General features: G+C 66.3%; 107 protein-coding genes and 2 pseudogenes. 27 read left to right on the forward strand and 82 right to left on the reverse strand.

The window, feature by feature from the left end:
- Positions 1-394: 394 nt before the first annotated feature.
- From tyrS to CXQ91_RS02835, 4 genes are all read right to left on the reverse strand, one after another.
- Positions 395-1,714, reverse strand: a complete 1,320-nt coding sequence (gene tyrS, locus CXQ91_RS02820; protein ID WP_104172423.1) for a tyrosine--tRNA ligase — start codon at positions 1,712-1,714, stop codon at positions 395-397.
- Positions 1,715-1,883: 169 nt separating this feature from the next.
- Positions 1,884-4,112, reverse strand: a complete 2,229-nt coding sequence (locus tag CXQ91_RS02825) for an AAA family ATPase (RefSeq protein ID WP_104172424.1) — start codon at positions 4,110-4,112, stop codon at positions 1,884-1,886.
- A gap of 146 nt (positions 4,113-4,258) precedes the next feature.
- Entirely contained in the window at positions 4,259-4,816 is a 558-nt protein-coding gene (locus CXQ91_RS02830; protein ID WP_104172425.1) for an adenine phosphoribosyltransferase, read from the reverse strand.
- Between the two features lie 83 nt (positions 4,817-4,899).
- A complete protein-coding gene (locus CXQ91_RS02835; RefSeq protein WP_104172426.1) occupies positions 4,900-5,553 on the reverse strand; it encodes a DNA-3-methyladenine glycosylase in 654 nt (217 codons plus the stop codon).
- 94 nt (positions 5,554-5,647) lie between these two features.
- Here CXQ91_RS02835 and CXQ91_RS02840 point away from each other — a divergent pair, with 94 nt between their 5' ends.
- Both CXQ91_RS02840 and CXQ91_RS02845 read left to right on the forward strand, forming a co-directional pair.
- Positions 5,648-7,168, forward strand: a complete 1,521-nt coding sequence (locus tag CXQ91_RS02840; protein WP_104172427.1) for an AlkA N-terminal domain-containing protein — start codon at positions 5,648-5,650, stop codon at positions 7,166-7,168.
- Between the two features lie 59 nt (positions 7,169-7,227).
- Positions 7,228-7,722, forward strand: a complete 495-nt coding sequence (locus CXQ91_RS02845) for a methylated-DNA--[protein]-cysteine S-methyltransferase (RefSeq protein WP_104172428.1) — start codon at positions 7,228-7,230, stop codon at positions 7,720-7,722.
- Positions 7,723-7,744: 22 nt separating this feature from the next.
- On the opposite strand, the gene CXQ91_RS02850 is transcribed toward CXQ91_RS02845, so the two are convergent.
- The 10 genes and pseudogenes from CXQ91_RS02850 to argC form a co-directional block, all read right to left on the reverse strand.
- Positions 7,745-8,482, reverse strand: coding sequence for a maleylpyruvate isomerase family mycothiol-dependent enzyme (locus CXQ91_RS02850; protein ID WP_104172429.1), 738 nt, complete (start codon positions 8,480-8,482; stop codon positions 7,745-7,747).
- A gap of 30 nt (positions 8,483-8,512) precedes the next feature.
- Positions 8,513-9,053, reverse strand: a pseudogene (locus CXQ91_RS02855) (pyridoxal 5'-phosphate synthase).
- A gap of 148 nt (positions 9,054-9,201) precedes the next feature.
- On the reverse strand, positions 9,202-10,629 hold the full coding sequence (gene argH / locus CXQ91_RS02860; RefSeq protein ID WP_104172430.1) for an argininosuccinate lyase: 1,428 nt from the start codon (positions 10,627-10,629) through the stop codon (positions 9,202-9,204).
- Positions 10,630-10,634: 5 nt separating this feature from the next.
- Complete coding sequence (locus CXQ91_RS02865; RefSeq protein WP_104172431.1) at positions 10,635-11,840, reverse strand: argininosuccinate synthase; 1,206 nt, start codon at positions 11,838-11,840, stop codon at positions 10,635-10,637.
- 118 nt (positions 11,841-11,958) lie between these two features.
- Positions 11,959-12,492 carry an arginine repressor gene (locus tag CXQ91_RS02870; RefSeq protein WP_104172432.1) on the reverse strand — a complete coding sequence of 178 codons (534 nt, stop codon included), beginning with the start codon at positions 12,490-12,492 and terminating at the stop codon, positions 11,959-11,961.
- Entirely contained in the window at positions 12,492-13,487 is a 996-nt protein-coding gene (argF, locus tag CXQ91_RS02875) for an ornithine carbamoyltransferase (protein ID WP_104172433.1), read from the reverse strand. Before argF ends, CXQ91_RS02870 begins: the two co-directional genes overlap by 1 nt.
- Entirely contained in the window at positions 13,484-14,752 is a 1,269-nt protein-coding gene (locus CXQ91_RS02880) for an acetylornithine transaminase (RefSeq protein ID WP_104172434.1), read from the reverse strand. The genes argF and CXQ91_RS02880 overlap by 4 nt, the downstream gene beginning before the upstream one ends.
- The gene (gene argB, locus CXQ91_RS02885) at positions 14,749-15,708 is read right to left on the reverse strand and encodes an acetylglutamate kinase (protein WP_104172435.1); all 960 of its coding nucleotides are present in this window, start codon (positions 15,706-15,708) and stop codon (positions 14,749-14,751) included. Before argB ends, CXQ91_RS02880 begins: the two co-directional genes overlap by 4 nt.
- 29 nt (positions 15,709-15,737) lie before the next feature.
- A complete protein-coding gene (gene argJ / locus CXQ91_RS02890) occupies positions 15,738-16,904 on the reverse strand; it encodes a bifunctional glutamate N-acetyltransferase/amino-acid acetyltransferase ArgJ (RefSeq protein ID WP_104172436.1) in 1,167 nt (388 codons plus the stop codon).
- Positions 16,901-17,932 (reverse strand): N-acetyl-gamma-glutamyl-phosphate reductase, encoded by a 1,032-nt coding sequence (argC, locus tag CXQ91_RS02895; protein WP_104172437.1) that lies wholly within the window; start codon positions 17,930-17,932, stop codon positions 16,901-16,903. The genes argJ and argC overlap by 4 nt, the downstream gene beginning before the upstream one ends.
- A 167-nt stretch (positions 17,933-18,099) precedes the next feature.
- Here argC and CXQ91_RS02900 point away from each other — a divergent pair, with 167 nt between their 5' ends.
- From CXQ91_RS02900 to CXQ91_RS02915, 4 genes are all read left to right on the forward strand, one after another.
- The gene (locus CXQ91_RS02900) at positions 18,100-19,188 is read left to right on the forward strand and encodes an acyl-CoA desaturase (RefSeq protein WP_104172438.1); all 1,089 of its coding nucleotides are present in this window, start codon (positions 18,100-18,102) and stop codon (positions 19,186-19,188) included.
- Positions 19,189-19,335: 147 nt separating this feature from the next.
- Positions 19,336-20,301, forward strand: a complete 966-nt coding sequence (locus CXQ91_RS02905) for a quinone oxidoreductase (protein WP_104172439.1) — start codon at positions 19,336-19,338, stop codon at positions 20,299-20,301.
- A 114-nt stretch (positions 20,302-20,415) separates the two neighbouring features.
- Entirely contained in the window at positions 20,416-24,393 is a 3,978-nt protein-coding gene (locus CXQ91_RS02910; protein WP_374953612.1) for a Pls/PosA family non-ribosomal peptide synthetase, read from the forward strand.
- A 55-nt stretch (positions 24,394-24,448) separates the two neighbouring features.
- On the forward strand, positions 24,449-25,816 hold the full coding sequence (locus CXQ91_RS02915; RefSeq protein ID WP_104172440.1) for a M1 family metallopeptidase: 1,368 nt from the start codon (positions 24,449-24,451) through the stop codon (positions 25,814-25,816).
- Positions 25,817-25,847: 31 nt separating this feature from the next.
- Here the strand turns inward: CXQ91_RS02915 and CXQ91_RS02920 are convergent, their stop codons facing one another.
- From CXQ91_RS02920 to pheS, 3 genes are read right to left on the reverse strand one after another with little or no spacing between them, the layout of a single operon-like run.
- A complete protein-coding gene (locus tag CXQ91_RS02920) occupies positions 25,848-26,528 on the reverse strand; it encodes a 4'-phosphopantetheinyl transferase superfamily protein (RefSeq protein ID WP_104172441.1) in 681 nt (226 codons plus the stop codon).
- Between the two features lie 47 nt (positions 26,529-26,575).
- Positions 26,576-29,119, reverse strand: coding sequence for a phenylalanine--tRNA ligase subunit beta (gene pheT, locus CXQ91_RS02925; protein WP_104172442.1), 2,544 nt, complete (start codon positions 29,117-29,119; stop codon positions 26,576-26,578).
- A 2-nt stretch (positions 29,120-29,121) separates the two neighbouring features.
- Positions 29,122-30,183, reverse strand: a complete 1,062-nt coding sequence (gene pheS, locus CXQ91_RS02930) for a phenylalanine--tRNA ligase subunit alpha (RefSeq protein WP_104172443.1) — start codon at positions 30,181-30,183, stop codon at positions 29,122-29,124.
- 294 nt (positions 30,184-30,477) lie between these two features.
- Between pheS and CXQ91_RS02935 the strand changes: the two genes are divergently transcribed.
- Entirely contained in the window at positions 30,478-30,954 is a 477-nt protein-coding gene (locus CXQ91_RS02935; protein ID WP_104172825.1) for a DUF4157 domain-containing protein, read from the forward strand.
- A 1-nt stretch (position 30,955) separates the two neighbouring features.
- A complete protein-coding gene (locus tag CXQ91_RS02940; protein WP_104172444.1) occupies positions 30,956-31,600 on the forward strand; it encodes an SIMPL domain-containing protein in 645 nt (214 codons plus the stop codon).
- Positions 31,601-31,634: 34 nt separating this feature from the next.
- Here the strand turns inward: CXQ91_RS02940 and pcp are convergent, their stop codons facing one another.
- Positions 31,635-32,285, reverse strand: coding sequence for a pyroglutamyl-peptidase I (pcp, locus tag CXQ91_RS02945; RefSeq protein WP_104172445.1), 651 nt, complete (start codon positions 32,283-32,285; stop codon positions 31,635-31,637).
- Positions 32,286-32,364: 79 nt separating this feature from the next.
- Between pcp and CXQ91_RS02950 the strand changes: the two genes are divergently transcribed.
- Positions 32,365-33,534 (forward strand): Rv2578c family radical SAM protein, encoded by a 1,170-nt coding sequence (locus tag CXQ91_RS02950; protein ID WP_104172826.1) that lies wholly within the window; start codon positions 32,365-32,367, stop codon positions 33,532-33,534.
- Positions 33,535-33,589: 55 nt separating this feature from the next.
- Here the strand turns inward: CXQ91_RS02950 and CXQ91_RS02955 are convergent.
- From CXQ91_RS02955 to CXQ91_RS02965, 3 genes and pseudogenes are all read right to left on the reverse strand, one after another.
- Positions 33,590-33,730: pseudogene (locus tag CXQ91_RS02955) on the reverse strand (MetQ/NlpA family ABC transporter substrate-binding protein); the annotation flags it as partial.
- Positions 33,676-34,149 (reverse strand): ATP-binding cassette domain-containing protein, encoded by a 474-nt coding sequence (locus CXQ91_RS02960; protein ID WP_104172446.1) that lies wholly within the window; start codon positions 34,147-34,149, stop codon positions 33,676-33,678. The gene CXQ91_RS02960 and the pseudogene CXQ91_RS02955, both read right to left, overlap by 55 nt.
- Positions 34,150-34,307: 158 nt before the next feature.
- Positions 34,308-34,760: a (deoxy)nucleoside triphosphate pyrophosphohydrolase gene (locus CXQ91_RS02965; protein ID WP_104172447.1), complete on the reverse strand. Its 453-nt coding sequence runs from the start codon at positions 34,758-34,760 to the stop codon at positions 34,308-34,310.
- A 211-nt stretch (positions 34,761-34,971) separates the two neighbouring features.
- On the opposite strand from CXQ91_RS02965, the gene CXQ91_RS02970 reads away from it, so the two are divergent.
- Positions 34,972-36,183, forward strand: coding sequence for an MFS transporter (locus CXQ91_RS02970; protein WP_104172448.1), 1,212 nt, complete (start codon positions 34,972-34,974; stop codon positions 36,181-36,183).
- 61 nt (positions 36,184-36,244) lie between these two features.
- Here CXQ91_RS02970 and CXQ91_RS02975 read toward each other — a convergent pair whose 3' ends face one another.
- On the reverse strand, positions 36,245-37,162 hold the full coding sequence (locus tag CXQ91_RS02975; RefSeq protein ID WP_104172449.1) for a cation diffusion facilitator family transporter: 918 nt from the start codon (positions 37,160-37,162) through the stop codon (positions 36,245-36,247).
- Between the two features lie 234 nt (positions 37,163-37,396).
- Between CXQ91_RS02975 and CXQ91_RS02980 the strand changes: the two genes are divergently transcribed.
- Positions 37,397-37,666 (forward strand): GlsB/YeaQ/YmgE family stress response membrane protein, encoded by a 270-nt coding sequence (locus CXQ91_RS02980; protein ID WP_104172450.1) that lies wholly within the window; start codon positions 37,397-37,399, stop codon positions 37,664-37,666.
- A 110-nt stretch (positions 37,667-37,776) separates the two neighbouring features.
- Here the strand turns inward: CXQ91_RS02980 and CXQ91_RS02985 are convergent, their stop codons facing one another.
- The 4 genes from CXQ91_RS02985 to infC all read right to left on the reverse strand — a co-directional run bounded on the left by CXQ91_RS02985 (position 37,777) and on the right by infC (position 40,723).
- Positions 37,777-38,673, reverse strand: a complete 897-nt coding sequence (locus CXQ91_RS02985; RefSeq protein ID WP_104172451.1) for an RNA methyltransferase — start codon at positions 38,671-38,673, stop codon at positions 37,777-37,779.
- Between the two features lie 45 nt (positions 38,674-38,718).
- The gene (gene rplT / locus CXQ91_RS02990) at positions 38,719-39,234 is read right to left on the reverse strand and encodes a 50S ribosomal protein L20 (RefSeq protein ID WP_258073807.1); all 516 of its coding nucleotides are present in this window, start codon (positions 39,232-39,234) and stop codon (positions 38,719-38,721) included.
- 119 nt (positions 39,235-39,353) lie between these two features.
- Positions 39,354-39,548, reverse strand: coding sequence for a 50S ribosomal protein L35 (gene rpmI, locus CXQ91_RS02995; protein ID WP_009358635.1), 195 nt, complete (start codon positions 39,546-39,548; stop codon positions 39,354-39,356).
- Positions 39,549-39,661: 113 nt separating this feature from the next.
- Entirely contained in the window at positions 39,662-40,723 is a 1,062-nt protein-coding gene (gene infC / locus CXQ91_RS03000; protein ID WP_374953613.1) for a translation initiation factor IF-3, read from the reverse strand.
- A 387-nt stretch (positions 40,724-41,110) separates the two neighbouring features.
- Between infC and CXQ91_RS03005 the strand changes: the two genes are divergently transcribed.
- Entirely contained in the window at positions 41,111-41,509 is a 399-nt protein-coding gene (locus CXQ91_RS03005) for a DUF1844 domain-containing protein (protein WP_104172453.1), read from the forward strand.
- A gap of 80 nt (positions 41,510-41,589) precedes the next feature.
- Here the strand turns inward: CXQ91_RS03005 and CXQ91_RS03010 are convergent, their stop codons facing one another.
- The 8 genes from CXQ91_RS03010 to CXQ91_RS03040 all read right to left on the reverse strand — a co-directional run bounded on the left by CXQ91_RS03010 (position 41,590) and on the right by CXQ91_RS03040 (position 48,103).
- On the reverse strand, positions 41,590-42,888 hold the full coding sequence (locus CXQ91_RS03010) for an MFS transporter (protein ID WP_104172454.1): 1,299 nt from the start codon (positions 42,886-42,888) through the stop codon (positions 41,590-41,592).
- 58 nt (positions 42,889-42,946) lie between these two features.
- On the reverse strand, positions 42,947-43,930 hold the full coding sequence (locus CXQ91_RS03015; protein ID WP_104172455.1) for an SseB family protein: 984 nt from the start codon (positions 43,928-43,930) through the stop codon (positions 42,947-42,949).
- A 13-nt stretch (positions 43,931-43,943) separates the two neighbouring features.
- Positions 43,944-44,690: a bifunctional 1-(5-phosphoribosyl)-5-((5-phosphoribosylamino)methylideneamino)imidazole-4-carboxamide isomerase/phosphoribosylanthranilate isomerase PriA gene (gene priA, locus CXQ91_RS03020; protein WP_104172456.1), complete on the reverse strand. Its 747-nt coding sequence runs from the start codon at positions 44,688-44,690 to the stop codon at positions 43,944-43,946.
- Between the two features lie 54 nt (positions 44,691-44,744).
- The gene (locus tag CXQ91_RS24685; RefSeq protein ID WP_181038755.1) at positions 44,745-44,903 is read right to left on the reverse strand and encodes a hypothetical protein; all 159 of its coding nucleotides are present in this window, start codon (positions 44,901-44,903) and stop codon (positions 44,745-44,747) included.
- Positions 44,904-45,677: an imidazole glycerol phosphate synthase subunit HisH gene (gene hisH / locus CXQ91_RS03025; RefSeq protein ID WP_104172457.1), complete on the reverse strand. Its 774-nt coding sequence runs from the start codon at positions 45,675-45,677 to the stop codon at positions 44,904-44,906. It abuts the gene before it with no gap.
- Positions 45,674-46,300 carry an imidazoleglycerol-phosphate dehydratase HisB gene (hisB, locus tag CXQ91_RS03030; RefSeq protein WP_104172458.1) on the reverse strand — a complete coding sequence of 209 codons (627 nt, stop codon included), beginning with the start codon at positions 46,298-46,300 and terminating at the stop codon, positions 45,674-45,676. The genes hisH and hisB overlap by 4 nt, the downstream gene beginning before the upstream one ends.
- Before the next feature lie 89 nt (positions 46,301-46,389).
- Positions 46,390-47,508 (reverse strand): histidinol-phosphate transaminase, encoded by a 1,119-nt coding sequence (locus tag CXQ91_RS03035; protein ID WP_104172459.1) that lies wholly within the window; start codon positions 47,506-47,508, stop codon positions 46,390-46,392.
- Between the two features lie 142 nt (positions 47,509-47,650).
- Positions 47,651-48,103 carry a LysM peptidoglycan-binding domain-containing protein gene (locus CXQ91_RS03040; protein WP_374953614.1) on the reverse strand — a complete coding sequence of 151 codons (453 nt, stop codon included), beginning with the start codon at positions 48,101-48,103 and terminating at the stop codon, positions 47,651-47,653.
- 341 nt (positions 48,104-48,444) lie between these two features.
- On the opposite strand from CXQ91_RS03040, the gene lexA reads away from it, so the two are divergent.
- Entirely contained in the window at positions 48,445-49,194 is a 750-nt protein-coding gene (gene lexA / locus CXQ91_RS03045) for a transcriptional repressor LexA (RefSeq protein ID WP_104172827.1), read from the forward strand.
- 33 nt (positions 49,195-49,227) lie between these two features.
- On the opposite strand, the gene CXQ91_RS03050 is transcribed toward lexA, so the two are convergent.
- Both CXQ91_RS03050 and hflX read right to left on the reverse strand, forming a co-directional pair.
- Entirely contained in the window at positions 49,228-51,285 is a 2,058-nt protein-coding gene (locus CXQ91_RS03050) for an ATP-dependent DNA helicase (RefSeq protein WP_104172461.1), read from the reverse strand.
- Positions 51,278-52,846, reverse strand: a complete 1,569-nt coding sequence (gene hflX / locus CXQ91_RS03055; protein ID WP_104172462.1) for a GTPase HflX — start codon at positions 52,844-52,846, stop codon at positions 51,278-51,280. The genes CXQ91_RS03050 and hflX overlap by 8 nt, the downstream gene beginning before the upstream one ends.
- A 529-nt stretch (positions 52,847-53,375) precedes the next feature.
- Here hflX and CXQ91_RS03060 point away from each other — a divergent pair.
- Entirely contained in the window at positions 53,376-53,990 is a 615-nt protein-coding gene (locus CXQ91_RS03060) for a class I SAM-dependent methyltransferase (protein WP_104172463.1), read from the forward strand.
- Here CXQ91_RS03060 and dapF read toward each other — a convergent pair.
- The 6 genes from dapF to CXQ91_RS03090 all read right to left on the reverse strand — a co-directional run bounded on the left by dapF (position 53,971) and on the right by CXQ91_RS03090 (position 59,678).
- On the reverse strand, positions 53,971-54,915 hold the full coding sequence (gene dapF / locus CXQ91_RS03065) for a diaminopimelate epimerase (RefSeq protein ID WP_104172464.1): 945 nt from the start codon (positions 54,913-54,915) through the stop codon (positions 53,971-53,973). The two genes, CXQ91_RS03060 and dapF, sit on opposite strands and share 20 nt — an antisense overlap.
- A gap of 77 nt (positions 54,916-54,992) precedes the next feature.
- Positions 54,993-55,955 (reverse strand): tRNA (adenosine(37)-N6)-dimethylallyltransferase MiaA, encoded by a 963-nt coding sequence (gene miaA, locus CXQ91_RS03070; protein WP_104172465.1) that lies wholly within the window; start codon positions 55,953-55,955, stop codon positions 54,993-54,995.
- A gap of 3 nt (positions 55,956-55,958) precedes the next feature.
- Complete coding sequence (gene miaB, locus CXQ91_RS03075) at positions 55,959-57,527, reverse strand: tRNA (N6-isopentenyl adenosine(37)-C2)-methylthiotransferase MiaB (RefSeq protein ID WP_104172466.1); 1,569 nt, start codon at positions 57,525-57,527, stop codon at positions 55,959-55,961.
- 17 nt (positions 57,528-57,544) lie between these two features.
- Positions 57,545-58,084 carry a regulatory protein RecX gene (locus CXQ91_RS03080; protein WP_374953615.1) on the reverse strand — a complete coding sequence of 180 codons (540 nt, stop codon included), beginning with the start codon at positions 58,082-58,084 and terminating at the stop codon, positions 57,545-57,547.
- Between the two features lie 103 nt (positions 58,085-58,187).
- A complete protein-coding gene (gene recA, locus CXQ91_RS03085; RefSeq protein WP_104172467.1) occupies positions 58,188-59,243 on the reverse strand; it encodes a recombinase RecA in 1,056 nt (351 codons plus the stop codon).
- Between the two features lie 210 nt (positions 59,244-59,453).
- A complete protein-coding gene (locus tag CXQ91_RS03090) occupies positions 59,454-59,678 on the reverse strand; it encodes a DUF3046 domain-containing protein (RefSeq protein WP_104172468.1) in 225 nt (74 codons plus the stop codon).
- A 41-nt stretch (positions 59,679-59,719) separates the two neighbouring features.
- Here CXQ91_RS03090 and CXQ91_RS03095 point away from each other — a divergent pair, with 41 nt between their 5' ends.
- On the forward strand, positions 59,720-60,241 hold the full coding sequence (locus CXQ91_RS03095; RefSeq protein WP_104172469.1) for a MarR family winged helix-turn-helix transcriptional regulator: 522 nt from the start codon (positions 59,720-59,722) through the stop codon (positions 60,239-60,241).
- 84 nt (positions 60,242-60,325) lie between these two features.
- On the opposite strand, the gene CXQ91_RS03100 is transcribed toward CXQ91_RS03095, so the two are convergent.
- The 7 genes from CXQ91_RS03100 to CXQ91_RS03130 all read right to left on the reverse strand — a co-directional run bounded on the left by CXQ91_RS03100 (position 60,326) and on the right by CXQ91_RS03130 (position 68,268).
- A complete protein-coding gene (locus CXQ91_RS03100; protein ID WP_078026444.1) occupies positions 60,326-60,778 on the reverse strand; it encodes a helix-turn-helix domain-containing protein in 453 nt (150 codons plus the stop codon).
- Between the two features lie 140 nt (positions 60,779-60,918).
- Positions 60,919-61,413 carry a CinA family protein gene (locus CXQ91_RS03105; RefSeq protein WP_104172470.1) on the reverse strand — a complete coding sequence of 165 codons (495 nt, stop codon included), beginning with the start codon at positions 61,411-61,413 and terminating at the stop codon, positions 60,919-60,921.
- Complete coding sequence (gene pgsA, locus CXQ91_RS03110; RefSeq protein WP_104172471.1) at positions 61,410-62,051, reverse strand: CDP-diacylglycerol--glycerol-3-phosphate 3-phosphatidyltransferase; 642 nt, start codon at positions 62,049-62,051, stop codon at positions 61,410-61,412. Before pgsA ends, CXQ91_RS03105 begins: the two co-directional genes overlap by 4 nt.
- 9 nt (positions 62,052-62,060) lie before the next feature.
- The gene (locus CXQ91_RS03115) at positions 62,061-65,009 is read right to left on the reverse strand and encodes a DNA translocase FtsK (RefSeq protein WP_104172472.1); all 2,949 of its coding nucleotides are present in this window, start codon (positions 65,007-65,009) and stop codon (positions 62,061-62,063) included.
- 198 nt (positions 65,010-65,207) lie between these two features.
- A complete protein-coding gene (locus tag CXQ91_RS03120) occupies positions 65,208-66,899 on the reverse strand; it encodes a ribonuclease J (RefSeq protein ID WP_104172473.1) in 1,692 nt (563 codons plus the stop codon).
- 41 nt (positions 66,900-66,940) lie between these two features.
- The gene (dapA, locus tag CXQ91_RS03125; protein WP_104172474.1) at positions 66,941-67,849 is read right to left on the reverse strand and encodes a 4-hydroxy-tetrahydrodipicolinate synthase; all 909 of its coding nucleotides are present in this window, start codon (positions 67,847-67,849) and stop codon (positions 66,941-66,943) included.
- Between the two features lie 86 nt (positions 67,850-67,935).
- A complete protein-coding gene (locus CXQ91_RS03130; RefSeq protein ID WP_104172475.1) occupies positions 67,936-68,268 on the reverse strand; it encodes a hypothetical protein in 333 nt (110 codons plus the stop codon).
- Positions 68,269-68,335: 67 nt separating this feature from the next.
- Here CXQ91_RS03130 and CXQ91_RS03135 point away from each other — a divergent pair, with 67 nt between their 5' ends.
- Positions 68,336-69,571, forward strand: a complete 1,236-nt coding sequence (locus tag CXQ91_RS03135; RefSeq protein WP_104172476.1) for a heparan-alpha-glucosaminide N-acetyltransferase domain-containing protein — start codon at positions 68,336-68,338, stop codon at positions 69,569-69,571.
- Here CXQ91_RS03135 and CXQ91_RS03140 read toward each other — a convergent pair.
- The 9 genes from CXQ91_RS03140 to CXQ91_RS03180 all read right to left on the reverse strand — a co-directional run bounded on the left by CXQ91_RS03140 (position 69,568) and on the right by CXQ91_RS03180 (position 77,421).
- Positions 69,568-70,050, reverse strand: a complete 483-nt coding sequence (locus CXQ91_RS03140) for a hypothetical protein (RefSeq protein ID WP_104172477.1) — start codon at positions 70,048-70,050, stop codon at positions 69,568-69,570. The genes CXQ91_RS03135 and CXQ91_RS03140 overlap by 4 nt on opposite strands.
- Before the next feature lie 5 nt (positions 70,051-70,055).
- Positions 70,056-70,814, reverse strand: coding sequence for a 4-hydroxy-tetrahydrodipicolinate reductase (gene dapB, locus CXQ91_RS03145; RefSeq protein ID WP_104172478.1), 759 nt, complete (start codon positions 70,812-70,814; stop codon positions 70,056-70,058).
- A gap of 72 nt (positions 70,815-70,886) precedes the next feature.
- Positions 70,887-71,390 carry a molybdenum cofactor biosynthesis protein MoaE gene (locus CXQ91_RS03150; protein ID WP_258073808.1) on the reverse strand — a complete coding sequence of 168 codons (504 nt, stop codon included), beginning with the start codon at positions 71,388-71,390 and terminating at the stop codon, positions 70,887-70,889.
- The gene (locus CXQ91_RS03155; RefSeq protein ID WP_104172479.1) at positions 71,380-71,904 is read right to left on the reverse strand and encodes a MogA/MoaB family molybdenum cofactor biosynthesis protein; all 525 of its coding nucleotides are present in this window, start codon (positions 71,902-71,904) and stop codon (positions 71,380-71,382) included. Before CXQ91_RS03155 ends, CXQ91_RS03150 begins: the two co-directional genes overlap by 11 nt.
- Positions 71,901-72,395, reverse strand: a complete 495-nt coding sequence (moaC, locus tag CXQ91_RS03160) for a cyclic pyranopterin monophosphate synthase MoaC (RefSeq protein WP_104172480.1) — start codon at positions 72,393-72,395, stop codon at positions 71,901-71,903. The genes CXQ91_RS03155 and moaC overlap by 4 nt, the downstream gene beginning before the upstream one ends.
- Positions 72,383-73,660 carry a gephyrin-like molybdotransferase Glp gene (gene glp, locus CXQ91_RS03165; protein WP_104172481.1) on the reverse strand — a complete coding sequence of 426 codons (1,278 nt, stop codon included), beginning with the start codon at positions 73,658-73,660 and terminating at the stop codon, positions 72,383-72,385. The genes moaC and glp overlap by 13 nt, the downstream gene beginning before the upstream one ends.
- A gap of 90 nt (positions 73,661-73,750) precedes the next feature.
- A complete protein-coding gene (locus CXQ91_RS03170; protein ID WP_258073832.1) occupies positions 73,751-75,262 on the reverse strand; it encodes a molybdopterin-dependent oxidoreductase in 1,512 nt (503 codons plus the stop codon).
- A 157-nt stretch (positions 75,263-75,419) separates the two neighbouring features.
- Positions 75,420-76,691, reverse strand: a complete 1,272-nt coding sequence (locus tag CXQ91_RS03175; protein ID WP_104172482.1) for a cell wall metabolism sensor histidine kinase WalK — start codon at positions 76,689-76,691, stop codon at positions 75,420-75,422.
- Positions 76,678-77,421: a response regulator transcription factor gene (locus CXQ91_RS03180; protein WP_104172483.1), complete on the reverse strand. Its 744-nt coding sequence runs from the start codon at positions 77,419-77,421 to the stop codon at positions 76,678-76,680. The genes CXQ91_RS03175 and CXQ91_RS03180 overlap by 14 nt, the downstream gene beginning before the upstream one ends.
- Positions 77,422-77,552: 131 nt before the next feature.
- Here CXQ91_RS03180 and moaA point away from each other — a divergent pair, with 131 nt between their 5' ends.
- Entirely contained in the window at positions 77,553-78,689 is a 1,137-nt protein-coding gene (moaA, locus tag CXQ91_RS03185) for a GTP 3',8-cyclase MoaA (RefSeq protein WP_181038756.1), read from the forward strand.
- A gap of 4 nt (positions 78,690-78,693) precedes the next feature.
- A complete protein-coding gene (locus tag CXQ91_RS03190) occupies positions 78,694-78,960 on the forward strand; it encodes a MoaD/ThiS family protein (RefSeq protein ID WP_104172485.1) in 267 nt (88 codons plus the stop codon).
- Positions 78,961-78,999: 39 nt separating this feature from the next.
- Here CXQ91_RS03190 and CXQ91_RS03195 read toward each other — a convergent pair whose 3' ends face one another.
- Positions 79,000-80,130 carry a helix-turn-helix transcriptional regulator gene (locus CXQ91_RS03195; protein ID WP_104172831.1) on the reverse strand — a complete coding sequence of 377 codons (1,131 nt, stop codon included), beginning with the start codon at positions 80,128-80,130 and terminating at the stop codon, positions 79,000-79,002.
- A gap of 161 nt (positions 80,131-80,291) precedes the next feature.
- Between CXQ91_RS03195 and CXQ91_RS03200 the strand changes: the two genes are divergently transcribed.
- Positions 80,292-80,573 (forward strand): hypothetical protein, encoded by a 282-nt coding sequence (locus CXQ91_RS03200; RefSeq protein ID WP_104172832.1) that lies wholly within the window; start codon positions 80,292-80,294, stop codon positions 80,571-80,573.
- 677 nt (positions 80,574-81,250) lie between these two features.
- Here CXQ91_RS03200 and CXQ91_RS03205 read toward each other — a convergent pair.
- The 7 genes from CXQ91_RS03205 to CXQ91_RS03235 all read right to left on the reverse strand — a co-directional run bounded on the left by CXQ91_RS03205 (position 81,251) and on the right by CXQ91_RS03235 (position 89,457).
- The gene (locus CXQ91_RS03205) at positions 81,251-81,709 is read right to left on the reverse strand and encodes a DUF1579 family protein (protein ID WP_104172486.1); all 459 of its coding nucleotides are present in this window, start codon (positions 81,707-81,709) and stop codon (positions 81,251-81,253) included.
- 115 nt (positions 81,710-81,824) lie between these two features.
- Positions 81,825-83,168 (reverse strand): pitrilysin family protein, encoded by a 1,344-nt coding sequence (locus tag CXQ91_RS03210; protein WP_104172487.1) that lies wholly within the window; start codon positions 83,166-83,168, stop codon positions 81,825-81,827.
- Positions 83,169-83,358: 190 nt separating this feature from the next.
- Positions 83,359-85,611 carry a polyribonucleotide nucleotidyltransferase gene (locus CXQ91_RS03215; RefSeq protein WP_104172488.1) on the reverse strand — a complete coding sequence of 751 codons (2,253 nt, stop codon included), beginning with the start codon at positions 85,609-85,611 and terminating at the stop codon, positions 83,359-83,361.
- 246 nt (positions 85,612-85,857) lie between these two features.
- Positions 85,858-86,127: a 30S ribosomal protein S15 gene (gene rpsO / locus CXQ91_RS03220; RefSeq protein ID WP_104172489.1), complete on the reverse strand. Its 270-nt coding sequence runs from the start codon at positions 86,125-86,127 to the stop codon at positions 85,858-85,860.
- 221 nt (positions 86,128-86,348) lie between these two features.
- Positions 86,349-87,593, reverse strand: a complete 1,245-nt coding sequence (gene kynU / locus CXQ91_RS03225) for a kynureninase (RefSeq protein ID WP_104172490.1) — start codon at positions 87,591-87,593, stop codon at positions 86,349-86,351.
- Complete coding sequence (kynA, locus tag CXQ91_RS03230) at positions 87,590-88,444, reverse strand: tryptophan 2,3-dioxygenase (RefSeq protein WP_104172491.1); 855 nt, start codon at positions 88,442-88,444, stop codon at positions 87,590-87,592. The genes kynU and kynA overlap by 4 nt, the downstream gene beginning before the upstream one ends.
- 29 nt (positions 88,445-88,473) lie before the next feature.
- Positions 88,474-89,457, reverse strand: a complete 984-nt coding sequence (locus tag CXQ91_RS03235; protein ID WP_104172492.1) for a bifunctional riboflavin kinase/FAD synthetase — start codon at positions 89,455-89,457, stop codon at positions 88,474-88,476.
- 233 nt (positions 89,458-89,690) lie between these two features.
- Between CXQ91_RS03235 and CXQ91_RS03240 the strand changes: the two genes are divergently transcribed.
- A complete protein-coding gene (locus CXQ91_RS03240) occupies positions 89,691-90,533 on the forward strand; it encodes a DUF937 domain-containing protein (RefSeq protein ID WP_104172493.1) in 843 nt (280 codons plus the stop codon).
- 11 nt (positions 90,534-90,544) lie between these two features.
- Here the strand turns inward: CXQ91_RS03240 and CXQ91_RS03245 are convergent, their stop codons facing one another.
- Positions 90,545-91,150, reverse strand: coding sequence for an adenylate kinase (locus CXQ91_RS03245; RefSeq protein WP_104172494.1), 606 nt, complete (start codon positions 91,148-91,150; stop codon positions 90,545-90,547).
- Between the two features lie 260 nt (positions 91,151-91,410).
- Here CXQ91_RS03245 and CXQ91_RS03250 point away from each other — a divergent pair, with 260 nt between their 5' ends.
- Entirely contained in the window at positions 91,411-91,836 is a 426-nt protein-coding gene (locus CXQ91_RS03250) for a GNAT family N-acetyltransferase (protein WP_104172495.1), read from the forward strand.
- A 21-nt stretch (positions 91,837-91,857) separates the two neighbouring features.
- Here the strand turns inward: CXQ91_RS03250 and CXQ91_RS03255 are convergent, their stop codons facing one another.
- The 4 genes from CXQ91_RS03255 to truB all read right to left on the reverse strand — a co-directional run bounded on the left by CXQ91_RS03255 (position 91,858) and on the right by truB (position 95,369).
- A complete protein-coding gene (locus tag CXQ91_RS03255; RefSeq protein WP_104172496.1) occupies positions 91,858-93,531 on the reverse strand; it encodes an HNH endonuclease signature motif containing protein in 1,674 nt (557 codons plus the stop codon).
- Positions 93,532-93,619: 88 nt separating this feature from the next.
- Complete coding sequence (locus CXQ91_RS03260; RefSeq protein WP_104172833.1) at positions 93,620-94,078, reverse strand: hypothetical protein; 459 nt, start codon at positions 94,076-94,078, stop codon at positions 93,620-93,622.
- A gap of 15 nt (positions 94,079-94,093) precedes the next feature.
- Entirely contained in the window at positions 94,094-94,447 is a 354-nt protein-coding gene (locus CXQ91_RS03265; RefSeq protein ID WP_104172497.1) for a hypothetical protein, read from the reverse strand.
- 1 nt (position 94,448) lies between these two features.
- On the reverse strand, positions 94,449-95,369 hold the full coding sequence (gene truB / locus CXQ91_RS03270) for a tRNA pseudouridine(55) synthase TruB (RefSeq protein ID WP_104172498.1): 921 nt from the start codon (positions 95,367-95,369) through the stop codon (positions 94,449-94,451).
- Between the two features lie 68 nt (positions 95,370-95,437).
- Here truB and CXQ91_RS03275 point away from each other — a divergent pair, with 68 nt between their 5' ends.
- Both CXQ91_RS03275 and CXQ91_RS03280 read left to right on the forward strand, forming a co-directional pair.
- Positions 95,438-96,592, forward strand: a complete 1,155-nt coding sequence (locus CXQ91_RS03275; RefSeq protein ID WP_181038757.1) for a pyridoxal phosphate-dependent aminotransferase — start codon at positions 95,438-95,440, stop codon at positions 96,590-96,592.
- A gap of 140 nt (positions 96,593-96,732) precedes the next feature.
- Entirely contained in the window at positions 96,733-96,942 is a 210-nt protein-coding gene (locus CXQ91_RS03280) for a hypothetical protein (protein WP_104172500.1), read from the forward strand.
- A gap of 22 nt (positions 96,943-96,964) precedes the next feature.
- Here the strand turns inward: CXQ91_RS03280 and trxA are convergent, their stop codons facing one another.
- Both trxA and CXQ91_RS03290 read right to left on the reverse strand, forming a co-directional pair.
- Positions 96,965-97,438 (reverse strand): thioredoxin, encoded by a 474-nt coding sequence (gene trxA, locus CXQ91_RS03285; protein ID WP_374953616.1) that lies wholly within the window; start codon positions 97,436-97,438, stop codon positions 96,965-96,967.
- A gap of 86 nt (positions 97,439-97,524) precedes the next feature.
- Positions 97,525-98,010 carry a nucleoside deaminase gene (locus tag CXQ91_RS03290; protein ID WP_104172502.1) on the reverse strand — a complete coding sequence of 162 codons (486 nt, stop codon included), beginning with the start codon at positions 98,008-98,010 and terminating at the stop codon, positions 97,525-97,527.
- Between the two features lie 185 nt (positions 98,011-98,195).
- On the opposite strand from CXQ91_RS03290, the gene CXQ91_RS03295 reads away from it, so the two are divergent.
- Positions 98,196-99,308 (forward strand): ScyD/ScyE family protein, encoded by a 1,113-nt coding sequence (locus CXQ91_RS03295; protein ID WP_104172503.1) that lies wholly within the window; start codon positions 98,196-98,198, stop codon positions 99,306-99,308.
- A 93-nt stretch (positions 99,309-99,401) separates the two neighbouring features.
- On the opposite strand, the gene rbfA is transcribed toward CXQ91_RS03295, so the two are convergent.
- The 5 genes from rbfA to rimP form a co-directional block, all read right to left on the reverse strand.
- Positions 99,402-99,911: a 30S ribosome-binding factor RbfA gene (gene rbfA, locus CXQ91_RS03300; RefSeq protein WP_104172504.1), complete on the reverse strand. Its 510-nt coding sequence runs from the start codon at positions 99,909-99,911 to the stop codon at positions 99,402-99,404.
- Between the two features lie 244 nt (positions 99,912-100,155).
- A complete protein-coding gene (gene infB, locus CXQ91_RS03305; protein ID WP_104172505.1) occupies positions 100,156-103,053 on the reverse strand; it encodes a translation initiation factor IF-2 in 2,898 nt (965 codons plus the stop codon).
- A 152-nt stretch (positions 103,054-103,205) separates the two neighbouring features.
- Entirely contained in the window at positions 103,206-103,673 is a 468-nt protein-coding gene (locus CXQ91_RS03310) for a YlxR family protein (RefSeq protein WP_308471378.1), read from the reverse strand.
- Between the two features lie 88 nt (positions 103,674-103,761).
- Positions 103,762-104,742: a transcription termination factor NusA gene (nusA, locus tag CXQ91_RS03315; protein ID WP_104172507.1), complete on the reverse strand. Its 981-nt coding sequence runs from the start codon at positions 104,740-104,742 to the stop codon at positions 103,762-103,764.
- Positions 104,742-105,359, reverse strand: a complete 618-nt coding sequence (gene rimP, locus CXQ91_RS03320) for a ribosome maturation factor RimP (protein ID WP_104172508.1) — start codon at positions 105,357-105,359, stop codon at positions 104,742-104,744. The genes nusA and rimP overlap by 1 nt, the downstream gene beginning before the upstream one ends.
- Before the next feature lie 87 nt (positions 105,360-105,446).
- On the opposite strand from rimP, the gene CXQ91_RS03325 reads away from it, so the two are divergent.
- The 3 genes from CXQ91_RS03325 (at position 105,447) to CXQ91_RS03335 (ending at position 108,553) form a co-directional block, all read left to right on the forward strand.
- Entirely contained in the window at positions 105,447-106,613 is a 1,167-nt protein-coding gene (locus tag CXQ91_RS03325) for a ferritin-like domain-containing protein (RefSeq protein ID WP_104172509.1), read from the forward strand.
- Positions 106,614-106,694: 81 nt separating this feature from the next.
- Entirely contained in the window at positions 106,695-107,423 is a 729-nt protein-coding gene (locus CXQ91_RS03330) for a VIT1/CCC1 transporter family protein (RefSeq protein WP_104172510.1), read from the forward strand.
- Positions 107,424-107,464: 41 nt separating this feature from the next.
- Positions 107,465-108,553, forward strand: a complete 1,089-nt coding sequence (locus tag CXQ91_RS03335; RefSeq protein WP_104172511.1) for an aminoglycoside phosphotransferase family protein — start codon at positions 107,465-107,467, stop codon at positions 108,551-108,553.
- Here the strand turns inward: CXQ91_RS03335 and CXQ91_RS03340 are convergent.
- The 4 genes from CXQ91_RS03340 to CXQ91_RS03355 form a co-directional block, all read right to left on the reverse strand.
- Positions 108,550-109,962, reverse strand: a complete 1,413-nt coding sequence (locus CXQ91_RS03340; protein WP_104172512.1) for a pyridoxal-dependent decarboxylase — start codon at positions 109,960-109,962, stop codon at positions 108,550-108,552. The two genes, CXQ91_RS03335 and CXQ91_RS03340, sit on opposite strands and share 4 nt — an antisense overlap.
- 85 nt (positions 109,963-110,047) lie before the next feature.
- Entirely contained in the window at positions 110,048-110,842 is a 795-nt protein-coding gene (locus tag CXQ91_RS03345) for a TSUP family transporter (protein WP_104172513.1), read from the reverse strand.
- A gap of 18 nt (positions 110,843-110,860) precedes the next feature.
- Positions 110,861-112,672: a proline--tRNA ligase gene (locus tag CXQ91_RS03350; RefSeq protein ID WP_104172514.1), complete on the reverse strand. Its 1,812-nt coding sequence runs from the start codon at positions 112,670-112,672 to the stop codon at positions 110,861-110,863.
- 442 nt (positions 112,673-113,114) lie between these two features.
- The gene (locus CXQ91_RS03355; protein ID WP_104172515.1) at positions 113,115-113,702 is read right to left on the reverse strand and encodes a hypothetical protein; all 588 of its coding nucleotides are present in this window, start codon (positions 113,700-113,702) and stop codon (positions 113,115-113,117) included.
- Positions 113,703-113,770 lie beyond the last annotated feature (68 nt).

The following is a 113,770-nucleotide window of genomic DNA, read 5'->3' on the forward strand; positions in this document are numbered from 1 at the left end:
CAAATCCAACCAATCCATATAAATAAATTGGTATCAACAAACTTGGCACACTATTGAGTTCTCAAACAACAGACACATTCGAATACTTCTCAAACAAATATTTGAATTCCGATGAATTCTTTGTTAGTATTTCTTCGCTGCGATGTTTCTAGCTTATTTCATTCATTTCCACTTTGCAAATCCGGATATTCTCCAGAAATTCACTTGATGGAATGAATCCGCCCAGCAAAACGTGAAGCAATTTTCCATCTCTGCGCCTTGCGCATGAAGAATTGCTTCTCATTTGTAGGGGGTCTGTCACCACTCAGCGGCGGCGACTCAGAAAACAATACACGCTCCTCCCCGGCCGTGCAAATCGGCCGGGAAGGAGCGTGCGGTTGGCTCCTGGAGACTGCTAGTTCGAGGACAGTGCTACTTCCACGGTCGCCAGATTCTTCTTCCCCCGGCGCAGCAGCAGGTAGCGCCCGTGCAGGAGTTCGGTTCCTGGAATGACCGCGTCGGGATCGGTCACCTTGGTGTTGTTTACATAGGCGCCGCCCTCACCCACGGTCCGGCGGGCGGCCGACTTGCTGTCCGAGAGCCCGGAGGCCACGAGCAGGTCAACGATGCCGAGGCCGTCGGCGTTAATGCGGGCCAAAGGCAGTTCAGCGGTTGCGGCCGCAAGGGTGCGCTCGTCCAGAGCCGCGAGGTCCCCGCCACCGAACAGTGCCGCCGAGGCGGCGATGACCTTCTCAGTTGCTTCCTCGCCATGGACAAGCGAGGTCACTTCGAACGCAAGCCTCCGCTGGCCCTCCCGTGCAAAGGGACGCTCGGCAATGGAAACTTCCAAGGCTTCGATTTCGGCGCGGGTCAGGAAAGTGAAGACCTTCAGCCTCGCCGCAACGTCGGCATCGGCCGTGTTAAGCCAGAACTGGTAAAAGGCGTACGGGCTGCACATCTCCGGATCGAGCCAGATGGCGTTGCCTTCGCTCTTGCCGAACTTGGTGCCGTCCGAATTGGTGATGAGCGGCGTACCGAGTGCGTGCACGTGCTTGCCTTCAACCTTGCGGATGAGTTCGGTGCCGCTGGTCAGGTTGCCCCACTGGTCCGATCCCCCAGTCTCCAGGACGCAACCGTAGTCCCGGAAGAGCTGCAGGTAATCCATACCCTGGAGGATCTGGTAGCTGAACTCGGTGTAGCTGATGCCTTCATCCGAGCTGAGGCGAGAGGCAACGGCGTCCTTGCGGAGCATGGTGCCGACACGGAAGTGCTTTCCGATTTCGCGAAGGAAGTCGATCGCGCTCAGCGGGGCGGTCCAGTCCAGGTTGTTGACCATCCTGGCGGCGTTTTCGCCTTCGAAGCTCAGGAAGCGGCGGACCTGTGCCTGGAGGTAACCGACCCACTCAGAGACAGTGTCTTTGGTGTTCAAGGTGCGTTCCGCCGTCGGCCGCGGGTCACCGATCAGTCCTGTCGACCCGCCAACGAGGCCCAGGGGTTTATGCCCGGCCAGCTGGAGCCTGCGCATCAGGAGCAACTGCACGAGGTTGCCCAGGTGCAGGCTGGGTGCTGTGGGGTCGAACCCGCAGTAATAGGTGATCGGGTCCCCCGCGAGCAGCTTCTCCAGTTCCACTTCATCAGTGGAAACGTGGACTAGGCCGCGCCAGTTGAGCTCTTGCCAGATGTTGGCAAAGCCCGGGTCGTTCTGCTGGGACTCGAGATCATTTAGTTGGGACACGTGATCTAAGTTAGCAGGATTGGCTGGTCCCCAGCGCAGCGTGACAAGTCCGGCCAGCGCAGCGTGACAAGTCCGGCCAGCGCAGCGTGACAAGTCCGGCCAGCGCAGCGTGACGGTGCCGCCGGGACGGCAGGAGGCCGGTAGGGTCCGGTCCTCCCGCCATCGGGGATTAGCGTTCGATGCCTGCCGGCACCGGGGCGGCTGCGATCAGCCGCAGCCGCTGCGTTGGCCGGGTCATGGCAACGTAAAGGTCGCCTACCCGTCCGTGCTCGTGGTTGAGCATCATGGCCGGCTCCAGCACCACAACGCCGTCGAACTCCAGGCCCTTGGCTTCCCTCGGGCTGATGACGACAATGTCCTGCTCGTAGCTGCCGGCACCGGTACCGACGCGCCGGCCGTAGGCGGCGCGCAGCGCCGACGTGGCCTGCGGCAGCAGTTCGCCGTCGGCAATCACGGCGAGCAAGCCGCCGTCGAGCGCGTCCAGCTCGTCCGGGAGGACCTCCACGAGCCGGCTGACCACAGAACCGTCATCCACACGGTCAATGATCGGCGACCAGCGGCCTTCGCGGACGGCCTTGGGGGCCGAAACAACCAGCCCTGCAGCGGTGGCCATCCTGGCCGCTGCTTCAGCGATCTGTGACGGCGTGCGGTAGTTGACCGTCAGTTCCTCGAGCTGCCAGCGGTCGCCGAACATCGGTTCCAGCGCGCCCTGCCAGGAATTGGCACCCGCTACGGAACTGGTCTGGGCGATGTCGCCGACGATCGTGAACGACTTCAACGGGCAGCGCCGGACCAGCAGGCGCCACTGCATCGGCGACAGTTCCTGGGCCTCGTCAACCACAATGTGCCCGAAGGCCCAGGTGCGGTCGCTGGTTGCCCGCTCCGCCGCAGTGAGCCGCGCTTCGCGCTCCTGGTTCTGGTCGACGAGTTCCTCGGCCGTCATCAGCACGTCCACGCCGGCGGTCTCCATGTTCACCAGCGTCTGCTTCGCGTTGGCGATGTCCCGTGCGCGGTCGTGCTCCTGCTGAGCCAGTCCGCGGCCGGCCGCGGGATCAAGCTCGCCGAGCAGCTCGGCGGCTTCATCCAGCAACGGCACGTCCGCTTCGGTCCACGGGCTGTCGACGGGACGGCTGAGCAGAGCACGCTCAGCGTCGGTGAGGTCAGGGGTGCAGGCTTCCAGGATGGCCGGCTTGCTGAACAGCTCGGAGATGAGCTTTTCCGGTGTCATCGGCATCCAGCAGAGATTCAGTGCGATCCGGACATCGCGCGCCGTGCGGACGTCCTCGGCCAGATACGAGCGGTCCGCGTTGTTGCCGATGCTGCCGGCCTCAACGAGCTCGGTCATCTGTTCGGTCAGCTCGCGGAGCAGGATCTTCACGAACGTCAGGCGCGCCTCGTTGTGCGGCTTGTGGGTGGCGCGGGCCTTTTCCCGTGCCCGGCGCACCTGGCGCGGGGTCAGGACCAGCTTGCGGCCGTCCACTTCAAGGATCCGGTTCTCGGCCGGAATGCGCTGCCGGTTGGACACCGCGTTGGCCACCACCTCGGCCATGGACAGCCGTCCCTTGACCGCTGCGACGTCCGATTCCTGTTCCGGTACGGCATTGATGCCCGGCATCAGCCGGCCGACGCTCGCCATAACGACGCCCGTCTCGCCGAGGGACGGCAGGACGCGCTCGATGTACTTCATGAACGACGACGACGGGCCCACGAGGAGCACGCCGGCAGTCTTGAGCCGGTCGCGGTGGGTATAAAGCAGGTACGCGGCCCGGTGCAGTGCGACGGCGGTCTTGCCCGTTCCGGGGCCACCCTGGACGACGACGGCTCCGGAGATGGAGGAGCGGATGATCCTGTCCTGTTCGGACTGGATGGTGCCCACGATGTCCGACATGCGTCCGGTGCGCTTGGAGTTCAGGGCCGCCAGCAGCGCACCCTCCCCCTGCAGCGATTCATTGTCGGCCAGCATGCCGGCGTCAAGGACGTCATCTTCAATGGCCTTGACCTCACGGCCCTGCAGGATCAGGTGGCGGCGACGGCGTACGCCCTGGCGGTCGAAGGCCGTGGCCTGGTAGAAGTGCCCGGCCTCGGGCGCGCGCCAGTCAACCATGAGCCGCTGGAGGTCGTCCGTGGTGAGGCCGATACGGCCGATGTACTGGGCCTCCCCCGAGTCCAGGTCGAGGCGGCCGAATACCAGCCGGTCGTCCACGGCATCGAGCTGCGCCAGGCGGTCCTCATAGAGGGCCGCGAAGGCGTCCCGTTCGGAAACATTCTGCATGGTTCCCACGGCTCCGGCACGGCGGACCTGGGCGAGTTGAGTGCGCTTTTCCGCGCGCAGTTCATCCAAGCGGGCATACAGTCCAGCAACATAGTCCCGTTCATGGGCCAAATCAGCGTCGAGCATCGAGACTTTCCCCTATCGCAAAAGACGGACCGTCCATTCTACAACCATTTTGATGGACGCGCCTGAAACATTTCAGTTTCGCCGTTTTCCGGCGCCAAACTCCGCGCGGCCGGACTCCCCGCGGCACTGGTCCCGGCGGGACCACGTCAGATCCTGATGAGCGAGCGGACACGGTGGCCGGTAAGTGCCGAACGCCCGCGCAGCTCGCCGAGCTCCATGACCACGCCCACCCCGGCAACGTGGATTCCGCAGCGTTCGAACAGCCTCGTGGCGGCACCGAGCGTGCCGCCGGTGGCCAGGACGTCGTCGAGAATCAGTACACGGCTTCCGGCCGGCAGGTCGGTGGTGTGCAGTTCAAGGGTTGCGGTGCCGTACTCCAGCGCGTAGTCCTCCGCGACCACCTTGCGAGGGAGTTTGCCGGCTTTCCGGACCGTGATGACGCCCGTGTTGGTGGCGTAAGCGGCAGCGGCTGCCAACAGGAAGCCGCGGGCCTCAACTCCGGCGACGGCGTCGAACTGTCCTTTGAACGGTTCAACCAGTGCGTCCACAACAGCGTGCAGCGCCGCACCGTTGGCAAAGACGGGCGTCAGGTCCCTGAACACGATTCCCGGCTTGGGGTAGTCCGGTACCGTGGCGCACAGGCTGTTGATCAGCTGGTCCACGGGAACGGTTCTTCTGGCTTGGCCCGGCTCGCTTTGATTCACGCATCCACCCTATGCCGGTCGCGGCCATTCTTCACGGTCCGCCCCGTGTGGCAGCGGCGCGTAAACCCGTGTAGCAGCGGCGCCTAAACCGGACGGGCTTTCGCGGCCTTGTAGCGCGAGACCGTGGGATCACCGGTCAGCCAGTACCGCCACGGATAGGCGTGGCTGCCGCCCGCACCTGAAACCCCGACGCGCGGCCCCGTGCTGATGTCGCGTGCCCGTGACACCGGCAGCTCCAACCTGAACGGTTCGCTGAGGGCGTCCCGGCCGCTGTCCGTCGTCGTCAGTCCCAGCGCCGTGGCCAGCCGGGCAGGCCCGCTGGCCAGGTCCTTGGGGGATTTCGACGCCGGACGCCTGGCGCGGGCAAGTTCCTCGCCGCCCACTATTTCCCCGCCGCGGAGCAGGAGCGCAGAGGCAACGCCCGGCGGTCCGCAGACAATGTTGGCGCAGTAGTGCATCCCGTAAGTGAAGTAGACGTACAGGTGCCCGGCCGGTCCGAACATGGGCTTGTTGCGTCCAGTGGGTCCGCGGAAGGTGTGCGATCCGGGGTCCGGGTGCTGCGAGTCGTGCGGACCGAGGTAGGCCTCCACCTCGGTGATCCGCACCGAGACCGAACCTTCGGGACTGGCGTAGCTGAGCACGGCGCCGAGCAGCTGTGGCGCCACATGCCGGGCGTCCCCGGACAGCAGCTGACGCACGGAGTGTTCGTGTCCGGCTCGTGGCGGGCTGCTGCTCATGCATCGACTTTAACAAAGACCGCCTCAACCAAGCCGCCACGGCCGTGTCCGATTTCCGCTAGCACAGGGTGCGGCGAGCTGACAGGATGGAGCCATGGACTTCTGGCAGCGCTACCGGGCAATCGATGCCCGCGACACCCGCTTCGACGGGCAGTTCTACACGGCTGTCCGGACCACTGGCATCTACTGCCGTCCGTCGTGCCCGGCCAGGACGCCGAAGGCGGAGAACGTCACGTTCTACGAAACCTCCGCTGCCGCCCACGACGCGGGGTACCGGGCCTGCAAGCGCTGCCTTCCGGAAGCTGTTCCGGGCACGCCCGCGTGGAACATCCGTTCCGACATTGCGGGCCGGGCCATGCGGCTCATCAACGACGGCGTGATCAACCGCGACGGCGTGGAGGGGCTGGCCTCGCGGCTCGGATATTCCTCACGGCAGCTCAACCGGATCCTGAGCCACGAGCTGGGCGCCGGTCCGTTGTCGCTGGCACGGGCCAGCAGGGCGCAGACCGCCCGGACTCTTCTGGTGTCCACCCGGATGAAGCTTGCCGACGTTGCCTTCGCGGCCGGGTTCAGCAGCGTCCGCCAGTTCAACGAAACCATCGGCGAGGTCTTCGCCATGACTCCGACGGCGCTGCGGGGAACCGCCCGCCACCACCGGGCACCGGCCGCCACCACGGCATTGACGCTCAGCCTGCCTTACCGTGAACCGTTCGATCCGGGCATCTTCGACTTCCTCGCGGTCCGGTCCATCCCCGGGATCGAGACCGGCACCGCAACCTCCTACGCAAGGACCCTGCGGCTCCCCCACGCCGATGCCCGCTTCAGCGTTGAGTACGACGACGGCGCCCCGGGGCGGCCCCTGATCCTCACCATCGGGGCGGTGGACCTGCGGGATCTGCCATCATTGCTGAGCCGGGTCCGGCGGCTCCTGGACCTCGATGCCGACCCGGTGGCCATCGACAGCGCGCTGGCAGCCGATCCGCGGCTGGCGCCGGCGGTAAAGGCCCTGCCCGGCATGCGGATGCCCGGGGCCGTGGATCCGCAGGAGCTGCTGATCCGCGCCATGATCGGACAGCAGATCACCGTCGCGGCTGCCCGGACCGCACTGACCCAGCTGTCCGCCTGCGGAAGCGAGAGCCTGGTGCCCGCGGACGGCCTGCACAGGCTGTTCCCCACGGCCGCCCAGATCGCCGACCCCGGCTTCGGCCTGCTGCGTGGTCCGCAGCGGCGGATCGATTCCGTCCGTACCGCCGCTGCCGCGATGGCCTCCGGCAGCCTGGAATTCGGCTACGGCGACGACCTCGCCGGGTTGCAGGCCAAGCTCCTCCCGCTCCCCGGGGTGGGACCGTGGACCGTGGGATACGTTGCCATGCGGGTGATCGGTGCCCCGGATGTGTTCCTGGCCAACGACGCCGCGGTGAAAAACGGGATCCTTGCGCTCGACGCTGCAACACAGGAGGACCACCGGCTGCCCGGCGAACACAGCCCGGACTTCACCGAAGTACGCCCCTGGCGTTCGTATGCCACCATGCACCTCTGGCGCGCCGCGGCCCTGCGCACCAAGCCCAAACCCAAGCTCCCGGCACCCACGCTGTCTGCCGTTCCGGCAGGTTGACCAAAAGACATGACCCAAAAAATCGTGACCCAAGAAGACTTAACCCAGAAAGTGAAGCCATGAAAGCCCAACTGCTGACCATGTCCACCCCGGACGGCCCGTTCACCATCATTGCCCGCGACGGTGCCGTGCTGGCGTCCGGCTGGACCGCGGAACCGGCGGAGCTGACCGGCCAGATCCATCCTGAACTGCTGCCGGATGAGTTCGTTCCGGTTCTTGAGCTGGGCGAAATTTCTGACGCCGTGGATGCTTTCTACGCCGGCGATCCGGAGCCCGCCATGCGGGTGCCGGTGCTGCAGAAGTCCGGGCCGTTCCGCAGCCATGCCTGGGACGTGCTCCGGACAGTCAGCCCCGGACGGCCGGTGACGTATACCGAATACGCTGAACTGTCCGGGAACCCGAAGGCTGTCCGGGCCGCGGCCAGTGCGTGTGCCTTCAACGCTGCAGCCCTGTTCGTGCCGTGCCACCGCGTGGTGCGGACGGACGGCACCCTGGGCGGATTCAGGTGGGGGCTCACGGTCAAGGAGAGCCTGCTGGGACGGGAAAAACGCTGACGCCAGCGGCGTGCGCTGCCGGCTATTTGGTGATCGGAACGCCCGAGGGCCAGGGTAGGAGCTCCGGGAGGTCAACTCCGTCGGCAGCAGCAGACGCGCGCAGGCTCCCCAGCGAAGGTTCGCGTCCCGCCAGCCAGGCGGCGATGTCAGTCAGCATTCCGTTGATGACAGTGGACCGGTTTCCCGTGCCAATGCTCACCGGCGGCAGGCCCAGTGGCTGGAGGACGAACTTCTGCCCCTCCGGCACGCGGGCTGCCAGGAATCCGAACAGCTGTTCGCAGAACGTGCGGCTCCAGGTTTCCGGACCGAGTCCGGTGTTGAGGTCCGAGGTGTGGATCACGAGTTCCCGCCACAGTGCGGAACCGCCGTCCAGCACCACTCCGCCGCGGTAGGAAATCGGCGCCTGCCAGCCGGCAGCATCCAAAGAATCGAAGGCCCGCAGGGCCCGTTCCAGCGCAGAGTCCAGATCGGCACGGTGTTGCGCCAGGGTGTGCCCGGCAGCCATCTCGATGGCCTTCGTGCGGCCGTCATAGCCGCCGTCGTAGAGATCAACCGTCTCCCCGCGGCCGGCGAATTCGAGTTGCCGGGCCATGGCGTTGGAGATCCCGGCGACGTGCGCCAGGACGTGCCCGCGCGTCCAGCCGGGCAACGTGGACGGTGCCGGGACGTCGGCTTCGGTGAGTTTGCCGGCCTGGGAGGCAACGACGTCGGCAGCTTTGTGGAGTTCGGTGAGCAGTGCGTCCGGTGTGATTGCGGTCATACCGCAATCGTAGCGGACAGTTAATCCGACTTAACGCAGCCCGTTCTCCCGGCCCGGACCATAGCGGTGGCGCACGTGGCGGCGGTCGTGGCGGGCCTGCCAGAACTCAATCTCCAGTGGCTGGATGGCGTAGAGCTGCCAGTCCGGGTTCCTGCTGCCGTCCGCCGCGGGCCGGGCGTCCCAGTCCGCCGCCGAAGCCTCCGCGGAAAGCTCCACGACGCGGCCGGCCACACGGACCTGCCTGCCTTGCAGCGACCAGTTGAAATTCAGCGCAGCCTTCGGGTTCGCTGCGAGTTCCCGCCCCTTGCGTGAGGTGCGGGACGTCGCGATGTGCCAGCCGTCGTCGTCGATGTCCTTCAGGATCAGCATCCGGGACGACGGTTGCGCCCCGGCCACCCACGGTGGCCAGGCTGCACGCGTGGGGTTGCGGCTCCCCCGCGGCCAGCGCTTCCGCGAGCCACCGCCGGAACAGTTCGGCCGGGTCCGCTGGGGCCGACGCCGCGTCAAAATCCGGAAGATCCTCCGGGAAGTCCGGCAGGGCACGGAGGTACTGGCGGAAGGATTCGCTCATGGCGCAATGGTAGCGGGGAGCTTTCGGTCGTTAACGCGCAACGCTCTCTCACTTTTCGCAGGAAAATCGGCAACGCTCTCTCACTTTCTTGAGGAAAGTGAGAGAGCGTTGGCCAAGAAGCTGCAGGAAGTGAGAGAGCGTGCGGCTGTTAGCCGGCGTACTCCCGCACGCCGGCAAGCTCTGCTTCCAGCGCGAGCAGTTGGCGTTCGACGGCGGCCGGCGCCGTTCCGCCCTGGGAGTTGCGGCTGTTGAGCGAACCTTCGGTGGACAGGACCGTGCGGACCTCCGGCGTCAGGTGCTCCGAGATCGCGGCGAATTCCTCATCCGTGAGGTCCCACAGCTCAACATCCCGGCTTTCGGCCTGCTTGACCGCGGCTCCGGAGAGCTCGTGCGCCTCGCGGAACGGAACACCCTGGCGGACCAGCCATTCGGCAATGTCCGTGGCCAGCGCAAAGCCCTGGGGTGCCAGCGACTCCATCCGTTCGGTGTTGAACTTCAACGTCGCGATCATGCCGGAGACTGCCGGGAGCAGGACTTCCAGCGTGTCGGCGGCGTCGAAAACCGGCTCCTTGTCCTCCTGCAGGTCGCGGTTGTACGCGAGCGGCAGGCCCTTGAGCGTGGCCAGCAGCCCGGTCAGGTTGCCGATCAGCCGGCCGGCCTTCCCGCGCGCCAGTTCAGCCACATCCGGGTTCTTCTTCTGCGGCATGATCGAGGAACCGGTGGAGTAGGAATCGTGCAGGGTGACGAAGGAGAATTCCTTCGTGGCCCACAGGATGACTTCCTCCGAGACCCGCGACAGGTCCACGCCGATCATGGCGGTGACCCAGGCGAACTCGGCGAAGACGTCGCGGGAAGCGGTGCCGTCGATCGAGTTGTGCGTTGCCGAGAAGAAGCCCAGGTCCGCGGCCACGGCCTCAGGGTCCAGGCCAAGCGAGGAGCCCGCGAGGGCCCCCGAGCCGTAGGGCGAAACGCCTGCGCGTTTGTCCCAGTCCTGGAGCCGCTGCACATCGCGCAGCAGTGCCCAGGCGTGGGCCAGCAGGTGGTGGCTGAGCAGGACCGGCTGGGCGTGCTGGAGGTGGGTCCGGCCGGGCATGGCCACACCCTGGTGCGCCTTGGCCTGGCCCACCAGTGCCTCGATCGTTGCCAGCACGCCGCGGGCAATGATCCGGGCGTGGTCGCGCAGGAACATCCGGCCGAGCGTGGCCACCTGGTCGTTCCGCGACCGCCCGGCGCGGAGCTTGCCGCCCAGCTGGGTGCCGGCGCGCTCGATGAGCCCGCGTTCCAGCGAGCCGTGGACGTCCTCATCGGACTCCGCTGGCAGGTAGGCGCCGGAGGCAACGTCGTCGTCCAGCTGCGTCAGGGCAGCGAGCATGCCTTCGAGCTCGGCATCGTCCAGCAGCCCGGCCTTGTGCAGCACGCGGGCGTGCGCCTTGGATCCGGCGATGTCATAGCGGGCCAGCCGCCAGTCAAAGTGCGTGGACTTGCTCAGTGCCGCCAGGGCGTCTGCGGGGCCGCCGGCAAAGCGGCCACCCCACAGGGCGCCCGTGTTGGTAGCTTCTGACTTCTGTTCAGCCACAGGGGCTACTTTCCTGCGACGCGGATGTCGCGGCCGGAGGCCACCTTGGCGGACATGCCCCACAGCTCGATGAAGCCGCGCGCCATGGACTGGTCGAACGTATCGCCGGTGTCGTAGGTGGCGAGGTCGAAGTCGTAGAGCGAGGTGTCGGAGCGGCGGCCGTTGACTACTGCCTGGCCACCGTGCAGGGTCATGCGGATGTCGCCGGAGACGTACTTCTGGGTGTCCTCGATGAAGGCGTCCAGGGAGCGCTTGAGCGGGGAGAACCACTGGCCGTCGTACACCAGTTCGGACCAGCGCTGGCCGACAGTCGCCTTGAAGCGGGCCTGCTCGCGCTCAACGGTGATGTCCTCGAGGTGCTTGTGCGCGGTGATCAGCGCCATGGCGCCCGGAGCTTCGTAGATCTCGCGGGACTTGATGCCGACGAGGCGGTCCTCGACAACGTCGATGCGGCCCACGCCCTGGGCGCCGGCGCGGCGGTTGAGTTCCTTGATGGCCTGCAGCGGGGTGACCTTGACGCCGTCGATCGCTACCGGAACACCGGCTTCGAAGGAGATGGTGACCTCATCCGGGGCCGGCGGGAATTCCGGGGTGGCGGTGTAGTCGTAGATGTCCTTGGTGGGGGCGTTCCAGATGTCCTCGAGGTAGCCGGTTTCGACGGCGCGGCCCCAGACGTTCTGGTCGATCGAGTACGGGTTCTTCTTGGTGGTCTCGATCGGCAGTCCCTTTTCCTCGGCGAAGGCGATGGCCTTGTCGCGGGTCAGGGCGAGGTCGCGGACCGGGGCGATGCACTTCAGGTCCGGGCCGAGGGTCTGGATGCCGACCTCGAAGCGGACCTGGTCGTTGCCCTTGCCGGTGCAGCCGTGGGCCACGGTGGTGGCGCCGAATTCGCGGGCGGCCTTGACCAGGTGCTTGACGATCACCGGGCGGGAAATCGCGGAGACCAGCGGGTAGTGGCCCTGGTAGAGGGCGTTGGCCTTCAGCGTGGGCATGCAGTATTCGTTGGCGAACTCATCGCTGGCGTCGGCCACGTAGGCTTCGACGGCGCCGCAGCCCAGCGCGCGCTGGCGGATGGTCTCCAGCGACTCGCCGCCCTGTCCGACGTCGACCGCCACGGCGATGACCTCGGCGCCGGTGGCTTCGCCGATCCAGCCGATGGCTACGGAAGTATCCAGGCCACCGGAGTAGGCCAGAACAATACGCTCAGTCACGGAAATGCTCCTTAGTTGTTTGGTGATGCTTGATGTCTGATGAAAGTTGTTGGTGAAGCTATCTGCTAAGAGCCTGTCACATCGCTGTGGCGGGCCCAATCCCGCGGCGTTCCGCCGGCTATTGGCTGCCGGCTTCCTCGGCGAACTGCAGGAAGCGGGCGGCCACCTCCGCGCCGCCCATCGGGTCCCGCGTGACCAGCAGCACGGTGTCATCCCCGGCGATGCTCCCCAGGATGGAGGGCATGACCGAATGGTCGATTGCCAGGGCGAGGAAGTTCGCCGCTCCCGGCGGGGTCCTGAGCACCACGATGTTCGCCGAAGCTTCGGCCGTGACGAGCAGTTCGCCGCACAGCCGGGCAAGGCGGGCGTCCAGGATCTCCTGCGTGACGCCGGACTTGGCCGCACGCTCCCCGCCCTCCCCCGGAACGGCGTAGACGAGCACGCCGTCCTTGCCGCGGACCCGGACTGCGCCGAGCTCCACGAGGTCGCGGGACAGCGTGGCCTGGGTGACCTGGACGCCGTCGTCCGCCAGCAGCGCGGCCAGCTCCGCCTGAGAGCGGACCGACTCGCCGGTCAGGATCGCGGTAATCCGCGCCAGCCTGGCCGTTTTGGTGGCCGGACTCGGGCCCTGCGCCGCCGGGGGGACGGACATTATCCGCGTCCCCCGACCGGTGCCAGCCCGTCAACAACGGCCAGACCCGACCGGTGCATGAGCCAGGCCATCAGTGCCTTCTGGGCGTGCAGGCGATTTTCCGCCTCGTCCCAGACGATCGACTGCGGGCCGTCAATGACTCCCGCGGAGATCTCGTAGCCCCGGTACGCCGGCAGGCAGTGAAGCACGACGGCGTCCGGCGCCGCCAGCTGCATCGCCGCTTCATCCACGGAGTATTCGCGGAACAGCTGTAGCCGGGCTTCCTTTTCGGCCTCCTGGCCCATGGACACCCAGGTGTCGGTGGCGACGACGTCGGCACCCTTGAGCGCCTCCGCGGCGTCCGTGGTGATCAGGACCGAGCCGCCCGTTTCCGCTGCCCGCTCTTCCGCCGCAGCCACGATGTCGGCGGACGGCAGGTAGCCGTCCGGACCGGCGATGCGCACGTGCATCCCGGCTGTCACGCCGGCCAGCAGGTAGGAGTTCGCCATGTTGTTGGCGGAGTCGCCAAGGTAGCTCATGGTGAGGCCCGTGAGCTCGCCCTTGTGCTCCTTGACGGCAAGCAGGTCCGCCAGCAGCTGGCAGGGGTGGTAGTCGTCGCATAGGGCGTTGATGACCGGGACCTTGGAATTTTCGGCCATGGCCACGAGCCCGGCGTGTGCGCCGGTCCGCCAGACGATGGTGGAGACCATGCGCTCCAGGACCTTGGCCGTGTCCTCCACCGATTCCTTGTGGCCGATCTGCGCCTCCCCCGGGTTGATGATCAGGGCGTTTCCGCCCATGTCCGCCACGCCGGTGGCGAAGGAGACCCGGGTCCGGGTGGAGGTTTTGTCGAAGATGACGGCGACGGTTTTCCGTCCGCTGCCTTCAGCGGCGAATGGCTGGACGCTGTAGGGCGCGGCCTTCATGCGCACGGCGAGGTCCAGGACCTCGGCCTGCTCGGCCGGGGTGAGGTCGGTGTCCTTGAGGAAGTGACGGGTGGTTGCGGAGCTGGTCACTGGGCATCCTTTGCGGTCTGGAGGAGCATGGGCAGTGCCTGGACGAAGCTGTCGGCCTGTTCGGCGGTCAGGATCAGCGGCGGGGCGAGGCGGATGGTGCGCGGACCGGGGCTGTTGACGATGAAACTGGCCTCCAATCCGGCGGTGACCACGGCGGGCGCGACGTCCGCGTCCAGGTCAAAGCCGATCAGCAGGCCTTCGCCGCGCACTTCCGTGACGCCGTCCACCTCGGCCAGCTTCGCGCGGAGGCGTTCCCCCACACTGCGGACGTTGTCCAGGACGCGCTGGCTCTCAATCGCGTGCAGCGTGGCCAGCGCGGCGGCTGTAGCCACCGGGTTCCCGCCGAAAGTGGTGCCGTGCTGGCCGGCCGTCAGGAGTGCGGACGTCTCAGGACCGAAGGTGACCAGCGCCCCGATGGGGAAGCCGCCGCCCAGGCCCTTGGCGAGGGTCACGGCGTCGGGCACGATCCCGGCATCTTCACTGGCTAGCCATTTGCCGGTGCGGCCGATGCCGGTCTGGACTTCGTCGAGGATCAGCAGTGCGCCTGCCTTCGTGGTGGCTTCGCGCGCGGCCTGCAGGTAGCCGGCGGGCAGCGGCCGGACACCGGCTTCGCCCTGGATCGGTTCGAGGAAAACAGCCGCTGTCGTTTCATCGATGGCTTCCACGAGGGCGTCGATGTCCCCGAACGGGATGTGCACCACACCGCCGGGCAGCGGTTCAAACGGCGCCCGGTACGCTTCCTTGGCGGTAAGCGCCAGGGCACCCATGGTCCTGCCGTGGAAGGCGCCCTCCAGCGCGATGATCTTGGTCCGTGTTTTCTCGCTTCCATCCGCGCCTGCGCCGGAGTTGCGGCGCGCCAGCTTGAACGCCGCCTCGACGGCTTCGGTTCCGGAGTTCGCGAAGAACACCTTGGAACCGGCCGGTGCCTTGCTCAGTTCGAGCAGCTTTTCGGCCAGCGCGATCTGCGTGGGGCTGGTGAAGAAGTTGGAGACGTGGCCCAGGGTGGCCAGCTGGCTGGAAATCACCGACGTCACGAACGGGTGGGCGTGGCCCATGGCGTTCACGGCGATGCCGCCCAGCAGGTCCAGATACTCCTTGCCGTCCGCGTCCCAGACCAGGCATCCTGCGCCGCGGACCAGGACACGCTGCGGCGTGCCGAAGACGCCCATGAGTGAGGCGGAGTAACGGGTCAGCCACTCGGCTCCGGTGGTGTGGCCACGGGTCTCCACCAGTTCGACCACCGGGGACTTTTCAATCTGGCTCATGCGTTCGTTTCCTCGTCCGGGACCACCTGCGTGCCAATGCCCGCAGCAGTGAATGTTTCCAGCAGCATGGAGTGCGGCAGGCGCCCGTCCACAATGTGCGCGCGCTCCACTCCTTCGTCGACCGCCTTCAGGCAGGCGGCCATTTTGGGGATCATGCCCGACTCAAGCCGCGGCAGCATCTCCCGCAGCTCCGACGCCGTCAGGGACGAGATGAGCGATGACCTGTCCGGCCAGTTCGCGTAAAGGCCCTCGACGTCGGTGAGAATGACCAGTTTGGAGGCGCCCAGGGCAGAGGCGACGGCGGCTGCCGCGGTGTCCGCGTTGACGTTGAGGACCTGCCCGGTGGTCTGGAACCGCCGGGTACCTTCCTCACTGCTGCCCTCGTCAATGATTTCCGGGGCAACAGTCGAAATCACCGGGATCCGGCCGGCCGCGAGGATATCAACGATGCCTTCCGGGTTGACGCCGACGACCTCGCCGACGAGGCCCAGGTCCACTTCTTCGCCGTCCACGACGGTTCCCGTGCGGACGGCGCGCAGCAGGCCGCCGTCCTCTCCGGACATGCCGACGGCGTAGGGGCCATGGGAATTGATGAGGCCCACGAGTTCGCGGCCCACCTGGCCGGTCAGCACCATGCGGACCACGTCCATGGCTTCGGGGGTGGTGACGCGCAGGCCGCCTTTGAATTCGGACTCTATGCCCAGGCGGCTGAGCATGGCGTTGATCTGCGGACCGCCGCCGTGCACCACGACGGGGTGGATTCCCACATGGTGCAGGAACACCACGTCCTCAGCAAATGCACGGCGGAGCTCCTCGTTGACCATGGCGTTGCCGCCGTACTTGATCACCATGGTGGAACCGGCGAATCGCTGGATCCACGGAAGGGCCTCAATCAGCGTGCCGGCTTTGTCCTGGGCATCGCTCATGGACGTGGTCTCGCGTGTCTGGGTGTTCATGCTGTCTCCCCGGAAGGTGGGTGCGCCACCTAGCTTGAGTAGGCGCTGTTTTCGTGGACGTAGTCGTGCGTGAGGTCGTTGGTCCAGATCGTGGCCTCGGCCTCTCCGGCCTGCAGGTCGATCTCCACGAGAACCTCGCGGGGCTCGAGGTCCACGAGGCTGCGGTCCTCGCCGATGCTTCCGTTCCGGCAGATCTGCACGCCGTTCATGGAAACGTTCAGCTGGTCCGGTTCGAATGCGGCATCGGTGGTGCCAACGGCGGAGAGCACGCGCCCCCAGTTGGGGTCCTTGCCGAAAATGGCGGCCTTGAACAGGTTGGAACGGGCCACGGCGCGGCTGACGATCTCGGCGTCCTTTTCGCTGGCGGCGTTGAAAGTGCGGATCGCGATGTCGTGGCTGGCGCCCTCGGCGTCGCCGATCAGCTTGCGGGCCAGCTCGGCGCAGACCTGCGTCAGTCCGGCACCGAAGTCCCTGGCGGCGGGCACGGCACCCGAGGCGCCGGATGCCAGCAGCACCACGGTGTCGTTGGTGGACATGCAGCCGTCCGAGTCCGCCCGGTCAAAGGTGACCCGGGTGGCGTCGCGGAGCACGACGTCGAGCATTTCAGGCTGGACGTCCGCGTCGGTGGTGATGACCACCAGCATGGTGGCCAGCCCAGGAGCAAGCATGCCGGCGCCCTTTGCCATGCCGCCAATGGTGTACTCGTTGCCTTCGGTGTCCTTGCCGGTGAAGACGGCCTCCTTGGACACGGAATCCGTGGTCATGATCGCCGTGGCAGCAGCAGTGCCGCCGTCGGCGCTGAGGGCCGACTTCGCCGCACTGATGGCCGGGATGATCTTGTCCATGGGCAGCTGCTCGCCGATGAGGCCGGTGGAGCAGACAAAAATATCCGTGGCCGAGACGCCCAGCACTTCGGCGGTCTTTTCCGCAGTGGCGTGGGTGTTCTGGAAGCCCTGCGGACCGGTGCAGGCGTTGGCGCCGCCCGAGTTGAGGATGACGGCGTCGACGCGGCCGTCCTTGACCACCTGGCGCGACCAGTGCACAGGGGCCGCGGCGACGCGGTTCGACGTGAACACCGCCGCTGCCGCCTTCGAGGGGCCGTCGTTGACGACGAGGGCAAGGTCCGGGTTCCCGGACGTCTTCAGTCCGGCTTTGACGCCGGCGGCCCGGAATCCCTTGGATGCGGTAACAGTCACGGGGCAACTCCCTGCAGGTTGAGGCCGGCGGTTTCCGCCAGGCCAAGGGCGATATTCATGGACTGCACGGCGCCGCCGGCGGTCCCCTTGGTCAGGTTGTCGATGGCGCACGTGACGATGACGCGGCCGGTGTGGGCGTCGAAGGCGAGCTGCATCACGGCGTGGTTGGAGCCCTGGACGGCCTTGGTGGCGGGCCACTGCCCTTCGGGGAGCAGGTGCACGAACGGCTCGTCGTCGTACGCCTCTTCCCAGGCGCTGCGCAGCTCTGCTGCCGTGACGCCGGGCTTCACCTTTGCCGTTGCGGTGGTGAGGATGCCCCGGCTCATCGGGGCAAGGGTGGGCGTGAAGGATACCGTCACAGCCTCACCCGCGGCATTGCCCAGCCCCTGTTCTATCTCGGGGGTGTGGCGGTGGCCGCCGCCCACGCCGTAGGGGCTCATGGACCCCATTACCTCGGAGCCGATGAGGTTGACCTTCGCGGCTTTCCCGGCACCCGAGGTGCCCGAGGCAGCGACAATCACGACGTCGTCGGGCTGGAGGAGGCTGCCGGCGAACCCGGGGGTCAGGGCCAGCAGGGCCGACGTCGGGTAGCAGCCCGGTACGGCGATCCGCTTGGCTCCTTTGAGCCTTTCCCGCTGGCCCGGAAGTTCGGGCAGCCCGTAAGGCCACGTCCCGGCGTGCGCGGAACCGTAGAACTTTTCCCAGGCGGCGGGGTCTTCCAGCCGGTGGTCGGCGCCGGCGTCGATCACTACCGTGCCCTCGGGCAACTGCGCCGCGATCTCGGCGGAGGCCCCGTGCGGCAGTGCCAGGAACACCACATCATGGCCAGAGAGGTTCTCCACGGTGGTGTCCTCAAGGATGCGGCTGGCCAAACCATGGAGATGCGGCTGCAATTCGCCTAGTCTGGAACCGGCGTTGCTGTGCGCTGTGATGGCGCCGATGGTGACGTCAGGGTGTCCGGCCAGGAGCCGAAGCACCTCGCCGCCGGCGTAACCGCTCGCACCGGAAACGGCAACAGAAATAGTCATGGGAACGACTATACAGCAAGACTATGCATAGAGGCCGATATTTATGCATCAACTCCCACCTGCCCTCATTATGAGTGTGAGCGTATGCTTGGAGAAGGGTGATCCTGACCGTGCGGTCCGAATGTCGGCTGCAGCGTTGCCCGTAACAGTTACGAGGCCCCGAGTCCATGACCCCCACAACTACTTCGGAGCGCCCCCAGACGCGCGTCCGGCAGCCCAATGCGGTTGTCCTGAGCTACTCAGAACTCCTCAAGAGCGTCAAGGCAGCGGGCCTGCTCGAACGACGCGTCGGCTTCTACGTCACGGTGTTCTCCATCCTGGCGCTCCTGATGACCGCCACCTGGTTCGGTTTCGCGCTCATCGGTGACAGCTGGTTCCAGCTCCTGATCGCCGCCGCCCTGGGCATCCTGTGCACGCAGCTGAGCTTCCTGGCCCACGAGGCCGGGCACCGCCAGATCTTCGCCTCCCGCCGTGCCAACGACTGGGCCGCAAGGCTGCTCGCCACGTCCGTGGCCGGAATGAGCTATTCCTGGTGGGAGCAGAAGCACGGCGCGCACCACAACCACCCGAACGTCATTTCCAAGGACCCCGACATCGCGCCCGGGCCCATCGCTTTCCACACCGAAGCGGTTGTCGCCCGGCAGGGACGGTTCGCCTTCCTCACCCGCAAGCAGGGCTGGTTCTTCTTCCCGCTCCTGTTCCTGGTGGGCCTCGGCCTGCAGATCGATTCGGTCAAGTTCATCTTCCGCCGCGCCAAGGTCACGCACCGCTGGGTTGAAATCCCGATCCTCCTGGCACGCCTGAGCCTTCTGCCGGTCCTCACCTTCACTTTCCTGCCGTGGGGCATGGCCCTGGCGTTCATCGGCGTCCAGCTCGCCGTCTTCGGCTTCTACATGGGCGCTTCCTTCGCCCCGAACCACAAGGGCATGCCGGTCCTGCCCGCGGACAGCCGCGTGGACTTCTTCAGCCGCCAGGTCCTGACGTCCCGGAACATCTCCGGCGGCCGTTTCATGGACATCCTGCTGGGCGGCCTGAACCGCCAGGCCGAGCACCACCTGTTCCCGGACATGGCCCGCCCGCAGCTGGACAAGGCCGCCAAGATCGTCCGCGAGTACTGCGCCAAGCACCAGGTTCCCTACACGGAGACCACCCTGCTGCAGTCCTACGGCATCATTGTCCGTTACCTCAATGACGTGGGCCTCTCCGCGGGCCGCCACTTCGAATGCCCCATGGCTACCGTCACCCGCCGCTACTAGGCACACGCCGCTTAGGCGCACACCCGCATTCCACGTTTGACCCGAAGTGACGGCCGGTTACCGGCCGTCACTTCGTCGTTGGCAGCGGTGTCCCTAGGATGGATCCAGTATCCGGGCCTGGAAATCCCAGCCCAGGGAAGGAGACACATGATGCATGCAATCGTCGCCCGCCAGGCGGGCGGTCCGGATGTTCTGGAGCTGGCAGAGGTGGCTCGGCCGGTGCCCGGTCCCGGCCAGCTCCTGGTCAAAGTCGCCGCCACCGGGGTGAACTTCATTGATACCTACAAGCGCAGCGGCACGTACAAAGTGTCCTATCCGTTCACTCCGGGGTCCGAGGCAGCCGGCACGGTGGAGGAGCTGGGCGAGGGCGTTACTGTGTTCTCGGTCGGAGACCGGGTGGCCACTGCTGAAGGCACCAACTGCTATGCCGGCTACATCCTCATCAACGAGGACAAGGCACTGCCTGTCCCCCGCGGCGTAGACGACTTCACCGCGGCCGCCCTTCCGCTCCAGGGCATCACCGCGCACTACCTGATCAATTCCTCTTTCCGCGTCGAGCCGGGCCACACAATACTGCTGCACGCCGGAGCCGGCGGCGTCGGGCTGCTCATGATCCAGCTGCTCAAGGCGAAGGGCGCCCGCGTTATCACCACCGTCTCCACCGACGACAAGGGGAAGCTGGCCCGCGAAGCCGGCGCCGACCATGTGCTGCGCTACGAAGGCTTCGCCGCCCGGGTCCGGGAACTTACCGACGGAACCGGCGCGGACGCGGTGTACGACGGCGTCGGGAGGGACACGTTCGACGGTTCCCTCGCTGCCCTGCGTGTCCGCGGCACGCTTGTTCTCTTCGGAGCCGCATCCGGACCGGTTCCGCCGTTCGATCCGCAGCGGCTTAACGCCGGCGGCTCCCTGTACCTGACCCGGCCGACCATAAACCACTTCCTGCGCAACGCCCAGGAACGCCGCTGGCGCTCCGATGAGATCTTCGCGGAGGCCGCGAACGGCAGCCTCAAGGTCCGGATCGGCGGCCGCTACGACCTGGCGAAGGCAGGTCAGGCCCACGACGACCTGGAACAGCGCCGCACCACCGGCAAGGTCATCCTGGTTCCCTGACCCGATACAGGAGGGCCGGTAAAAGGCGACCCCGGTAAACGCGGCGCAAACACCCTGCGAACCCCCGGCGAACTGCGACACCTTCTGTTCATCTTGTGCGGAAAGAATCACCCCGTGACTGAACAACCGCAAGCTCCCGGCTCCGCGCCGGAGACCGGCACCGATGCGCGTCCGGCCGTCCGGAGCCTGTACCGGCCGCAACTGCCGGGCGCCGCCGCCGCGCCGCCCGAGCGGACGCTGATCGAGATCCTCCAGGAGACGGCCAGGAAGTATCCGGAGGCCTCGGCCCTGGACGACGGACACCGGCGGCTGAGCTATGCACAGCTGATGGTCGAGGTCCGGGCAACGGCGCGTGAGCTGCACCAGGCGGGCCTCGGAGCCGGCGACAAGATCGGCGTCCGGATCCCGTCCGGCACCAACAAGCTGTACGTCTCCATCCTGGCGGTCCTGCTGATCGGGGCCGCGTACGTCCCGGTGGATGCTGATGACCCCGACGAACGTGCCAAGCTCGTGTTCGGTGAAGCCCGTGTGGCCGCCATCCTCAGGGCCAACGGCGAGATCGTCACAGGGGGCAAGCGCCCGCAGCCGTTCCCGGATCCCCGGATGCCGAAGCCCGACGACGACTCCTGGGTGATCTTTACCTCCGGCTCCACCGGCACGCCAAAGGGAGTCGCCGTGCAGCACCGGTCCTCGGCCGCATTCGTCGATGCCGAAGCCCGGATCTTCCTGCGGGACGAACCCATTGGCCCCCAGGACCGCGTCCTGGCCGGACTGTCCGTGGCGTTCGACGCTTCCTGCGAAGAGATGTGGCTGGCCTGGCGCTACGGTGCATGCCTCGTCCCCGCTCCGCGGTCGCTGGTCCGCACCGGAATGGACCTAGGTCCGTGGCTGATCAGCCACGGGATAACAGTGGTGTCCACGGTGCCCACCCTCGCCGCACTGTGGCCGGCCGAAGCGCTGGAAAACGTGCGCCTGTTGATTTTCGGCGGCGAGGCCTGTCCGCCGGAGCTCGCGGAGCGGCTCGCCGTGGACGGCCGGGAAGTGTGGAACACCTACGGACCGACCGAAGCAACCGTAGTGGCGTGCGCGGCACCGCTGGGCCTGCCCGGTCCCGTCCGGATCGGCCTGCCGCTGGACGGCTGGGACCTTGCCGTGGTTGATGCGGGCGGTGTTCCGGTGGCGGAGGGCGGAGTGGGCGAGCTCATCATCGGCGGCGTGGGGCTGGCCCGGTACCTCGACCCCGCCAAGGATGCCGAAAAGTACGCGCCAATGCTATCCCTTGGCTGGGCCCGGGCCTACCGGTCCGGAGACCTGGTCCGCTACGAAGCGGAGGGCCTGGTCTTTATGGGGCGCGCCGACGAGCAGGTGAAGCTCGGTGGCCGGCGGATTGAACTCGGCGAGATCGACGCGGCGCTGCAGGCACTGCCGGGTGTTGCCGGCGCGGCGGCGGCAGTGCGCACGACGGCGGCCGGAAACCAGATCCTGGTGGGCTACCTTGCCCCTGCGGGCACCGCGGACATCGACCTCGCCGCCGCCCGTGGCCTGCTGGGGGCCAGCCTTCCGGCAGCGCTCATCCCACTTCTGACGGTGGTTGAATCTCTGCCCACGAAGACAAGCGGAAAAGTTGACCGCCACTCCCTGCCCTGGCCGTTGGCCGGAGCAGGGGCCGCCGACGCGGACAATGCCCCGCTGAACCTGCCGGACGACGCCAGCTGGATCGTGGAGCAGTGGGGCCGCGTCCTGGGGACACCGGCGTCCAACCTGGATGCGGACTTCTTCGCCCACGGCGGCGGATCCCTCGCAGCAGCGCAGCTGGTCTCGGCGCTGCGGGTCCGTTACCCCACCATCACCGTGGCCGACATCTACGCCACCCCCAGGGTGGGCGCACTGATCGACGCCGCCCGGCAATCCCTGCCTGAAGGAGTGGCGGGTCCGGCGCCCGAGCGGGAAGTCCGCCCCACGGCATTGAAGTCGCAGATTTTCCAGACGCTGATGGGCGTTCCCCTGCACATCCTGGTGGGGATGCGCTGGCTCACCTACGTCATGGCAGCCAACAACCTGCTGGCAGCCTTTGCCGGCTTCTCGGCGGCTCCTGTCATCTCGTGGTGGTGGGTGGCTGCCTCCTGGCTGGTGTTCGTGAGCCCGGCCGGCCGGATGGGCATTTCTGTCCTGGCTGCCAGGACCCTGCTCCGGAAGGTGGTCCCCGGGACCTACCCCCGGTCCGGCAAGGTGCACCTGCGGCTGTGGCTGGCGGAGCAGATCCAGGATCTGTCCGGCGCCATCAGCCTCGCAAGCGCTCCCTGGGTTCCCTATTATGCGAAGGCCCTTGGCGCGAAGATCGGCAACGACGTCCAGCTGCATTCCCTTCCGCCGGTCACCGGAATGCTGTCGCTGGGGCGCGGCTGCAACATCGAACCCGAAGTGGATCTGTCCGGGTGGTGGATCGACGGCGATTCCGTCCACATCGGCCGGGTGCATGTCGGGGCGGGCGCAGCAGTGGGGGCGCGCAGCACGCTCATGCCGGGCGCAAGCATCGGCGCCGGCGGCCAGGTGGAGCCGGGTTCCGCCGTGCTCGGCAAGGTCAAGGCCGGGCAACTCGTGGCCGGTTCCCCCGCCGAGCGGATCGGCAAGGCCAAACACTCATGGCCGGAGACACCGCCCGCCCATCCGCTGATCGGCAGGCTCTGGTTCGGTGCATTTGCCGCAGCCTCCGCCGTTCTGGCCACTATCCCCTACATGTCCGCTTTCGCAGGGGCGTTCGTGGTGTTCCTGTTCATCCGCGGCAGCGAATCCCTCTCGGCTGCGGTGCCCCAGGTCCTGGCCTCACTGCCGCTGGCGGCGCTGGTGTGGTTCATCACCAATCTCCTGCTGATCCTCGCCACGACCCGCCTGCTGGGCGTGGGTCTCACGGAAGGCTACTTCCGGGTGCGGAGCCGGATCGGCTGGCAGGTCTGGGCTACGGAACGGGTGCTGGACCTGGCCCGCGATGTCCTGTTCCCCATTTACGCCAGCCTCTTCACCCCGGTCTGGCTGCGGTTGCTCGGAGCCAAGGTGGGCAAGAACGTGGAGGCGTCCACTGTCCTGCTGCTCCCCAAGATGACAACCGTGGGCGAGGGTGCGTTCCTTGCGGACGACACCATGGTGGCGTCCTACGAGCTTGGCGGCGGATGGATGCGGATTGCCCCCGCAAAGATCGGCAAGCGCTCCTTCCTCGGCAACTCCGGGATGACCGGTGCGGGACGCAGCGTCCCCAAGAATTCGCTGGTCGCCGTCCTCTCGGCCACCCCGGCCAAGGCCAAGTCGGGCACCTCCTGGCTCGGCAGTCCGCCCGTGCGGCTGCGGCGCACGGCCATCGCCACAGACAACACCCTGACGTTCCAGCCGCCACTGCGGCTGAAACTGGCGCGCGCCCTGTGGGAGCTTTGCCGGTTCATCCCGGTGATCCTCACGGTGGCCCTGGCGGCCGGCGTGATGCTCGCGTTCGACTGGCTCGCCGCGGTGTCCGGCTACGGTATCGCGGCCCTGCTGGGCGGCCTCGTGCTCCTTGCAGCAGGTGCCGTTGCAGCGGCCAGTGCCGTCGCCGCGAAATGGCTGCTGGTGGGCAGGATCAGGGCCGGCGAGCACGCCCTGTGGAGTTCCTTCATCTGGCGGAACGAGGTTGTGGATACCTTCATCGAAATGGTCAGCGCGCCATGGTTCGCCCGCTCGGCTTCGGGAACGCCGGCCCTTGTCTGGTGGCTGCGTGGCCTGGGCGCGACGATCGGCCGCGGCACGTGGTGCGAGAGTTACTGGCTGCCCGAGGCGGATCTTGTGACGCTGGGCGAGAGTTCAACGGTCAACCGGGGCTGTGTGGTCCAGACCCACCTTTTCCACGACCGCATCATGAGCATCGACACTGTTACCCTCGAAGACGGAGCCACGATGGGACCACATGGCGTCATCCTTCCGCGGGCACGCATCGCGAGGGGCGGCACCGTGGGGCCGGCATCCCTGGTCATGCGCGGGGAAACCGTTCCCGCCGCGACGTACTGGATGGGCAATCCGGTCAGCCCGTGGGCAGGCCCGGCAGTCCCGGCTCCGCGGCTCAAGTAGCTCCAGCACGGCATGTCCCCGGATCCGCAACGTTCGCAGTACGAAGGCCCGCTCTATGAGTTTTGCAGCAACATCCAGCCCCGACGGCGTGCGGCGGCCGGACGAACCGTCAGGCTCCCCGGATACCTACGTCCCGGGGCACGGCACGAACGCCTACCGGGTCACCAGGTACGAACTGGACCTGGACTACAAACTGGCCAGCAACAGGTTGAACGGCCGGGCAGTCCTGCACGCGGAGGCGGACCGGGCGGCGTCGGCCATTGTCCTGGACCTCGCGGGAATGCGCGCCGTCAAAATTTCACTCAACGGCAAAAAGGTGCGGAAATTCAGCCAGCGCGCTGAGCAGCTGGTGGTGGTCCCTGACGCCGCCCTTCTCCCGGGAGACCGCTTCATCCTGGACATCCGGTACGAGGGAAATCCCGGTCCCCGGCGCGGCCTGTGGGGCGAAGTGGGATGGGAGGAACTTACCGACGGAGTACTGGTGGCAGGCCAGCCCAACGGCGCCGCCTCCTGGTTTCCCTGCAACGACCACCCGCAGCACAAAGCCAGCTACAGGATCGCAGTGACCACGGACGTCAATTACCGTGCCGTGTGCAACGGACTGCTGATCTCCCGCAGGACAGGGTCCAGCCGTGAGACGTGGACCTACGAACAGGCCGAGCCGATGTCGACCTACCTCGCCACTGTCCAGATCGGCCGCTACGATGTCCTCACCCTGGACACGACACCCGTTGCCGGCAGCGTCCCGCAACACGTCGCGGTGCCCGCGGCCCTGGCAGATTCCGCGCGCCGCGGCCTGGCCCGCCAGCCGGAGATGATGCGGACGTTCGTCAACAGCTTCGGCCCCTACCCCTTCCAGGAGTACACCGTGGTGGTGGCCGAGGACGAGCTCGAAATACCCCTCGAATCCCAGACGCTATCCATCTTTGGCCCCAACCACCTGGACACCGGCTGGGAATCGCAGCGGCTGATCGCCCACGAGCTGTCCCACCAGTGGTTCGGCAATTCCCTGACCGTCGGGGCCTGGAGCGACATCTGGCTGCATGAAGGATTCGCCTGCTACGCGGAGTGGATCTGGTCAGAGGCGGCCGGCGTCATGAGCGCCTCGGAGCGCGCCGCTTCCGCCTGGCGGAAGCTCGACGCCGGGCGCCAGGACATCGTGGTTGGCGACCCCGGCCCTGAGCTGATGTTCGATGACCGCGTGTACAAGCGCGGCGCCCTCGCACTGCACGCACTGCGGATCCGGTGCGGCGACCTCGCCTTTTTTGCGCTGCTGCACGACTGGGCCGCGAACAACCGCCACGGATCCGTTTCCACCGCCGGATTCATCCAGACCGCGGACCGTGTGGCGGGCATCGATTCGGAAGCCCTGCTCCATCCCTGGCTGTTCGAGGAGACACTGCCGCCCCTTCCGGCCCGTTAGCACGCCCGGCTACTTCGGCCGGACCCTGAAATCACCCGACGGCGACGGCGGCCACCAGGTCCACCGGCAGTCCGGAGACAGCGGGGGCCAGGTCCCTGACGCCGGGGCGGTCAAGCACGTCAACCGTCTCCGGCGCCCGGCTGAGGCCCTCCCCGGTCATCTTCAGGAAGGCCTCCTTCCGCGCCCACAGCCGGGCGCGTCCGCGCAGGAGGTCATCCCCGTGCAGGGATGCCACAGCCTGGCGTTCCGCCGTCGTCAGCGCCACGGCGTCGAACCCGTCAAAATCCAGCCGCTGCGGATCTTCGACGTCGACCCCCAGCCGTTGCAACGGACCGGGGTCTGTCATGGCCGCCAGCAGGGTCCAGCCTGCTGCCCGCGACAGGCTCAGCAGCAGGGGTGCGGGCGCTCCATCCAGCATGTAGCCGGGCCTGCCGTGGGTGATGCCCGGACCGCTGCCGCACTGCGGGCAACTGTAACGGGCGGTCAGGTCCTGCGCGCGCACGCCAAGCAGTTCCGCCGCGAGCAGGCGCTGGGCCATCCTTGCGGCCAGGAAATCCTGCCGTGGCACGGCCATCATGGTGCGGGCGCGCTCCAGCTCCGGCGGGTCCAGGAACTGCCGGGCATCGCGTTCCAGCTCCGCTGCCGCCCGTGCTGAATCCTGCCCGGGTACGCGAAAGGGCGGGCAAGCACGCACAATAAGTTGTGATGCCATGGCCCCGCCCTTCCGGTCTTAGCCCTGAGCGCTTGGCGCTGACCCGCTTAGCGCTGAACGGCCCCGAAGCGCTGGGCGGCCATGGCAACGGCGCTCTCACGGGCGGCAGACGCCTCGTCCGCCGTCAGCGTCCGGTCCGGGGCACGGAAGCGGAGGCCGAAGGCCAGCGACTTCCTGCCGTCCTCGATGCCCTTTCCTGCGTAAACGTCAAACAGTGCCACGTCTTCCAGCAGCTCGCCGGCGCCTTCACGGAGGGCGGCCAGGACGTCGTCGGCCGGGATCTCCTTGGGAACCACCAGGGCAACGTCCTGGGTGGCCACCGGGAAACCGGAGATGTGCTTCGCGACGATGACGTCGGCTGCCGCGTCGAAGAGGGCGTCGGCGTTGAACTCGAGCGCCACCGAACGTGCCGGCATGTCGTGCGCGGCCAGCAGCTTGGGGTGCAGTTCGCCGGCGTAGCCGACAACTTCGCCCGAACGCAGGGCCAGCTGGGCTGCGCGACCCGGGTGGTAGGCCTGGTGGTGGCCCTGGCTGACGACGATTTCGACGCCGAGGACGTCTCCGGCTAGGCGGGCTATGTCCACGGCGTCTGCCCAGTCCCAGGCACGCGGCGTGTGGGCTGCGGCAGCGGGCGAGTCATGGCCCGTCAGGACCGCTGCGATGTGCAGCGGCTGGTCCGGAACGCCGTCGTACAGGGCATCCAGCACCTCATCTGAGGGCTTGACGCCGAGCGGCGGGATGGACGGCGTACCCACGGAATCACCCGGCAGGAACACCAGGCCGGCCTCAAAGACGGCCAGGTCGCGGAAGCCGCGCGAGTGGTTGCGCTTGGCCACCTCGATCAGGCCGGGAAGGACGGACGTCCGCAGGTAGCCCTGTTCCTCGCTGATCGGGTTGGCCAGCTTGACGGCCTTGCGGGCGGTTCCCTGCTCGGCCACGCCAAAGGTGTCGTTCGCGGCCTTGGACACGAACGGGTAGGCCAGGACCTCGGTGAGCCCCGCATCGGCCAGTGCCTGGACCAGACGGCGGCGCTGCTGCTGCACGCGGGTCAGGCCGCGTCCCGGGGGTGCCACGGGGAGCGTCGCCGGAATCTGGTCGTAGCCGACCAGCCGGGCGATTTCCTCGGAGAGGTCTTCCTTGGTTTCAAGGTCGTTCCGCCAGCTCGGGGCAGTGACTGTCCAGCCGGCGTCGTTCTTCACCACGGCAGCGCCGAGGTCCTCGAGGGAGGTGACGATCTGCTCTTCGGTGAAATCAATGCCGATCCGCGCTGCGGCAAACGCCGCGGGCAGTTCGATGGCCACGGCGTCAGGTGCAGTGCCGACATCGGTGCCGGAATCGTCGGCAGTGCCGCCGGCCAGCTCGACCAGGAGGTCAACCACGCGCTGCGCGGCAATGCCGGCAACCTGCCAGTCAACGCCGCGTTCGAAACGCTTGGACGCTTCGGAGGGCAGCTTGTGCCGCCTGCGGGACCGGCCGATCGACACCTCGTCGAAGTGTGCCGCCTCAACCAGGACGTTCGTGGTGGAATCAGACACTTCGGTGGCGGCGCCGCCCATGACGCCGGCGATGCCGATCGCCCCGGAGCCGTCAGTGATGAGGAGGTCCTCGACGTCGAGCGTGCGCTCCTTGTCGTCCAGGGTGGTGATCTTCTCCCCTGCGACGGCGCGCCGCACCACGATGTCGCCGGACAGTTTGTCCAGGTCGTAGCAGTGCGTGGGCTGGCCGAGTTCCAGCATGACGTAGTTCGAGATGTCCACGGGGAGGGAGATGGAGCGGATCCCGGCAAGTCGCAGGCGTGAAACCATCCACAGCGGCGTCGGTTTGGTCGCGTCCACGCCGCGGACGGTGCGGGCCACGAAGCGGTCGCAGCCGGGGTTGCCGTAGATGGGGGCGTCGTCGTTGAGTTTGACACCATAGCCGCCGGCCAGCTCAGCCGGAGCCTGCACCTTTGCCGCCGGGTCCGTGAAGGACGTTCCGGTGGCGTGGGCGTATTCGCGGGCAACGCCGCGGATGGAGAACGCGTAGCCGCGGTCCGGCGTCACGTTGATCTCGGCGGCCTGGTCGTAGAGGCCAAGCAGTTCCATGGCGTCCGTGCCGAGTTCCGGGTCCAGCCCGATCCGGGACAGCACCAGGATGCCGTCGTGGTCCTCGCCGATGCCCAGTTCGCGGACGGAGGCGATCATGCCGGCGGACAGGTGGCCGTAGGTCTTCCGGGCGGAGATGTGGAAGTCGCCGGGCAGCACGGCGCCGGGAAGGGTGACTACGACTTTGTCGCCCTCCACGAAGTTGTGGGCTCCGCAGATGATGCCCTGGACACCGGACGGGTCGATGCCCTTGCCGGTGAGGGTCTGCTCCTGGCCCTCGGGGACCACGCGGACCTGGCACCAGTTGATGGTCTTGCCGTTGGTCTGCGGTTCCTTGACCAGGCTCAGGACCTGGCCCACCACGACGGGACCGCTGAGCGCGTCCGTGGGGCGGTGCACCGCTTCTTCTTCAAAACCGACCTTGACCAGTTCGGCCATCACGTCTTCGGCCGTTGCTCCGGCCGGTACCTGCGCGAACTCACGCAGCCAGGAAAGTGGGATACGCACTGTTAGATCTCCATCCCGAAGTGCTCGCTGAAACGTACATCGCCTTCGATCATGTCGCGCATGTCGCCCACCTCGTTGCGGAACATAAGGGTGCGCTCGATGCCCATGCCGAAGGCAAAACCTGAATAGACGTCCGGATCGATGCCGGCAGCCCGAAGGACGTTGGGGTTGACCATGCCGCAGCCGCCCCATTCGATCCAGCGGGGACCGCCCTTGGCGCCCGGGTGCCAGATATCCAGCTCCGCGGACGGCTCGGTGAACGGGAAGTAGTTGGGGCGCAGGCGGATCTGGGCCTCGTCACCGAACATCTGCCGGGCGAAGTGCTCCAGCGTTCCGCGAAGGTCCGCCATGCTGAGCTTCTTGTCGATGGCCAGGCCCTCGAACTGGTGGAACACCGGCGTGTGCGTGGCGTCCAGTTCGTCGGTGCGGAACACCTTGCCCGGGCACAGCACATAGATCGGCACTTCGCGTTCCAGCATGGAACGGACCTGCACCGGGGAAGTGTGCGTGCGCATCAGGAGGTGGGCCTCCGGGGGCTCCACAAAGAACGTGTCCTGCATTTCGCGGGCCGGGTGGTCCGGCTTGAAGTTCAGGGCGTCAAAGTTGAACCACTCGGATTCCACCTCGGGACCTTCGGCGATTTCCCAGCCCATCCCGACGAAGATGTCCGCCACACGGTCCTGCAGCGTGGACAGCGGGTGGCGCGCACCGGCACGGCGGCGACGCGGGGCGGCAGTGACGTCCACGGTCTCCTCGACGAGGATCCGTGCGTCATTTTCGGCTTCCAGCTCGGCGGTGCGGTCCGCGAGCGCCTTGTTGACGCGTCCGCGGGAGGCACCCATGAGTTTTCCGGCGGCGGCCTTCTGGTCCTTCGCCAGGCCGCCGATTTCACGGTTGGCGAGGCTCAGCGGCGACTTCTCGCCGGTGTGCGCGAGCCTCACGGCCTTGAGCTCATCAAGGGAGGAGGCAGCAGCAATGGCGGCGACGGCGTGGTCTACAGCGGCAGTAATGGCAGCTTCATCCAGAGGGTTCGGGATGGCAGCGCCCGGCAAAGTTTCAGTCATCTACTGTTCTTAGCTACGAGTCGGGTATCGCCAGCGACCTGTCCAGCTGCATTCGGGTCCACCGGCAGCGTGTCCGTCACTGACTTGTCTTTCCGCGCGGCCGATTTCCGCGGACGCGTGAAGTGACAAAGGGCAGGGCTCGCCGGAATTCGTCCGGCGGGCACTCTCCCCCAGTCTAGTTGAAGGCGCCCGGCTGAACGTGCCACAGCGCTCAACGTGACAGCCTCTGCAGTGAGGCTGCAGGAGGAACGGCGGGCAGGAGCAGGCATCACCGGCTGCCGCTACCATGGCCTCATGACCTCCGGACAGCGGCTGCGGCAGATCGCCAACGCGCTGAATGCATCTACGCTTCTGGGCCTGCTGCTGGCCCGGTGTGCCCGCACGGCTGTCCGCACCGGACCGCGCGGCCTGCTGATCGCCACCGGCTACCGGTGGCGCCTCCCCTTTGCCCAGGCGTTCACCGTGGGGAACGTGGTGCTGTTCCGTGCCGACGCGCCGGAGGCCCTGTCCAATCGGGCGCTGTTGCGGCATGAGGAACGGCACAGCAGCCAATATGCCTGGTGCTGCGGCTTGCCGTTCCTGCCGCTGTACTTCATCGCAGCCGGCTGGTCGCAGCTGCGGACGGGAAACCCCGGCTCCGCGAACATCTTTGAACGCCTCGCAGGACTGGAGGCCGGCGGATACGTGGATATGCGCATCCGTAAACCGGGCAAGCGCCGTAAGGACAAACGCCGTGCGGGCAACTCAGCCGCCGATGGAATTGAGGCATGACATGACCAAAATCGCGAGGACAGTAGCGGTGACGGGCTCGGGGACGGCTGAGGCCGTGCCGGACCTCCTGACTGTGTCCGTCGGCGTCGAGTGCCGCCGGGAGGACGTTGGCGCCGCGTATGCGGCAGCCGGAAGGGCCTCGGCCGGGATATCGGCAGTCCTGCGCGAGCACGGTGTGGACGACCGGGACATCAGCACCTCCGGCCTCAACGTCCGCGCGGACGTCGTCTGGAAGGAAGGCGAGGGCCAGACCGTGGCGGGGTACGTGGCCTCAAGCGTCCTGTCCGTCCGGCTGCGCGACGTTGCCGGCTCCTCGGAGGTTATCGCCGGGGCGGTGGGCGCCGGCGGCAACGACGTCAGGCTGAACGGGCTGGACCTCGGCTTCGCGGACCCTGCCGCCGTCACCGCACAGGCACGGGAGGCCGCCTGGCAGGACGCCCTTGCCACGGCCAGTCAGTTCGCGTCGCTGGCGGGGGCTGAACTTGGTCCGGTGGTCTCCGTCACCCAGCAGCCCGGCGCCCCGGGACCGATTCCGGTGGCGAAAATGCAGCGCGCCATGGCCACGGATTCCGTGGGGATCGAGGCCGGGCAGTCGAGCGTGTCGGCAACGGTGGGCGTCGTCTGGGAGCTTCGCGAACGCAGCTAGCGCCGCCGGCCGGCGAGCGCCGCGACGCGAGAGGTTAGTGGACTGTACCCGCGGACAGCTTGACGTCCGACGTCGTAGCCAGGGCAGTACGGACGACGACGGCGAGCGCCTCCGCCATCACGGGTGCGGGCAGCGACGGGGTACCGCTACCCTGGGGCACCTGCCGGGTCTCATACGGGACATGAATGAAGCCGCCCCGCGTTGCCGGGGCGCCTATTCCGGTGCTCAGTGAGTGCATCAGGGCGTAGAAGATGTGGTTGCAGACGTAGGTGCCGGCGGTCTGGGAAACCTCGGCCGGGATCCCGGCGGTTCGAAGCGCCTCGAGCGCCGCCTTCACTGGCAGTGAGCTGAAATAGGCGGCCGGGCCACCGGCGACCACTTCCTCGTCCACAGGGCGGTTTCCGGCGTTGTCCGGGATGCGGGCGTCGTCGCAGTTGATGGCGACCCGCTCCAGGGAGATCCGCGGCCGCCCGCCGGCCTGGCCGACGCAGATCACAAGCTCCGGGTTGTGGCGCCGCAGCGCGTCCTCCAGCACTGCGATGGACTGCCCGAACACACACGGCAGTTCCACGGCAGCGACGGCGTGGCCCTCCCCCTGCAGGATTCCGGACGCCGCCTCCGCGGCGGTCCAGGACGGGTTGGTGGTTTCGCCGCCGAACGGTTCGAACCCGGTCAGGAGAATCATGGCCCCAGCGTAGCAACAGCGGCTCCACACGGGTGTCGGGGCCTTGACTTCTATTCGAACATACCTTCGAATGGTAACCATGAGATGGGACGCACAAGCACTCCGGCCGGCGACTGCAGGCAACACCGCAGGCAACGCATCAGCAGCCGCCCCAGCCGTTGACGCGTTGCTGCCGCTGGCCGGACTTGTGCGTTCCGTCTCAACCCCCGAATTCGCCGGGGTCACTTTCCACGAGGTCACCGCCAAATCGGTGCTCAACAAAGTGGCGGCCGGTTCCCGCATGCCCTTCGAATGGACCGTCAATCCCTATCGCGGCTGCAGCCATGCCTGCGTCTATTGTTTTGCCCGTAAAAGCCACACCTACCTGGACTTTGATGCCGGCCTGGATTTTGACAGCCAGGTGGTGGTCAAGATCAACGCTGCCGAAGTCCTGCGGAAGGAACTTGCAAAGCCTTCCTGGGGCCATCACCACGTGGCCCTGGGCACGAACACGGATCCGTACCAGCGCGCCGAGGGCCGGTATCAGCTGATGCCGGGCATTATCAGCGCGCTTGCCGATTCAGGAACGCCGCTGTCCATCCTCACCAAGGGGACCCTGCTGGCCAGGGACATCCCGCTGCTGAAGCACGCCGCTGCGCAGGTGCCGGTCGGGATAGGGATTTCGCTGGCCATGACTGACGAACAGTTGGCCGAGGCAGTCGAGCCCGGCACTCCGGGACCCAGGGCGCGGCTCAAGCTGGTCTCGAGGCTACGCGAAGCCGGCTTGCCGTGCGGCGTCATGGCCATGCCTATCCTGCCCTGGCTCTCCGACAGCGACGAAGCACTGGACTCGCTCTTTGGCTCACTCGCCGCGGCAGGTGCTACGGGTGTTACGGCCGGAGCCCTGTACCTGAAGCCGGGGACGCGCGAATGGTTTATGCAATGGATCGCTGCCCGCCACCCCGAACTGGCAGGCCGTTACCGCCGGCTGTACGGCACAGGGTCCTACGCGTCCAAGGAGTACCGCGAATGGCTCGCGGGGCGGATCCGCTATTTCAAGGCCCGGCATGGCTTTTCCGGTTCGCACGGCTTCAGCCACCGCGATCTGGCCCAGGACCCCAGGGAAGAGGAAGCACAGTATCCTGCTGGCAGCATGCCCGAAGCGGGAACCGGCCCGGGGAGGACAACGGGCCTCCGGGGCACCGCAGCAAACACCGGCAGGGGCGGTCATGCCTCCAGTGAGGATTCCGCCCGGCCCACGCTGTTCTGACCCTCTTGAACAGCCTCTGCCCGCGCGGGTCGTCCTTCATTTCAGCCTTGACGGCCAGGACGTTGTAGTAGGCACTGTCCTTGCCCTCCACGAGCAGCTGCTTGTCGGCGCTCAGCCCGGCCGGCAGGGCGAATGCCAGCGTTACAATCGCGGCGTCCTTGTCATTGAGCGCCTGCGGCAGGCTGGCGTTCTCGATCTCGGTGAACTCGAGGTTCTTCGGGTTCGCCTTGACATCCTTGAGCGGATCTCCAAAGCCTGTGACCGCCGTGCGGCGCGCCCCACTCCGGTAATTTCGAGGGACAGCTCGACGTTGGCCTGCACAGTCCGGCTGCTGAGCAGGTTGAGGTGCTGGAAGATCATGCCGATGTTGTGCCGCGCGCTGCGCAGCCCGGAGCCGGTCAGGGACGTGACGTCGCGGCCGTCCACTGTGACAGATCCGGAATCGGGGCGCTCCAGCGAATTGACGGTCCGGATCAGGGTGCACTTGCCGGCACCGCTCTGGCCGACGACGCCGAAAATCTCACCGCGGCCGACGGTCAGCGAAACGTCGTCAAGCGCCCGGACCGCTGTCTCCCCTGAGCCATAGCTCTTCGACACCCGGTCTACGGAAATCATGGAGCTCCCTGTGGTGGCTCAAATCCTCGCGGAACGATTTTCCGTAAAAGCGGGTGCGGACATCGTCCGCACCCAACTTAAGAATTCTGCCAAGAAGCCACTGAAGGCGGCCAATCCGAATTCATCCCGCTGAAACGGGGTTCAGCACTCGGATAATTTCACGATTCCAGTGGAACCCGCTCTGAGCCGGCAACGGCGGCCAGCAGGGCCCGGACAATCGGGAAGTCCGCCGGTATCCAGGGCAGGGTGAGAGCTTCCTCACTTTCCGCCAGGCTGATCCAGCGCAGTTCGTCGTGGTCTTCCAGCGGGCGGGGTTCGCCGTCCGCAATCTCGGCAAACCAGACCCGCATGGAGGCCCTGGCATTGAGCGGCCAGCCGGCGGCGGATTCCGCCAGCAATTCAGTGCCCAGCCGGACGCCGATGCCCAGTTCTTCGCGGAGTTCGCGGTGCAGGGCGTCTTCCGCGGATTCGAGCGGCTCCACCTTCCCGCCCGGGAACTCCCACATTCCGGCGAACTGGGGCGGCGACGTCCGGCGCGCCACCAGGAGCCGGGCAGGGGCACTCAGCGAATCCACAACCGCTCCGCCGACAACATTGATGAGTCCAGTCACCGCAACAGTCTATGGGGGACAATGGTTGAGGCCGATTCCACCGCCGTCCCCGAAAATGGCCGCCACGCCGGAATACGGACCACTCCCCCATCGTTGCAGTAATCAGATTTATTCAGTCGCGTCTCAGCCGCTACTTATGCTTCCCGCACCGCGGGAACGGTGACCGCCTGAAGCAGACCCGCCAGAACCGGAACTTTCGAAGAGCAGGCCAATGACCTCCACGCCCACCCTCAGCCCCGCCAAGCCAAAGGCAGGAGCCCAACACCTTGCCCTGGCCATCGTGTCCCTTGCGATGGGCGGATTCGGCATCGGCGTCACGGAATTCACCATGATGGGACTGCTCAAGGAGGTGGAGCAGGGCCTGAACATCGGCACCCCGGAAGCCGGCCACCTCATCTCTGCCTACGCCCTCGGCGTTGTCATCGGGGCGCCCCTCCTTGCAGCTGTCGGCGCCAAGCTTCCCCGCAAGCACCTCGCGCTGGGTCTCATGCTGTTCTTCAGCCTGGCCAACCTCACGTCGTACATCGCTCCGGATTACGGCACCATGCTGCTGTCCCGGTTCGCGGCCGGCCTGCCGCACGGAGCGTTCTTCGGTGTGGCGGCCGTGATCGCTGCGTCGCTGGTCGCGCCGACGAAGCGCGGTTGGGCGATCTCCATGGTCATGGCCGGGCTGACGATCTCGAACGTCATCGGCGTTCCGTTCGCCACGTGGCTGGGCCAGGCCTTTGGCTGGCGCCTGCTTTTTGTCCTGGTGGGCGTCATCGGGCTGGTCACGCTTGGCATGCTCTGGAAGTTTGTCCCGTTCCAGGCAGCGCACCCTGACGCCAGCATCCGTCGGGAACTTGGCGCCCTGAAGCGGCTGCAGGTCTGGCTCGCCATCCTCATCGGTATCGTGGGATTCGGCGGCTTCTTCGCCACCTACACGTACATTGCGCACACCATGACCTCCGTGGCGGACATCCCGGCCGCCTGGCTGCCGCTGGTCGTCGCGCTGTACGGCCTGGGCATGGTGGCGGGAAACATCGTTGGCGGCCGCATCGCGGACAAGTCAGTGATGGGCACAATCTATTGGGTCCTGCCTGGCATCGCGGTCGCGCTGGTCATCTATGCGGTGGCGGTCCACTGGCCGTGGTCCGCCTTTGTGATCGTGTTTGTGGTGGGTGGGGCAGGCTCCCTCCTGGTCCCGGCACTGCAGACCCGGCTGCTGGACGCCTCCCCCGATGCCCCGTCCCTGGCATCCTCGCTCAACCACGCGGCCCTGAACGTGGCGAACGCCCTCGGCGCCTTCCTGGGCGGCCTGGTCATTGCGTGGGGCTGGGGCTATGTTGCGCCTGCACTCGTGGGGGCGGTCCTGGCCATCCTCGGCCTCGGCGTTGCCCTCCTCAGCGGCCTGCTGGAACACAAAAGGCCGCTGGTCTCCTAGCCTGCCCTAACAGGTTCGGTCCAGCGGCCTTCGGCGGCCGTGGCAGCCCGGGCGGGTTGGATCAGACGTGCGCGCGTTCCACGTCGGGTTCAAGGTAGATGACCCGCGCAATGGGCACAGCCTCGCGGATGCGGCTTTCGGCGTCGTCGATGACCTTGGCGATCTCCGCGCCGGTGGCGGCGGCGCCGACACTGATCTTGGCCGCAACCAGCAGTTCTTCCGGGCCAAGGTGCATGGTCTTCAGGTGGATGATCCTGGTGCCGTCGGCCTCGAGGGCTCCGCTGATCCTGGCGGAGTCAGCTTTCGTGGCGGATTCCCCGAGCAGCAGCGACTTGGTCTCCAGGGCCAGCACGATGGCGATGGCCACCAGCAGGAAGCCGATCATCGCGGTGCCAAGGGCGTCCCAGATACCGTTACCGGTAATCAGGGTCAGGCTTACGCCGAACAGTGCGAACACCAGGCCCAGCAGGGCACCGAGGTCCTCGAGCAGGATGACAGGCAGTTCGGGCTGCTTGGCGTTGCGGATGAAGTGCACCCAGCTCTGCTTGCCGCGCACGTGGTTTGACTCGATGATCGCCGTCCGGAACGAGAACGATTCAGCGACAATTGCCCCGATTAGCACAGCCAGGGGAACCCACCAGAAATCGCCTTCGATGGCGTGGGGGTGCTGAATCTTCTCCCAAGCCTCGTACAGAGCAAACAGGCCACCCACGCTGAACAGCACAATCGAGACGATGAACGCATAAATGTACCGTTCGCGTCCGTAGCCAAAGGGGTGCTCGGGGCTCGCGGCACGCTTGGCGCGTTTGCCGCCCACCAGCAGGAGGATCTGGTTGCCGGAGTCGGCTACAGAGTGGATGGCCTCAGCCAGCATCGACGACGACAGCGTCAGGAAAAAAGCGACGAACTTCAGTACAGCGATGGTCAGGTTTGCAGCCAGAGCCGCGACGATCGCCTTGGTACCGCCATTTGCAGCCAAGTGAGCTTCACCTCTTCAGGGATTGACGGAAAATTTGCACGTGCGATCACCGCACAACGCTGATGCCCGCAATGAATACCGTACCCGCCAGCCGCGACCGGACATACCACGCGTCACGGTGGATGACATCAAAAACAATGAAACTAAGCCTGCTGACAAGGAAACACACCGTGTGTTAGCTTGAAGCCATAATCGGGACCCGTAGTGAGTTCCGACGAATATGTAGGAGGAGACATGGGCTTTCTTGGCTGGATCATTCTCGGACTCATTGTAGGAGCAATCGTCAAGGCAATCATGCCTGGTACGGTCGGCGGCGGCTGGGTCACCAGCCTCGTGCTTGGTGTCGTCGGCGCCATCGTCGGCGGCTGGATCGGCGACCTTCTGTTCGGCGGCGGCAGGATGGAATTCTGGAACCTCGGTTCCTGGCTTCTCGCCATCGTCGGCGGCCTCGTCGTAGCCGGCATCTACGGCTTCATCACCGGCCGGAAAAAGACCACCACATAACTACACTCACCACCGCTCAGGGCACAGAGATGCCCAATGGTGAAGATTACGACGGCGGGGGCCCACCGGAAGGTGGGCCCCCGCCTTTGCGTTGTGGGTGTGGCTGCTGGTCAGCTGCGCTCTTGCGACCGGGCGCTGGCGTAGAGGCAGACCGTGGCGGCGGTTCCGAGGTTCAGGCTCTCCGCTTTCCCGTAGACGGGTACGGCCACCCGGTAATCGGCCAGCGCGATTTCATCCTCGGACAGGCCCTGGGCCTCGTTGCCGAAGAGCCAGGCTGTGGGCTTTTCCAGCGCGTAAATCGATTCCGCGGCGGAGTCCCCCAGACGGCGGGCCGCGTTCTCGTCCTGGAGTCGGTCCAGGTTCAGCTGGCCGTAACCGTCGGCGGCGAGGACCCCGATCCCGCGCTCCTTGCATCGGGCCACCAGCTCGGCTACGTCGGCGCCAAGGACGATCGGCAGATGGAAGAGGGATCCCGCCGTCGAACGGACAGCTTTAGGGTTGTAGATGTCCACGCTGGACGCGGTCAGAATGACGGCGTCGGCGCCGGCGGCATCGGCTGCGCGGAGCACGGTTCCCGCGTTACCGGGGTCGCGGACCTGGCACAGGACGGCAACCAGCTGCGGACCGGCGTCGAGTACCTGCTCAAGGCTCACGTCCAGGAAACCGCAGACCGCGAGAATGCCCTGCGGGGTGACTGTGTCCGCCATCGCGGCGAGCACTTCGTCGGTGGCGAGGTAGGCGGTGGTGCCCTCCGCGAGTGTCTCCAGGTCCGGGTGCCGGTCCAGGCAGGACTCGCTCGCGTAGACCTCATAGACGATGCCGGGCTCCCCCGCGGCAATCCGCTTCTGATGCAGTGTCAGGGCCTCGCGCACGGCCTGCGGACCCTCCGCCAGGAACTCGCGGCGCTTTAAACGGGCCGGGCGCCCGGCAAGTTGTGCCACCTTCCTCACCCGATCAGCTCTGGGGTTGGAAAGTGGAAAGTCTTGCGGGCGCCCGGTTTCGTTCATATAAGAACCTTAGTTGCTTTGGCAGCCGGTTCTTGAACGGGGATGTTACTCGGCAGCCTCGTCAGCAGCCGGCTTCTTTGCAGCCTTGGCCTTGGGGGCCTTCTCAGCGGGAGCTTCCTCTGCCTTGGCGGCCTTGACGGCCTTGGCCTTCGGTGCCTTTGCCTTCGGGGCGGCTTCGGCAGCGACGGCCGGAGCGGAGGTGTCAGCAGGCAGCGAGTCCTTGGCAATCTGCACCAGGGCGGCAAAGGCGTTGGCGTCAGAGACGGCCAGTTCTGCCAGCATGCGGCGGTCAACCTCGACCTCAGCGGCCTTCAGGCCCTGGATCAGGCGGTTGTAGGTCAGGCCATTGGCGCGAGATGCAGCGTTGATGCGCTGGATCCACAGGCGGCGGAAGTCGCCCTTCTTCTTCTTGCGGTCACCGTAGCTGTACACAAACGAGTGCAGCAGCTGCTCTTTAGCCTTGCGGTACAGGCGTGAACGCTGTCCACGGTAGCCCTTTGCGCGTTCAAGGATAACCCGGCGCTTTTTGTGGGCGTTTACCGCCCTCTTCACACGTGCCACGTGCGTACTCCTTCAGAATTCTGATCCCAAGCGACTACTGCCGGAACAACCGGCTGGCCTGAGAAGCCTTTTTGGTAGTTGACTGCTGCCAGGTGGCTAACAGTCAGAGAACTTGGAACTTAGATGCCGAGCATCTTCCGGATGACCTTGGCGTCGCCCTTGAAGACGATCTTGTCGCCGGCGAGGCGACGGGTCAGCCTGGAGGACTTGTGCTCGAGGTAGTGGCGGCGGTTGGCCTGCTGGCGGCGCAGCTTGCCGCTGCCGGTCAGCTTGAAGCGCTTCTTAGCACCACTGTGGGTCTTCATCTTCGGCATGGGAACCGATCTCCTTACGTATCCGCAGACATGTCTGCAGTCTTTCGTGCAGCCACCCCTGCGGGCGGCATGCTGGTTGCTTGCTGCGCGAAGGCACTTCGCGCAGCTTTGAACTAGTTGGTCTTCTTGCTGCCCGGCTTGGGAGCGGCCGGCCGTGCTGCAGGCTTGGGTGCTGCGGGCCGTGCTACCGGCTTGGGCGGCGGCGCGGGAACTCCGGCAGGCTTCGGTGCCACGGGGGCAGCCGCAGCAGGCCTCGGCGTTTCAGGCGCCTTGGCCACAACCGGCCTGCTGACCGCGGGACGCGGTGCTTCTGCAGCCTTGGGGGCTTCGCGTTTCGGCGCTGCCTGCTTCGCTACCTTGGGAGCCTCCTGCTTGGGAGCTTCCTGCTTCGGAGCTTCCTGCTTGGGCGCTTCCTCGGCCGGAGCTTCCTGCTTCGGAGCTTCCTTGGCCGGGGCTTCGGCTTCCGGTGCCGCAACCGCTTCGGCGGGTGCCTCGACGCTCGTTGGCGCCGTAGTGGCCTCAACGTCTGCCTCGGGCGCTGCCTCTTCAGTCGAAACAACGTAACCCTCAGGAAGCAGGTCCGCGAGGGACTGCGTCATGGCGGGCTGGTCGCGGCTGACATCCACCCGGCCGCTGGCCTTGGCTTCGTTCTCAGCCTTTGCTTCAGCGCGCTGCGTCGCACGGCGTGCTTCGGCCTTGGCCTCAGCCTTGTTCTTCAGCGGTCCTACAACCATGACCATGTTACGGCCGTCGATGCGGGGGCTGGACTCGACAACTCCCACTTCGGCAACGTCGTCGGCGAAGCGCTGGAGCAGGCGGATGCCCATTTCCGGACGCTGCTGCTCGCGGCCACGGAACTGGATCATGGCCTTGACCTTGTCCCCGGCGCCGAGGAAGCGGAGGGCGTGGCCGCGCTTCGTCTCGTAGTCGTGGGTGTCGATCTTCAGCCGGAACCGGATTTCCTTCAGAACCGTGTTGGTCTGGTTCTTCCGGGCCTCGCGTGCCTTGACGGCGGCTTCGTACTTGTACTTGCCGAAGTCCATCAGCTTGCACACCGGAGGCTTGGCCTGCGGTGCAACTTCAACGAGATCAAGGTCGGACTCGGCAGCCAAACGCAGGGCGTCCTCAATACGGACAATTCCTACTTGTTCGCCTGCAGGGCCGACCAGCCGCACCTCGGGGACGCGGATACGCTCATTGATTCTTGGCTCGCTAATGTTAGAACTCCTGTGGTTGAGGTGAGTATTCCACCGACAAAATAGAGAAGGCCCCCAATTGCCGGAGCAATCGAAGGCCTCGAAGATCGGATGTACAACGCCTCCGGGGAGGCTGTACGCGTTCCACCCGGCTGACGCCGCCATGGAATGCCCGACCAGGTACCCGGCAACCTTGCTTCCGCGGGAATTGCTTCCTGGGAAAACGGCTGACGCGGGTGGGAGAGAACTCCGCTTGCAAACTGAAAATCAATTCTACAGAAGAACCACGAAAGCTGCACATTCACAGCCACGAGTTTCACATAGCAAAATAACGACATTCAGTCGGTCTGTGACAAGCTTACCAGTATGAGCACTTCAGACAGTAATTCACACGTTTTCGAGCCCTCCACCGGCCAGGGAGGCGGCCAGGAACAGGTGTCGCAGCAGATCCGCGATATCTCCGAAGTTCCCGCCATCGAGGTCATCACCACCGCCGCTGTGCACCTCATGAGCGCCTCGGCCGTCAAGCTCGGGCTCGCCGCCGAGGAGAACGCAGAAGAGCTTAAAGACCTGGATGAGGCCCGCAAGCTGATCACGGCGCTGGCCGGACTCGTTACCGCTGCCGCCCCGGAGATCGGTTCCCAGCACGCCGGTCCGTTGCGCGACGGACTCCGTTCCCTGCAGCTTGCGTTCCGGGAGGAGTCGATTATTCCGGACGCCCCGGGCAAGGGGCCGGGCGAAAAGTACACCGGGCCGGTCAACTAGGCGATCCACAGAACGCGACGGCGGGCGGACCAACGAAGGTCCGCCCGCCGTCGTTGTTTCAGGCCGGTTCCGGTCAGCCGTCAGGCGGCCATCCGGCGGCGGCGCAGGTGCTGCAGCACCAGGCCCAGGAGGCAGAGGACGACGCCGGCGGTACCCACCGAGACAAACCCGGCGGAGGGCCCGATGCCGTCGATGAACACGCCTGCCAGCGGAGCACCCAGTGCAACTCCGGCAGTGAGCGCGGACCCGTACCACCCCATGGCCTCGCCGCGGCGGCTCTCCTCCACGAGGTCGGCCACCTTTTCCGAGGCGGAGGACAGGACTGGTGCGCACAGCAGCCCCGGAAGCAGCGATAGAAGGCACAGCGTCAGGGTGTCCTGGGCGAAGCCCATCGGGATGGTCAGGGCAGCCATTCCGAGCAGCAGGAGAATCGGCGAAACGGGCCGGTGCATGGCGCCATAGAGCACCCCTCCAACCACGGAGGCCGCACACCAGAAGATAAACACCAGGCCGATCTCCGCCTGATGCCCGCCGGTCTCCAACGCAGCAACAATGCCCACGTCCGTGCCGCTGAGCACCATCCCGGCCCCGGCCGCCACGGCAAAGACCGCGGCCACCACTGCGGTGAACCAGGCAAAGTTGTGGGCCACCTTGTCCCGCAGCCCCGAACGCCGAAGCCCACCGGCCGCCATCGGCGCGAGTTCCGCCGCGGCTTCCTGCAGATGCGCCGGAGCCGCTGCGACCACGGCCACTTCGGCGCCTTCCTGCTGGTCCGCTTCGTAGTCAGCATCCGCCGCCGCACTGCGGGTGGGAGGGTTGAACCACATCAGGAAGAGTCCGGCCACTGACGTGGACACGCCAACCACCGTCAGCCCGATGACCGAATGGCCGGTGGTGGCCACAATCGCGCCGGCGGCGGGGCCGATCATAAAGACCAGCTCGGTGGTGATTGCGTCCAAGGCGAATGCCGTCCGCCGCTGATCGCCGCCAACCAGGACGCCAAGGGACTGGCGTACCACGCTGAAGATGGGCAGCGTGAGGAGTCCCCCGACGAACACCAATGCCAGCAGCCATTCGTACGGCACATGCGGCACCACCGACCAGATGACGGCTTCGGAGATCACCGAAGGAATCAGGGCCCTCCGAAGGCCGACTGTGTCAACCCGGCGTCCGCGCCACGGCGCGCCCACGGCGATGCCGATGGTCATGACGGCTGCCGCTGCGCCGGCGGCGGCATATCCCTCACCCAGGGTGAGGACGATGTGCAATGTCAGCAGCACGCCCGCCGCGGAGTGCGGTATGCGGGCTATCATTCCCACAATCAATAGCCGTCGCACAGGCTTGATCGCCAGGAGCTCTTTGTAGAGAGCGAAATTCACGGGTTACGTCCTTCATCCTGCCGGCGGCAAGTCCGGGACGTGTCCCCCTTACCGCCAGCTACTCTGCTGCGCGCTGCAACTTTACCTCGATCGAGTCAACGCGCTCGGCGAACACCGCATTCCGGGACCAGTCGGAGTTCAGTCCCGCCACTATTGACTGGACACCGGCAGCGTCGAGTCCGTCTTCCAGATACAGCACCACCCTGAGTTCAGGCCCCGGGCCGCCGCCGGGGACGACGGCCCCGCCTGCTGTGGCCGAGGCAACGCCGCCGCCCGGTTCAAGTTCGACACGCCTTACCGGCGGATAGCCCGCCGTAGCCTCGCCCATGGCAAGAGCCAGCTCGGGATCCGCATAGGACGGCAGCCACTCGCGCTGCTGGGCGAGGGCCCAGACGGCCGGCCGGCGGACGACGAACGTGTACTCCGAGCCGGGGTCCAGGACCAGGAGTTCCGCACCTTCGGCCACGGCGGACAGCGCCGCCCGCGGGGCATAGACTGCCACCGGCCGGGCTTCCGGGTGCCACGATGCCAACGCCGCCGCCGACGTGAACACCGGCATCGCCGTCCGGCCATCCGGTGCCTTGAGCGTCACGAGCGCCATGTCCGCCTGCTTGTCACCATGCAGGGTCTCACCGTGCGGGCTGTCACTGTGCGGCGTAGCCGCGGCTTCGCCTTCCTCGGCAAGCTGGGCAACGATGGGAACGAAGACCCGGGCCGCGGCCAACGATGCGACCACGGCGGCTTCGTCGCCTGCCGCCGAGCGAAGAGCCGCAACCGCGGCGAGGTACCCGGCGTCGGCCGTACCGTCGTCGTCCTCGAAGTTGTGGATCTTACCGTCTTCACCGGCGAGGCTGCGGCCTGCCCAGGGCTGCCCGGCGGAGTCCGTGGCGCCGCCGGAACCTGCAAGCGCAGCGGCGATGTGGCCCGGAAGCTCGCGGGATGCCCGCGGCGCAGCCTTCGACGGGCCGCCGGCAAGGTCCCCGGTCGGAGACTCCTGGCCGGCCGGGCTGCCGCCGGCAGGCGATGAGGGTCGCTGGTCCATGGTGGCTGCGGGCCTAGCGGCGGCCTGCTACGTCCAGCGCTTCCGGCAGCGTAAATGCCCCGGCGTACAGCGCCTTGCCCACGATGGCGCCTTCGACGCCCAGCGGGACGAGGGACCGCAGGACCTTGAGGTCATCAAGGCTGGAGATGCCGCCGGAGGCCACGACCGGTTTGCCGGTCTTCTCCACCATCTGGCGGAGCAGTTCAACGTTGGGGCCCTGAAGGGTGCCGTCCTTGGTGACGTCGGTGACCACGTAGCGTGCGCACCCGGCTTCTTCGAGCCGAGCCAGCACGTCCCACAGGTCGCCGCCTTCCTTGGTCCAGCCGCGGCCCGCCAGGGTGGTCCCGCGCACGTCGAGTCCGACGGCGATCCTGTCGCCAAAGCGGGCGATGGCGCGCGCTGTCCACTCCGGGTTTTCCAGGGCGGCAGTACCCAGGTTCACCCGGGCAACGCCCAGGTCCAGGGCCTTCTCCAGCGACTCGTCATCGCGCAGGCCACCGGACAGCTCCACCTTGATGTCCAGCCGGCCCACGACTTCGCGGAGCAGGTCGGCGTTCGAGCCGCGGCCAAAGGCTGCGTCCAGGTCCACCAGATGCACCCACTCGGCGCCCTGTTCCTGCCAGTTCAGCGCAGCTTCCAGCGGGGTGCCGTAGCTCGTTTCGCTGCCGGCCTCGCCCTGGACCAGGCGGACCGCCTGGCCGTTCACGACGTCGACGGCGGGCAGCAGTTCGAGTACGGGCAGCGGCGTTTCGGTGGTCATCTTCGGGTCCTCAGGTTGTAGTGAAGCTGCGTTTGTGGAGCGGTGCAGGCCGTGCTAGTTCGCCTGCAGGGTAAGCAGGTAGGCGGCCAGCAGCGCCATTCCGGCCAGTACGTAGAAAACGATCTGGGTCCAGAGCGGCTTGTGCTGCTGCCGGAAGGACAGAGCTCCGCCAACCAGGAGGCCGGCGAGGCCCATCAGGACAATCGACCACATCTAGGCGGCCGGTCCGGTTGCCGCAGTGGCTGTGGGCGTGGCTGTCTGCGCAGCGTGGCCATGGCCGCGGCGCAGGCCGTTGACCCAGTTGCGGAGCAGCCGGGCACCGGCGTCGCCGGATTTTTCGGGGTGGAACTGGGTGGCGCACAACGGTCCGTTTTCCACAGCGGCGACGAACGGTGCGCCGTGCTCGGACCAGGTGACGAGCGGCGCCGCCATGCGGGGCTGGATGACATCGAAGTCCCAGTGCTGCACGCCGTAGGAGTGCACGAAATAGAAGCGCTCGTTTTCGACGCCGTCGAACAGTTTGGAGCCTTCCGGCACCGTGACCGTGTTCCAGCCCATGTGGGGAACCACTTCGGCAGGCAGCAGTTCCACCTTTCCGGGCCACTCCCCCATGCCTTCAGCTTCGGTGCCGTGCTCCACTCCGGCTTCGAACAGCACCTGGAGGCCCACGCAGATGCCAAGGACCGGGCGGCCGCCGGCTACGCGCCGGCCGATCATCCGGATGGCGTCCACGGCCTTCAGTTCGCGCATGACCGTCTCGAAGGCTCCGACGCCGGGGACCAGCAGTCCGTCAGCATTCAGGACATCCTCCGGTTTGGCACTGAGGATGACCTCGGCACCTGCACGCTCAAGGGCACGGACCGCCGAGCGGACGTTGCCGGAACCGTAATCCAGCACGGTGACGGTGGGTTTTCCTTCCGGAGACGCAGGCTTCGCGCTCCCCGCAGGATCCAGGATGGCCCCGTCCTGGAGGACCGGGCCGGTCACAGCGCACCCTTGGTGGAGGGGATGCCTTCAACGCGGGGATCCGGCTCCACGGCCGCCCGCAGCGCACGGGCGAAGGCCTTGAACTGGGCCTCGACGATGTGGTGCGGGTCCCGGCCGGCGATGACGTTCATGTGCAGGCAGATGCCGGCGTGCAGGGTGATGGCCTCGAAGACGTGGCGGGTCAGGGAACCCGTGAAGTGTCCGCCGATCAGGTGGTATTCCTGGCCTGCGGGCTCGCCGCCGTGCACGAGGTAGGGTCGCCCGGAGACGTCAACCACGGCGTGGGCCAGGGCTTCGTCGAGGGGAACCGTGGCTTCGCCGAACCGGCGGATCCCGGCCTTGTTGCCCAGGGCGGTGCGGAGTACCTCGCCAAACGTGATGGCGACGTCCTCCACCGTGTGGTGGACGTCGATGTGGATGTCACCGGTCGCCTTGACGGTCATGTCGATGAGCGAGTGCTTGCACAGGGCAGTCAGCATGTGGTCGTAGAACGGAACCGAGGTGCTGATGTCTGAGACGCCCGTGCCGTCAAGGTTGATCTCGACCAGCACGGACGATTCGCTCGTGGCACGCTCCATGCGTGCGGTCCGGGCCTCGGCAGCAATGGATCCGGTGGTGCTCATGTGTTGTGTCCTTTAGATGAAGGAGAAGTGTTGTCTGGGTGCCGGCTTGTGAGAACCGGGAGCGCTGGTGACGTGGGACTGATTCCAGTTTAGGCCGGGACGCTGGGCTGCCCGGTCAGGATCAGTTCGAGGGCTTCCAGGAACGCTGTGGTTTCCGTCTCAGTTCCGGCCGTGACGCGCAGGTGGCCGGGGATCCCCACATCCCGGATCAGGACCCCGGCGTCCAGCAGTCCCTGCCAGACCTCGTGCGGGTTTTCCAGCCCGCCGAAGAAGACGTAGTTGGAATCGGACGCGGCGGGCTTAAGGCCCATTCGCGTCAGCTCCGTGACGATCCGGTCGCGCTGCAGTTTGATGTCCTCGACGTCGGCCATGAGGGCTTCGCGGTGGGTCAGTGCGGCCAGGGCCGTGGCCTGGGTGATGGCGGACAGGTGGTACGGCAGCCGCACCAGGCGCAGGGCGTCAGTAACTTCGGGGGCGGCGGCCATGTAGCCGAGCCGTGCTCCGGCGAGGGCAAAGGCCTTGCTCATGGTGCGGGACACGATCAGGCGCTCACGGCCGGGAAGGAGCGCCAGCGCGCTGGGCGTGCCGTCGTGGGCGAACTCGTGGTACGCCTCATCAACGATCACAACCGTCTGGCTGGCCTCCCCGGCGGCGTAGACGGCCTCGACCACATCCAGTCCCAGGCCGGTGCCGGTGGGATTGTTGGGCGAGCACAGGAAGACGATGTTGGGCTGAAGCTCCCTGACCTGCCGGGCTGCCGATTCGGCGCTGAGGCCGTAGTCGTCGGCCCGCTGGCCGACAATGTATTCCGTGTCCGTTCCGCTCGCCAGGAGCGGGTACATGGAGTACGTGGGCGGGAACCCAAGGGCTGTGCGGCCCGGCCCGCCGAAGGCCTGCAGAATCTGCTGAAGCACTTCGTTGGACCCGTTGGCGGCCCAGATGTTCTCCGCTCCAAGGCCGTGCCCGAGGTACTCTGCAAGGCGCTCACGTAGTTCGGTGAACTCACGGTCCGGGTACCGGTTCAGTCCCGCAGCAGCTGCCGTCACGGCCTCGGAAATGGCCGCGAGGACATCCGCCGGAACCCCATGGGTGTTCTCGTTGACGTTGAGCAGGATGGGAACGTCCAGCTGCGGCGCTCCATACGGGGTGAGGCCCCGCAAGTTGGTCCGGAGGGGAAGTCGGTTCAGTCGCTCTAGCTGGTCAGTCACTTCAACAGTTTAAGTGAGGGTGGCCGGGCCACTGAAACTGTGACGCCTGCCGGCCTGCGCTGGCAGGCCCGGACCGGATTCTGCAGCATGGCGGCGGGCGGGCCCGGCAGGTCCCGGCCACGGAGGCGTCCGGGCCGCTGTTCTACTTCGACGGGACGAAGATCTGCTGGCCCGGCATGACCTTGCCGCCGTCAAGGTTGTTGAGCTGGACGATGTCCGCCACCACGTCGCGGGGATCGCGCTCCGGCGCCACGGTCCCGGCAATTCCCCAGAGGGACTCCCCCGGCTGAACCGTGACAGACACTGTTGGAGTCAGCGACAGCTCGGACACGGAATCCGCGGCCTTGGCCGGGGAGTTCAGGAAGCCGGCCAGTGAAATGAGCACCACAGACAGCAGAATCAGCGGGAGGCCCACCAGGACGATGCGGCCCCGGCGGGTCAGGCGGAGCGGCGGCTGCGCGGACCTGGCCTTCCCTGAAGGACCGTCCTCCCAGTTGAAGCCCTGCATTCCCGAGCCGCGGTCTACCCGGCTGGTGGAATGCTGCTCTTTCGAACGCTGATGACCCGAACCCTGAATAGCGCGTGTTGCTGACATGAACTGAGCCCTCCTGGACCTGACTGTGCCGCCCGGCATGTTCCCAAAGATGCCATCCACCCGTCCCGGCCTTCGAACATCGAACTCTTCGAACATAGAACCGAATGGGGCTTGCGACTAGAACACATATTCGAACTTTGCTGGTTCTGTTCTAGCACTTATTAACGAACATTGTCGAGACTCACTAGAACAAATGTTTGAAAAACGTGTGCGGCTGACCTACGTTTGAGCTACAGAACAACCACTTCTGCAGTTGATCAGCAGGGTCTGACATTTTCAGGCCGGAAGTTCCCGGCAGCTGCAGCCACGGAGGCCGGGTGGAACGAAAGGCGTTGGCGAACATGGCAGCACAAGCCACCGGCGGCAGGGCTACGCAGCGGAGCCAGCAGTCACCAGCGAAGCCCAAGGGCCTCACGGTGCGGCAGAAGAAGATTCTGGAAACCATCCAGCGGTCCGTCAACGACAACGGCTATCCGCCGTCCATGCGTGAAATCGGCGACACCGTGGGCCTGGCCAGCCTCTCCAGCGTCACGCACCAGCTCTCACAGCTCGAGAAGCTGGGCTACCTCCGGCGCGACCCCAAGCGTCCGCGCGCCATGGAAGTGCTCATGCCGCTGACCCTGGACGAGGGAACCGCCAAGATCTCCGGCGTGGAGAAGCCTGCCCGGCTGCGCACCATTGGCGGCTTGTCCGTTTCCGAACTGGCGACGGCAACGGATACGGCAATGGTCCCCCTGGTGGGCAGGATTGCGGCAGGCGGCCCCATCCTGGCAGACCAGATGGTCGAGGACGTCATGCCCCTGCCGCGGCAGCTCGTCGGCCACGGCGAGCTTTTTATGCTGAAGGTTTCCGGCGACTCCATGATCGACGCGGCAATCTGCGACGGCGACTGGGTGGTGGTCCGCCGGCAGAGTGATGCCGTCAACGGCGACATTGTGGCCGCCCTGCTCGATGATGAAGCCACCGTCAAGACATTCCGCCAGCGCGACGGACACACCTGGCTGCTCCCGCAGAACACGCAATACGAGCCCATCCTCGGCGATCACGCCAACATCATGGGCAAGGTCGTTTCGGTTCTCCGCTCGCTGTAGCCGCCGATCCCCCGCGTCAGCCGGCAGCCCGGCCTACGCGGGGGCCTTCGCCAGCCGGCTCAGGGCCGCCACCGCGATCGCAGGATCAGTGGTCGGCCAGAACGGCGGCAGGGCGGCCCTGAGGAAGCCCCCGTAGCGTTCCGTGGACAGCCGGGAGTCAAGGACAGCCACAACGCCTTTATCGCCCGTAGAACGGATCAGGCGGCCTGCCCCCTGGGCAAGCCGGATGGCTGCATGTGTGGCAGACACCGACATAAACCCGTTGCCGCCCGCTTGGGCCACCGCCCGGGAGCGCGCCGTCATGAGGGGGTCATCCGGCCTGGGGAACGGGATCCGGTCGATGACCACCAGCCTGCACGAACCGCCGGGAACATCGACCCCCTGCCAGAGTGACATGGTGCCGAAAAGGCACGTGTCCGGTTCGTCGGCGAACTGGCGCACCAGGGCGGTCATGGTTGATTCGCCCTGGCAGAGGATGCTGACATCCAGGCGCGGCCGCATGGCCTCGGCCGCGTCCTCCGCGGCCCGGCGCGACGAAAAGAGGCACAGTGCCCCGCCGCCCGAGGCCCGGATCAGTTTCTCGAGCTCGTCCAGCGCTTCGGGCGACGTTCCGCGTCCGGGCTTCGGCAGGTGGCTGGCAACATAGAGGATGCCCTGCTTGGGGTAATCGAACGGCGATCCGACGTCCACACCGGTCCAGCTGGGCGCCCCGGGCCCCACCAGCCCGAGCCCTCCCGCGGCCGGTTCGAAGGCCGATCCGATCGCGAGCGTGGCTGATGTTAGGACCACTGTGTGGCCCGCGAAAAGCCCGTCGCGCAGCTTCCCGGCCACGCTCAGGGGGGCAATGTTGACCAGGGCCGGCGAGGCGTCGTCCGGCTGCGAGTAGCCCTGCTGCGGGTCAAAGGTGCTGGCACGCGAGAACCAGACCACCTCGCGGTTTTCCCGGGCGGCAATCAGGCGTTCGCAAAGCTCGAGGATGACCATCAGGCGTGACCGCGCAAGCTGCCGCCCGCCGTCGGCCGTGTTGGCGCTGTCCCCTTTGGAATCGGAAAGGGCCGCGCGGCAGGCTTCCCGCAGCTGGTCCACACAGTCGAGCTGTTCGTCGTTGAGGCCGTTGGGCAGCAGGCCGCTCGGAACTCCGGCGATGGCCACCTCAAGGTTCGCGGCTGCGTTGTTGAGCGCATCAACGGTGATGCCGGTGTTTTTGCGGGCGCCCGAAGCGGCGGCGTGGACCATGGCGACGGAAAGCTGGCCGGAGACTGCTCCCGTCACCCTGTCCTGCAGCTCGTGGGCCTCGTCAACCACAACGACGTCGTACTCCGGCAGCACAGCGAGGCCTTCGAAGGCACTGACGGCCAGCATGGCGTGGTTGGTGACCACCACGTCGGCCTCGGCCGCGTTCTGCCGGGCCAGTTCGCTGAAGCACTCGGCAGCCATGGGGCATTTCTGCGCTCCGAGGCATTCCATCGACGTCACGGACACCTGCCGCCAGGCGCGGTCCGTCACACCGGGCATCAGCTCGTCACGGTCCCCCGAGGCCGTCTTCTCCGCCCACTCGCGGAGCCGGACTACTTCCTTACCCAGCTGCGACGCAGGGCCGCCCAAGGAAGCGGCGAAGTGCGGGACGCTGGTGTCCTCTCCCAGCGAGAAAAGCTGTCCCTCGGACGGCTCCTCGGAAGGGAACCCGCCGTCGAGCTTGTGCCGGCAGACGTAGTTGGACCTGCCCTTGACGAGTGCCACCTTGACGGGTCGTTCAAGGGCGGGGGTGATCGTTTCCAGCAGTCTGGGGAGGTCCCTGCCCACGATCTGGGTCTGCAGGGCGAGGGTGGCCGTGGAGACGAGCGTGGGTTTGTCGCTGACCAGTGAATGGGCGATCAACGGAATGAGGTACGCCAGGGACTTTCCGGTGCCCGTTCCGGCCTGGACCAGCAGGTGGTCGCCGCTGTCGATAGCGCGTGCCACCTGCCGGGCCATCTCGTGCTGGCCGCTGCGGCTCTGTCCGCCCATGCCGGAAACGGCCCGGTCGAGCAGCTCGATGACGAACTGCTCGCCGGCAGAGCCGCTGGTTTCTCCAGCCCCGGGATCAGACATTGCTGATGAAGGATTCCAGTTCAGAGGCAAGCCCCTCGCGCACCATGACGAGGGCACGTGTGCCCTCTTCCTCATGCTCAAGGCGAAGGATCTCGGCGTCCGCTTCGTGGAGCTTACTGATCAGGTCCCCGCGGTGGTAGGGAATCAGCAGTTCCATCTTGACGCTCGGCCGCGGGATGGCCTCACTGATCGCCTTCAGCAGTTCAGCGATGCCCTGCCCGGTCCGTGCGGACACCACCACATGGCGTGGTTCGCGCTGCTTCAGGCGTTCCACCACGAACGGATCCGCGGCATCAGCCTTGTTCAGCACGATGATTTCCGGGACCTTGCGCGCGTCCACTTCGCTGAACACGGCGCGGACCGCGGCGATCTGGCCTTCCGGATCGGGGTGCGAGACATCCACGACGTGCAGGATGAGGTCCGCGTCTGCCACTTCCTCCAGGGTGGACCGGAAGGCTTCCACCAGCTGCGTGGGAAGGGAGCGGACGAAGCCCACGGTGTCGGCCAGGGTGTAGCCCAGGCCGTCGGCCGTTTCCGCCTTGCGGACGGTTGGATCCAGCGTCGCGAACAAGGCGTTCTCCACCAGGACTCCGGCGTCGGTCAGCCGGTTCAGGAGCGAGGACTTTCCGGCGTTCGTGTACCCGGCGATGGCAACGGACGGGACGGAATTACGACGGCGGTTGGCCCGCTTGGTTTCCCGCGCCGGCTTCATGGCGGCGATTTCACGCCGCAGCTTGGCCATCCGGGTGCGGATCCGCCGCCGGTCCAGTTCGATCTTGGTTTCACCGGGGCCACGGGAGCCCATGCCGGCACCCGCGCCGCCCACCTGGCCACCGGCCTGCCGGGACATTGATTCGCCCCAGCCGCGCAGGCGCGGGAGCAGGTACTCGAGCTGCGCCAGCTCCACCTGCGCCTTGCCTTCGCGGCTCTTGGCGTGCTGGGCGAAGATGTCCAGGATCAGGGCCGTGCGGTCGATGACCTTGACCTTCACGATGTCTTCAAGTCCGCGCCGCTGTGAGGGTGCCAGCTCGGCATCCACCACCACGGTGTCGGCACCCGTGGACATCACGATGTCTTTGAGTTCCAGGGCCTTGCCGGAACCCAGGAACGTGCCGGGGTCGGGCTTCGCGCGGCGCTGGACGATGCCGTCAAGCACTTCCGAGCCTGCTGTCTCCGCGAGTGCGGCAAGTTCACGCAGTGAGTTTTCGGCGTCCGCCAGGGTTCCCTCGGACCAGAGACCGGCCAGGACCACCCGTTCAAGGCGCAGCTGCCGGTATTCAACCTCAGTGACGTCCTCGAGCTCGGTGGACAGGCCTGCCGTACGGCGCAGGGCCCGGCGTTCTTCAAGGTCCTGCTGGTCCCCGTCAAAGATGCTGTGTTCGCTGTCCTGGCGGGAAATCGCCTGCGCCGACCCCAAAACTCCCCGCGGATCTTCCGGGTCGGATTTGGCGGAACGGGCCGGGACATCCTTGGACAGAATCCGGTCGATGACAGCCTGGATTTCCTCAGGACTCATGTCCTGTGAGGCTGAATCTGATCCGGTGTTGGGCTGGTTGGTCATGTTCTCCTTTGAAGATTCGACACCTTCAGAATAGTGCTGATTACTTGTCTGCGGGGCGGTATTCGCGCTGGGCTGACGACTATTGGTCATTCGGGCTCCTGGGGTGCCGGCGGCTGCGGCGCAGCGGGCGGCGGTATGGGCGGTGGCAAGGCGGCCTGCCTGGCAGGCGCCGTTGCGCAGGATGCGGTGGCGTCGGTGACACCGGAATGTTCAGCGGACGGTCTTCCACACGGAGCGGCGTTCCCACGGGGAAGTTCACGCGCGCCGTCCAAATGACGGGATTCCGATGGCAGGTCAGATGATCAGCATTGCTGGACTCCAAGTAGTTCGGGCAGCACGTCCGGCCGGAGGATCACGGCAGGGCGGCGCACTGAGCGGAAGGTGATTACCTGCGTCGCTGCGGGACGGGCCAGGGCCCGTGCCGGCTACTCAAAGATCAAGAACATGAATTCAAGATTAGCAGACCGGTTTCCCCGGCCCGTTCCCCCGCGTTTCCCATCCGCGCCCGGGACAACTAATCTGGCGAGTTATGGAGTCTGCACACTATTTCAGCGCCCAGCCCGCCGGGCCGTTCACCCGCAAGCCGCTAACCGTGGAGCTCGCCGGTGAAACCCGCAAGCTGCAGACCTCCAGCGGCATCTTCAGCCCCGACGGGATCGACAAGGGCACCGCTGTGCTGCTGGCTGACGCGCCGGCCCCGTCTCCCCAGGGCAACCTGCTGGACATCGGCTGCGGCTGGGGTCCGATCGCCCTGACCATGGCCCTCAGGGCCCCCCACGCGCACGTCTATGCCGTGGACGTGAATGAGCGCTGTGTCGCACTGACCAACGAAAACGCCGGCCTGCTGGGGCTTGGCAACGTCACGGCCAGCCTGCCGGCCAACGTTGATCCGGGCCTCCGGTTCGACACCATCTGGTCCAATCCGCCCATCCGCATAGGCAAGGACGAACTTCACTCCCTGCTGCTGCTGTGGCTCCCCCGGCTGGCCCCGGGCGGGTCCGCCTGGCTGGTAGTCCAGAAAAACCTTGGTTCGGATTCGCTGCAGCGCTGGCTGGGCACCGAACTGGACAGCAGCTACACCGTCACCCGGGAGAGCACCTCGAAGTCGTTCAGGATCCTTCGGGTCAGGAAAGCGTCCCACTAGCCACGATCACGGCCGGACCGCTGAGTTCCACATGCTCGTGGCCTTCCGGCCCCGGAAAGAATTTCACGCCGACGACGCCGCCCGGCACCTTGACGTTCCAGGCATCCGGAGCGCCCTGCCCGGCCCAGTGACGGATGGCAACCGCTGCTGCGCAGGCGCCGGTGCCGCATGACTGCGTCTCCCCCACGCCGCGCTCGTGGACGCGCATGGTGATGGTCCCCACGCCGTCATGCACCAGCGGTTCGGAGGGTACGACGAACTCCACATTGGTGCCGTTGGCCGGCTTCGGGTCAACGTGCGGTGCCTTGAACAGCTGGGTTGCCTCAAGTTCGCTGAGCTCTGCCAGCGCCACCACAGTGTGCGGGTTCCCCATGCTGACAGACAGCGCCGGCCGCGGCACTTCCAGGCCGTCGGCGGTCACAAGCGAGTCCATGGCGCGTGCCGTGGCCTCTCCCGGGAAAATGAACTCCCACGGGCCCATGTCCACGGCGTAGCCGTTCTCGGTCCGCACGACCGTTTTGACGCCCCCTCGCGTGCCGATGGTCAGCGCATCGCCGGTCTCGAGCCGGACCAGTCCTTCGGCAACGAGGAAGTGGACGAAGACGCGCACGCCGTTGCCGCACATTTCCGACAGGGAGCCGTCGCCGTTGCGGTAGTCCATGAACCACTCGGCGTCCGGGTGGACTGTCTGCAGCTCGCGCCCTTCGGGGAGGTAGCGCGACGGCACGGCGCGGATCAGCCCGTCGCCGCCGATTCCGCGGTGGCGGTCGCAGAGTTCCGCAACCTGCTCGGGTGCGATGGGCCATGTGCCTCCGGGGTCAGCAACAAGCACGAAATCATTGCCGGTGCCGTGGCCCTTGGAGAAGGCCAGGCCGCTCAGCCCCTGGAGTGTGCGGTCAGGGGTGGGTGCAAGGGTTTCGTCCATGGTTCAAGATTACAGTCACGGGTGGACGGGCCCGAAAACCGTGTGCACGGGGCTGGCGCGGGCTGAGCAGCGCCGGCTCAGCGGCAGACGGCCGCTGCTTTGTCCACCAGGTCCGGGTCCTGCCAGTCGAGCCAGGTGATGCGGGGATCGGCCCTGAACCAGGTGAGTTGCCGGCGGGCGAATTTTCGCGTGGCCACAATGGTGTCTTCCGTGGCCTGGCCGGCATCCCATTCACCATCGAGTACTTTGAGGAACTGGGAGTAGCCCAGGGCACGGGACGCGGTTTTGCCGTTCCTCAGGCCTGCTCCGTCCAGCCGCTGCACTTCGGCCTGCAGTCCGTTGGCGACCATGCGGTGGACACGCTGTGCCAGCCTGTCCTTCAGGAGCTCCCGGTCCACCTCGAGCCCGATCTGGACGGCCGGCTGGAAGTACTCCCGGGCCGGCATGAAGGAGCTGAACGGGCGTCCTGTCAGCTCGAAGACCTCCAGTGCGCGGACAACCCTGCGGGCGTCTCCCAGCCGGGCGGCGGATACCGGGTCCACGGCTTCCAGCCTGCTGCGCAGGGCGGCCAGGCCGGTTTCGTCGGCCTCCGCTTCGAGACGGTGCCTGATGTCCGGATCCGTTCCGGGAAACTCGAGCACGTCCAGCGCTGCCCGGACATACAGGCCCGATCCGCCGACGAGGATGGCCCGCCTGCCCCGGGCGTGGATATCGGCGACGGCAGCGCGCGCCTGCCGCTGGAAATCGGACACGCTGGCTTCCTGGGTGACGTCGAGGGTGTCCAGCAGGTGGTGCCGGACTCCCCTGCGCTCCTCCACCGTGATCTTCGCTGTGCCGATGTCCATGCCGCGGTAGAACTGCATGGCGTCCGCGTTGATGACCTCGCCGTCAAGTTCCAGCGCGAGTGCCACGGCGAGGTCCGATTTCCCGGATCCGGTGGGGCCGACCACCGCAATGACAGGTGGCTGACCGGCGTCGGCGCCGCGCGCGTCAGCCGACGGCACAAGGGCGTCCTGGCCGTTCCCTGTGGGCGTGGCCATTGCCTAGCTGCGGCGGACGGGGAGCGCCGGCATACCGAGGGACACGCCGCTCTTGCCGCCGGTCGCACGGTTGCCGGCGCCGGGCACCGGGGCGCCACAGGAGTCCGCCTGGGACCTGTCCCAGGCGTCACCGGCACGCGACCGGCGGAGCGCGTAGTCTGCCGGCGATGCCGGATCGGCCACCAGGTGGAAGGCAGCAGCTTCCGTGATGGTGACGGTCACAAGGTCTCCGGGCCGGGGCTTCTCCGCACCCTCCGGGACTGAGAAATGCACCAGCCGCTGATCCTGCGACCGGCCCGACAGCCGGTGTGTTTCCTCCGACTTACGACCGGACTGTGCCGTGACCATGACCTCCACCCGGCGACCCAGCTGACGGGCGTTTTCCTCGGCCGCGATCCGGTCCTGCAGGGCGGTCAGGCGCTCGAAGCGCTCCTGGACCACGGCCTTGGGGAGCTGGTCCGGCAGGTCAGCGGCGGGGGTGCCGGGGCGCTTCGAGTACTGGAAGGTGAACGCAGTGGCGAAGCGCGACTTTTCGACGACGTCCAGCGTGGCTTGGAAGTCCTCTTCGGTTTCACCGGGGAAGCCGACGATGATGTCCGTCGAGATGGCGGCATGCGGAATCCGTTCCCGGACCTTGTCCAGGATGCCCAGGAATTTGGTGGAGCGGTATGACCGCTTCATGTCCTTGAGTACTTTGTCCGAGCCCGACTGCAGGGGCATGTGAAGCTGCGGCATGACGTTCGGGGTTTCGGCCATGGCGTCGATGACGTCGTCCGTGAAGGCAGCAGGGTGCGGGCTGGTGAACCGGACCCGCTCCAGCCCTTCGATTTCACCGCAGGCACGCAGCAGCTTGGAGAACGCCTGGCGGTCGCCGAATTCCACGCCGTAGGAGTTCACGTTCTGGCCCAGGAGTGTCACCTCGATGGCGCCGTCATCCACCAGTGCCTGAATCTCGGCGAGGATGTCGCCCGGACGGCGGTCCTTCTCCTTGCCGCGCAGGGCAGGAACGATGCAGAAGGTGCACGTGTTGTTGCAGCCCACCGAAATCGACACCCAGCCCGAGTACACGGAGTCCCGTTTGGTGGGGAGGGTGGAGGGGAAAACGTCGAGTGATTCCAGGATCTCGAGCTGCGCCTCATTATTGTGACGGGCGCGGTCGAGGAGCGCGGGCAGGGCACCGACGTTGTGGGTGCCGAAGACGGCGTCCACCCACGGGGCCTTCTTCAGGATGGTTTCGCGGTCCTTCTGGGCCAGGCAACCGCCCACTGCGATCTGCATCCCCGGGTTGGCAGCTTTGACCGGGGCCAGCATTCCGAGGTTGCCGTAAAGCTTGTTGTCGGCGTTCTCCCGGACGGCGCATGTGTTGAACACCACGACGTCGGCGTGCTCATCGGTCGCCGGGACATACCCGGCGCCTTCGAGCATCCCGGCCATGCGCTCGGAGTCGTGAACGTTCATTTGGCAGCCAAAAGTGCGCACCTGGTAAGTGCGCGGCGGCGCCGCTGAGGGGGCTCCATCCGTGCTGGCGGAAGTGCTGGTGCCGGACGCTGGGGAGGGAATGGTCAAACTCACCTGTTAAGGGTACCGGTTCATAGGAATTCCGTTTCCGCCTGCCCGCCGGCTGCGGTGTCGAGGACCTCCCCGACGATCCGGAAGGCCTGCGACGGCTGGTATCCCTTCCGGGCCAGCATCGAGGCCAGCCGACGCGTGACCTTGTCCCGCTCGGCTCGGTCCGTGAGGTCTGCTGTGCCTTTGAGCTTGCGTTGGACGAGTTCACGGGCGGCAGACTCCTCCGCTTCGTCACTGACCTGCTCCAAGGCCCGGGCCGCAATGTCGGCCTCAATACCTTTGTCCGCAAGCTCGCGCCGCAACGCACCCTTGGCGAGCTTCCTGGTCTGGGACCTGCTCCGGACCCACATGTCCGCAAACTCGGCGTCATCCACGAGCCGGGCTTCCTCGAACCTGTCCAGTACGGCCTCGGCCACGTCCTCCGGAACATTGCGCTCGGCCAGCTTGCGGGCCAGCTGCAACCTGCTTTTCGGCGAGGCGGTCAGCTGCCGAAGCACGATGGCCCGCGCCACGGAGGCCGGATCCGGCTCAGCATCGTGATCCGCTTCCGGCTCCGGCACGAATCCGGCCTCCGCGGGGAAGGTCCCGTCCGGGCCCGCATCGCCGAACGCAGCCGGGCCAGGTTTCCGGGATCGGAATCCTGGCCCGCTCCGCCGGTTTCCCCTAGAAACCGTCAACGGCCTTGAGCTTCGGAGACGCTTCCTTTTCAGCCTCGGCGGGCTTGACGCCGACGCCGAGCTTTTCCTTGATGAGGCGCTCCAGCTCCGAGGCAAGCTCCGGGTTGTCGCGCAGGAAGCGTCGCGAGTTCTCCATGCCCTGGCCCAGCTGGTCACCGTCGTAGGTGAACCAGGAACCGGACTTCTTGATCAGGCCGTGCTCCACGCCCATGTCGATGATGCCGCCCTCGCGGGAAATGCCCTGGCCGTAGATGATGTCGAATTCGGCGATTTTGAAAGGCGGGGCCATCTTGTTCTTGACGATTTTCGCCTTGGTGCGGTTGCCTACCGAATCAGCGCCTTCCTTCAGCGTCTGGATGCGGCGGACGTCGATGCGGATGGAGGCGTAGAACTTCAGCGCCTTACCACCGGTGGTGGTTTCGGGCGAGCCGAAGAAGACGCCGATCTTCTCACGCAGCTGGTTGATGAAGATGGCGGTGGTCTTGGTCTGGCTCAAACGTCCGGTGATCTTACGGAGCGCCTGGCTCATCAGGCGGGCCTGCAGGCCGACGTGGCTGTCGCCCATGTCGCCTTCAATTTCCGCGCGGGGCACGAGGGCGGCCACGGAGTCGATGACAATCACATCGAGGGAGCCCGAGCCAATCAGCATGTCCATGATTTCCAGGGCCTGCTCGCCGGTGTCCGGCTGGGATACCAGCAGCGCGTCGGTATCGACACCCAGCTTGGCGGCGTATTCCGGGTCCAGGGCGTGCTCGGCGTCGATAAACGCAGCAATACCGCCCAGGCGCTGGGCATTCGCGACGGCATGCAGGGCAACGGTGGTCTTACCTGACGATTCCGGGCCGTAGATTTCCACGACGCGGCCGCGCGGCAGGCCGCCAATTCCCAGGGCAACGTCCAGTGCAATGGAGCCGGTGGGGATTACTTCGATGGGCGCACGCACTTCGTCGCCCAGCCGCATGACGGATCCTTTGCCGAACTGCTTGTCGATCTGGGCAAGCGCTGCATCGAGCGCCTTCTGACGATCCGGGGCTGCCGCCATGGTTCACACCTCTAGTTTTCTCGCTGTGGAGTGGCCTGAGCGGCCCTTTATCTGTCATCACCGACGCTAACGGCACCCACCGACATTCTTGCCGGATGACATTGCGTATGTGGAAAACGCTCTGAAAAAAGCATAGCCCTACCCGAACAGATATTCGAACAATTGCCCGGCGTGTCAGGGCGGAGCCATCCAGCGTCAGGGCGCCGTGGATCAGTTGCGGGACGGCTTGACGTCCCTGCCGAGCCGCCGGTCCGCCGGGACGTCCTGCACGTCGCACATGGCGAGCCAGACCTGCCGCGGAGGAACACCGGCTGCCAGTGCCTGGTCCGCTGTCCGGCTGCCGACACCCGCCAGCACCAGTGAGCTGCTGAGGACACGGGAGTAGCCTGCACCGAACTCATCGTCCATTAGCCGCCAGAAGTCGCTGATTCTCACCGATAAAGTCTCTCACGGCTGCGGCCAATAGAATGGTTGCCATGAGCAACCCAGCCGTGGAACCCGATGCCCCAGGGGCCACCGAAAACAGCGTCGACGCGGCCCTGCGAACCGTGGAACATCAGATCAGCCTGTTCTGGCGCCGTGGCCGCGCCCTGTCCCAGCAACTGTCGCGGGAAGTGCACCCGGACATGGAACCGGCAGCGTACGGCCTCCTCACGGTCATCCGCCGGGAAGGTCCCATCAGGCTCACGGAACTGGCATCATGCATCGGCGTCGGCAAGCCGTCTGTCAGCCGGCAGATTGCCTTCCTCGAAAGCATCGGCCTGGTGTCCAAGGAGGCCGATCCCCTCGACGGCCGGGCCCAGACCATCCAGCTGACCCCCAAGGGCGAGGAGAAGATGCACCAGGTCCAGGACGCACGGCGGGAAGTTTTCCGTGAGCGGCTGGGCGAATGGCCGGTCGAAGAACTTCAGACCCTTGCCACATACATGGCGAAGCTCAACGCGACGTATGAGCGCGACGGCTTCCCGAAGGACGAAGCCAACCGGCCCGGAACTTAACCCTGGTTTGAACGCCGAAGGGCCTCCGGCTTAGCCGGAGGCCCTTCGTGTGAGTCTGGTATGACTGAGTATGAACGACGCAGGTCAGCGGGCGCCCGAGAGCAGTCCCTTGGCCAGTTCGTCTGACAGTTCAGTGTTGAGTTCGCGGTCAAGGTCGCGGCCATAACGCTGCGAGAATTCCTGCGGAACGGTGTCCGGAACAGCAACGCCCTCAGCGACGGCAACGCGGTCGCTGACTTCGCGGAGCATGCTGGACAGCGGGACGTCCAGGGCCGAGCAGATCGAAGACAGCAGCTCCGAAGAGGCTTCCTTCTGGCCGCGCTCCACTTCACTGAGGTAACCCAGGGAAACCCGGGCACTGTGTGAAACTTCGCGGAGGGTTCGGCCCTGACGCTGGCGAACGTCGCGCAGAACATCACCGATTTCGTGACGAAGTACAACCATCTTGCGCTCCTTCTGTTCGCTCTTTGCCTGATCGGCGAGGCCCACATCCTTCCAGCGGACAACGCCGTTCACGGATACGGGCTGCTTTACCATCTGTATCGCCTTGCTCCCTCGTTCGTCAGGCCCGCCTTCATCAGACGAACCATAATTATTTACTCATCCTAGGCGCCTCCGCGATTCGGAAGCGACACAATGTAACAACTATTAGGAATCAAATTTTGTTCCCGGCAACTTTACGCCTGGTAAGCCTCAGAAGATAGCGCCTCAAGCAGCCGCTCTAATGCAGCCGCGCAGGCCTGTCCGCGGATGTCGGCGCGGTTCCCCTCGAAAACGTAACCGAACGACGTCGTGCCCTCCGCGGTGGCGATGCCGACGAAGACTGTTCCCACGGCTTTCCCGCCGTGCGGTTCCGGACCGGCGACGCCGGTTGTCGACACGCCGACGTCCGCGCCGCAGATCCTTCGGGCTCCGGCTGCCATCGCTTCTGCAACGGCTCCCTCGACGGATCCGACGGCGTCGAGCAGCTCTTGGGGCACGCCCAGGACGTCTGCCTTGACTGCGTTCTGGTAGGACACCACTCCGCCCTGGAGCATGCCCGAGGCGCCGGGTGTGTCAGCGAGGACCGCCGTCACCATGCCCGCTGTCAGCGATTCGGCGGTGGCGACTGTCAGTCCCCGCGCGATGGCGCCGGTAACTGCCTGTTCGGCGATGCGGTGCAGATTGCTCACGGCATTTCTCCTTGAACGCGCTGGCTGGCGGCACGACGTCCGCTTGCCCGCAGCTTGAGTGCTTCGACAACATACTGGACTCCGGTCCAGACGGTGATGGCCACGGCCGCGAGCATCACCAGGAAGGCGACCACACCGAGCCACGGCGCCAGCGATGCGAGCGGAATCACATACAGCAGGATCGCAACGGTCTGCACAACGGTCTTCAGCTTGCCGCCGCGCGACGCCGGGATGACGCCATAGCGGATGACAAAGAACCGGAGCGCCGTGATGCCCCATTCGCGGACCAGGATCAGGATGGTGATCCACCAGGGCAGCTCGCCCAGGACGGACAGCATCACCAGTGCGGAGCCCGTCAGCAGTTTGTCCGCGATGGGATCGGCAATCTTGCCGAAGTTGGTGATGAGTCCCCTGCTGCGGGCGATGTCGCCGTCGAGCTTGTCGGTGTAGATGGCGACGGCAAACGTCAGGGCAGCGGCCCAGCGCCAGCCGCCGTTCTGGCTATCGAGCCCCGGGGCGTCCGCCACGAGGAACCAGACGAAGAACGGCACCAGGGCAATCCGCAGCATCGTCAGGATGTTCGGAAGGTTCCAGATCCCGGAGGCGGAGCCTGAGCTGTTGGCTTCAGTGCTAGTCACTCTCCTAGGCTACCGTCCGGTGAGCGACCAGGCGTCCTCGGAGCCGTCCTCGTCGTCACCGGAGTTGCCGTCGGCACCGTCGTAGTATTCGACTTTCTGGGTGCGGTTGTCCAGGTCCGCCGCCACGAGGTCCTCGGCATAGCCGCCCTGGGCGATGTTCGCATTGGCGTTGTCGCTCAGCGCCGCGGTCTGGGAATCCGGCGCGGCCGGGGCGTCCTGGCCCTTCATGGCTGCGAGGACCGCGGCGAGGTCATCGGGCTTCACCAGGACGTCGCGGGCCTTGGAACCCTCCGAAGGCCCCACCACTCCCCTGGATTCGAGCAGGTCCATGAGCCGGCCCGCCTTCGCGAAGCCGACGCGAAGCTTGCGCTGCAGCATGGAGGTTGAGCCGAACTGGGTGGTCACCACGAGCTCGGTGGCCTGCAGCAGGACCTCGAGGTCATCCCCGATGTCGTCGTCGATCTGCTTCTTCTGCGCCTCAGGGGCGACGTCGTCGCGGTAGTCGACCTTGAGCTGTCCCTTGACGTGCTCAACGACCTTGTGGATTTCCGATTCAGTGACCCAGGCGCCCTGCACGCGCATGGCCTTGGACGCGCCCATGGGCAGGAAGAGCGCGTCACCCTGGCCGATGAGCTTTTCCGCTCCGGGCTGGTCCAGGACCACGCGGGAGTCGGTCACGGAGGAGGTCGCAAACGCCATGCGGGACGGCACGTTGGCCTTGATCAGGCCGGTGACGACGTCCACCGAGGGCCGCTGGGTGGCGAGCACCAGGTGGATACCGGCGGCACGCGCCAGCTGGGTGATCCTGACGATGGAATCCTCGACGTCGCGCGGGGCCACCATCATGAGGTCCGCGAGCTCGTCCACGATCACCAGCAGGTACGGGTAGGGGCGGATGACGCGCTTGGAGTCGACCGGCGGGTGGACCTTTCCGGCCCGGACAGCCTTGTTGAAGTCATCAATGTGCTTGAACCCGTAGTTGGCGAGGTCGTCGTAGCGGGCGTCCATCTCGCGCACCACCCACTGCAGCGCCTCCGCTGCCTTCTTCGGGTTGGTGATGATGGGCGTGATCAGGTGCGGCACACCTTCGTACGCCGTGAGTTCCACGCGCTTGGGGTCCACCATCACCATGCGGACCTCGTCCGGGGTGGCACGCATCAGGATGGACGTGATCATCGAGTTCACGAACGACGACTTACCGGCACCGGTGGCACCGGCCACGAGCAGGTGGGGCATCTTGGCGAGGTTCGCGACCACATAGCCGCCCTCGACGTCCTTGCCGACACCCATCACCATGGGGTGGTCGGTGCGTCGGGCGTTCTGGCTGCGGAGCACATCGCCGAGCGAGACCGTCTCGCGGTCCGTGTTGGGGATCTCGATGCCGATGGCGGACTTGCCAGGAATCGGGCTCAGGATGCGGACGTCGCTCGAGGCAACGGCGTAGGAGATGTTCTTGGAGAGCGCCGTGACCCGTTCCACCTTGGTGCCCGCGGACAGTTCGATTTCGTACCGCGTGACTGTGGGCCCGCGGCTGAAGCCGGTGACCTGCGCGTCGACGTTGAACTGGTTCAGCGTGTCCGTCAGGGAGGCCACGATGGCGTCGTTGGCCTCGGTGCGCTCCTTGGGGATTGAACCGGGTGCCAGGACGTCCGAGGACGGCAGGGTGTAGGTGACGTCGCCGGCGAGCGACAGCTGCTCCGTGCGCTGCGGGATAGGCGTGGGCAGTGGCGGCGGGGCGACGGGGCGTGAAGGCACCTGCGCGGCCGCGGCGGCCGCCCCTGCTGCTACAGCTCCTGCTGCGGCGGGGGCAACGGGGTTCAGGGAACCGGCGGCGACCATTCCCGGGGTGACGAGCGGAATGGCCTCTGTGGCGTTCTCACCGTTGAATTCCGGGCCCTTGGTGCCCAGGCCCTGGGCTGCCTTGATCTTTTCGACGGCGATCTCGGCCTGGGTGGGCCGCCGGACGCCGGGTGCCGGGCGGGACCCCTTGCCGCCTGCCTTGGTGCCGTTGGCGCTGTCGGTGGCCTCGTCGTCGATGACGGCATGTTCGAACGCTTCGTCCCCAACGTAGCCTTCGAGTCGGGGATCGGTGTCCTGGTCCTTGCCGAACAGCCGGCCGCGCCTCTTTTTCTTCGGCGCAGCCTGGGCGGAGTTTTCGTAGAGGTAGCTGCGGTCGTGGGCGTCGCCGGCTTCCTGCAGATCGATGCCCATGAGGTGCTCATAGGCGTCCCTGATCCTGCGGGGAATGGCGCCGAAGGGGGTAGCGGTGATGATCAGGAGGGACGTGAAGGCAAGAAGTCCGTAGACGGCCACGGGCACGGCCGTGTGCAGGGCGGCCAGCGGCGAAGCGGCCAGGAAGCCTAGCATTCCGCCGGCCCGGCGCAGGCCGTCGAATCCGTCCACTACTGTGGGCTGGCCGCCGATGACATGTGCCAGGCCGCAGCCGGCAAAGGTCATGATCAGGAAGCCGATACCAATCCTGTTGTTGCCCCGCCCGTCCGACGGCTGGCGGAACAGCCGGAAGGCGCAGACGAAAAGCATCAGCGGCAGCAGCAGGGACATCCAGCCGAAGGTCCCGTTGACGATTGCGAAGACAGTGTCGGGGAACCATCCCGTGAAGCCCCACCAGGCGAAGGTGGCAACAAACACGCCAAGGGCGAGATTGAAGAGGGCAGCTCCGTCCCGACGGTCTTCCGGCGCGAGGTCGCTGACGTCGTAGCCGATCCTGCGCACGCCCCCGCCGACGACGTGGCCGATGCCCAGCCAGGCCCCTGCGGCCACCCGTACGAGCCACGGCTGGCGGGGTTCGACGGCGGCCATCTGACGTGTGCGTGCCGTGCCTGACGTTCCTCCGGTCCGGCTGGATTTGGACGCAGCGGAGCCGGAGCCCCGGCCCGCAGAGCTGCCTGATTTACCGCTTGAGTTGCCTCTAGGCGCGGAGGAGGTACGTGTCGCCATACCCGCCACGGTACCCGAAGTGAGGCCAAAAACCGCGGATTTTCGGGGCAGTCCGGGCTGCATGTTGCGGAAGGGACGGCGGAAATAATGCGCCCTTGACCCGTCCGAGCGCCTTAAACACCGGGGCCCTCCCCGCAGGCAGCTGCCGTGGCGGCTACGTTTCTGCGGGGAAGGCCCAGGTGGCACAAGACCTGATGCTTAGGCCTCGAGGACCACCGGGATGATCATGGGCTTGCGGCGAAGCTTGCGGTTGACCCAGGTGCCGACGACGCGGCGGACAACCTGCTGGAGCTGGTGCGTGGTGTGGTCCGTGTGGTTGAGCACGGCTTCTTCCAGCGCAGCATTGATCTTGGGGATGATTTCGTCGAAGACGGAATCATCTTCAGCCACGCCACGGGCGTGGATTTCCGGCCCGGAGACCACCTTGCCGGTGGCGCGGTGGATCACCGTGATGATGGAGATGAAGCCTTCATCACCGAGCGTCTGGCGGTCCTTAAGATCGGCTTCCGTGACTTCGCCAACGCTGGAGCCGTCGACGTAGACGAAGCCCACTTCCACCTGGCCCACGACGTCGGCCTGGTGGTCACGAAGGTCGATGACGGTGCCGTTGTCAGCCAGCAGGATGCTCTCATCGGGCACGCCCGATTCGAGGGCGATCTTGCCGTTGGCGATCAGGTGCCGCGTCTCGCCGTGCACCGGCATGGCGTTCAGCGGTTCGAGGATGTTGTAGCAGTACAGCAGTTCCCCGGCCGCGGCGTGGCCGGACACGTGGACCTTGGCGTTGCCCTTGTGGATGACGTCGGCGCCGAGCTTCAGCAGGCCGTTGATGATGCGGAAAACCGCGTTCTCGTTGCCCGGGATCAGGCTGGAGGCCAGGATCACGGTGTCGCCCTTGCCCACGACGACGCGGTGGTCCCCGTTGGCCATCCGGGACAACGCAGCCATCGGCTCGCCCTGTGAACCCGTGGACATCAGCACTACGCGGTTGTCCGGCAGGTTGTCGATGTTCTTGATGTCCACCAGGATGCCGTCCGGCACGTCAAGGTAGCCAAGCTTGGCCGCGATGGCCATGTTGCGGACCATGGAGCGGCCCACGAAGGCAACCTTGCGGTTGTGGTTGGCCGCAGCGTCCAGGACCTGCTGCACGCGGTGGACGTGTGAAGAGAAGGAAGCGACAATGATCCGCTTGCTGGCCTGGCCGAAGAGCCGGTCCAGTGTGGGGCCGATTTCCTTCTCGGCGGTGGTGAAGCCGGGGACGTCCGCGTTGGTGGAGTCGGACATGAACAGGTCAACGCCTTCTTCGCCCAGCTTGGCGAAGTGGCGAAGGTCCGTGATCCTGCCGTCCAGCGGCAGCTGGTCCATCTTGAAGTCGCCCGTGTGCAGCACGGTGCCGCCAGCGGTGCGGATGAACACGGCCAAGGCGTCGGGGATCGAGTGGTTGACCGCAATGAACTCGGTTTCGAAGGGACCGAAGCGCTCCACCTGGCCCTCTGTCACGGTGAGCGTGTTGGGCTTGATCCGGTGTTCCTGCAGCTTGGCCTCGATGAGGGCAAGGGTGAGCTGGGAGCCGACCAGGGGAATGTCGGCGCGCAGGCGCAGCAGGTACGGCACGGCGCCGATGTGGTCCTCGTGGCCGTGGGTCAGGACGACGGCCACGATGTCATCAAGCCGGTTCTCGATGTAGGAGAAATCGGGCAGGATGAGATCGACGCCGGGCTGGGTCTCCTCAGGGAAGAGGACACCGCAGTCGACGATGAGCAGCTTGCCGTCGATTTCGAAGACAGCCATGTTGCGGCCGATCTCCCCCAGGCCTCCGAGCGGCACGATCCGCAGGGTCCCTTGGGGCAGTTTCGGTGGCGTGACAAGGCCGGGAAGGGCGGTTTGGGTCATAATGCACTACTTTCCGGGCGGAACAGTGGGGTCTTTGCCGATCAGGAAAAGACCATTCCTGCTTCCGCCAAATCCTCGCGGATGGTTACGATCTCGGCTTCGTCCGGCTCCACGAGGGGCAAACGGACAACCGAGTTGGGCAGGACTCCCTGCCATTTAAGAATCTGCTTGGCCGCAACGGCCCCTTGCACGCGGGTCATCGTGGCCCGGATAACAGGTTCGAGTTCAAAATTGATCTTCCGGGCGGTGCCGAAGTCGTTCGCGTTGACGGCGTCGATCAGCTCGCGGAACCGGCGGGTGGCAACGTGGGTGGTGACGCCCACGAGTCCGACGGCGCCCAGCGCCATCCACTGCAGGGTCAGGCCGTCGTCGCCGGAGTAAAAGAGCAGGTCGGTCCCTGCCATAACGCGGGTGGCGGCGGCGAAATCGGCCTTGGCGTCCTTGACCGCGACGATGTTCGGGTGCGCTGCCAGACGGATCATGGTTTCCGGAGCGATCTGGATTGAAGAACGGCCGGGGATGTCATAGAGCATCACGGGCACATCGGTGGAGGAGGCGATAGCCTCAAAGTGCGCGCGCACGCCGGCTTGGCTGGGCTTGTTGTAGTACGGCGTGACGATCAGGAGGCCGTCGACGCCAACGTCGGCTGCCAGCCGGGAAAGATGCACGGAGTGCGCGGTGTCGTTGGTTCCGGTGCCGGCGATGATCGCTGCACGGCCGCCGACAGCTTCCTTCACCGCACGGAACATCCCCACGTTCTCGTCGTCGGTGAGGGTGGAGGTTTCGCCGGTGGTTCCGGTGACGACCAGGCCGTCGCAGCCGTCGTCGACAAGCTTCACGGCCAGTTCCGCCGCCTGCTGGTAGTCCACTTTGCCGTCCACAGTGAACGGCGTGACCATTGCGGTCAGGAGGGTGCCAAAAGCAGGGATATTCGCGGAAGTGTCAGCCATAGGAAAAACGTTACCCTGTCCCCGCCTTGTTAGGACAATGGCGGCGGCGTGATGATCGTCAAAGTCGGCCCTTCAGGCGTCACTTTTCAGGGGTTTGACACGGTTCCCGGCGGAGGGGTGCCGCAGTAGCGGCTGACGGCTTCCTCCCGGAGCGACTCCGCCCACGAAGCGAGCCGCTGGGCGGCGCGGACGTAGTGGAAGAGCTCCGTGGGCGTCAGGGCCTCGAGGTCGCACTCAGAGAGCCTGCGCGCCAGTTCCGCGCCGGGCGGCTGGGCTGACAGCGCCACACCTTCCTTGCCCCACTGAATGTCCTCGGCCGGGTCGCCGGCGACCAGCCGGCGGAAGAGGTAGTCCACCACGCCGGGGCTCATCGCCTTGAGCGGTCCGGCCGGCGTTCCGCGTTCTGGTGCGTTGTTCATGCAGCGATCCTATTCGAACATATATTCGAACACAAGGGGTTCCGCCAGGATATGAGACGATCGGCTCATGACCTCCCGTGGCACTGCTTCTCCCTCGCGGACCGCCAAAGGCACCACCAAGACGACGAGACTCACCGGGATCGACGCCGCCCGCGGGCTGGCGCTGCTCGGCATGATGGCCACCCACCTGCTCCCCACGTTCGAAGCCGACCCGCAACTCACGCCCACCTGGATCGGCCTCACCTTCTCGGGCCGGGCGGCGGCTTTGTTTGCCGTCCTGGCCGGGATCGGGCTGGCCCTGTCCACCGGAAAACAGCGGCCGCCGGAAGGCCGGGAGTTGTGGGGTGCCCGCCGCGGCATCGCCCTGCGCGCCCTGGTGATCGCCGTCGTCGGGCTCTTCCTCGGCGGCCTGGAAGTCAACGTCGCGGTGATCCTGGTGCATTACGCCGTGCTGTTCCTGTGTGTCCTGCCGTTCATCGGCCTCAGCATCAGGCCGCTCTGCGCCTTTGCCGCGGGCTGGGTGATAGGTTCGCCGGTGCTCGCATACCTGCTGCGGCCGTGGCTCCTGGCCGCTTCCCCGCCGCTGCAGCTGCGCCACAACCCCAACTGGGACGACCTTGCCACGCCCGGGCGCCTGCTCGGGGACATCTTCCTGACCGGCTACTACCCCGTCCTGCAGTGGCTCAGCTACCTGCTGATCGGGCTGGTGATCGGCCGGCTGGCGCTGACGAAGATGGCCGTGCAGGTCCTGCTGCTGGCCGGAGGCACTGTGGTGGCCGTGCTGGCCAAATGGCTGGGCGTGCTGATGATGAACGAGTGGGGCGGCAAGGCCGCACTGCAGGCGCAACTGGCTGACCCCCGCTACCCGCTGGACAGCCTGCTGCAGGTGAACCTGGCCGGCGTCGACCAATCGGGCTCGTGGTGGTGGCTGGCGGGAAGTGCACCGCATTCGGGCACAACGCTGGACCTATTGCACACGTCTGCCGTAGCCGTTGCCGTGGTGGGCGCCTGCCTGCTCCTGGGGCGCCTGGGTGAATGGCTCAACCTGGACCTGCTCCTGCCGCTGCGTGGTGCCGGCGCCATGACGCTCAGCCTGTACACGGCGCATGTGAGCCTGGTGGCTGCGATGTACCTGCAGCCTCTCCCCGTCGGCTGGACTGAGGAAGGCGTATATGCCGCCCAGGCCCTGACCGCGGTCCTCATTGGAGGTTCATTTGCGGCGCTCCACTGGCGGGGGCCGCTCGAGTGGGTGGCCCACGCCGCCAGCGAAGTTGGCAGGTACCAGCGGGCGGGCATCCGCTAGGCGGTGCCGCTGCCCTCGCGGAACAGCTTCAGGGCGTCGCGCATGGATGCCCGGGCGCGTTTGCGGTCGCCCGCGGCGTCGTAGGCGCAGCTGAGCCGGAACCATGAACGCCAATCATCCGGCGCTTCCTCGGCTTCGATCCGGTATTTCTCAAACTCGGCGTCTGCCGATTCCCGCACGATCCGTCCGGCGGGTGTGCGCTGCAGGTTGTCGACGGGCAGGCCGCCTTCGGCCTCGAGGACCTTGGCCATCTGCTCCGTCCTGGCACCGAACAGCAGCTCGCGGACCAACGCCCAGGCCCCGATGGCGGGCAGGATCAGGTACGCGGCGCCGATGGCCTTGGCCACCGGATTGGGATCGGTGAGGAGCAGCACGGAACGCTGGAAGGACACCACGAGGTAGAAAACCAGGAGGAGCGTCACCGCGCCGACCCAGATCTTGGTGCGGTTCTTCTTCAGGCCGGCGAGGACATTACCCACGGCCGTCAGACTCCGAGGTCCAGGTAGCCGTCCAGGCCTACGGTCAGCCCTGGGTGGCCGGCGATGTTGCGCACTCCCAGCAGCACGCCCGGCATGAAGGACGCCCGGTTGAAGGAGTCGTGCCGCAGCGTCAGCTGCTCCCCCGGTCCGCCGAGGAGGACTTCCTGGTGCGCCACGAGGCCGCGGAGCCGCACGCTGTGGACGCGGATGCCGTCGACATCGCAGCCCCGGGCGCCGGCAAGTTCGGTGGTGGTGGCGTCCGGGCCGGCGCCGATGCCGGCGGCGGCACGTTCAGCCGCGATCAGCTGCGCGGTGCGGACTGCGGTGCCCGACGGTGCGTCAACCTTGTCCGGGTGGTGCAGCTCGATGACTTCCACCGACTCGAAGTACTTGGAGGCCTTGGCGGCAAATGCCGACGCCAGCACGGAGCCGAGCGCGAAGTTGGGGGCGATGAGGACGCCGATGCCGGCATTCCGGCCAAGCAGTTCCTCAAGGTCATGGAGCCGGGCGGCGTCCCAGCCGGTGGTGCCGACGACGGCGTGCATGCCGTGTTCGACGGCGAAGCGGACGTTCGCTTCGGTGCTTTCGGGGACGGTCAGGTCCACCACCACCCGGGCTCCGGCGTTGACCAGCTCATCCAGGGAATCACCCCGTCCGAGGGCCGCTACGAGCTTCATGTCGGCGGCCGCTTCAACGGCGTTCACGGCCTCGGCGCCCATGCGCCCGTTCGCGCCCAGGACGGCGACGGCAAGTTGTTCGGTCATGGACTTAACCCTACCGTCGGGCCGCCCGCCCGGATGAACCGGGCCGGCAGGTTACCGCCGGCCCCGCCTTCCCTAGGCGCCGGCCCCGACCCATTCGACGGTTCCGTCGCTGAAGAACTGTTCCTTCCAGATGGGCACCTGCGCCTTGATCCGGTCAACGAGCTCCGAGCACACCTCGAAGGCCTGGCCGCGGTGTGCCGCGGACACCGCGCACACCAGGGCGGGGTCGCCGATTTCCAGCATGCCCACCCGGTGCGCGGCCCAGATCCGTACCGGCTCTTTGCCGGAGGCGGCAGCGTCGCCGGCGTGTTCGGCCACCAGCTGCGCGACGACGTCGGCCATCACCTGGTGGGCGGTGGGATGCGCACTGTAACTGAGCCGCTCAACCGGCTTCCCGCCGTCGTGGTTCCGCACCACGCCGCTGAAGCTGACCACGGCACCCGCCGTGTCCGATTCCACCGCGGCAATCGCCTGGGCCACGGAGATGGGTTCCGCGCTCAGCACCGCATTCACAATCTCGAATCCGGAGCCCGTACCCGCTGCAGTGCCGGTTTCCATGCCTTTTTCAGTGCCCATGATCTCCCTCCAACTGGTCGCACAGGTGGCCGATGACCGGATCCAGCACGCCCAGGCCGTCCATGACGCCCTTGGGTGATCCGGGAAGATTGACGATGAACGTCCGCCCGGCTGCGCCTGCGTGTCCGCGGCTCAACATGGCCATGGGCGTCTTGGCCAGACCGGCCTGCCTGATTCCTTCCATGATCCCCGGTATTTCGCGGTCCAGCAGGGGAACCGTCATTTCGGGGGTGAGGTCATCGGGGCTGAGCCCGGTTCCGCCGCTGGTGATGATCACGGCGGGCCGCTGCGTGAGCAAGGCGCGGAGCGCGGCTCCCACGGGTTCGCCGTCGGGCACCACCATGGCCGGGAACGTTTCGAACCCGTGCTCGGTCAGCCAGTCAATGATCACCGGGCCGGTTTCGTCGCGGTAGATGCCCGCCGCTGCCCGGTTGGAGGCAATCACGACGCCGGCCTTCCGGCCGGTGGCCTCTCCGTGGCGGTGCGGTTCCGGCTGCTGTCCAAAGCTGCTCATGCTGTCCAGTCCCCGCTCTTGCCGCCGCTTTTGGCCAGCACCCTGATGTCGGTCAACACTGCATGCTTGTCGACTGCCTTGATCATGTCGTACACGCTGAGGGCCGCCACCGACGCTGCGGTGAGCGCCTCCATTTCGACGCCGGTCACGCCGCGGGTCTTGACGGTTGCCAGCACTGCGACGGCATCCTTGCCCAGTTCAAAGTCGACCGTGACCTTGGAGATGGGCAGCGGATGGCACAAAGGGATGAGCTCGGGTGTTTTTTTCGCCGCCATGATCCCGGCCACGCGGGCCACCGCCAAGGCATCGCCCTTCGGCAGGTCGCCCGCACCCAGGAGTGCCAGCACCTCGGCTGTGGTGCGGACCGTGGCGGTGGCTGTGGCCTCCCGGGTGGTCTCGGCCTTGCCGGAAACATCAACCATCTGCGCTGTTCCGTCCCGGCGCAGATGCGTCAGGCCGGCAGCGTTATCTTCATTGTTCACAGCGTCCATACTTCCACTTCCGCGCCCGCGGCGAGCGCAGATGTCCCTACCGGGACATGGATCAGGGCGTTGGAACCGGCCAGGGCATGAACCAGGTGCGAGCCTGCGCCGCCTTCCAGCCGGACCGTGCCGTCCGGTTGGAGGGTGCCGCGCCGGAGCTGGTGTTTCCCCGCGGGTGATTCCAACGGGTCCGCCAGCCTGGCCCGGATGGCCGGGCGGGGTGCCGGTGCGCCCAGCAACGCGCTGAGGACCGGGCGGAGGAACATCTCGAAGGAGACCAGGCAGCTGACGGGGTTACCCGGGAAACCCACGAAGGGCACGCCGTCGAACCGTCCGATGCCCTGCGGGCCGCCGGGCTGCATGGCCACATGCAGGAATTCCACGTCCTGTTCCGCGGTGGCCTGCCGGACCACTTCATAGGCGCCCTTGCTGACGCCTCCTGTGGTGACGATCAGGTCGACCCGCGGGGCGTGCTGCCGGAGCAGTGCTGTCAGTTCCTCCGGGTTGTCCGTTGAGATCGCGGTCCGCAGGACGTCCAGCCCGGCCTGGCGCATCGCGGCTTCCAGGAGGGTGCCGTTGGCGTCGTAGATCTTGCCGGGTTCCAGCGGCCTGCCGGGCTCCACCACTTCGTCCCCCGTCGTGGCGAGGAGCACCCTAAGGTTCCGGTTCACGGTGACCTGTGTGATGCCGAGCGCTGCCAGGAGTCCCAGCTGGCCCGGCCCCAGGAAGGTTCCGCCGGCGAGCGCCAGCTCCCCTGTCCGGACGTCGCTTCCCGCATCGCGGACGTAGGTGCCGGATTCCGTTGCCGGCAGCCGGACGGACGCAGGGGTTCCGGGACGGGGGAAGTAGTCGGGAACGGCCCTCTCGATGGGTACGACGGCGTCAGCCCCGGGGGGAATCATGGCTCCGGTCATGATCGGGGCGGCCGTGCCCGGTTCAAGCGGCGCCGCCACGGCACCGGCGGGGATGGGGTCCACCACCCTGAGTTCCCTGCCGACGTCGGGAATGTCCGTGCTGCGGACAGCAAAGCCGTCCATTTGGGAGTTTGCGAACGGAGGCAGGTCCACGGGAGCAGTGATGTCCGCCGCCAGCCCGCGTCCCAGCGCCTCCAGAAGGGGCAGCTGCTCGGTGCGGCCGGGGCCGCAGAGGCCTGCCAGCAGCTCCCGTACGGCCTCGCGGTGCGCCGCCACAGTGCGGGCCGGATGGCCGCCTTTGTCCCCGGACCTGTTGCCGTGACTGCCGCCGGTGACGTGCCTGTTGTCGGTGCGGTGCATGCGTTCCTTACCTCGGTCCGGGCTTACTGCAATTCGGGCGTATTGCGAGTTCGGCGCACTGGGCTTGCGGTCCACTGGGGCTTGGGCCTGCTAGGGCGTCACGTCAACTCTAATGGTGTGGAATCCCGTAGCGCCGTCCGGAGCGACCTGTGACCGCTCTTCGATCTGCGGTACACCGTTCAGGTCCGTGGCCCTGACCTGGATCTCATACTGCCCGGGCGTCAGGGGCAGCGACAGCTGCCACTGGTACCACGTGTCCCGCGATATGCCGGGAGCAAGCTCCACCGTCTGCCAGTCGCCGCGGTTGACGCGGAGTTCCACCTTGCTGATTCCGGTGTGCTGGGCCCAGGCAACACCGCCGAACGCCACCGTCCCGGCACGCACCGCGCGGCCGGCCCGCGGCACGTCAATGCGGGACGACGTCTTGATGGGCCCGCGCTCACTCCAGCCGCGGGGCGTCCAGTAGCCGACGTCGTCCGCGAACCGGGTCACTTTGAGTTCAGTGAGCCATTTGGTGGCGGAAACGTAGCCGTACAGGCCGGGAACGACGAGCCGCGCCGGGAAGCCGTGCTCCAGCGGCAGCGGCTCGCCGTTCATGCCCACGGCGATCAGGGCATCCCGGTCGTCCGTGAGAGCCTCCAGCGGGGTTCCGGCCGTCCACCCGTCCTTGCTGCGGGACAGCACCATGTCGGCGCCGCTCGTCGGCCCGGCCATGGCCAGCAGTTCCCGAACCGGCCAGCCAAGCCACAGCGCATTGCCGATGAGGTCCCCGCCCACCTCGTTGGAGACGCAGGCGATGGTCACGTGGCGTTCGGTCATGGGTTTTGCCAGCAGCGTGGCGAAATCCAGTTCGATTTCCCGTTCCACCATGCCCGTGACCCTGAGGACCCAGGCGTCCGGATCCACCGCAGGAACAGTGAGGGCTGTGTCGATCCGGTAGAAGTCGCGGTTGGGCGTCACCAGCGGATCCATGCCGTCCAGCCTCAGCTCAGCCCCGGCCGGAACCGGCGAAGCCGGGGAAGCAGCGGACGGCAAGGCAAGTTTGCTCCGGATTTCACTGACACCTGCAGCCGCTCCGCGCAGCCCTGCAGCTAGGGCTCCGCCAACGGTCGCGACGACGGCTCCCCCGCCCAATGCCTGGAGGAACCGGCGCCGGTCGGGTCCGGCGTCTGGTCCGGCGTCTGGTCCGGCGTCTGGTCCGGCGGCACCTCCCGCGATCGGTGCCGTGGCCGGTGCGGCGGCCGGTGCGGGACGCTCCCTCGCAGTTGTCGACGTCGACCAGTCCCGGAGTCGCGACATCAGCCAGCGCAGCACCAGGATTCCTGTTCCGGCGGCAAGCAGTGGCAACGCAATGGCGTTGCCGGTCACCTGGGCGCGGCCAAGGACAGCCACCAGCCCCACCACACCAAAGATGCCGATGACTGCAAACCCGGTAAAGCGTCGCCGCCACTCCAGGAGGCCGGCCAGCGCAGCCAGCGCGGCAATGGCCAGTCCCATGCCGACGAGCAGCGCCAACTTGTCAGCGGTGCCGAACACTGCGACCGCCCAGTCCTTGACGGCTGGCGGTACAGCGTCGATGACGGCACCCCCCACACCTGTCATGGGCGAAAGCGCCGGGCTGACGAGGGCAGCGACGAGTTCGCCGACCACCACCCCCGCGGCCACGGCCACGACTCCTGCGGCGGCCGCCCACCGGCCGGGAGTGCCGGCGGTGCCGGGTCGAGTGGCGGCCGCGCCAACGGACGCCTTTCCTTGGAGATCAAAGCCCACGGGGCACCTCCGCGACCGGTGCGTCCCTGGTGGTATGCGCACTCCTGCGCGCGGCGTCGGCCGGGCCAGCCGGATCCTGGGCGGGGAGGCGAAGGGAGAACCGGCAGCCGCCGTCGACATTCTCAACCGTCACGCTGCCCTCATGGGCCCGGACGATCCCCGCCACCATGCTGAGCCCGATCCCGGCGCCGCTGTATCCTGCCATCTCCGGATCCCGGGCCGCTTCGGGATCCCGTCCGGGCTCCGGCCCGGCAAGGCTGGCAGCGCCGGAGCGGCTGCGCGACGGGTTCTTCTGCCATCCGGTGTCGAAGAGGTGCCCGATGTCTTCCGGAGCGATTCCGCCGCAGCCGTCCGTCACGGAAACCAGCGACTCCTTCCCGTCCCTGCCGACTTCCACGGTCACGGCAGAGCCGGGCTTGCTGTAGAGAATGGCGTTCAGCACCACGTTGCGGACCGCGCGGCCCAGCGAGGGGCCGTCCGCCAGGGCGAGGCACTCCCGGAGGCCGCCGCCGTCGAGCGTGATCTGCCGGCGGGCGGCGAGCGGCGCGAGGTCGGCGATGGCGTCGCTGGCGAGGTCGTAGAGGTCCAGCGGCTCGGCTTTGAGACGCAGGGTGCCTGCCTGGATCTTGGAGAGTTCCAGGAGGTCGTTGACCATGATCGCCATCTGGTCCGTCTGGCCGATGATCTTGCGGTAGTAGCCGCGGACGTCTGCGGCCATGCCGTCCTCGAGGGCTTCGGCCATGGCCCGCATGCTGGCCAGCGGTGTGCGGAGGTCGTGGGAGATCCAGCTGACGAGTTCCCGGCGGGCACGCTCGACGGCGGCCTCCCGCTCCCGGGATTCGGCCAGCATGCGGCTGCTGCGTTCGAGTTCGTCCGCGAGTTCGGACAGTTCCGAGCTCATGAGCGGTGCCGGCAGCCCCGGGCTTTCGCCGCGCCCGATGCTCCGTGCCGCGGCGGCGAGCAGTTTTGCGTTGCGCGAGACCCGTGCTCCGAGGACCAGGGAGATGGCCAGTGCAACGGCGGAGGCGATGGCCAGGACGTACCACATGACTTCGAGGTCCCGGGCTGAAATGAACATGGCGTTGAACGCGCTGACCATGCCTGCGGTCAGTACGGCCACAGTGGAGAGCACCACGATACAGATCTGCACGGCGATGGACGTCCTGCGGAGTGGCTTGAGCAGGAGCAGCGACACGGTTCCAATGACCACGGCCCACAGGAGCGCCCAGGCCACGATGGCGAGGAGCTCAGAGGTTTGCACCGGAGGCTCCGTCCGGGGTGTCGAACCGGTAGCCCACGCCCCACACCGTCTTGAGGAGGGCAGGCCGGGTGGGATCCGCCTCGATCTTTTCGCGCAGCCGGCGGACGTGGACGGTGACCGTGGACAGGTCCCCGAAATCCCAGCCCCACACGGCCTTGATCAGTTCCTCCCGGCTGAACACCTGGTTGGGGCGGCGCAGCAGGAACGCCAGCAGATCGAACTCACGGATGGTCAGGGCGAGCGGAGCTCCGTGGTGCGTCACGGTCCGGGCAGCCGGGTTGAGCTCGAAGCCGGCAACCTCCACCGCAGGTTCGGGGCTGAATTCCTGGACGCTCCGGCGCAGCACCGACCGGACCCGGAGCACCAGTTCGCGGGGCGAAAAGGGCTTGGTGATGTAGTCGTCCGCACCGACCTCGAGCCCCAGGATCCTGTCGTCCTCGGTTCCCAGGGCCGTCAGCATGATGACGGGAACGCTCATCGTCTGGCGGAGCCTGCGGCACACTTCAACGCCGTCCAGGCCAGGCAGCATGCGGTCCAGCAGGACTAGGTCGGGGTTCCGCTCCGCCGCCAGGCGAAGGGCGGTGAATCCGTCCGCTGCCAGGTCCACCTGGAAGCCCGCCTGCATAAGGTAGTCACGGACCACGCCGGCGATGGTCTGTTCGTCTTCGACGAGGAGTATCCGCCGGTTTCCGACCGCGGCCTGGACCGGGGCGGGCTGGGACGTATTCACACCTCCAGCATAGGTTCGGGGCCCAGGCCGGACACGTGTTTGCCGCCTGCTGTGGCGATCCGTAGGGATTCCGTAAGATCCGCCGATGTCACAGGCGTGATGGTTGCACCAAGGTGGCGTAGCCTGAATTTATGAGTGTTCAGCTTGGCATGCCGCAACCCCGGGAGGGGGCCGGTTCCGATCCGGGAGTACCCGCACTGCCGCTGCCGTCGCGTCCCGAGGGTATGCCGGCCGGCCTGATGGACCGTTACGGCCGCCGTGCCACGGACATGAGGCTGTCCCTGACGGACAAGTGCAACCTGCGCTGCACCTACTGCATGCCGGCCGAGGGGCTTGAATGGCTGGCCAAGCAGGCCGTGATGTCGGCCGAGGAGATCGTCCGGATCGTTCGGATCGGCGTTGACATGCTGGGGGTGCGCGAACTGCGCCTGACCGGTGGGGAACCCCTGGTCCGGGCTGACCTGCTCGACATAATTTCCGCCCTGCGCCAGGCCCACCCGGAGCTGCCGATCTCCATGACCACGAACGCCGTGGGCCTGGACAAAAAAGCGGCCGGGCTCAAGGCAGCCGGGCTCTCCCGGATCAATGTCTCGCTGGATTCCCTGCACGAAGAGACTTTCACCAAGCTGACCCGCCGCCCGTTCCTGGACAAGGTGCTGGCCGGAGTGGACGCCGCCTGGGCCGCGGGTCTCGGTCCCGTGAAACTTAACGCCGTCCTGATGCGGGGAATCAACGACGCCGAGTCCCCGTCCCTGTTGGCGTGGGCGCTGGACCGCGGCTACGAACTCCGCTTCATCGAGCAGATGCCGCTCGACGCCGACCATGGCTGGACCCGCCGGAACATGATCACCGCGGCGGAAATCCGCGCGCTGCTGTCCGTCGACTATGTGCTCAGCGCCGATCCGAGGGACCGCGACGGCGCCCCGGCCGAACGCTTCGAAGTACGACGCCGGGTCCCGGGTTCCGCCGAAGCCGCCGGTCCCGTGTTGGGAACCGTCGGGATCATCGCCTCCGTCACAGAACCGTTCTGCTCGGACTGCCGCCGCACCCGGATCACAGCGGAAGGCAAGATCATGAGCTGCCTGTTCTCACGCGAGGAAGTCGACCTCCTGGGGCTGCTGCGCGAGGGCGCCACCGACCAGCAGCTCGCCGAACGCTGGCAGGAGGCCATGTGGATCAAGCCAAAAGCCCACGGCATGGACCACGTCGGTTTGGATGCTCCGGACTTCGTCCAGCCGGACCGCAGCATGAGCGCCATCGGAGGCTGAAAACTTGAACGTACGTTACTTCGCTGCCGCACGCGCCGCAGCAGGGGTCGAAGAGGAACGCTTCGAGCTCCCCGCCGGCTCCACGGTGGAGGCACTGTTGAGCGCAGTGCTCGACGTCGACCGGCCGGTTCCGCCCGCTGGGACGCCTCCGCTTGCACGGCTGCTTTCGCGAAGCAGTTTCCTGTTGAACGAAGTGGCTGTCCGCGACCGGTCGGTGGTCCTTGGCCCGGACGACGTGGTGGACGTGCTGCCGCCGTTTGCCGGCGGCTAGGCAGTTTGCCGCCCGGCCGGGATTCCGCCGGCCAGCCCTTCATGCCGACGGCGCGACGGTCTCCGTCCCGAGCGCCAGGGCCAACAGTGCGTTCCTGCTCCGGACGCCGCACGCGGCAAAAACCGCTTTGAACTGGTCCTGCACCGTGTAGTGGCTGATGCCAAGGGCAGCCGCCATCGCGGCAGTGTCCAGTCCGCTGGCGGCCAGGCCGAGCAGGCTGCGCTGCCTCGGCGTCAGGCCAAAGCACCGGGCAAACACCTCCAGCCTCTCGGCCGCAGGGCATTCCTGGATGGTCACGGCGAGCGGCGCTTCGCCGTCCTTCCCCACGTCCATCCGGAATGACCTGAGCACAGCCCACTGGCCGAAACCGATGGGCACCCGGGCCGATGCCTCGTGGGCATCAACCCCGGCCTCGCGGGCCAGCAGCTGCGCGGCGACGTTGAAAACCTCGGCCGGGACGGATTCGTAAGGGGAGGGTCCCGGCTGCAGCAGGCTGATCCAGTCGGCTGCGGAGGCGCTCCGGCCGGTTATTCCGAGTCCGGCGTCCAGCGTTAGCACTGCCTGTCCGGGCAGGCCGCGCCGGGGACGTCCTTCCTCAACTTCCGGCTGCCGCGCGCCGCGCCTCAGCCGGGCGTCCCGCCTCATCTGCGCGGCCCGGCTCCGCCGCAAGCCGGCCGCAATGACTGGTGCCGCCGTCGCCAGGTATGTGGATTCAGTGTCAGTGAAGAGTCCCCCGTCACCGGACCGCCACAGGTCAAGCCAGCCCCAGCAGCCGTATTTGTCGCCGAACACCGTGAAAAGCACGTCGGTCACCTCATACCGGCGGAGGATGCCGTCCCACAACGGGCTGAGGGCCGGGTTACCGCCGGTTGCCGCCTGCAGGGTGACGGCTTGGGAGCCGCTACTCAGGAGCGATGTCCAGCGGCCGGCTTCCGTCAGGTACTTCAATTTGATCAGGGCGGGCAGTTCTTCGGGACAGGGAATGCGGGCCATGGGCGACATGCCGGTGCAGGTCCCGGGATCAGCCAGGGGCCACGCAAACCAACTGAACGGAACAACGCTGCCCAGCTCGGCGAGTACTGCCGCTCGCATTTCATGGTCCTCCATGGAGCCGCCGCACAGGTGACCGATCCGTTCCAGGCTCCGGCTCAGCGCCCAACGCGTGGTCATGGAACCCGACATGTGGTCATGGAAACAGTATGGCCCGGCACTCCGCCGAACAGGCGTTTGGACTGGTCCGCCCCAGATTTCTGGGATACCCCGTGCTCACCGGACAGGCCTACCGTGTGGCCATGGGGTCGACCTGCAGGCCCTGGACGGAAAGGATTGACATGTACACGCTTCAGATCGAGCACGGAATCAAGGACTTCGGGATGTGGAAGGCTGCGTTCGACCGGGACCCGGTAAACCGGACAGCCTCGGGCGTGCTCGCTCATCGCATCAGCCGGCCGGTGGACGATCCGCACTATGTGGTGGTTGAACTTGATCTTGCGAGCCGGGAACAGGCCGAGGCGCTGCTGGCCAACCTTCAGCAGAAGGTGTGGAATTCACCTGCCGCGGCTCCCGCCCTGGACGGGGCACCGCGGACACGGATTGTGGAATCAGCAGGCTAAGGGTCATCCGGCGGGCCGCCAACTGTCCGTTCGCGCTCCGCGGGGCCGCAAATGCCCTTGGAACTGAGACACCCATTTCGATGATCTGGAGACATTTCACCGACAACCCTGCCGTCCCTTGAGGACCACCCCAGCCAATTGTGCCCGTTTTGATCGATTCAGGCAGTTGGTGACGGGCGGGATCCCCCGGCGTATCCGTCGGCCGCTTTCATCAAACGATGACTGATTTTGCCAAAGGAGACCCGGAACCCGCCAAGGCCATTTTCTCCCACGGCGAGGATGGGTCCCTTGCGAATCCCTGGGGTCCCCCGGTTGTGGGATGGGATCGGGTATCCAAGGCCCTCGATTCAGCCGCTGCCCGGTTCAAAGATGGACGTGTCACCGCTGTTGATGCCCTCACCAGGCACGTCACTTCCGATCTCGCAGTCTTCCTCGACATAGAACATTGGCAGGCAAAGCTTGGCGGAGGAGACGAAATATCGCAGTTTGATTTGCGTGTAACGAGCGTTTATCGCCCCGAGGGGACACCTGGGCACTGGTGCATCGCCACGCAGACCCGGTCATCACACCGCGTCCCCCGGACGCTGTCCTGCATAACTAGCGATCCCTTCGACGCTGGATTCTGGCATGAGATACCTTTCTTGAGTGGCGGAGGCCGCAACTGTCCGTTCGCGCTGTCAGGTGCGGCGGCAAACGGACGTCATGAACGGGGCGAACGACGTGGCCTCGGCCAGGCGGACCTCGGACCTGTGTGTCAGCACGCCGTCGTCCACCCGGAATGTGTGCCGTGACGTGGCCCGGCCATTTCGGCGTTCCACGGTGAGCACACCGCCGTGCCAGGTGCACCGCGTCGGGGCTTCCCGCGGCAGGCCCACACTGTCCACGTGGTACCAGACGGTGTCCGGGTGGTCGGGATCCAGGGTGAACATGCCATGCCGCTCAAACCGGATCCCTCCGGTTTCCGTGTGCCGGTAGCTCTGCAGCACGGCATAGCCGCCGGCGGCCTTGGTGAACACCACTTCGGCCTCCGCTGTCCGGGCAGGCCCGCGCGGTGAAGCCTCAATATGGGTAGTGCCTGTCCAATGGCCGAGGAAAACCTCGAGCTCCTGGGCAGTGCCCGGGTGCGGATGGTCCATCGTTCCTCCAGTGTGGCCCCGGGTTCATCATCACGCGGCCACGTTGGGATGTCCAGCGTTCGGATGTAGAGCTCACAGCCCGCAAGCGGCGTTTCAATGCCCGGAGCGGGAGGGGTCAGAGGCCGAAGGTTTCGTCTTCCTCGAACGGACCCACAACGGTCACCGTCCGCGGTGCCGCTGCCAGCTCCTGCGCCAGCACCCGCACCTGTTCCACGGTGACGCCCTTGATCTGCCGGAGGGTCTCCTCGATGTCCTGGTATTCACCGGACACCAGTTCGGCACGGCCAAGTCGGGACATCCGCGAACCGGTGTCTTCGAGTGCCAGCACAATGCCGCCGCAGAGCTGGCCCACGGCCTTCTTGAGCTCGTCGTCGGAGATGCCGTCTTCTGCCAGCTTGTCCAGCTCGGCGCCGAGCAGCTCCAACACCTGGCGGACCTTCGACGGCGTGCAGCCTGCGTACATGCCGAAGTAGCCTGCATCAGCATAGGAGGAGGCAAAGGAGTAGGTGGAGTACACCAGGCCGCGCTTTTCCCGGACTTCCTGGAACAGCCGCGAGGACATCCCGCCGCCAAGCACCGCGTTCAGCACGCTCATGACGTAGCGGCGCTGGTCCGTGGCGACGATCGTCGGGCAGCCCATGATGATGTTTGCCTGCTCAACGGGCCGCTTGACCACATGGAGTCCGGCCGTGCCGGTGATGTCGGCCCGTTCGGTGGAGCGCCGTTCCACCGGCGCGGCCCCAGCCTCCAGGGCCCAGCCCGCCTGGTGGAGTGCATCCACCACGAGCCCGCAGACGACGTCGTGGTCCAGGCCGCCGGCGGCCGTGATGACGAGTTCATCCGGACGGTAGTAACGGCGGTAATGGTCCCAGACCGAATCGCGGGCCACCGCGCGGATGGCCTCAGGGGTTCCGCCAATCGGACGTCCCAGCGGATGCGTTCCCAGCACTGCGGCGACGAAATGCTCGTGGGCGACGTCCGTGGGGTCGTCGCTGTCCATGGCGATTTCCTCCAGGATGACGTCGCGTTCCTGCTCCATCTCCTGCGGGTCCAGGACCGCGCCGGTGATCATGTCCGCGATGACGTCGATCGCCATCGGCAGGTCGGTATCCAGGACCCGGGCAAAGTAGCAGGTGCTTTCCTTGGCTGTGGCCGCATTGGACTCGCCGCCAACCTCGTCGAAGGCGGACGCGATTTCCAGCGCCGTGCGCCGTTTGGTGCCCTTGAAAAGCAGGTGCTCAAGGAAATGGGTGGAACCGTGCTGCCCGTGGGCTTCATCGCGCGAACCCACGCCAACCCAGAAGCCAATGGTCGCGGAACGCTGGCCGGGCATGGCCTCCGTCAGTACACGCACGCCGCCGGGGAGCACCGACCGGCGGACAACGGACCCGCCGTCGGCTCCGTGGATCAGGGTGTCACCGGTCTGGTTCTGCACTAGCGGCAGGGGTACGACAGTCATCAAGGCCTTTCAAGAAACGGGTGCCAAATCTGCCTGCAATCGTACCAGCGGACCATTCCCCCTATGCTCCAGGAACGGCCGTTCAATCGCTCGGCTTAACGACGGCGGCGGGCATATCTTAACGGCGGCGGGGCCGGTGGATGATCCACCGGCCCCGCCGTCGTGTTTGTCTTACGAAGTGCCCTGCAGACTACTCTGCGGCTGCCTCGACGACTTCGGCGCTTTCAGCGCCTTCTTCTTCGGCGATGACCGGGGACAGGGACAGCTTTCCGCGGTCGTCGATCTTGGTGATCTCAACCTGGATCTTCTGGCCCACGGAGACGACGTCCTCGACATTGTCAACGCGCTTGCCGCCGGCGATCTTGCGCAGCTCGGAGATGTGCAGCAGACCGTCCTTGCCCGGGGTGAGGGAAATGAAGGCACCGAAGGTGGTGGTCTTGACGACCGTACCCAGGTAGCGCTCTCCGATTTCCGGAACCTGCGGGTTGGCGATGGCGTTGATCGCGGAGCGTGCGGCGTCGGCGGACGGGCCGTTGGTGGCGCCGATGTAAACGGTGCCGTCGTCCTCGATGGAGATGTCCGCGCCGGTGTCTTCCTGGATCTGGTTGATCATCTTGCCCTTGGGCCCAATGACCTCGCCGATCTTGTCCACGGGGATCTTGACCGCGATGACGCGCGGCGCGAACTCGGAGAGCTCGTCCGGGGTGTCGATCGCGGAGTTCAGGACCTCGAGGATGTGCAGGCGGGCTTCGCGTGCCTGCTTCAGTGCAGCAGCCAGGACGGAGGCCGGAATGCCGTCGAGCTTCGTGTCCAGCTGGATGGCCGTGACGAACTCGGAGGTACCGGCAACCTTGAAGTCCATGTCACCGAAAGCATCTTCGGCGCCGAGGATGTCAGTCAGGGCCGCGTAGCGGGTCTGACCGTCAACCTGGTCGGAAACCAGGCCCATGGCAATGCCGGCAACGGCAGCCTTCAGCGGCACACCTGCGTTGAGCAGGGACAGCGTGGAGGCGCAGACGGAACCCATCGACGTCGAACCGTTGGAGCTGAGAGCCTCAGACACCTGGCGGATGGCGTACGGGAATTCCTCGCGGGACGGCAGCACCGGCACGATGGCGCGCTCTGCGAGTGCACCGTGGCCGATTTCGCGGCGCTTGGGCGAACCCACGCGGCCGGTCTCACCGGTGGAGTACGGCGGGAAGTTGTAGTTGTGCATGTAGCGCTTGCGCGTTACCGGCGACAGCGAATCGATCTGCTGTTCCATCTTCAGCATGTTCAGCGTGGTGACACCCATGATCTGGGTCTCGCCGCGTTCGAAGATCGCCGAACCGTGGACGCGGGGCAGAACCTCAACCTCGGCGGTGAGCTGGCGGATGTCCGTCAGGCCGCGGCCGTCGATGCGGATCTGGTCCTTGAGGATGCGCTGGCGCACAACCTGCTTGGTGACCGAGCGGAAGGCTGCGGACAGCTCCTTTTCGCGGCCCTCGAACTGGCTGGCGAGCGAAGAGGTGACTTCGTCCTTGAGCTCGTCGGAAGCGACGTCGCGCTCCTGCTTGTCAGCGATCTGGAAAACAGCAGCAAGCTTCTCAGCGGCAGCGGCTTCAACAGCGGCGTAGACGTCGTCCTCGTAGTCGAGGAAGACCGGGAATTCGACGGTGGGCTTGGCGGCGCGGGCAGCCAGGTCGGCCTGGGCGTCGCAGAGGGCCTTGATGAACGGCTTGGCAGCCTCGAGGCCTTCGGAAACAACCTCTTCGGTGGGAGCGGTTGCGCCCTGTTCCTTGATGAGGTTCCAGGAGTTGTCCGTGGCTTCGGCTTCAACCATCATGATGGCGATGTCGTCTCCGTCGGCTCCCGACACAGTCCTACCGGCAACGACCATGTTGAACACGGAGTTCTCGAGCTGGGAGTGCTTCGGGAAAGCAACCCACTGCGAGCCGTTCTCGTCAGCAACGAGGGCAACGCGGACGCCGCCGATCGGGCCGGAGAAGGGCAGGCCTGAGAGCTGGGTGGACATCGAGGAAGCGTTGATGGCCACGACGTCGTAGAGCTCGTCCGGGTTGATCGCCAGGACGGTGACCACGATCTGGACCTCGTTACGCAGGCCCTTGATGAAGGCCGGACGCAGCGGGCGGTCCATGAGGCGGCAAGCCAGGATGGCTTCGGTGGACGGGCGGCCTTCACGGCGGAAGAACGAGCCCGGGATGCGGCCGGCGGCGTACATACGCTCTTCGACGTCAACGGTGAGCGGGAAGAAGTCGAAGCCTTCACGCGGGTGCTTGCCGGCGGTGGTTGCGGACAGCAGCGCGGTGTCTTCGTCGATGTACACCATCGCTGCGCCGGCTGCCTGCTTGGCAAGACGGCCGGTTTCGAAGCGGATTACACGCTTACCGAAGCGGCCATTATCAATGACGGCTTCTGAGAACTGGATTTCGGGACCCTCCAAGAGAGTCACCTCCGTTTCTTGGTTAACGGAAGTCCAGCCGCATCAACCCAGTCCAGCATCTGTCTACTGGCCTGCACTGCACCCGGTCATCGATCGAGACCCACGGGCCGGGCTTCATTCTTCGAAGCCGTTCCCGGGAATCACTACCGAGGACCGCGAATGCGTGATGCGGTTGATCCTCCTGTTTAGTTTTCTACTGAAGAAGGCGGCCCGTCCCTGAAGGAAAGGGCCGCCCCGTAATTCAGACTAGCGGCGCAGGCCGAGACGCTCGATCAGCGCACGGTAGCGGGCAATGTCAGTGTTCTTGAGGTAGGTGAGCATACGCTTGCGACGACCAACCATGGCCAGCAGACCGCGCTGGGTGTGGAAGTCGTGCTTGTGCACCTTCATGTGCTCAGTGAGATCCTTGATCCGCTGAGTCAGGACTGCAACCTGGACCTCCGGCGAACCGGTGTCGCCCTCGGACGTTGCGAAATCCTTGATGATGGACTGCTTTACAGCGGCTTCAAGTGCCACAATAACTCCTAGAGATGTGCCGTGAGGCCCGAATCAGTAACTCACTGCCGGGTGTGCTTGTACCGGAAATCCCGGCCTAACCGGGAATTCCTGCACATAACAAGAGCCAGCCGCCACGGACTGCAGCCGGATCCAACGTTTAGTTTACCGGCCCAGCCGCAATCTTGTCGAAACACCGTGTTGACTCATCAAAGATGCGCCGGCGCCTACGGGCGCACGGACTACGGGCGTGCCAGCAGATCGCGGATCGCAGCGACACCGCGGTAGACCTCCGCGAAAGATGTACTGAGCGGTGAGAGCCCGATCCGGATCCCGTGCGGTGCCCGGAAATCGGGGATGACATCCTGCTCCCAGAGCTCGGCCGTCATCTCCCGGAAGTCCGGGTGGTCCACGGTGATGTGGCTCCCCCGCTGATCCGGGTCCCGCGGTGTTGCCAGGAGGACACCGGCCGGAGCCAGCCACGCATCATGGAGTTCAAGCGCGAAGGCCGCCAGCTTCCGGGACTTTTCGCGGAGTGCCTTCATCCCGGCTTCTTCGATCAGGTCCAGCGTGCCCTGCATCGCGATCATGCCGAAAATTGCCGGTGTTCCGCTGAGGAAGCTGCGGATCCCCGGGGCCGGTTCGTAGCCGGCCGCCATTTCGAAGGCGTCCTTCCGGCCCATCCAGCCCCAGATCGGCTGGTTCAGCGCCGGCAGGTGCCGCGCATTGACGTAGGCGAAGGCGGGCGAACCCGGTCCCCCGTTGAGGTATTTGTACGTGCAGCCCGCGGCGAAGTCGACGCCGGCGCCATCAAGCTGCAGCTCAACTGACCCGGCGGAATGGCACAGGTCCCACACCACCAGCGCACCGGCGTCGTGCACAGCCGACGTGATCGCCGGGAGATCGGCGAGGAACCCCGAGCGGTAAGCCACCTGGCTGAGGACCACGACGGCGGTGGCCGGCCCAACGGCCGCCGTCACCTGATCCACCGTCACCCCGGCGGCCGGGTCGGCGTCGATCCAGCGCAGGGTCAGCCCTTCCTCCTGGGCGATGCCTTCCAGGAGGTAGCGGTCCGTGGGGAAGTTGTCCGTGTCCAGCACGATCTCGGTTCTGGCGGGGTCCTTGACCGCGGCGAGGGCGGCGCGGATCAGCTTGTACAGGACCACGGTGGTGGAGTCGGCGATGATGGTCTGCCCCGGAGCCGCGCCGAGCACTACCCGGCCCAGCTGGTCGCCGATGGCCTCGGGCAGCTGGAGCCAGTCTTCGTCCCAGCCGCGGATCAGCCGGCCGCCCCAGCTGTCCTGGATGAAAGCGCTGATGTCAGTGACGGTCCGCTTGAGCGGACGGCCCAGCGAGTTGCCGTCCAGGTAGGACAGGTCCGTGTCCGTTCCGACAAAGTGGTCGCGGTAGCCTGCCAGCGGGTCCGCGGCGTCGAGTTCGACGGCGCGCTGCAGCAGGACGTCTTGGGTCTCGTGCACCGTGCTCATTGGCCGATCTCCGTCCGGACGGCAAAAAGTTCGGGGAAGAAGGTCAGCTCCAGGGCCTTCTGCAGGAACGCGGCCCCGCTGGAACCGCCGGTGCCCGCCTTCATGCCGATGGTCCGTTGCACCGTCCGCAGATGCCGGAACCGCCACAGCTGGAAGTTGTCCTCCAGGTCCACGAGTTCCTCGCAGGCCTCGTAGGCACCCCAGTTGTCCGCCGCGTTTTCGTAGATGTGCTTGAACACGGGCACCAGTTCGGGGCAGAACTCGTGCGCTTTCGTGACGTCGCGCTCCAGCAGGGAGGCCGGAACCTCGAAGCCCTGGCGGTGAAGGTAGGCCAGGAATTCGTCGTAGATGCTCGGCGCCTCGAGGACGCGGCGGAGCTGCTCGTGGGCCTCGGGATCGGATTCGAACACCGGAAGCATCTTGCGGTTCTTGTTGCCGAGAACAAACTCCACTGCCCGGTACTGGCTGGACTGGAACCCCGAGGAATTGCCCAGGAAGCCGCGGAACTGTGAGTACTCGGTGGGGGTAAGCGTCGCCAGGACGGACCATTGCTCGGTCAGGGTCTTCTGGATGTGCTTGACGCGCGCAATCGCCTTCAAAGCGGAGCCGAGGTCGTCGCTGCGGAGCCATGCAGCCGCGCTGCGCAGCTCGTGAAGGACCAGCTTCAGCCAGAGCTCAGTGGTCTGGTGCTGGATGATGAACAGCAGTTCGTCGTGGTGTTCGGGATCGCTGACCGGCTGCTGCGCGCTCAGGAGCGTGGGCAGCTGCAGGTAGGACGCGTAACTCATCCGCGAACTGAAATCCCGGACTATGTCCTTTTCCAGTTTCCTTGTGTTCTTCTCAACGGACACAGCGGTGCCTTCCTTGCCAGTGACTGTGGTCAGCGCCGGAACAGGATGTCGTGGGCCTGGACGACGTCCAGGCGCATCTGTTCGACGAGCGCTTCCGGCCCACGGTACGCCACCATGCCCCGCAACCGCGCCACAAACTCCACCACTACTGTCTGGCCGTACAGATCGAAGTCTTCAACCGGCTCTTCCGGGCGGTCGATCACGTGCGCTTCAACCTGCCGGCTGACCCCGTCGAACGTCGGGTTCGAACCGACGGAGATGGCTGCAGGCCACCTTGTGCCGATCTGGTCCACCAGCCAGCCGGCGTAGATGCCGTCCGCAGGAATGTAACCGCTGGCTTCAGAGGCCAGGTTGGCGGTGGGGAAACCAAGGGCACGTCCACGGGCTGCACCGTGCACCACCTCGCCGCGCATCCGGTGCGGGCGGCCAAGCACGGCAGCCGCGGTGGTGACGTCGCCGTCCCGCAACGCTTCACGAACCCAGGTGGACGAACAGCGGCGGTCCTTGCCGCCGTCGTCGTGAATGGGAAATCCTTCGGAGCCGAACTCACTGATGACCTGGACGGTGAAGCCGAACTTCTCCCCCAGCTCCTGCATGGTGGAAAGGTCACCGGAGTTTCCGCGGCCAAAGCGGGCATCGTGGCCGATCACCACGTGGCTGGCCTTGAGGCTGTCCACGAGGACGCCTGCCACGAACTCTTCGGGGGTAAGGCTGGCGAGTTCCAGGGAGTACTTCATGACCAGGACGGCATCCAGCCCCAGTTCGCCGAGGGCAACAAGCTTGTCCTCCAGGCCCATGATGAGCTCAGGAGCCGACTCGGGCCGGTGGACCTGCGCAGGATGGGGATCAAAAGTGACCGCTACTGACCGCGCCCCGTTGAGTCGGGCCGTACGGATGAGCTGTGAAAGCACCTGCTGGTGCCCCCGATGCACGCCGTCGAAATTGCCGAACGTGACAACGGTAGGGCCGAAGTCCGCGGGGACCTCGGACGGATCGTTCCAGATGTGGACCATCAACCTCGCCTTTTACTGCCTGCCATTGACTCGTCCGGAGTGCCGCGCCGGGCTCCGGAACTCTCTAAGATTACCCGCAATTGCCCGGAGCAACCGACGCCCCGGCCGGTGCCCAGCCTGGCCTTCCGCGGGTCTGCGTCCCGGACTAGGATGCAAGGGCAGCACCCGGCGACGCAGCTGCGCGCCGCGTCCAACGATGCTCTCGGCCGCCCGCCGGGCTGAAGGAGAATGCCATGACTGACCTCCGTGAGATTCTGGATCAGATGCCGGTCGACCAGATTGCCGGGCTGTTGGGCACGGACAGGGAGTCTGCCCAGGCCGCCATCGAGGCCGCTGTACCCACCCTCCTCGCCGGCATGCAAAGCAACGCACAGGCGCCGGATGGTGCCGCGTCCCTGGAATCCGCCCTGGCCCAGCATCGTGACGGGCTCGTGGACGGCGGCGTGGACGCCTCGCAGGTGGACACTCACGACGGCGAGAAGATTGTGAGCCATGTGTTTGGCGGGCAGCAGGACCAGGTGGCAACCCAGCTCGCGGGATCTGCCAACCTCGGCGGCGTTGGCAGCGACCTCGTCCGGAAGCTGCTGCCCATTCTCGCCCCCATTGTGATGTCTTACCTCGCCAAGAAGATCCTCGGCGGACAAAATGCGGGAGGCGGGGCCGGCGACCTGGCTGGCCGCGACGGTTCGGGCGAGCCTTCTGACGACAGTGCGGGCCAGCCTGGCGGGATCGATCTCGGCAGTATCCTGGGCGGCATTCTTGGCGGCGGCCCGCAGGGCGGCACCGGCGCCGAAGGCGGAGGCTTCGGGGATATTCTTGGCGGCATTTTGGGCGGGGGCTCGCAGGGCGGGCAGCAGTCCCGGGGTGCAGTAGTCCCGGAACGGGTGAGCAATTCGGCGCCGCAAGCCCCGACCGGGCCTCTGGGTCAGCCGATACCGCAGGGCGGTGCGCCCGTTCCGGGCGAGTTGATCGACGTCGACCTCCCCGACGACGGGACGGCCGGGTACAAAGAGGAGAAAAAGAACGACGGCGGCGGCCTCGGCGGCCTGTTGGGCGGGCTCTTCGGGAAGAAATAGCCACCCGAAGCTCACCTCAGGGGTGGGCCGGGGGCATCAGCTGCGCGCACCGGACCCGCCGCAGCGGTTGCGAGGTGGGCCAGCCATTCGTCCAGCTCCCCGGGCCTGCGGAACGCCATCACCGGCGGCATGTCCGGATCGGTCTGCCACTCCCTGAACACCCGTTTTTTCCTGGCGAATGAGTTGAAGTGCCAGTAGAAGATCGAATCCCTCGCAAAGAGCCTCCCGAGTGTTTCCACGTTTCCGTTGCACACGGGCTGCCTGGTGATGACGCGCCGGAGGGAACGGCGCAGCAGGCGGGAGAGTGAAAGCCAACGGGGATAGTCCAACACGACAACGAGCTCCGCGCGGGGAACAACGATGTCCCGCCACACGCCGTAGGCGCTGTCGAGGACCCAGCGGTCGCGTGCAGCGACGGCCGCTGCGATTTCGCGTTGCTGTTCGACGGTGCGTTGCTGCCAGCCGGGAAGCCAGCCGATATCGTCGTCGGCGGAGTACTCCGGGAGCCCCGACGCTGCCGCATATTCATGGGCCGCCGAAGACTTGCCGCTGCCCGTCACACCGTAGAAGAGCACACGGGACGGGTTTTTGGGGATGGGTTTCGCGGGCTGGCTCATGAGGATTTTCCCGTGCTGCGGGCCGCGCGCTCCGGACCCTGGCTGGCACTGGTCCGTTTGCCGGTGCGGCAATAGCCTCCGGTGCCGTGTTGTTGGGCTGCCTTGTTCACGATTTGCTCCCCCTGTTTGCCCGGCGCTTTCGTGTGTCCCCTGAAACACTGCCCACCGGCGAGTTGTCACGATAGCACCCATGGAATTCTTCGTTTGCTGACAGCATTTCAGCAGGCCCCGGCGGAGCTCTGCCATGCAACACTGGTCCGATGCCTGATTTCAGCGTTCACGTCGGCAGCGGGATTGCCGACGCAGATGTCATCGCCGTGTACGAATCCGTGGGATGGACCGCCTACACCGGGGAACCCGAAGTGCTGGTCCGGGCGATCCGGAATTCAGCTTTTGTGGTGACCTGCCGGGACGGCGCAGGAGAAATCGTCGGCCTGGCGCGGGCAATTTCGGACGACGCCACCATCTGCTATGTGCAGGACATCCTGGTTAGGCCTTCGTTCCAGGGATCCGGCGCCGGGCGGGCGATGCTTGAAGCCATCCAGTCGAGATACAGGCATGTCCGGCAGACGGTACTCATCACCGATAACGGACCCGGGCAGCGTGGCTTCTATCAGACCCTGGGATTCACCGAAGGCTCCGACTTCAGCCCCGAGCCGCTGAGGATGTTCGCCAAGTTCCGCTAGCCGCGGGCATGCCCGGCAGCATCATTCGAGTCTGAAGTAGTTGTTTCGCCCTGGTGTTTGACGGGGGTCGATGTGGGGTGGCGGGATGAACCACGGGACCCCGGTTTTGACCTGGATGTGCCACTGCTCCTTGTGGATCAAATGGTGGTGATGGGAGCAGAGCAGGGTTCCGTTATCGGTGCCGGTGTTTCCGCCGTGTGACCAATAGGAGATGTGGTGGGCTTCGCACCAGGGCGCCGGGATGGTGCAGCCGGGGAAGGCGCAGCCCTGGTCGCGGGCGGTGATGGCTTTGCGGATGTGGGGCGGGAAAATCCTGGTGGTGCGGCCGATGTCCAGGATGCGGCCTTCGCTGCCGAGCAGAACGGGGATGATATCGGCATCGCAGGCGATCTTCCGGACCGTGGAAGCGTTGACCGGGCCGGTGAACGCGAACGACCCGGTGGCTGCGGTTCGGTAGCGGGGTCCTTGGGCGGTGGTGTGTTCGAGGCGGTCCAGGAGGTCCTGGTAGTCGATGGTGACCATCACCTGGGGCCGGAGCCCGCCGGCAGTGGGGAGGCCGTTCGTTGTCAGGCCTGCTTTGCAGGCACCGACCAGGCCGTCGAGGAGCCGTTGCGGCCGGGTCCGCTGGTCCAGGCCGGCGTCAGGTGGGCCGCCGGTCCCGTCGCCGCTATCCGCTGCAGTGTCTGCGTCGTTGCCGGCGTCGCTGCCGGCGTCGATGTCCTCGGTGGTACCGACCCGGGTGCGGGGGTTGGTGGCGGTGTTCATGACGGTCAGGAGGGGTTCGTACTGGTCAGGGGTGGCGAAGATTTCCAGGTGGTGGAGTCCGCGGCGGGCCGGGCGGAGGAAGACGCCCTGGCGGCGGCGGAGTTCTTCCTCGGAAGGTTCGGATCCGTCCTGGTCGATCGCGTCGGTCCAGCGGCGGGCGATCCGGGTGAGGAAGTCGGTGTCGTATTGGGCCGCGGTGCGGGTCAGGGCGTGTTCCATCCGGGCTGTGGTGTCCTCGGTGGCGTGGTGCCGGACCCGGTCCAGGGCCAGAGTGATGATGGTCGCGGGGCGGGAGGCGATAGTCCCGGCGGCAACAGCGGCGGCGAGTTCGGGCCGCTCCGGAGGCTCCGTATGGCCGGCAAACCCTGTCCGGGGCAGCACCGCGGACGCGAGACTGATCCGGCGCCGGGCCTCGGATGCGCTGATCCGTAGCCGTGCCCGGAGGAACTCGGTGGCGTTCCGGGACCCGTCATCAGCCGGGCAGGGTGTTGAGGGCTTGGGCGTATCAGGATCCGCGGCAGTTTCTGCGCCCCATCCGGTGACCCAGCCGACCGCCGCGCCCGAACCTGAGCCTGAGCCGACTGCGGCCGAGCGCGCAGCCACTGCGGCTTCCCGACGGCTCCGCTCCACGGCCCCGGCCGCGACGATCTGAAGGTACTCCGCGGCCCGGGAGATTTCCTCGACCTTGTCGGCGAAGTCCGCGGCCTCGCGGAAGCCAAGCAGCGCCGCTTCGTCGACCGCCGTCGAACCGATACTTTTGAGCAGCTCAAGGCACCGCGCCAGATCACCGGACCCGCCGCCGTCGGACGCTATGGCGGCCGGATGCTGTGGCCCCGCAGGGACACTGCGCAGGCCGCGGATACGCACAGCAGCAGCATCAGTGGGCAGGTTGGCCCACCGCAACGCGCCTCCTGCTCCGAGCTCCCCCATGGCTTCCACGGGATAAGTCTGCCAACGGGGTCAGACAAAATAGGCCGGCGAGTCAGCCGGGAAACTTAGTCCGTGTGGCTCAGCCGCGTCAGCCCAACTTCGGGGTCGGTCGCCGCCGGTACAGCCACACAAGCCCCAGGATGGGAAGCAGGAGGGGTATAAAAGCGTAGCCGCGGCCGAACAGGGACCACACGGTTTCGTGCGGGAAGTTGACGGAGTCGAAGATACTCAGCGCCCCGACCACCAGTACGCCCACCAATTCCACAAGAACCGCAGCCACGGATACCTTGAACCAGGTCCGTCCCGCCTTCGCCAGCGAAACCGTCGCCACGACGTAAACGAGCGCCGCGAACGCGGAGAGCAGGTACGCCAACGGGGCTTCAGAGAACTTAGTAAGGATCTGGTAGCCGGCCCGCGCCGTGGCGGAGATGGCAAAAACGGCGTAGACCGTGATCAGCAGGCGCCCGGGGCCCGTGTTCCGGGTGTCCTTGGGCTGGGCCTCTGCGGCAGCGTTCTCTGCCTTGTTGACGGGGGTTTGCGGAGTCAATTCTGCTTCTTCCACTTAGTACCAGATCTGGTTCATGCGGGCGGCCATAACAACGGCGGTGACCCCCACGGCAGCCAGGACAAAGTTGCTCCACCGGGTGCGCTCCAGGACGGACCAGTACACGGCGCCCACCGGAAGAATCAGCGCAGTCACCAGGTAACCCCAGAACTCCCACGCTTCGCCGACGATCTGCTCCCCCGACGCCACCCGGACGATCGAACCCACCAGGTAAACCAGCAGCGCGAGTTCCACAGCTGCGACGGACAGGATGGTCGTATCGTTCGGAGCCTTCTTCATGATCCCCGCCGCGGTGCAGATGATCGTGGAAAGCAGCCCGACGGCCAGAATGATGTAAAAGTACGCGTCCAAGCTACTTGGCCTGCTGTTCGTTGCTCGGGGCAAACACCAGCACCGGCTTTGCGTAGCTTCCGGCGTCGGCCAGCAGGGCCACCAGCGTGCCGTCCGGAGCGAACGCCGCGGCAGGTTTGTCGGCAGTGGCGGCTTCCGGTGTCCCGGCAGCGACGCCTGCGGCGATACGCCGGCCGAAGGAAATTTCGGTGGTTTCATCCTCGCTGAGCTCGCGGTTGGGCATGAGGGCCCGTGCGGCCAGGGACATTTCCAGCACTTCGAGTTCCTCGGCCAACTGTTCCAGGGTCCGGGCCTGGTCAAGGGTGTACGGGCCGACCTGGGTCCGGCGAAGGGCTGTCAGGTGGCCTCCCGTACCCAGCGCTTCACCAAGGTCCCGGGCCAGGGCACGGATGTACGTTCCCGAAGAGCATTCCACGGTGACGTCCACGTCGAGGATTCCCCCGTCACGCTCCGGACGGACTGAGTGGACGTCGAAGCGGTGGATGGTGACCGGTCGCGCGGCGAGCTTGACGTCTTCGCCGGACCGGACCCGGGCATAGGCGCGCTCACCGTTGACTTTGATGGCGCTGACGCTGCTGGGAACCTGCTGGATCTCGCCGGTGAGAGCCGCGACGCCGGCCCGAATGGCTTCCTCGGTGACGGCGGCGGCAGATTGAGTGCTGACGACCTCACCCTCGGCGTCGTCCGTCACGGTGGACTCGCCGAGGCGGATGGTGGCCGTGTACGTCTTGGATGTGCCAACGATGTACGTCAGGAGCCGCGTGGCCTTGTTGATCCCGAGGACGAGTACACCCGTGGCCATGGGATCCAGCGTTCCGGCGTGCCCCACTTTCCGGGTACCGGCCAGCCGCCGCATCCGTCCAACCACATCGTGGCTGGTCCATCCTTGCGGCTTGTCCACTATTACCAGTCCAGAAAGCACGCCTCCCAGTATATCCGCGCCGACGGCTCTCCCTTTTCGCCCGACGGCAGGCAGTTAGGATGGCAGACATGCCTGAGCTTGCCGCACATGCCCGCGACGTTCCCGTCAACCAGATCCGCGAGATCACTGAGGCCGCGTGGGCCACCCCCGGTGCCATTGTGCTAAGCATCGGAGAACCGGGGTTTGCCCTCCCCCGCCACGTCCTCGAGGCCGGCATGGCCTGCCTGGACCGCGACGAAACCAACTACACGCCGAACGCCGGAATCCCCGCCCTCCGCGAGGCCTTCGCAGACAGGTTCCGTGAGCACAATGGCGTTGACATCGGTTCCGAGCGGGTCTACATCGTGGACGGCGCCCAGCAGGGCCTCCACTTCGCCATGAGCCTGCTGCTCTCCCCCGGCGACGAAATCCTGATCCCCAACCCCGGTTACCCGACGTTTGCAATGACCGGCCGGCTGCTGCACGGAGTTCCCGTGGGCTACCCGCTCTACCCGGAGCACGACTTTCAGCCGAGGATCGAGGACATTGAGGCACTCATCACGCCGCGGACCCGGGTGCTGATCCTGAATTCACCGTCCAATCCCCTGGGCGCGGTCCTGGGCGAAGAGCTGACCCGCAGCATGGTGGAGCTGGCTCAGCGCCATGACCTGTGGATCATCTCCGACGAATGCTACGAGGCGTTCACCTACGATGTTCCCCACGTCAGCCCTGCCCGCTTCGACAGTGATGTCCCTGGGGAAGCCAGGGTTTTTACGTCCCTGACGCTCTCCAAGACATACGGCCTGACGGGGCTGCGGATCGGTGCGCTGGTCTGCCCGCCCGGGCTGGAGCGGAAAATGAACAACGTGATGGAGTCGATTGTTTCCTGCGTCGCGTCCCCGTCCCAGTACGCCGCGATAGCTGCCCTGACGGGCCCTCAGGACTACGTCAGCCACGCGCATGCCCACTACCGGGCCAACCGGGACTCGGCCTCGGCGGTGCTGGAATCCAAGGGCATCCCGTTCCTCTCCGCGCAGGGCGCCTTCTACCTGTGGGCCGATGTTTCACACGTCAGCGGCGGCGACGTGCGGTCCTGGGTCCGGACGTTCCTGGCCGAATCCGGGGTGTCCTTTGCTCCGGGGACGGCCTTCGGCTCCATCGGCGAAGGCTGGATCCGGATCGCGCTGTGCGCCGCCCAGGCAGACCTCGTGGAAGGCCTGGGCCGCCTCCCGTCGCGAAGCTGATCCTCCCGTCGAGGAACTGCTCCCGAAGCTGATGCAGCCCACCTGAAGAAACAATCTCCCCAAGTCGGGCACAGAGCCCCTAGTGCACGAGCCGGCCGACCCCTAACCTGTCCACAGGGGCGGCTCCGGAGAGGAAGATCATGTGGTGGCAGGACCTGCTGTGGGGCTTCTGGAATGGTATTACGGCGTGGATAGTGCTCATTGCCCACGTGTTCGGTGCGTGGGCGGAGTTCCCCTTCTACAACACCGGCAGGGCCGGCAACTGGTATGACTTCGGCTTCCTGCTGGGCATGGGATCACCTTTGCTCGGAGGGCTGGGTGCGCGCGGCCGGCGGTCCCGGCGTACCTAGCACGGGACCCAGCCGCGGTAACTCAGCTCAGGCTCGAGGACAGCGCGTGTTCCAGCCATGTCCGGAGCTCAGGCGCCGGTGCGGCACCCGCCTGACGGGCGATCACCGTTCCATTGACGATCACCATCAGCGTGGGGATTGCCTGAACGGCAAACCTGGAGGAGAGTCCCGGCGCGCGGTCCACATCCACCTTGACCAGCTTGATCCGTCCCGCCTTCTCCGTCGCCAGTTGGTCCAGGACCGGACTGACCAGCCGGCAGGGGCCGCACCATACGGCCCAGAAGTCGATCAGCACAGGCACGGTTGACTGCTCTGCGATGTGCCTGAAGTCAGCGTCTCCGGCGTCGACGATCCACGGCAGGTTATGGCGGCAGTTTCCGCAGAGGGGACGGCCGGGAGCCGCTGCGGGGATCCTGTTCGTCTTACCGCAGCCGGGACACCTGATGAGTCTCGGTTCCACTGCTCCCCGCTGCCTTCCAGTCGCGCCTGAAGCCATAGGTTAATCGCACGCCCGGCTGCCGGGGCCGCATAGAGTCGAAGGTCCCGCCGGCCCGGCAGTCTGCTCCTATCCGCGGCCGGGGCTCAGTATTCGGTGCGGTCCGGGTTGTTGCGCCACGCGTCGAACGGAACGTTCGACGTCGGAATGTCGGTCTGGCGGACCGGCATAAGTTCTGGCCGGGTGCCCTCAAAATACTCGTAGAACAGGGCGTCGTCGAACCCGGCGGCCGCTGCCCCGTGCCTGTCCGCGGCAAAATACACACGCCCGATCCGCGCCCACAACGCCGAGGCCAGGCACAACGGACACGGCTCACAGCTCGCATAAAGCACGGCGCCGCTCAGGTCGAAGGTCCCGGACGCGGCCGCTGCTGTCCGGATGGCCACAACCTCGGCGTGGGCAGTGGGGTCGTTGTCGCGCGTCACCCTGTTGACGCCGAAATGGAGCTTCCCGTCTGCAGCGACCACTAATGCACCAAACGGGCCACCGCCGTCGGCCACATTCTGAACGGCCAGGTTAACGGCCTGGCCAAGGAACTCCTGGATGTCAGCGGCTGAAGGTTGGGCGTCCATGCTCCGATCATAGCCAGCTATACCCCGCTTCACGTGCAGAAGCCGGCTGCAGTTTGCCGGATCCATCGACTTACCCGGAGGCGAAGAAATAGAATGTGCCCAGTGGGGGCGGCGGTCTTTCCCGTAAGCCGAATGAGTGGTCTCAATGATTCCCGGTAATCATCATTGGCCATTTGGAGACCACCATGAGAAAGCACGTTTCGCTTGCCGCGGCTGCTGTCACCGCCGCGGTTTTCCTGGCAACCGGCTCTGCAGGCGTCGCAGCCCCGCCGCAGAGCGAACCGGTCACCCTTGCAGACGGGCTCGTCGGCCCGCTCCATGCCAGCGCCGGCCGCGACGGATCCGTCACGGTCAGCGAGTCATTCGCCGGCCGGCTGACCCGGATCGGCTCGGACGGCGCCAAGTCGGTGCTCTATTCGGACCCCGCATGGGATGTCGCCGGTAGCGGCGAACGCCGCGGGACCACGTATTTTGCCGAAAGCCAGGGCGCCGGTCCCTTTGATGACCGCCCCCTTGCCGGTCACATCCGGTCCATCCAAGAGGATGGCACCCAGCGCACGTTCGGCGATTTTGCTGCACTGGAGACGGAAGAGAACGCCGATGGCGGCGAACACTACGGCTTCAAGGACCTTCCGGACGCGTGCCTGGCACAACTGCCGCCCGAGGTGCCGGCAGCATATAACGGCGACGTCGACTCCCACCCCTACGGGATTGCCGTCGCCGGCCGCACCATCTACGTTGCCGATGCCGGCGCCAACAGCGTGGTGTCCGTGGACATCCGGTCGGGTGAAACAGAAACGGTGGCGGTGCTTCCGTCGCAGCCCTACCGGATCACTTCGGAGGTGGCGTCGACCCTGAAGCTCCCTGACTGCGTTGTGGGCCGAACCTATGCCTTTGAACCCGTCCCCACGGACGTCGCGGTGGGTCCCGACGGCTGGCTGTACGTGTCCGTGCTCCCCGGCGGACCGGAGGATCCCGCACTCGGTGCCCGCGGCGCCGTGTACCGGGTCAATCCGGACAACGGCAGGGTCAGGCTCTTTGCTGACGAGGTCATGTCACCCACCGGGCTGGCATTGGACGACGACGGCGACGTTTACGTCGCGTCCCTGTTCGGCGAGGGCGTGCTCAGGATCGACGGCGACAGCAGGAAAAGGACGGTGCTGGCCGGCGTCCTCACGGCGGACGTTGCCCTTGAGGACTCGACGCTCTATGCCACTGTGGATGCCCTGCCGGCGGCGAACCAGCCTCCGAACGGACGCCTGGTCTCCGTGGACCTGGACGGGCATTCCCGCCACTGACCGGATTTAACACACAAGTGTGGCCGGCCCCTTCGCGGGTCCGGCCACACTGTTGCTGCGTCTATTTGTTGCTGCGCTTATTTGTTGCTGCGCTTATTTGTTGCTGTCTTCGTCGATTTCTTCGTCGTCGAGGAGGTCGTCATCCTCTTCGTCGAAGTCGTCCTCGTCGATTTCCACATCCTCGGGAATGTCGCTCTTGTAGGGATCTGCGTCGCCGGCATGCTTGGCGCCTGCAGCCAGGGCAGCCACCTCTGCATCGCGCTTCTTGGCGGCGCGGAGCAGTTCCTCGAGGTTGGACGCGTTGACCGGAATCTGGTCGGCCACGAACTCCAGGGTGGGGGTCAGCCGAACGGTGATGTTGCGGCCGACTTCCTGCCGGAGGACGCCCTTGGCCTTCTCCAGACCCTTGGCGGCATCCGCCTGGACAACCTGGTCCCCGAACACGGTGTAGTAGATCGTGGCGTGCTGCAGATCATTGGTCACACGGGCATCGGTGACGGTAATCCCCTCAAGCCGGGGATCCTTGACCTTCCGGCCCAAAGCCTCTGCAACAACAACCTTAATCCGCTGCGCCAACTTGGCAGCGCGTGCCGGATCAGCCATTTCCACTCCTAAATATTTGGATGTACGACGGCGCGATAGCGGCTGACGTACTCACGTTGGGTAATTGCCACGCGCCTAAGGCGAGTCTACGACGGACTCCCGTTGGATTTTTTCCGGCGGCCTGGGAGTGGCATCGGGCCTGCCGAAGCTGGGTGGCCGACGTCGTAAGACGTTGGCCACCCAGCGAAGGGGCGGGGCCGCCGGGAAAAACCCAACGGCCCCGCACCTGTAACGCTAAGACAACCTAGACGCGCGGCTTCTCGCGCATCTCGAAGGTCTCGATGACGTCGCCTTCGGTGATGTCGTTGAACGAGCCAAGACCGATACCACACTCGAAGTCCGTGCGGACCTCGGTTGCGTCGTCCTTGAAGCGCTTGAGCGTCTCAACGGTGAGGTTGTCACCGATGATCTTGCCGTCGCGGCTGATGCGGGCCTTCGTGTTGCGTCGGATAACACCCGAGCGAACGATGGAACCGGCAATGTTGCCGAACTTGGAAGAACGGAACACTTCGCGGACCTCGGCGGTGCCAAGCTGGACCTCTTCGTACTCCGGCTTGAGCATGCCCTTGAGGGCCATCTCAATGTCATCGATTGCTGCGTAGATGACGGAGTAGAAGCGCATGTCCACGCCTTCGCGGTCTGCCAGTTCGGCAACACGCTCGGCGGGCTTGACGTTGAAGCCGATGATAACGGCGCTGTCGACCGTTGCCAGGTTGACGTCGTTCTGCGTGATCGCACCGACACCGCGGTGGATAACGCGGAGCTGAACGCCTTCGCCGACATCGATCTTGAGCAGCGCGTCTTCGAGGGCTTCCACGGCACCGGACACGTCACCCTTGAGGATGAGGTTAAGGGTGTCGATCTTGCCATCGGCGACGGCCTGGTCGAAGTCTTCCAGGCTGATGCGCTTGCGGCGCTTGGCCAGGGCGGCGTTGCGGTCTGCTGCTTCACGCTTCTCGGCGATCTGGCGGGCGGTGCGCTCGTCAGCGGTCACGAAGAAGGTGTCACCTGCACGCGGGACGTTGGACAGACCCAGCACCTGAACGGGGCGGGACGGGCCGGCCTCGGTCAGGACGCTGCCGTCGTCGTCGAACATCGCACGGACGCGGCCGTGGGCCGTGCCTGCCACGATGGTGTCGCCGACGTGGAGCGTACCGGACTGAACCAGGACGGTAGCAACCGCACCGCGGCCCTTGTCCAGGTTGGCTTCAATCGCGATACCGCGGGCGTCCTTGTTCGGGTTGGCGCGCATGTCCAGGGCTGCGTCTGCGGTAAGCAGGACGGCCTCGAGCAGCTCGTCGATGTTCAGGTTCTGGCGGGCAGAGACCTCCACGAACATGGTGTCGCCACCGTACTCTTCCGGAACCAGTCCGTACTCGGTCAGCTGGCCGCGGACCTTTTCCGGGTTGGCGCCTTCCTTGTCGATCTTGTTCACAGCCACGACGATCGGCACGTTGGCGGCCTGCGCGTGGTTGAGGGCTTCAACGGTCTGCGGCATAACGCCGTCGTCCGCTGCGACCACCAGGATGGCGATGTCGGTGACCTTCGCACCACGGGCACGCATGGCGGTGAACGCCTCGTGGCCCGGAGTATCGATGAAGGTGATCTTGCGTTCGATGCCTTCGTGGTCAGTGGTGATCTGGTAGGCACCGATGTGCTGCGTGATGCCACCGTGTTCACCCGCGACGACGTCGGAGTTACGGATAGCGTCCAGCAGGCGGGTCTTACCGTGGTCAACGTGGCCCATGACGGTGACAACCGGAGGACGTGCCTCGAGTTCCTCGTCGCCTTCGGCTTCCAGCTCGGCGTCGAAGTCGATGTCGAAACCGGAGAGCAGCTCGCGCTCCTCGTCTTCCGGGGACACGACCTGGAGCTTGTAGCCAAGCTCCTCGCCCAGCAGGGCGAAGGTCTCTTCATCCAGCGACTGCGTGGCCGTGGCCATTTCGCCGAGGTGGAAGAGCACGGTCACCAGTGCAGCGGGGTTCGCCTCGATCTTGTCGGCAAAGTCCGTGATGGACGAGCCGCGACGGAGCCGGACAACGGTGTTGCCGTCGCCGCGGGGCACACTTACGCCACCCAGCGACGGAGCACTCATCTGCTCGAGTTCCTGGCGCTTGGCACGCTTCGACTTGCGCTGCTTGCCACGGCCTGCGCCGCCCTTACCGAAGGCACCCTGGGTGCCACCGCGACCGCGGCCGCCCTTGCCGAAGCCACCGCCGGCCGGAGCACCGCCACCGGCACCCGGAGCGCCACCCGTACCCGGTGCGCCGCCTGGGCGTCCGGGACCGCGGCCTCCGCCGCCGGGACGGCCTGCACCAGCGGGTGCGGGACGTTCGGTGCGGTTAGGCATCATGCCGGGAGTAGGACGGTTTCCGCCGCCTGCGCCGGGACGTGCACCTGCAGCGCCGGCCGGACGCGGAGCGCCCGGACGTGCACCCTGTGCGCCAGCGGGACGGGGAGCACCCGGACGGGGACCCCCGGCGCCGGCTGCCGGACGCGGGCCGCCGGGGCGTTCGCCCTCAGTGCGGTTTCCGCCCGGACGGGGCATGCCCTGGGAAGGCGCGAACGGGTTGTTGCCCGGACGCGGCGGACGTTCGTTGTCGCCGCCGCGGCCGCGGGGCATGCCCTGGGACGTGGCGAAAGGGTTGTTGCCGGGACGGGGACCGCCCGGACGGGGTGCTGAACCCTGGCGTGCGGATGCTGCCGGAGCCGGAGCCTCAGCCTTGGGGGCCGGGCGTGCGCCGGGCTTCGCACCGGTGGACGGTGCACCCGGAGCGGGCGCCGCAGGCGCAGACGCTGCAGCAGCGGGTGCTGCCGGAGCCGCAGCCGACGGAGCGGCCGGGGCGGGGGCTGCAGCCGGAGCTTCAGCTTTGGGTTCCGGAGCCTTGGGAGCTGCCGGTCCCGGCGCGGGCGCCGGACGGGAAGCCGAGGGGCTGGCGGGCGCCCTGGGCGCTGCAGCGGGAGCTTCGGACTTCGAAGCGCCGGCGGCGGGGTAGGCGTTGCGGAGTTTCCTCACAACGGGGGCCTCAATGGTTGAAGAGGCGGAGCGAACGAATTCGCCCAGTTCCTGCAGTTTGGTTACTGCATCTTTGGAAGTAATACCGAGCTCTTTAGCAAGCTCATGTACGCGGACCTTGGCCACATTTCTCCTGTCTCGGTCCGCACCGAGCCAGGCACGAACCGTCTACTTCTTACTGCGGACCTTCGCCGCGATAGCAGCTGAAAGGCCCATTGCAGAGCGCAACAAAGTTGTCATCGTTGCGCACTCATCGCTGGGAACTCATCGGGTTTCCATCAGTTTTCTGACCCGCTTTCAGGTTGGACGGTTGTTGCTGCAGCCACCGGAGTGTCCACGGCATGCGTGCCCGCCGTTATCCGGCGTTCGACAGCGGCAGTTCCGGTTGTGCCCGGGAGGGCACGTCCGAACGCACGCCGCTTGATTGCCAGCGCCAGGCACGTTTCGCTGGAGTGCAGCCATGCACCCCGGCCAGCCATCCGGCGTCGTTCGTCAACGATGACAGCGGTGGAACCGCTGCCTTCGGCGACGAGCCGGAGTAGCTCAGACCGTGCGCCCTTCTTCCGGCATCCGATGCAGGTACGCTGCGGCTGATTCTCAAGGTGTTGCACTAGTGCCACGGTGAGTATCTTCCTGCCCATACATATCTGCTGCCCCGAGCCCGCCTGCGTCAGCCGCATTCGTAATGAACGCAGATTTGCGGGCACGCTCAAGGCGCACGAATACCGGCCATCAGGCGCGGTCATGTCTATTCTAGCCCCTCAGGTGCCCCGGCCCCGAAACGACTGGTCGAAACCGGGCGGGACAATCCGAGGGGCACTCCGCCGAAGCGGCTTAGTTTTCGCGCGGAACCGCGGCGTCGGAGACGATGTCGATGCGCCAGCCGGTGAGCTTGGCAGCCAGGCGGGCGTTCTGGCCCTCCTTGCCGATGGCAAGCGACAGCTGGTAGTCCGGCACAACAACACGTGCGGAACGCGTTGCCTCGTCGGTGATGGTGACGGAATTCACCCTCGACGGCGACAATGCGCTGGCGATGAAGGCTGCCGGGTCCTCGCTGAAATCGACGATGTCGATCTTTTCGTCGTTGAGCTCGGTCATGACTGCCCGGACGCGTGAACCCATTTCACCGATGCATGCACCCTTGGCGTTGATGCCGGGGATGTTTGCCTTGACGGCGATCTTGGTGCGGTGTCCGGCCTCGCGGGCCAGCGCCACGATTTCCACGGAGCGGTCGGCGATCTCCGGAACTTCCAGTTCGAAAAGCTTCCGGACCAGGCCGGGGTGCGAACGGGACAGCGTGATGGAGGGGCCCTTGGTGCCGCGGTGAACGTCGATCACGAAGGCGCGCAGCCTGTTGCCGTGAATGTACTTCTCGCCGGGTACCTGCTCGGGCGGGGGCAGCAGCGCCTCCACCGTTCCCAGGTTGACCTGGATCATGTGCGGGTTGTTGCCCTGCTGGATGGTGCCGGCAACGAGCTCGCCCTCACGGCCCTTGAACTCGCCCAGGACGTTGTCGTCCTCGACGTCGCGCAGGCGCTGCAGGATGATCTGGCGGGCGGTGCTGGCAGCGATGCGGCCGAAGCCGGCCGGTGTGTCCTCGAACTCGCCGATGGGGGCACCGTCGTCGTCGATTTCGGTTGCCCAGATGGTCACGTGGCCGCTCTTGCGGTCCAGCTCTGCGCGGGCCTTTTCGAAGGCTCCCGGAGACTTGTGGTAGGCCACCAGCAGTGCCTGCTCAATGGTGGGGATCAGGAGGTCCAGCGGAATTTCACGCTCACGCTCCAGAAGTCTCAGTGCGCTCATGTCAATATCCATCAGGCCTCCTCAGAAGGTCCATTGTGTTCGTCTTCCAGACCGACCTCGTCGAGGTGGCTGAACTCTATCTCGACTTTTCCATTACGGATCCTGTCGAAAGGAATTTTCTCGGGCTCGCCCTGCTTGGGCTTCATTCCCTTTTTTGCCGCGATCTCCGGAACCAGGGTCACGCCGTCGTCGTCAATGGACTGGACCCTGCCGGTCAGGTTCTCCCCCTGTATGACATTCACCTTGACCATGCGTCCGCGAGCACGGTGCCAGTGGCGCGGTTCGGTCAGGGGCCGTCCGACGCCTGGCGAGGAAACCTCGAGGTCGTAGGGGCGGCTGTCGTAGGTGGGGTCGCTGTCCAGGATGCCGGAGAGCTCCTTGGAGATCTCCGCGATGACGTCAAGGCTTACTCCGCCGGTTTCCTCCTGCGGCAGGTCCACCACTACGTGGACCACCCGGTGGGAACCCTGGATGTTGATGGCAACGTCCTCCAGGTAGAGCCGGTTTGCCTGGACCGTGGGTTCCATCAGCGCCCGGACGCGCTCAGCCTCCGGGTTGTGCACGGATTCGGCCTCAGCCTTTCCCGTCCCGGTCCGGTCTGATGAAGTCGTGGCTTCTGCATTACTCACGATGCCGGCCGCCTCCCGCTAGATGATGTTGTGTGTACTAGCGTAGCGATTTTATGGGCGCCATGGTGCACTCGCTTGCTGCCGGGCATGACAACATGGTCTGTTGTGAAAGACGACACCAAGGAAAATCGACGGCCGGGCCGATATTTCCGGTACGGCATCCTGGCGTCATTGGCAGTGCTGGTCATCAGCCTTGGGCTGGCGCTGACTCCGGGGCCGCCGCCGCAGGCGCCGGAACCGCCCTTTTCTGAACGGGCACGGGCCGCGGCCCTTGCCGAAACGATGCAGCTGCGCCTCGCCGGCAGCAAACTTGCCGACGCTGTTTCCGGCGCCGAACGCCAGGGTCTGCTGCGCGCTGTGACATTGCTGACAACACAGGCAAAGGCGCTGACCGGGCCCGATCAGGGTCCTTCGCCGTCAGCCACAGGCCCTGCCGTCGGCACCCCTGCAGCCACCGCGTCCGGTACCTCCGCCCCCTCGAGCGGGCAGGCGGCACCGCTGGACTCACCCGCTGCGCTCATCACCGCGTTGTCCGCGAGCGGCGGGCAGCGCCTCTCGGATGCGGAGGAGTCCGACGGCGGGATGGCACGGCTGCTTGCCGCCGTCGGTACCGCCCAGCTGCTTCAGGCGTCTTCGCTGGCCACGGCTGTGGGGGCAGCAGCACCGGACATGCCTGCCCTTCCAGGACCGGCAGCGGCACCCGCGTCGTCGACAGCACCTGCAGGCTCATGCCCGCCGGTCCCCACGCCCTCCGGAGCGGGTGAAGGAACAGCAACTCCGGCAGCCGCCCTCGCGATGACAGTCAAGACCGAGGCCGAAACCGTTTATGGCTACCAGGTGGCGCTCGCCCGCCTCGAAGGCACGGCCGCCGGCTCTGCGGCCCAGCTGCTGGCACGGCATGAATCGGTCCTTGCCGAGGCCGAGGCCCTGAGCCGGGCACAGTGCGTGGACATTCCGGCACGGGAAGCGGGCTACACCCTGGGCCCGCTGTTCCTCGAATCGCCGGCGGCCGGCCTGGGCAGCCTCGAAGCAGGAACCCTGCCGGTTTACGGTGACCTGGTGGCGTTGAGCGACGGTAGCACCCGGCAATGGGCCATTTCAGGCCTCCTGGCCGCTGCACGCCGCGCGGCGCTCTGGGGCGCCGACTCCGGTCCCCTGCCGGGCATTGTGGTGGACACCGCGCAGCTCCCTGAACTGCCGGACGCCAGCCCGGCGCCCCAGTCTCCCGGTACAGAGTCCCCCGGAACACCCTGAGCCGGCGCTGCAAAGTATGCCTAGCCTTCCTTAGCCCCGTATTACTGGCACGCCCCCGGGCACTGGTGGTTTGCTGTAATCATGGACACCCCCGGAGCACCTGCGCTGCACGAGAACGAGCCGCATGGCAATGACGTCGCCCACCGGCTGAACTGGCTGCGCGCCGGTGTACTCGGGGCCAATGACGGGATCGTTTCCGTGGCCGCCATCGTGGTGGGCGTGGCCGGTGCCACCACCCAGACCGGCCCGATCCTCATCGCGGGCGCGGCCGGCGTAGTGGGCGGCGCAATTTCGATGGCCCTGGGTGAATACGTTTCCGTCAGCAGCCAGAGCGACAGCCAGAAGGCACTGATCGAAAAAGAACGCCGCGAGCTTGAAGAAGAGCCCGAAGAGGAGCTGGCCGAGCTGGCGGCCATCTATCAAAACAAGGGGCTGAGCCCGGACACCGCCCAGGCAGTGGCCAGGGAGCTCACGGCACATGACGCCCTCTCCGCCCACCTGTCGGCTGAACTCAACATCGACCGGGAGGACATCGTCAGCCCCTGGCATGCCGCCTTCGCCTCGGCAATCGCCTTTGTCGCGGGTGCCGTCTTGCCAATGCTGGCCATCCTCCTGCCGCCCGAGAACATCCGGGTCCCGCTGACTTTCGCCGCCGTTCTGGTGGCACTGGCCGCGACAGGTTCCGTTGGCGCCTGGCTCGGCGGCAGCTCCAAGACAACGGCAGCCGTTCGGGTGGTGATCGGCGGTGCACTGGCGCTCGCTGCGACATTCGCCATTGGCAATCTCCTGGGCGCCACCGGCATCATCTGACGTCCGCACCGGAAGCCCGTGCCTCAACTAGTCTGGAGTAGATGAGCAGCCCAGCAGAAGTCCCGATCCCGCCCGACCTCAGCCGCCGCTACAGCGGAAGCAGCGCGGGACGTGCTTGGCTTGCTTCCCTGCACGGGTTGATTTGCGGACGCCTGGAGCGCTGGGGACTCGAGGTCGACCTCGAGCCCGGCCAGCTGCCGTGGAACGGCCACGGCGGGGTGGTGGTCCCGGTAACGCGGGAAGGTGTCCCTGCTGCGCTGAAGGTTGCCTACCCGCACGACGAAGCCCGGGTTGAGCGTTTCGCCCTGCGGCTCTGGGACGGCCACGGGGCGGTCCGGCTGCTTGAGTCCGACGCGGGAACGTGTTCGATGCTGCTGGAGAGGCTCGACGCCGGCCGCTCGCTCCAGGAGGTTCCGCTGGAAACAGCCGTGGAGGTCTGGGGCGGGCTGACGCGGCAGTTGAGCCTGGCGCCGGACCACCGCCCGGAGTGGCAGGAGTTCGACCACGTTGCGGCGCGCGCCGAACAGTGGAGCGATGACCTTCCGGCGGACTGGGAACAGCTGGGCCGGCCCTTTCCGCGGTGGCTGTTGGAGGCCGCCCTTGAGGTTTGCCAGACGCGCGGTGCCGTGGGCCGCCGTGCCGGGACCGACGTTCTGGTCAACACCGACTTCCACTACCTGAATATCCTGGCCCGGCCCACGGACCAGTCGTTGCCACCGGCCGCAGCCGGCGCCGGCGCAGATACTGCAAGCGTCGGCGGCAACGGCCGCTCCAACGGTTTTGCGGCTATAGACCCTCAGCCGATGGTTGGCGAGGCGGAGTTCGCCGTTGCCCCGCTCCTCTGGAACCGCATCCGGGACCTTCCCCGAACGGATCCCCGGCAGGGACTGTTGGACAGATGCCGGGACTTCAGCGCGGCCGCAGGGCTGGATGCCGAAGTGGCCCGGCAGTGGAGCCTTGCCCGTGAAGTTGAAAATGCCCTCTCGTATGCCTCGCGGCCTCACCATGGCGGTGACCTCGCACGGTCCCTGTGGGTGGCAAGCACGCTCGCAGGACGGACCCTGGCATGGCTCCCCGCGGCACACGACCTCCCTGCCCCTGGAGAAGCCGTGGGGCTGGCCGTTTCCTAGCCGCGTTCCGTTGCCAGGGCCTTCCGCACCGCATCGACGGCTGCCTTGACGTCGCCGTCGTCCGTGGTCCAGTTGCTCACCGAGATCCGCAGGACATCCCGTCCCTGCCAGCGGGACCCCGACATCCACACCAGCCCGTCCGCAATGATCCGTGCCGTCACGGCCCGCGTTGTGGCGTCATCACCGAAAGCCAGCGAGACCTGCGTGTATTCGACGTCGTTGAGCACTTCGACGCCGTCCAGCCCCGACAGCTGGTGCGCCAGTTGCGAGGCACGGCTGACCAGGTTGCGCACCTGTGCGGCCACTCCGTTCCGGCCGAGGGACTTCAGCGCCGCCCACACGGGAACGCCGCGGGCCCGGCGGGACAGCTCCGGGACGAGCTGGAACGGGTCCGCGGCCTCAGCTGCGTCGCGGATCATGTAGCTGGGGTTGACGCTCATCGCGGCGCGCAGGGCTTCGGTGTCCCGCACGGCGACGATGCCGCAGTCGTAGGGCACGTTGAGGGTCTTGTGCGCATCGGTGGCCCAGGAGTCAGCCAGGTGGAGCCCGGCGGTCAGGGCGGCGAGTTCAGGCACCGCGGCCGCCCAGAGTCCGAAGGCACCATCCACGTGCACCCACGCTCCATGTGCTTTCGCGACGGTCACCGCCTGCAGGAACGGATCGAAAGCTCCGGAATGCACGTTCCCGGCCTGTAGGCAGACCAGCAGCGGGGCCGGGGCCGATCCATCGGCACCGCCCAGCGCACGGTCCAGGGCGCAGTCCAGCTCCGCCGCATCAATGCGGCCCTGCCGGTCCGAGGGCACCACGATGGGGCGTCCCATGCCGAGATACCGCAGTGCGAGATCGATCGAGTCATGGCGTTCCTGGCCCACGAAACAGCGCATGGGCGGAGCGCCGGTCAGCCCGTCGGCGTTCACGTCCCAGCCGGCTTGCTCCAGGACGCGCCAGCGGGCGGCGGACAGACCGGCGAAGTTGGCCATTGTCGCTCCGGTGACGAAACCGACGTCGGCCTCTTCCGGCAAGCCCAGCAGGTCCAGGAACCAATGCCCGGCTGCCGCCTCGATGACCGCGGTGGCTGGCGTGGCGGCACGGAGGAACGAGTTCTGGTCCCAAGCGCTGACGAGCCAGTCCGCTGCCAGTGCGGCGGGCAGCGTACCTCCAATGACCCAGCCGAAGAAACGCCCCGAGGGCATGGCCATGAGGCCCGGTTCCGCCTTGGTCGCGAGGAAGTCGATCACTTCGCCCGCAGGGAGGCCGCTCGCGGGCATTGGGCCGCCGAAGACGGCTTCCAGCTCCCCTGCCGTGGACCGGGGCCCTACGTGGCGGGTCGGCTGGCTTTCCAGCCATTCACGGGCATGCCCCGCTGCTGCGTCCAAGGCGTCCCGGAAGGGTTCGTCCCCTGTTGACATAGGAGCATGCTACGCCGGGTCCTGCCCGTCCGGGAGGGTCTTTCGCATGGTATCCGGACGGCAGGGTTGCCGGATCGGACGGAGGCTAGGCGAAGGTGTCCTGCCAGATGTCGTAGCCCAGCTTGATGATCAGTGCGCCCACGACGGCGAGGAAGACGTTGCGGATGAAGGTGCTGCCCTGCTTCACCGCGGTCCGGGCCCCGAGGTAGCCGCCGGCCATGTTGGCCAGCCCCAGCACGAGTCCCACGCCCCACAGCAGTGAGCCGTGGGGCAGGAAAAAGATCAGGGCGCCGGCATTGGTGGCCATGTTCACGATCTTGGCCTTGGCACTGGCTTCGAGGAACGCGTACCCCATCGCGGACACCAGGGCGATGATCAGGAACGAGCCCGTCCCGGGTCCGATCAGGCCGTCGTAGAAACCGATGGCCGCGCCGATGAGGCAGGCCACCACATAGTGCGTCCTGCCGTCGTGGCGGAGCGCCGTCAGGTCGCCGATGTTCGGTTTGAAGGCCGTGAAGAGCGCGACGGCGACCAGCGCCGCCACGATGATCGGCTTAAAGACGCTGGCGGGCAGGGTGGCGGCCAGCACGGCACCGCCGAAGCTCCCGGCCAGCGCGATGACCGCCATGGGGATGGCCGTGCGCAGGTCAGGCCTGACGCGGCGGTAAAACGTCACAGCGCTGGTGGTGGTCCCGAAGATGGAACCCATCTTGTTGGTGGCAAGCGCCTGGACCGGGCTGATGCCCGGCACCAGCAGCAGCGCCGGGAGCTGAATGAGCCCTCCGCCGCCCACCACGGCGTCAATCCATCCTGCGGCGAAGCCCGCCACGATGATGAGGATCAGCGTGGCGGGCTCCAGCGACTCGAATCCGGAGATCACTCCTTCGACTGCGGGGAGTTACTTGCTGCGGACGGCATTGACCACATAGTCAACCGCCTTGTCCACAGCCACGTTCTCCGCCTCGCCGCTGCGGCGGTCCTTGATCTCCACCACGCCATCCACGAGCCCCTTGCCAACGGCGAGGATGGTCGGCACACCGATGAGCTCGGCGTCGCCGAACTTCACGCCGGGGGAAACCTTGGGACGGTCGTCGTAAATGACCTCAAGTCCATTGGCTTCAAGCTCAAGGGCGAGCTGCTCTGCAGCGGCGAAGATCTCCTCGCCCCTGCCTACAGCGACGACGTGGACATCAGCCGGTGCCACTGCCCGCGGCCAGATCAGGCCCTTGGCATCGTGGTTGGATTCGGCCAGGGCCGCGACAGCACGGGTCACGCCAACGCCGTAGGAACCCATGGTGACCACAACCTGCTTGCCGTTCTGGTCCAGGACCTTCAGTTCAAGGGCTTCGGCGTACTTGCGGCCCAGCTGGAAGATGTGGCCCATCTCGATGCCGCGTTTGGTCTCCAGAGGACCGGAACCGTCCGGCGCTTCGTCACCGGCGCGGACCTCGGTGCACTCGATCACGCCGTCCCAGCCGAAGTCGCGGCCGGCGACGAGGCCGAAGACGTGCTTTCCGGCCATGTTGGCCCCGGTCACCCAGGCGGTGCCGCTGACGACGCGGGGATCCACCAGGTACAGGAGCTTCGCAGCGCCTTCCAGGCCGAGGAGGGGCGTGCCAAGCGACATCCCCGGGCCGAGGTATCCCCGGACGATGAGCGGGTTGCGGGCGAGGTCTTCCTCGCCTGCGGCCTCCACGGTGATCTCGCCGGCGACCGGCAGGTACGTGCCGATGTTGGCCTCAACACGTTTCAGGTCCACGCCGCGGTCACCGGGCACGCCGATGACGACGATCTGGCGTTCCCCGGTGGGCAGTGTGACCGCGAGGACAACATTCTTCAGCGTGTCCGAGGCCGTCCAGGCACCGCCGTCGTTCTCCCCGCGCGGCACCAGCTGGTTGGCGGCGTCCACGAGCGTTTCGATGGTGGGGGTGTTCGGGGTGTCCCGGATGTCGGCGGCCGGAGCGTTGGTGTAGTCAATCTCGGCGGGGACCACGGTGGTCACGGCTTCCACGTTGGCCGCGTAGCCGCCGGCCGAGCGCACGAACGTGTCCTCGCCGATCTCGGTGGGGTGCAGGAACTCCTCGCTCCTGGAGCCGCCCATGGCACCGGCAGTGGCGGCCACCGGGACAACTTCGAGGCCGAGGCGTTCGAAGATCTTCAGGTAGGCGGCGCGGTGCGCGTTGTAGCTGGCGTCCAGGCCGGCGTCGTCGACGTCGAACGAGTAGGAGTCCTTCATGATGAACTCGCGGCCGCGCAGCAGGCCCGCGCGGGGCCGCGCCTCATCGCGGTACTTGTTCTGGATCTGGTAGATGCTCAGCGGAAGGTCCTTGTACGAGGAGTACAGGTCCTTGACCAGAAGCGTGAACATTTCCTCGTGCGTGGGAGCCAGGAGGTAGTCCCCGCCCTTGCGGTCCTTCAGCCGGAAGATGCCCTCGCCGTACTCCGTCCAGCGGTTGGTGGCCTCGTACGGCTCCTTGGGCAGGAGCGCCGGGAAGTGGACCTCCTGGGCGCCGATGGCGGCCATCTCCTCGCGAATGACCTGCTCCACCTTGCGCAGGACGCTCAGGCCCAGCGGCAGCCAGGTGTAGATGCCCGGCGCGGCCCTGCGGATGTATCCGGCACGGACCAGGAGCCGGTGGCTCGCCACTTCGGCGTCGGCGGGATCTTCGCGCAGGGTGCGCAGGAACAGCTTGGAAAGTCGAAGGACCACGGGTAGGAATCCGTTTCTTGGGAGGTGCCTGTTCAGATGACGGGCTGGGGCAGATCTGTCTGGTTACTAATCTACCGTGACGCGGCGAGTGCCCCGGTCCCCCATAGCCTGCCGCCGGCTGTGCCCGTTCCTGCGGCACCGCTTAACGGGGAAGAGCCACGCCAGAACTAAGAGGAAGCCCCTGGCCGTTGCCGGCTGGTCATCCTGTTTTGGCGTGGCTCTTACGGTCCGTCAGACCGTCAAGTCCGGAGGAAGCGCTGGGCGTGCCTGGCTGGGAAGGTCAACGCTCAGTGCCAATTACTGATTCCCCTCTGAGACCGCACGCACCCCATCGGCGCGGCTAGGTCGAACCTATGTGATCCACGGCACCATTACAAGAGTCGTCACGCACTTTTCTGCAGTTGACTTGGGGTTACACCAGGTGTCCGTGGAAGACGGTCCGCTAGTCAATGAGGGCGGCAGCCTGGTCCAGCAGTTCCTCGGCCGGGGCCAGGTCGGCCGAGGTCACGCCGGTGCCTGACGCCTGTGCAGCGATCAGGACTCCGCCCTTGACCGCAAAGGTCATCACCGTGCTCTGCGTGGTACCAGTGGGCAATGTGACGTCCGTTCGCATGGCGATGGCGCCGGGGGTGTCAGCCCCGCTGTCAAGTCCGGTGGTGGTTGCTGTCACGGACATTTCGCCGATCTTCATGCTGAGGTTTCCGCAGTCTGCAATCTCCTTGCTGCGCGCGGAAAGCGTCTCGTCCAGCTTTTGCTTGTCCACGCCGGAGAGGAGTGAGAGCGTCTGGGTCAGTTCGGCATTGGAGGACGTGGACGCACCAACGGCCATGGTGGTGCTGCTGTCCGGCTTCAGCGCCGTGCCTGTGGCGATGGAATTGCATTCGGCAGGTTCCACCTGGACCTCGGTCATGAGGGACATCATCTGGTCCAGCGCCTGGGAAACTTTGTCCGCGGGCATCACGGCCAAAGCGACGCTGTCCGCGTCCTTCACTCCTCCGGCGATCTCCGCGAGCTCATCGGAAGTCAGCATTTTGAAGGCGTCTTCCGTCGGCGTGGGGCTTGGAGTTGTTGTGGCGGAGGTTTCCGGGGCCGCACCGC

The sequence above is a fragment of the Arthrobacter sp. Y81 genome (assembly GCF_002929335.1).
Classification (GTDB): Bacteria; Actinomycetota; Actinomycetes; order Actinomycetales; family Micrococcaceae; genus Arthrobacter.

Coding starts and splice junctions, on each gene's coding strand:
- CXQ91_RS02825 (WP_104172424.1), bottom strand. CDS start 4,112: ATGCTCGACGCTGATTTGGCCCATGAACGGGACTATGTTGCTGGACTG.
- CXQ91_RS02835 (WP_104172426.1), bottom strand. CDS start 5,553: ATGAGCAGCAGCCCGCCACGAGCCGGACACGAACACTCCGTGCGTCAG.
- CXQ91_RS02840 (WP_104172427.1), top strand. CDS start 5,648: ATGGACTTCTGGCAGCGCTACCGGGCAATCGATGCCCGCGACACCCGC.
- CXQ91_RS02845 (WP_104172428.1), top strand. CDS start 7,228: ATGAAAGCCCAACTGCTGACCATGTCCACCCCGGACGGCCCGTTCACC.
- CXQ91_RS02850 (WP_104172429.1), bottom strand. CDS start 8,482: ATGACCGCAATCACACCGGACGCACTGCTCACCGAACTCCACAAAGCT.
- CXQ91_RS02870 (WP_104172432.1), bottom strand. CDS start 12,492: ATGTCCGTCCCCCCGGCGGCGCAGGGCCCGAGTCCGGCCACCAAAACG.
- CXQ91_RS02880 (WP_104172434.1), bottom strand. CDS start 14,752: ATGAGCCAGATTGAAAAGTCCCCGGTGGTCGAACTGGTGGAGACCCGT.
- argB (WP_104172435.1), bottom strand. CDS start 15,708: ATGAACACCCAGACACGCGAGACCACGTCCATGAGCGATGCCCAGGAC.
- argC (WP_104172437.1), bottom strand. CDS start 17,932: ATGACTATTTCTGTTGCCGTTTCCGGTGCGAGCGGTTACGCCGGCGGC.
- CXQ91_RS02900 (WP_104172438.1), top strand. CDS start 18,100: ATGACCCCCACAACTACTTCGGAGCGCCCCCAGACGCGCGTCCGGCAG.
- CXQ91_RS02905 (WP_104172439.1), top strand. CDS start 19,336: ATGATGCATGCAATCGTCGCCCGCCAGGCGGGCGGTCCGGATGTTCTG.
- CXQ91_RS02915 (WP_104172440.1), top strand. CDS start 24,449: ATGAGTTTTGCAGCAACATCCAGCCCCGACGGCGTGCGGCGGCCGGAC.
- CXQ91_RS02920 (WP_104172441.1), bottom strand. CDS start 26,528: ATGGCATCACAACTTATTGTGCGTGCTTGCCCGCCCTTTCGCGTACCC.
- pheS (WP_104172443.1), bottom strand. CDS start 30,183: ATGACTGAAACTTTGCCGGGCGCTGCCATCCCGAACCCTCTGGATGAA.
- CXQ91_RS02935 (WP_104172825.1), top strand. CDS start 30,478: ATGACCTCCGGACAGCGGCTGCGGCAGATCGCCAACGCGCTGAATGCA.
- CXQ91_RS02940 (WP_104172444.1), top strand. CDS start 30,956: ATGACCAAAATCGCGAGGACAGTAGCGGTGACGGGCTCGGGGACGGCT.
- pcp (WP_104172445.1), bottom strand. CDS start 32,285: ATGATTCTCCTGACCGGGTTCGAACCGTTCGGCGGCGAAACCACCAAC.
- CXQ91_RS02950 (WP_104172826.1), top strand. CDS start 32,365: ATGAGATGGGACGCACAAGCACTCCGGCCGGCGACTGCAGGCAACACC.
- CXQ91_RS02960 (WP_104172446.1), bottom strand. CDS start 34,149: ATGATTTCCGTAGACCGGGTGTCGAAGAGCTATGGCTCAGGGGAGACA.
- CXQ91_RS02970 (WP_104172448.1), top strand. CDS start 34,972: ATGACCTCCACGCCCACCCTCAGCCCCGCCAAGCCAAAGGCAGGAGCC.
- CXQ91_RS02980 (WP_104172450.1), top strand. CDS start 37,397: ATGGGCTTTCTTGGCTGGATCATTCTCGGACTCATTGTAGGAGCAATC.
- CXQ91_RS02985 (WP_104172451.1), bottom strand. CDS start 38,673: ATGAACGAAACCGGGCGCCCGCAAGACTTTCCACTTTCCAACCCCAGA.
- rpmI (WP_009358635.1), bottom strand. CDS start 39,548: ATGCCGAAGATGAAGACCCACAGTGGTGCTAAGAAGCGCTTCAAGCTG.
- CXQ91_RS03005 (WP_104172453.1), top strand. CDS start 41,111: ATGAGCACTTCAGACAGTAATTCACACGTTTTCGAGCCCTCCACCGGC.
- CXQ91_RS03015 (WP_104172455.1), bottom strand. CDS start 43,930: ATGGACCAGCGACCCTCATCGCCTGCCGGCGGCAGCCCGGCCGGCCAG.
- priA (WP_104172456.1), bottom strand. CDS start 44,690: ATGACCACCGAAACGCCGCTGCCCGTACTCGAACTGCTGCCCGCCGTC.
- CXQ91_RS24685 (WP_181038755.1), bottom strand. CDS start 44,903: ATGTGGTCGATTGTCCTGATGGGCCTCGCCGGCCTCCTGGTTGGCGGA.
- hisB (WP_104172458.1), bottom strand. CDS start 46,300: ATGAGCACCACCGGATCCATTGCTGCCGAGGCCCGGACCGCACGCATG.
- CXQ91_RS03040 (WP_374953614.1), bottom strand. CDS start 48,103: ATGTCAGCAACACGCGCTATTCAGGGTTCGGGTCATCAGCGTTCGAAA.
- lexA (WP_104172827.1), top strand. CDS start 48,445: ATGGCAGCACAAGCCACCGGCGGCAGGGCTACGCAGCGGAGCCAGCAG.
- CXQ91_RS03050 (WP_104172461.1), bottom strand. CDS start 51,285: ATGTCTGATCCCGGGGCTGGAGAAACCAGCGGCTCTGCCGGCGAGCAG.
- hflX (WP_104172462.1), bottom strand. CDS start 52,846: ATGACCAACCAGCCCAACACCGGATCAGATTCAGCCTCACAGGACATG.
- CXQ91_RS03060 (WP_104172463.1), top strand. CDS start 53,376: ATGGAGTCTGCACACTATTTCAGCGCCCAGCCCGCCGGGCCGTTCACC.
- dapF (WP_104172464.1), bottom strand. CDS start 54,915: ATGGACGAAACCCTTGCACCCACCCCTGACCGCACACTCCAGGGGCTG.
- miaA (WP_104172465.1), bottom strand. CDS start 55,955: ATGGCCACGCCCACAGGGAACGGCCAGGACGCCCTTGTGCCGTCGGCT.
- recA (WP_104172467.1), bottom strand. CDS start 59,243: ATGGCGGCAGCCCCGGATCGTCAGAAGGCGCTCGATGCAGCGCTTGCC.
- CXQ91_RS03095 (WP_104172469.1), top strand. CDS start 59,720: ATGAGCAACCCAGCCGTGGAACCCGATGCCCCAGGGGCCACCGAAAAC.
- CXQ91_RS03100 (WP_078026444.1), bottom strand. CDS start 60,778: ATGGTAAAGCAGCCCGTATCCGTGAACGGCGTTGTCCGCTGGAAGGAT.
- CXQ91_RS03115 (WP_104172472.1), bottom strand. CDS start 65,009: ATGGCGACACGTACCTCCTCCGCGCCTAGAGGCAACTCAAGCGGTAAA.
- CXQ91_RS03120 (WP_104172473.1), bottom strand. CDS start 66,899: ATGACCCAAACCGCCCTTCCCGGCCTTGTCACGCCACCGAAACTGCCC.
- dapA (WP_104172474.1), bottom strand. CDS start 67,849: ATGGCTGACACTTCCGCGAATATCCCTGCTTTTGGCACCCTCCTGACC.
- CXQ91_RS03130 (WP_104172475.1), bottom strand. CDS start 68,268: ATGAACAACGCACCAGAACGCGGAACGCCGGCCGGACCGCTCAAGGCG.
- CXQ91_RS03135 (WP_104172476.1), top strand. CDS start 68,336: ATGACCTCCCGTGGCACTGCTTCTCCCTCGCGGACCGCCAAAGGCACC.
- dapB (WP_104172478.1), bottom strand. CDS start 70,814: ATGACCGAACAACTTGCCGTCGCCGTCCTGGGCGCGAACGGGCGCATG.
- CXQ91_RS03150 (WP_258073808.1), bottom strand. CDS start 71,390: ATGGGCACTGAAAAAGGCATGGAAACCGGCACTGCAGCGGGTACGGGC.
- CXQ91_RS03155 (WP_104172479.1), bottom strand. CDS start 71,904: ATGAGCAGCTTTGGACAGCAGCCGGAACCGCACCGCCACGGAGAGGCC.
- moaC (WP_104172480.1), bottom strand. CDS start 72,395: ATGGACGCTGTGAACAATGAAGATAACGCTGCCGGCCTGACGCATCTG.
- glp (WP_104172481.1), bottom strand. CDS start 73,660: ATGCACCGCACCGACAACAGGCACGTCACCGGCGGCAGTCACGGCAAC.
- CXQ91_RS03170 (WP_258073832.1), bottom strand. CDS start 75,262: ATGACAGGTGTGGGGGGTGCCGTCATCGACGCTGTACCGCCAGCCGTC.
- moaA (WP_181038756.1), top strand. CDS start 77,553: ATGAGTGTTCAGCTTGGCATGCCGCAACCCCGGGAGGGGGCCGGTTCC.
- CXQ91_RS03195 (WP_104172831.1), bottom strand. CDS start 80,130: ATGACCACGCGTTGGGCGCTGAGCCGGAGCCTGGAACGGATCGGTCAC.
- CXQ91_RS03200 (WP_104172832.1), top strand. CDS start 80,292: ATGTACACGCTTCAGATCGAGCACGGAATCAAGGACTTCGGGATGTGG.
- CXQ91_RS03205 (WP_104172486.1), bottom strand. CDS start 81,709: ATGGACCATCCGCACCCGGGCACTGCCCAGGAGCTCGAGGTTTTCCTC.
- CXQ91_RS03210 (WP_104172487.1), bottom strand. CDS start 83,168: ATGACTGTCGTACCCCTGCCGCTAGTGCAGAACCAGACCGGTGACACC.
- kynU (WP_104172490.1), bottom strand. CDS start 87,593: ATGAGCACGGTGCACGAGACCCAAGACGTCCTGCTGCAGCGCGCCGTC.
- CXQ91_RS03235 (WP_104172492.1), bottom strand. CDS start 89,457: ATGGTCCACATCTGGAACGATCCGTCCGAGGTCCCCGCGGACTTCGGC.
- CXQ91_RS03240 (WP_104172493.1), top strand. CDS start 89,691: ATGACTGACCTCCGTGAGATTCTGGATCAGATGCCGGTCGACCAGATT.
- CXQ91_RS03245 (WP_104172494.1), bottom strand. CDS start 91,150: ATGAGCCAGCCCGCGAAACCCATCCCCAAAAACCCGTCCCGTGTGCTC.
- CXQ91_RS03250 (WP_104172495.1), top strand. CDS start 91,411: ATGCCTGATTTCAGCGTTCACGTCGGCAGCGGGATTGCCGACGCAGAT.
- CXQ91_RS03255 (WP_104172496.1), bottom strand. CDS start 93,531: ATGGGGGAGCTCGGAGCAGGAGGCGCGTTGCGGTGGGCCAACCTGCCC.
- CXQ91_RS03275 (WP_181038757.1), top strand. CDS start 95,438: ATGCCTGAGCTTGCCGCACATGCCCGCGACGTTCCCGTCAACCAGATC.
- CXQ91_RS03280 (WP_104172500.1), top strand. CDS start 96,733: ATGTGGTGGCAGGACCTGCTGTGGGGCTTCTGGAATGGTATTACGGCG.
- trxA (WP_374953616.1), bottom strand. CDS start 97,438: ATGGCTTCAGGCGCGACTGGAAGGCAGCGGGGAGCAGTGGAACCGAGA.
- CXQ91_RS03290 (WP_104172502.1), bottom strand. CDS start 98,010: ATGGACGCCCAACCTTCAGCCGCTGACATCCAGGAGTTCCTTGGCCAG.
- CXQ91_RS03295 (WP_104172503.1), top strand. CDS start 98,196: ATGAGAAAGCACGTTTCGCTTGCCGCGGCTGCTGTCACCGCCGCGGTT.
- rbfA (WP_104172504.1), bottom strand. CDS start 99,911: ATGGCTGATCCGGCACGCGCTGCCAAGTTGGCGCAGCGGATTAAGGTT.
- CXQ91_RS03310 (WP_308471378.1), bottom strand. CDS start 103,673: ATGACCGCGCCTGATGGCCGGTATTCGTGCGCCTTGAGCGTGCCCGCA.
- nusA (WP_104172507.1), bottom strand. CDS start 104,742: ATGGATATTGACATGAGCGCACTGAGACTTCTGGAGCGTGAGCGTGAA.
- CXQ91_RS03325 (WP_104172509.1), top strand. CDS start 105,447: ATGACAACATGGTCTGTTGTGAAAGACGACACCAAGGAAAATCGACGG.
- CXQ91_RS03330 (WP_104172510.1), top strand. CDS start 106,695: ATGGACACCCCCGGAGCACCTGCGCTGCACGAGAACGAGCCGCATGGC.
- CXQ91_RS03335 (WP_104172511.1), top strand. CDS start 107,465: ATGAGCAGCCCAGCAGAAGTCCCGATCCCGCCCGACCTCAGCCGCCGC.
- CXQ91_RS03340 (WP_104172512.1), bottom strand. CDS start 109,962: ATGTCAACAGGGGACGAACCCTTCCGGGACGCCTTGGACGCAGCAGCG.
- CXQ91_RS03355 (WP_104172515.1), bottom strand. CDS start 113,702: ATGCTGACTTCCGATGAGCTCGCGGAGATCGCCGGAGGAGTGAAGGAC.